This is a genomic window from Micromonospora sp. RTBAU3-60, from assembly GCF_054963695.1.
In genome coordinates this window covers 1-114,057 of record NZ_JBUEGB010000020.1, presented here as the reverse complement: position 1 = coordinate 114,057, position 114,057 = coordinate 1, and the positions used below count along the sequence as shown (strand labels likewise).

General features: G+C 73.5%; 102 protein-coding genes, 3 tRNA genes and 3 pseudogenes (1 of these 108 only partly in view). 72 read left to right on the top strand and 36 right to left on the bottom strand.

Annotation, left to right across the window (positions count from 1 at the left end; genetic code table 11):
- Positions 1–70, top strand: the 3' end of a protein-coding gene (locus ACY34I_RS21065; RefSeq protein WP_462756698.1) for a transketolase-like TK C-terminal-containing protein. It extends 2,288 nt beyond the left edge of the window; 70 of the gene's 2,358 nt are visible here — the last part of the coding sequence; the start codon falls outside the window, past its left edge; it ends in the stop codon at positions 68–70.
- A 1-nt stretch (position 71) separates the two neighbouring features.
- Here ACY34I_RS21065 and ACY34I_RS21060 read toward each other — a convergent pair whose 3' ends face one another.
- Positions 72–1,694: a metallophosphoesterase family protein gene (locus ACY34I_RS21060; RefSeq protein ID WP_462756697.1), complete on the bottom strand. Its 1,623-nt coding sequence runs from the start codon at positions 1,692–1,694 to the stop codon at positions 72–74.
- A 96-nt stretch (positions 1,695–1,790) separates the two neighbouring features.
- Entirely contained in the window at positions 1,791–2,969 is a 1,179-nt protein-coding gene (locus ACY34I_RS21055; RefSeq protein ID WP_462756696.1) for a PQQ-dependent sugar dehydrogenase, read from the bottom strand.
- Between the two features lie 84 nt (positions 2,970–3,053).
- Here ACY34I_RS21055 and ACY34I_RS21050 point away from each other — a divergent pair, with 84 nt between their 5' ends.
- Positions 3,054–3,983 (top strand): 2-hydroxyacid dehydrogenase, encoded by a 930-nt coding sequence (locus tag ACY34I_RS21050; protein ID WP_148797882.1) that lies wholly within the window; start codon positions 3,054–3,056, stop codon positions 3,981–3,983.
- Between the two features lie 47 nt (positions 3,984–4,030).
- Here ACY34I_RS21050 and ACY34I_RS21045 read toward each other — a convergent pair whose 3' ends face one another.
- The gene (locus ACY34I_RS21045; RefSeq protein ID WP_148797881.1) at positions 4,031–4,441 is read right to left on the bottom strand and encodes a PH domain-containing protein; all 411 of its coding nucleotides are present in this window, start codon (positions 4,439–4,441) and stop codon (positions 4,031–4,033) included.
- Positions 4,442–4,570: 129 nt separating this feature from the next.
- Between ACY34I_RS21045 and ACY34I_RS21040 the strand changes: the two genes are divergently transcribed.
- The 5 genes from ACY34I_RS21040 (at position 4,571) to ACY34I_RS21020 (ending at position 10,873) form a co-directional block, all read left to right on the top strand.
- The gene (locus tag ACY34I_RS21040; RefSeq protein WP_462756695.1) at positions 4,571–6,976 is read left to right on the top strand and encodes an EAL domain-containing protein; all 2,406 of its coding nucleotides are present in this window, start codon (positions 4,571–4,573) and stop codon (positions 6,974–6,976) included.
- 101 nt (positions 6,977–7,077) lie between these two features.
- Positions 7,078–7,416 carry an ArsR/SmtB family transcription factor gene (locus ACY34I_RS21035; RefSeq protein ID WP_148797880.1) on the top strand — a complete coding sequence of 113 codons (339 nt, stop codon included), beginning with the start codon at positions 7,078–7,080 and terminating at the stop codon, positions 7,414–7,416.
- Positions 7,413–9,155 carry a SulP family inorganic anion transporter gene (locus tag ACY34I_RS21030; RefSeq protein WP_462756693.1) on the top strand — a complete coding sequence of 581 codons (1,743 nt, stop codon included), beginning with the start codon at positions 7,413–7,415 and terminating at the stop codon, positions 9,153–9,155. Before ACY34I_RS21035 ends, ACY34I_RS21030 begins: the two co-directional genes overlap by 4 nt.
- 108 nt (positions 9,156–9,263) lie before the next feature.
- Positions 9,264–9,761, top strand: coding sequence for a SigE family RNA polymerase sigma factor (locus ACY34I_RS21025; RefSeq protein WP_462756692.1), 498 nt, complete (start codon positions 9,264–9,266; stop codon positions 9,759–9,761).
- A complete protein-coding gene (locus tag ACY34I_RS21020; protein ID WP_462756691.1) occupies positions 9,758–10,873 on the top strand; it encodes a hypothetical protein in 1,116 nt (371 codons plus the stop codon). Before ACY34I_RS21025 ends, ACY34I_RS21020 begins: the two co-directional genes overlap by 4 nt.
- A 154-nt stretch (positions 10,874–11,027) precedes the next feature.
- Here ACY34I_RS21020 and ACY34I_RS21015 read toward each other — a convergent pair whose 3' ends face one another.
- Positions 11,028–11,738: a hypothetical protein gene (locus tag ACY34I_RS21015; RefSeq protein ID WP_462756690.1), complete on the bottom strand. Its 711-nt coding sequence runs from the start codon at positions 11,736–11,738 to the stop codon at positions 11,028–11,030.
- An 88-nt stretch (positions 11,739–11,826) separates the two neighbouring features.
- Entirely contained in the window at positions 11,827–13,674 is a 1,848-nt protein-coding gene (gene ilvD / locus ACY34I_RS21010) for a dihydroxy-acid dehydratase (protein ID WP_462756689.1), read from the bottom strand.
- A 110-nt stretch (positions 13,675–13,784) separates the two neighbouring features.
- Between ilvD and ACY34I_RS21005 the strand changes: the two genes are divergently transcribed.
- From ACY34I_RS21005 to serA, 5 genes are all read left to right on the top strand, one after another.
- Positions 13,785–16,235 carry a putative bifunctional diguanylate cyclase/phosphodiesterase gene (locus ACY34I_RS21005; RefSeq protein WP_462756688.1) on the top strand — a complete coding sequence of 817 codons (2,451 nt, stop codon included), beginning with the start codon at positions 13,785–13,787 and terminating at the stop codon, positions 16,233–16,235.
- A 181-nt stretch (positions 16,236–16,416) separates the two neighbouring features.
- Positions 16,417–18,294 carry an acetolactate synthase large subunit gene (locus ACY34I_RS21000; RefSeq protein ID WP_462756687.1) on the top strand — a complete coding sequence of 626 codons (1,878 nt, stop codon included), beginning with the start codon at positions 16,417–16,419 and terminating at the stop codon, positions 18,292–18,294.
- Between the two features lie 2 nt (positions 18,295–18,296).
- Complete coding sequence (ilvN, locus tag ACY34I_RS20995) at positions 18,297–18,812, top strand: acetolactate synthase small subunit (RefSeq protein WP_073832451.1); 516 nt, start codon at positions 18,297–18,299, stop codon at positions 18,810–18,812.
- A gap of 95 nt (positions 18,813–18,907) precedes the next feature.
- The gene (ilvC, locus tag ACY34I_RS20990) at positions 18,908–19,921 is read left to right on the top strand and encodes a ketol-acid reductoisomerase (RefSeq protein WP_462756686.1); all 1,014 of its coding nucleotides are present in this window, start codon (positions 18,908–18,910) and stop codon (positions 19,919–19,921) included.
- 260 nt (positions 19,922–20,181) lie between these two features.
- Complete coding sequence (serA, locus tag ACY34I_RS20985; RefSeq protein ID WP_148797874.1) at positions 20,182–21,780, top strand: phosphoglycerate dehydrogenase; 1,599 nt, start codon at positions 20,182–20,184, stop codon at positions 21,778–21,780.
- A gap of 63 nt (positions 21,781–21,843) precedes the next feature.
- On the opposite strand, the gene ACY34I_RS20980 is transcribed toward serA, so the two are convergent.
- Together ACY34I_RS20980 and ACY34I_RS20975 are read right to left on the bottom strand one after the other, a co-directional pair.
- Positions 21,844–22,200 (bottom strand): hypothetical protein, encoded by a 357-nt coding sequence (locus ACY34I_RS20980; RefSeq protein ID WP_187413541.1) that lies wholly within the window; start codon positions 22,198–22,200, stop codon positions 21,844–21,846.
- A gap of 341 nt (positions 22,201–22,541) precedes the next feature.
- A complete protein-coding gene (locus ACY34I_RS20975; protein ID WP_148797872.1) occupies positions 22,542–23,417 on the bottom strand; it encodes an FAD:protein FMN transferase in 876 nt (291 codons plus the stop codon).
- 223 nt (positions 23,418–23,640) lie between these two features.
- Between ACY34I_RS20975 and ACY34I_RS20970 the strand changes: the two genes are divergently transcribed.
- Together ACY34I_RS20970 and ACY34I_RS20965 are read left to right on the top strand one after the other, a co-directional pair.
- Positions 23,641–24,675: a 3-isopropylmalate dehydrogenase gene (locus ACY34I_RS20970; protein ID WP_148797871.1), complete on the top strand. Its 1,035-nt coding sequence runs from the start codon at positions 23,641–23,643 to the stop codon at positions 24,673–24,675.
- A 202-nt stretch (positions 24,676–24,877) separates the two neighbouring features.
- Entirely contained in the window at positions 24,878–25,975 is a 1,098-nt protein-coding gene (locus tag ACY34I_RS20965) for a branched-chain amino acid aminotransferase (protein WP_462756685.1), read from the top strand.
- 111 nt (positions 25,976–26,086) lie between these two features.
- On the opposite strand, the gene ACY34I_RS20960 is transcribed toward ACY34I_RS20965, so the two are convergent.
- The 5 genes from ACY34I_RS20960 to ACY34I_RS20940 all read right to left on the bottom strand — a co-directional run bounded on the left by ACY34I_RS20960 (position 26,087) and on the right by ACY34I_RS20940 (position 31,256).
- Complete coding sequence (locus tag ACY34I_RS20960) at positions 26,087–26,869, bottom strand: tyrosine-protein phosphatase (protein WP_462756706.1); 783 nt, start codon at positions 26,867–26,869, stop codon at positions 26,087–26,089.
- Positions 26,870–26,933: 64 nt separating this feature from the next.
- Positions 26,934–29,375, bottom strand: a complete 2,442-nt coding sequence (locus ACY34I_RS20955) for an NHL repeat-containing protein (RefSeq protein WP_462756684.1) — start codon at positions 29,373–29,375, stop codon at positions 26,934–26,936.
- Between the two features lie 240 nt (positions 29,376–29,615).
- Positions 29,616–30,074, bottom strand: a complete 459-nt coding sequence (locus tag ACY34I_RS20950) for a PRC-barrel domain-containing protein (protein ID WP_462756682.1) — start codon at positions 30,072–30,074, stop codon at positions 29,616–29,618.
- Between the two features lie 88 nt (positions 30,075–30,162).
- Positions 30,163–30,693, bottom strand: coding sequence for a carboxymuconolactone decarboxylase family protein (locus ACY34I_RS20945; protein WP_462756681.1), 531 nt, complete (start codon positions 30,691–30,693; stop codon positions 30,163–30,165).
- 2 nt (positions 30,694–30,695) lie between these two features.
- Positions 30,696–31,256: a peroxiredoxin gene (locus ACY34I_RS20940; protein ID WP_462756680.1), complete on the bottom strand. Its 561-nt coding sequence runs from the start codon at positions 31,254–31,256 to the stop codon at positions 30,696–30,698.
- Between the two features lie 361 nt (positions 31,257–31,617).
- On the opposite strand from ACY34I_RS20940, the gene cimA reads away from it, so the two are divergent.
- Complete coding sequence (cimA, locus tag ACY34I_RS20935; RefSeq protein WP_148797864.1) at positions 31,618–33,198, top strand: citramalate synthase; 1,581 nt, start codon at positions 31,618–31,620, stop codon at positions 33,196–33,198.
- A gap of 42 nt (positions 33,199–33,240) precedes the next feature.
- Here cimA and ACY34I_RS20930 read toward each other — a convergent pair whose 3' ends face one another.
- On the bottom strand, positions 33,241–34,230 hold the full coding sequence (locus ACY34I_RS20930; RefSeq protein ID WP_462756678.1) for an endonuclease/exonuclease/phosphatase family protein: 990 nt from the start codon (positions 34,228–34,230) through the stop codon (positions 33,241–33,243).
- A 357-nt stretch (positions 34,231–34,587) separates the two neighbouring features.
- On the opposite strand from ACY34I_RS20930, the gene ACY34I_RS20925 reads away from it, so the two are divergent.
- From ACY34I_RS20925 to ACY34I_RS20890, 8 genes are all read left to right on the top strand, one after another.
- Entirely contained in the window at positions 34,588–35,121 is a 534-nt protein-coding gene (locus ACY34I_RS20925; RefSeq protein WP_462756677.1) for a hypothetical protein, read from the top strand.
- Positions 35,122–35,340: 219 nt separating this feature from the next.
- Positions 35,341–36,390, top strand: coding sequence for an AAA family ATPase (locus ACY34I_RS20920; protein ID WP_462756676.1), 1,050 nt, complete (start codon positions 35,341–35,343; stop codon positions 36,388–36,390).
- Positions 36,387–37,373, top strand: coding sequence for a DUF58 domain-containing protein (locus ACY34I_RS20915; RefSeq protein ID WP_462756675.1), 987 nt, complete (start codon positions 36,387–36,389; stop codon positions 37,371–37,373). Before ACY34I_RS20920 ends, ACY34I_RS20915 begins: the two co-directional genes overlap by 4 nt.
- A complete protein-coding gene (locus ACY34I_RS20910) occupies positions 37,370–38,329 on the top strand; it encodes a VWA domain-containing protein (protein WP_148797859.1) in 960 nt (319 codons plus the stop codon). Before ACY34I_RS20915 ends, ACY34I_RS20910 begins: the two co-directional genes overlap by 4 nt.
- A gap of 48 nt (positions 38,330–38,377) precedes the next feature.
- Complete coding sequence (locus ACY34I_RS20905) at positions 38,378–39,238, top strand: S1C family serine protease (protein ID WP_462756674.1); 861 nt, start codon at positions 38,378–38,380, stop codon at positions 39,236–39,238.
- A 119-nt stretch (positions 39,239–39,357) separates the two neighbouring features.
- Positions 39,358–39,660: a hypothetical protein gene (locus ACY34I_RS20900; protein WP_462756673.1), complete on the top strand. Its 303-nt coding sequence runs from the start codon at positions 39,358–39,360 to the stop codon at positions 39,658–39,660.
- A gap of 9 nt (positions 39,661–39,669) precedes the next feature.
- Positions 39,670–40,095, top strand: a complete 426-nt coding sequence (gene arfB, locus ACY34I_RS20895; protein WP_462756671.1) for an alternative ribosome rescue aminoacyl-tRNA hydrolase ArfB — start codon at positions 39,670–39,672, stop codon at positions 40,093–40,095.
- A gap of 63 nt (positions 40,096–40,158) precedes the next feature.
- Positions 40,159–40,731, top strand: coding sequence for a GNAT family N-acetyltransferase (locus ACY34I_RS20890; protein ID WP_462756670.1), 573 nt, complete (start codon positions 40,159–40,161; stop codon positions 40,729–40,731).
- An 82-nt stretch (positions 40,732–40,813) separates the two neighbouring features.
- Here the strand turns inward: ACY34I_RS20890 and ACY34I_RS20885 are convergent.
- Positions 40,814–41,062: pseudogene (locus ACY34I_RS20885) on the bottom strand (3-methyladenine DNA glycosylase); the annotation flags it as partial.
- Positions 41,063–41,111: 49 nt separating this feature from the next.
- Here ACY34I_RS20885 and ACY34I_RS20880 point away from each other — a divergent pair.
- Positions 41,112–42,506, top strand: coding sequence for a recombinase family protein (locus ACY34I_RS20880; RefSeq protein WP_462756669.1), 1,395 nt, complete (start codon positions 41,112–41,114; stop codon positions 42,504–42,506).
- A 488-nt stretch (positions 42,507–42,994) separates the two neighbouring features.
- Here ACY34I_RS20880 and ACY34I_RS20875 read toward each other — a convergent pair whose 3' ends face one another.
- A complete protein-coding gene (locus ACY34I_RS20875; protein ID WP_462756668.1) occupies positions 42,995–43,879 on the bottom strand; it encodes a 3-methyladenine DNA glycosylase in 885 nt (294 codons plus the stop codon).
- Positions 43,880–44,034: 155 nt separating this feature from the next.
- Entirely contained in the window at positions 44,035–45,519 is a 1,485-nt protein-coding gene (locus ACY34I_RS20870) for a hypothetical protein (protein WP_462756667.1), read from the bottom strand.
- Between the two features lie 203 nt (positions 45,520–45,722).
- On the opposite strand from ACY34I_RS20870, the gene ACY34I_RS20865 reads away from it, so the two are divergent.
- The 4 genes from ACY34I_RS20865 (at position 45,723) to ACY34I_RS20850 (ending at position 47,248) form a co-directional block, all read left to right on the top strand.
- Positions 45,723–46,526, top strand: coding sequence for a fumarylacetoacetate hydrolase family protein (locus ACY34I_RS20865; protein WP_462756666.1), 804 nt, complete (start codon positions 45,723–45,725; stop codon positions 46,524–46,526).
- Positions 46,527–46,632: 106 nt separating this feature from the next.
- A tRNA-Gln gene (locus ACY34I_RS20860) sits at positions 46,633–46,704 on the top strand.
- 137 nt (positions 46,705–46,841) lie between these two features.
- A tRNA-Glu gene (locus ACY34I_RS20855) sits at positions 46,842–46,914 on the top strand.
- 258 nt (positions 46,915–47,172) lie between these two features.
- Positions 47,173–47,248, top strand: a tRNA-Glu gene (locus ACY34I_RS20850).
- Positions 47,249–47,485: 237 nt separating this feature from the next.
- Here the strand turns inward: ACY34I_RS20850 and ACY34I_RS20845 are convergent.
- Positions 47,486–48,172, bottom strand: a complete 687-nt coding sequence (locus tag ACY34I_RS20845) for an IclR family transcriptional regulator (protein ID WP_148797851.1) — start codon at positions 48,170–48,172, stop codon at positions 47,486–47,488.
- Between the two features lie 49 nt (positions 48,173–48,221).
- Between ACY34I_RS20845 and leuC the strand changes: the two genes are divergently transcribed.
- The 3 genes from leuC to ACY34I_RS20830 all read left to right on the top strand — a co-directional run bounded on the left by leuC (position 48,222) and on the right by ACY34I_RS20830 (position 51,092).
- Positions 48,222–49,664, top strand: coding sequence for a 3-isopropylmalate dehydratase large subunit (gene leuC, locus ACY34I_RS20840; RefSeq protein ID WP_462756665.1), 1,443 nt, complete (start codon positions 48,222–48,224; stop codon positions 49,662–49,664).
- Between the two features lie 15 nt (positions 49,665–49,679).
- On the top strand, positions 49,680–50,267 hold the full coding sequence (gene leuD, locus ACY34I_RS20835) for a 3-isopropylmalate dehydratase small subunit (protein WP_148797849.1): 588 nt from the start codon (positions 49,680–49,682) through the stop codon (positions 50,265–50,267).
- Between the two features lie 171 nt (positions 50,268–50,438).
- Positions 50,439–51,092 (top strand): HU family DNA-binding protein, encoded by a 654-nt coding sequence (locus ACY34I_RS20830; RefSeq protein WP_462756663.1) that lies wholly within the window; start codon positions 50,439–50,441, stop codon positions 51,090–51,092.
- 154 nt (positions 51,093–51,246) lie between these two features.
- Here the strand turns inward: ACY34I_RS20830 and ACY34I_RS20825 are convergent, their stop codons facing one another.
- From ACY34I_RS20825 to cofC, 3 genes and pseudogenes are all read right to left on the bottom strand, one after another.
- Positions 51,247–52,128, bottom strand: a complete 882-nt coding sequence (locus ACY34I_RS20825) for an NUDIX hydrolase (protein WP_462756662.1) — start codon at positions 52,126–52,128, stop codon at positions 51,247–51,249.
- Between the two features lie 40 nt (positions 52,129–52,168).
- Complete coding sequence (locus tag ACY34I_RS20820; protein WP_462756661.1) at positions 52,169–54,463, bottom strand: RNA degradosome polyphosphate kinase; 2,295 nt, start codon at positions 54,461–54,463, stop codon at positions 52,169–52,171.
- A gap of 267 nt (positions 54,464–54,730) precedes the next feature.
- Positions 54,731–55,381, bottom strand: a pseudogene (cofC, locus tag ACY34I_RS20815) (2-phospho-L-lactate guanylyltransferase); the annotation flags it as partial.
- 113 nt (positions 55,382–55,494) lie between these two features.
- Between cofC and ACY34I_RS20810 the strand changes: the two are divergent.
- The 4 genes from ACY34I_RS20810 to ACY34I_RS20795 all read left to right on the top strand — a co-directional run bounded on the left by ACY34I_RS20810 (position 55,495) and on the right by ACY34I_RS20795 (position 59,305).
- Positions 55,495–56,220 (top strand): lysophospholipid acyltransferase family protein, encoded by a 726-nt coding sequence (locus ACY34I_RS20810; RefSeq protein WP_462756659.1) that lies wholly within the window; start codon positions 55,495–55,497, stop codon positions 56,218–56,220.
- Positions 56,217–57,224 carry an NAD(P)H-dependent glycerol-3-phosphate dehydrogenase gene (locus tag ACY34I_RS20805; RefSeq protein WP_462756658.1) on the top strand — a complete coding sequence of 336 codons (1,008 nt, stop codon included), beginning with the start codon at positions 56,217–56,219 and terminating at the stop codon, positions 57,222–57,224. Before ACY34I_RS20810 ends, ACY34I_RS20805 begins: the two co-directional genes overlap by 4 nt.
- 7 nt (positions 57,225–57,231) lie before the next feature.
- Positions 57,232–58,347 (top strand): cystathionine gamma-lyase, encoded by a 1,116-nt coding sequence (locus ACY34I_RS20800; RefSeq protein ID WP_462756657.1) that lies wholly within the window; start codon positions 57,232–57,234, stop codon positions 58,345–58,347.
- Between the two features lie 166 nt (positions 58,348–58,513).
- Positions 58,514–59,305: a putative protein N(5)-glutamine methyltransferase gene (locus tag ACY34I_RS20795; RefSeq protein WP_462756656.1), complete on the top strand. Its 792-nt coding sequence runs from the start codon at positions 58,514–58,516 to the stop codon at positions 59,303–59,305.
- Positions 59,306–59,877: 572 nt separating this feature from the next.
- Here ACY34I_RS20795 and ACY34I_RS20790 read toward each other — a convergent pair.
- Together ACY34I_RS20790 and ACY34I_RS20785 are read right to left on the bottom strand one after the other, a co-directional pair.
- Positions 59,878–60,078 (bottom strand): DUF397 domain-containing protein, encoded by a 201-nt coding sequence (locus tag ACY34I_RS20790; protein WP_462756655.1) that lies wholly within the window; start codon positions 60,076–60,078, stop codon positions 59,878–59,880.
- A 4-nt stretch (positions 60,079–60,082) separates the two neighbouring features.
- Positions 60,083–60,928, bottom strand: coding sequence for a helix-turn-helix domain-containing protein (locus tag ACY34I_RS20785; RefSeq protein ID WP_462756654.1), 846 nt, complete (start codon positions 60,926–60,928; stop codon positions 60,083–60,085).
- Between the two features lie 275 nt (positions 60,929–61,203).
- Here ACY34I_RS20785 and ACY34I_RS20780 point away from each other — a divergent pair, with 275 nt between their 5' ends.
- Positions 61,204–61,434: a hypothetical protein gene (locus ACY34I_RS20780; RefSeq protein ID WP_462756653.1), complete on the top strand. Its 231-nt coding sequence runs from the start codon at positions 61,204–61,206 to the stop codon at positions 61,432–61,434.
- A gap of 13 nt (positions 61,435–61,447) precedes the next feature.
- On the opposite strand, the gene ACY34I_RS20775 is transcribed toward ACY34I_RS20780, so the two are convergent.
- On the bottom strand, positions 61,448–62,761 hold the full coding sequence (locus ACY34I_RS20775; protein ID WP_462756652.1) for an ATP-binding protein: 1,314 nt from the start codon (positions 62,759–62,761) through the stop codon (positions 61,448–61,450).
- A gap of 255 nt (positions 62,762–63,016) precedes the next feature.
- Here ACY34I_RS20775 and ACY34I_RS20770 point away from each other — a divergent pair, with 255 nt between their 5' ends.
- Complete coding sequence (locus ACY34I_RS20770) at positions 63,017–64,117, top strand: D-alanine--D-alanine ligase family protein (protein WP_462756651.1); 1,101 nt, start codon at positions 63,017–63,019, stop codon at positions 64,115–64,117.
- 108 nt (positions 64,118–64,225) lie between these two features.
- On the opposite strand, the gene ACY34I_RS20765 is transcribed toward ACY34I_RS20770, so the two are convergent.
- Together ACY34I_RS20765 and ACY34I_RS20760 are read right to left on the bottom strand one after the other, a co-directional pair.
- Positions 64,226–64,843 (bottom strand): DUF3515 family protein, encoded by a 618-nt coding sequence (locus ACY34I_RS20765; RefSeq protein ID WP_462756705.1) that lies wholly within the window; start codon positions 64,841–64,843, stop codon positions 64,226–64,228.
- Between the two features lie 9 nt (positions 64,844–64,852).
- Positions 64,853–65,086, bottom strand: coding sequence for an Lrp/AsnC ligand binding domain-containing protein (locus ACY34I_RS20760; protein ID WP_148797835.1), 234 nt, complete (start codon positions 65,084–65,086; stop codon positions 64,853–64,855).
- Between the two features lie 154 nt (positions 65,087–65,240).
- On the opposite strand from ACY34I_RS20760, the gene ACY34I_RS20755 reads away from it, so the two are divergent.
- The 4 genes from ACY34I_RS20755 to ACY34I_RS20740 all read left to right on the top strand — a co-directional run bounded on the left by ACY34I_RS20755 (position 65,241) and on the right by ACY34I_RS20740 (position 68,259).
- A complete protein-coding gene (locus tag ACY34I_RS20755; protein WP_462756649.1) occupies positions 65,241–66,179 on the top strand; it encodes a thiamine-phosphate kinase in 939 nt (312 codons plus the stop codon).
- A 48-nt stretch (positions 66,180–66,227) separates the two neighbouring features.
- On the top strand, positions 66,228–66,761 hold the full coding sequence (locus ACY34I_RS20750; protein ID WP_462756647.1) for an RNA polymerase sigma factor: 534 nt from the start codon (positions 66,228–66,230) through the stop codon (positions 66,759–66,761).
- Complete coding sequence (locus ACY34I_RS20745; RefSeq protein ID WP_462756646.1) at positions 66,758–67,729, top strand: hypothetical protein; 972 nt, start codon at positions 66,758–66,760, stop codon at positions 67,727–67,729. The genes ACY34I_RS20750 and ACY34I_RS20745 overlap by 4 nt, the downstream gene beginning before the upstream one ends.
- A gap of 62 nt (positions 67,730–67,791) precedes the next feature.
- Positions 67,792–68,259 carry a GNAT family N-acetyltransferase gene (locus ACY34I_RS20740; RefSeq protein ID WP_462756644.1) on the top strand — a complete coding sequence of 156 codons (468 nt, stop codon included), beginning with the start codon at positions 67,792–67,794 and terminating at the stop codon, positions 68,257–68,259.
- A 147-nt stretch (positions 68,260–68,406) separates the two neighbouring features.
- Here ACY34I_RS20740 and ACY34I_RS20735 read toward each other — a convergent pair whose 3' ends face one another.
- Both ACY34I_RS20735 and rpmB read right to left on the bottom strand, forming a co-directional pair.
- A complete protein-coding gene (locus tag ACY34I_RS20735; RefSeq protein ID WP_462756642.1) occupies positions 68,407–69,660 on the bottom strand; it encodes an ATP-grasp domain-containing protein in 1,254 nt (417 codons plus the stop codon).
- Positions 69,661–69,844: 184 nt separating this feature from the next.
- Entirely contained in the window at positions 69,845–70,036 is a 192-nt protein-coding gene (gene rpmB / locus ACY34I_RS20730) for a 50S ribosomal protein L28 (protein WP_073832489.1), read from the bottom strand.
- Positions 70,037–70,325: 289 nt separating this feature from the next.
- On the opposite strand from rpmB, the gene ACY34I_RS20725 reads away from it, so the two are divergent.
- The 3 genes from ACY34I_RS20725 to ACY34I_RS20715 are packed head-to-tail and all read left to right on the top strand — an operon-like array spanning position 70,326 to position 75,106.
- On the top strand, positions 70,326–71,939 hold the full coding sequence (locus tag ACY34I_RS20725) for a DAK2 domain-containing protein (protein WP_462756641.1): 1,614 nt from the start codon (positions 70,326–70,328) through the stop codon (positions 71,937–71,939).
- The gene (gene recG, locus ACY34I_RS20720) at positions 71,936–74,137 is read left to right on the top strand and encodes an ATP-dependent DNA helicase RecG (RefSeq protein ID WP_462756640.1); all 2,202 of its coding nucleotides are present in this window, start codon (positions 71,936–71,938) and stop codon (positions 74,135–74,137) included. The genes ACY34I_RS20725 and recG overlap by 4 nt, the downstream gene beginning before the upstream one ends.
- A 48-nt stretch (positions 74,138–74,185) precedes the next feature.
- The gene (locus ACY34I_RS20715; protein WP_462756638.1) at positions 74,186–75,106 is read left to right on the top strand and encodes a serine hydrolase domain-containing protein; all 921 of its coding nucleotides are present in this window, start codon (positions 74,186–74,188) and stop codon (positions 75,104–75,106) included.
- A 51-nt stretch (positions 75,107–75,157) separates the two neighbouring features.
- Here ACY34I_RS20715 and ACY34I_RS20710 read toward each other — a convergent pair whose 3' ends face one another.
- On the bottom strand, positions 75,158–75,268 hold the full coding sequence (locus ACY34I_RS20710) for an LPXTG cell wall anchor domain-containing protein (protein WP_462756637.1): 111 nt from the start codon (positions 75,266–75,268) through the stop codon (positions 75,158–75,160).
- 188 nt (positions 75,269–75,456) lie between these two features.
- Between ACY34I_RS20710 and rsmD the strand changes: the two genes are divergently transcribed.
- The 9 genes from rsmD to ACY34I_RS20665 all read left to right on the top strand — a co-directional run bounded on the left by rsmD (position 75,457) and on the right by ACY34I_RS20665 (position 83,294).
- Positions 75,457–76,020, top strand: a complete 564-nt coding sequence (gene rsmD / locus ACY34I_RS20705) for a 16S rRNA (guanine(966)-N(2))-methyltransferase RsmD (RefSeq protein ID WP_462756704.1) — start codon at positions 75,457–75,459, stop codon at positions 76,018–76,020.
- Positions 76,017–76,505 (top strand): pantetheine-phosphate adenylyltransferase, encoded by a 489-nt coding sequence (gene coaD / locus ACY34I_RS20700; RefSeq protein ID WP_148804674.1) that lies wholly within the window; start codon positions 76,017–76,019, stop codon positions 76,503–76,505. The genes rsmD and coaD overlap by 4 nt, the downstream gene beginning before the upstream one ends.
- 239 nt (positions 76,506–76,744) lie before the next feature.
- On the top strand, positions 76,745–77,242 hold the full coding sequence (locus ACY34I_RS20695; protein WP_148804675.1) for an SPFH domain-containing protein: 498 nt from the start codon (positions 76,745–76,747) through the stop codon (positions 77,240–77,242).
- Positions 77,243–77,370: 128 nt separating this feature from the next.
- Positions 77,371–77,934, top strand: a complete 564-nt coding sequence (locus ACY34I_RS20690) for a YceD family protein (RefSeq protein ID WP_148804676.1) — start codon at positions 77,371–77,373, stop codon at positions 77,932–77,934.
- Positions 77,935–77,939: 5 nt separating this feature from the next.
- Complete coding sequence (rpmF, locus tag ACY34I_RS20685; protein ID WP_073832497.1) at positions 77,940–78,113, top strand: 50S ribosomal protein L32; 174 nt, start codon at positions 77,940–77,942, stop codon at positions 78,111–78,113.
- Positions 78,114–78,245: 132 nt separating this feature from the next.
- A complete protein-coding gene (locus ACY34I_RS20680) occupies positions 78,246–79,205 on the top strand; it encodes a phosphate acyltransferase PlsX (RefSeq protein WP_462756703.1) in 960 nt (319 codons plus the stop codon).
- Complete coding sequence (rnc, locus tag ACY34I_RS20675) at positions 79,202–79,990, top strand: ribonuclease III (RefSeq protein WP_462756635.1); 789 nt, start codon at positions 79,202–79,204, stop codon at positions 79,988–79,990. Before ACY34I_RS20680 ends, rnc begins: the two co-directional genes overlap by 4 nt.
- Positions 79,983–80,840: a bifunctional DNA-formamidopyrimidine glycosylase/DNA-(apurinic or apyrimidinic site) lyase gene (gene mutM, locus ACY34I_RS20670; RefSeq protein ID WP_462756633.1), complete on the top strand. Its 858-nt coding sequence runs from the start codon at positions 79,983–79,985 to the stop codon at positions 80,838–80,840. The genes rnc and mutM overlap by 8 nt, the downstream gene beginning before the upstream one ends.
- 234 nt (positions 80,841–81,074) lie before the next feature.
- Positions 81,075–83,294, top strand: coding sequence for an MMPL family transporter (locus ACY34I_RS20665; RefSeq protein ID WP_462756632.1), 2,220 nt, complete (start codon positions 81,075–81,077; stop codon positions 83,292–83,294).
- A 226-nt stretch (positions 83,295–83,520) separates the two neighbouring features.
- On the opposite strand, the gene ACY34I_RS20660 is transcribed toward ACY34I_RS20665, so the two are convergent.
- Complete coding sequence (locus ACY34I_RS20660) at positions 83,521–84,390, bottom strand: endo alpha-1,4 polygalactosaminidase (protein WP_462756630.1); 870 nt, start codon at positions 84,388–84,390, stop codon at positions 83,521–83,523.
- A 134-nt stretch (positions 84,391–84,524) separates the two neighbouring features.
- Positions 84,525–85,907: a CAP domain-containing protein gene (locus ACY34I_RS20655; RefSeq protein ID WP_462756628.1), complete on the bottom strand. Its 1,383-nt coding sequence runs from the start codon at positions 85,905–85,907 to the stop codon at positions 84,525–84,527.
- A 373-nt stretch (positions 85,908–86,280) separates the two neighbouring features.
- On the opposite strand from ACY34I_RS20655, the gene ACY34I_RS20650 reads away from it, so the two are divergent.
- The 3 genes from ACY34I_RS20650 to ACY34I_RS20640 all read left to right on the top strand — a co-directional run bounded on the left by ACY34I_RS20650 (position 86,281) and on the right by ACY34I_RS20640 (position 91,002).
- The gene (locus ACY34I_RS20650; protein ID WP_073832502.1) at positions 86,281–86,475 is read left to right on the top strand and encodes a hypothetical protein; all 195 of its coding nucleotides are present in this window, start codon (positions 86,281–86,283) and stop codon (positions 86,473–86,475) included.
- Positions 86,476–86,788: 313 nt separating this feature from the next.
- A complete protein-coding gene (gene smc, locus ACY34I_RS20645; RefSeq protein WP_462756627.1) occupies positions 86,789–90,388 on the top strand; it encodes a chromosome segregation protein SMC in 3,600 nt (1,199 codons plus the stop codon).
- On the top strand, positions 90,385–91,002 hold the full coding sequence (locus ACY34I_RS20640) for an HAD family hydrolase (RefSeq protein ID WP_148794837.1): 618 nt from the start codon (positions 90,385–90,387) through the stop codon (positions 91,000–91,002). The genes smc and ACY34I_RS20640 overlap by 4 nt, the downstream gene beginning before the upstream one ends.
- Before the next feature lie 20 nt (positions 91,003–91,022).
- Here the strand turns inward: ACY34I_RS20640 and ACY34I_RS20635 are convergent, their stop codons facing one another.
- The 6 genes from ACY34I_RS20635 to ACY34I_RS20610 form a co-directional block, all read right to left on the bottom strand.
- Entirely contained in the window at positions 91,023–92,561 is a 1,539-nt protein-coding gene (locus tag ACY34I_RS20635; protein ID WP_462756626.1) for a N,N-dimethylformamidase beta subunit family domain-containing protein, read from the bottom strand.
- Between the two features lie 214 nt (positions 92,562–92,775).
- Entirely contained in the window at positions 92,776–93,306 is a 531-nt protein-coding gene (locus ACY34I_RS20630; RefSeq protein ID WP_462756625.1) for a DinB family protein, read from the bottom strand.
- Between the two features lie 100 nt (positions 93,307–93,406).
- Entirely contained in the window at positions 93,407–93,898 is a 492-nt protein-coding gene (locus ACY34I_RS20625) for a universal stress protein (protein ID WP_148794845.1), read from the bottom strand.
- Positions 93,899–94,052: 154 nt separating this feature from the next.
- Positions 94,053–95,672 (bottom strand): MFS transporter, encoded by a 1,620-nt coding sequence (locus ACY34I_RS20620; protein ID WP_148794847.1) that lies wholly within the window; start codon positions 95,670–95,672, stop codon positions 94,053–94,055.
- A gap of 111 nt (positions 95,673–95,783) precedes the next feature.
- Entirely contained in the window at positions 95,784–96,221 is a 438-nt protein-coding gene (locus ACY34I_RS20615; protein WP_255471799.1) for a MarR family winged helix-turn-helix transcriptional regulator, read from the bottom strand.
- A 13-nt stretch (positions 96,222–96,234) separates the two neighbouring features.
- Positions 96,235–97,944, bottom strand: a complete 1,710-nt coding sequence (locus ACY34I_RS20610; RefSeq protein ID WP_462756623.1) for an alkaline phosphatase D family protein — start codon at positions 97,942–97,944, stop codon at positions 96,235–96,237.
- Here ACY34I_RS20610 and ACY34I_RS20605 point away from each other — a divergent pair.
- The 16 genes and pseudogenes from ACY34I_RS20605 to ACY34I_RS20530 all read left to right on the top strand — a co-directional run.
- Positions 97,922–98,077 (top strand): hypothetical protein, encoded by a 156-nt coding sequence (locus tag ACY34I_RS20605; RefSeq protein ID WP_462756622.1) that lies wholly within the window; start codon positions 97,922–97,924, stop codon positions 98,075–98,077. The genes ACY34I_RS20610 and ACY34I_RS20605 overlap by 23 nt on opposite strands.
- Before the next feature lie 13 nt (positions 98,078–98,090).
- Entirely contained in the window at positions 98,091–99,290 is a 1,200-nt protein-coding gene (gene ftsY, locus ACY34I_RS20600) for a signal recognition particle-docking protein FtsY (RefSeq protein WP_148794851.1), read from the top strand.
- A 7-nt stretch (positions 99,291–99,297) separates the two neighbouring features.
- The gene (locus ACY34I_RS20595; RefSeq protein WP_462756620.1) at positions 99,298–100,161 is read left to right on the top strand and encodes a phosphotransferase; all 864 of its coding nucleotides are present in this window, start codon (positions 99,298–99,300) and stop codon (positions 100,159–100,161) included.
- 231 nt (positions 100,162–100,392) lie between these two features.
- Complete coding sequence (locus tag ACY34I_RS20590) at positions 100,393–101,754, top strand: ammonium transporter (RefSeq protein ID WP_462756619.1); 1,362 nt, start codon at positions 100,393–100,395, stop codon at positions 101,752–101,754.
- A gap of 25 nt (positions 101,755–101,779) precedes the next feature.
- Entirely contained in the window at positions 101,780–102,118 is a 339-nt protein-coding gene (locus ACY34I_RS20585; RefSeq protein WP_187413387.1) for a P-II family nitrogen regulator, read from the top strand.
- A 10-nt stretch (positions 102,119–102,128) separates the two neighbouring features.
- Complete coding sequence (locus tag ACY34I_RS20580; protein WP_462756618.1) at positions 102,129–104,504, top strand: [protein-PII] uridylyltransferase; 2,376 nt, start codon at positions 102,129–102,131, stop codon at positions 104,502–104,504.
- Positions 104,505–104,634: 130 nt separating this feature from the next.
- On the top strand, positions 104,635–105,537 hold the full coding sequence (locus ACY34I_RS20575; RefSeq protein ID WP_462756617.1) for an ABC transporter ATP-binding protein: 903 nt from the start codon (positions 104,635–104,637) through the stop codon (positions 105,535–105,537).
- On the top strand, positions 105,527–106,348 hold the full coding sequence (locus ACY34I_RS20570) for an ABC transporter permease subunit (protein WP_462756616.1): 822 nt from the start codon (positions 105,527–105,529) through the stop codon (positions 106,346–106,348). Before ACY34I_RS20575 ends, ACY34I_RS20570 begins: the two co-directional genes overlap by 11 nt.
- Before the next feature lie 20 nt (positions 106,349–106,368).
- Complete coding sequence (locus tag ACY34I_RS20565; protein ID WP_462756615.1) at positions 106,369–107,496, top strand: sensor histidine kinase; 1,128 nt, start codon at positions 106,369–106,371, stop codon at positions 107,494–107,496.
- A complete protein-coding gene (locus ACY34I_RS20560) occupies positions 107,493–108,149 on the top strand; it encodes a response regulator transcription factor (RefSeq protein WP_148794865.1) in 657 nt (218 codons plus the stop codon). The genes ACY34I_RS20565 and ACY34I_RS20560 overlap by 4 nt, the downstream gene beginning before the upstream one ends.
- A 249-nt stretch (positions 108,150–108,398) precedes the next feature.
- Positions 108,399–109,955 carry a signal recognition particle protein gene (ffh, locus tag ACY34I_RS20555; protein ID WP_462756614.1) on the top strand — a complete coding sequence of 519 codons (1,557 nt, stop codon included), beginning with the start codon at positions 108,399–108,401 and terminating at the stop codon, positions 109,953–109,955.
- Between the two features lie 52 nt (positions 109,956–110,007).
- Complete coding sequence (locus ACY34I_RS20550; RefSeq protein ID WP_148794869.1) at positions 110,008–111,087, top strand: amidohydrolase family protein; 1,080 nt, start codon at positions 110,008–110,010, stop codon at positions 111,085–111,087.
- A 100-nt stretch (positions 111,088–111,187) separates the two neighbouring features.
- Complete coding sequence (proS, locus tag ACY34I_RS20545; protein ID WP_462756612.1) at positions 111,188–112,594, top strand: proline--tRNA ligase; 1,407 nt, start codon at positions 111,188–111,190, stop codon at positions 112,592–112,594.
- A gap of 73 nt (positions 112,595–112,667) precedes the next feature.
- On the top strand, positions 112,668–113,315 hold the full coding sequence (locus tag ACY34I_RS20540; protein ID WP_462756611.1) for a ribonuclease FAU-1 family protein: 648 nt from the start codon (positions 112,668–112,670) through the stop codon (positions 113,313–113,315).
- A gap of 240 nt (positions 113,316–113,555) precedes the next feature.
- The gene (gene rpsP / locus ACY34I_RS20535) at positions 113,556–114,005 is read left to right on the top strand and encodes a 30S ribosomal protein S16 (protein WP_148794875.1); all 450 of its coding nucleotides are present in this window, start codon (positions 113,556–113,558) and stop codon (positions 114,003–114,005) included.
- Positions 113,980–114,057: pseudogene (locus tag ACY34I_RS20530) on the top strand (RNA-binding protein); the annotation flags it as partial. The gene rpsP and the pseudogene ACY34I_RS20530, both read left to right, overlap by 26 nt.

Below are 114,057 nucleotides of genomic sequence, written 5' to 3'. Positions count from 1 at the left end.
GTACGAGCTGCACGACCTGCTCCCGGGCAGCATCGTCAACGCCGCCCTGGCCGCGCTCTCGCTGCGCTGATTCAGCGCGTCGGGCTCGCGGTCGGGGTCGGGCTGGACGGGATCACCGGTCCGCCCCGGGTGGGGGTGGGGGTGACCGGCACCTGTTCCCCCTTCGTCGGGTCCCTGATCACGTGCCGTTCCAGGTTGACCTGCGACTGCCCGGTGCCGCCCACGGTGATCTCGTCGTAGGCCTGCAGCATCTTCTGCGGGTCGAAGTAGAGCACCGTCATGGTCAGCGGGGTGGGCTTCTCGCCCTCCAGGCCGCGCAGCCCGGCGCCGCCGGTGGAGCCCTCCACCATCAGCGTGGTCGGCTCCTTGCCCGGCGACTGCGGCAGCTTCGCCACCTCCCGGGCGTGCAGGTGCCCGGCCAGCACCAGCGGGCAGCTGCCGGAGAGCGGCCCGGCCGAGGCCGGGTCGTGCACCAGGGCGATGTTCACCTTGGTCGGCGAGTTCTGCACCGTGGTCGCCAGCTGCTCGCCGGCCCCGATCACCTGGTCGGCGACCTGCGCGGTGAGCCCGCTGCCAGCCGGCGAGGTCTCCTTGTCGGGGGTGAACCGCGGGTCGCCGATGCCGGCGATGGTCAGCCCGGACACGGTGGTCGTGGAGTTGTCCAGCACGATGGCGTTCGGCTGCTGGGCCACGGCAGCGGCGGTCCGCGGCGAGTCGTGGTTGCCGCGGATGTAGACGTACGGCTTCTTGAGCAGGCCGATCGAGCCGACGAAGGACGCCTCCGGTTCGCTGCCCCAGTCGGTGATGTCGCCGGTGTCGATCACCACGTCGATGCCGAACTGCTCGACGATGGTCCGGATCAGCGACCAGCCGGTGGGGTTGAGGTGCATGTCGGAGACGTGCAGCACCCGGGTGGTGCCGGGGGCCGGCTCATACACCGGCAGCGCCGAGACGGTGGTGTAGAGCTTGCTGACGTTGCCGACCAGCCGCTGGAGCTGCTCGGCGTACTTGGTGTAGTCGTTGGCGATCCGCCGCGCGTCACCGACGACCGCCGGCGCGTTGACCAGCAGCCCCTCGTAGCGGGGCTCCTCGATGGCCTGGGGGCGGACGGTGGCGGCGGCCAGCCCGAGACTCCCGGCGGTGACCGCCAGCGCCAGTCCGCCGGCCCAGGCCATCCGGCGTACGTCCCGGAAGACCAGCCCGGCCAGCAGCAGGGTGGCCAGCACCGCCGAGGCGAGCGTCTTCAGCCCGAGGCGCATCACGCCGGCGCGGACGTCCTCGACCGCGGACTGGCTGGCCCGGCTGATGCTCGCCGGGTCGTCGATCAGCGCCTCGGTACGCCGCTGGTCCAGCGAGCCCAGCTCCACGGTCAGGTACGCCGGTCCGTTGTGGCTGTCCAGCAGCAGCGCGCCCAGCGGCGGAATGTCCACGGTGGTGCCGCCGCTCAGCGACGGGGTGAGGCTCAGGTGCGCGCGGAACGGGCCGATGTCGGTGCCCACGTGCCCACCAGCGTAGGTGCCGGCGATGACCCCAGTGAGGGTGACCACGAGCAGGGCCAGCACCGCGCCGAGCTGCCGCAGCCGGGCAGCCGGCCGGCCCCGCCACCACCGTCGGGACGCCCAGCGGCGGGCACGCCCGGTCGCCGGGGCTGCCTCGTCCCCGGTCCTGCGCTGCTCGTTCTCCTGGCCGTCCATGCTCAGATTCTGACCTGCCCAATGCTGGATCTTGATAAACCCGAGGGAAGCCCGGGAGTTCTCACCTGTCCGGTCGGTGCCGGCCGGCGTGGCCGGTCAGCTGCGTCCGGCCCCGCCGTCGGCGAAGACCAGCCGCAGTATTCGGTCGTCCTCCGGCGTGGGCTTGCCCCGGCCGTCCCGGTTGGAGGTGGTCACCCAGACCGAGCCGTCCGGGGCGACCGCGGCGGCCCGGAGCCGGCCGTACTTGTTGGTCAGCAGCTCCCGCGGTTGGCCGAGGACGGTCCCGTTCGGGGTCAGCTCGACCAGCCAGAGCCGCTGCCCGCGCAGGCACGCGGTGATCAGCAGGCGCTCCACCGCGGCCAGCCCGGAGCAGGACGCCTCGGCGGTCCGCCACTGCACGGCGGGGTTGACGTAGCGCTTGTCGTCGCCGCGCCCCTCCACCTGCGGCCAGCCGTAGTTGCCGCCCTTGTTGATCTGGTTGATCTCGTCCCAGGTGTTCTGGCCGAACTCGACGGCGTACATCCGCTTGTCCGGCGTCCAGGCGAAGCCCTGCACATTCCGGTGCCCGAGCGACCACACCGGGGAGCCGGCGGTGGGATTGCCCGGCGCCGGCTTGCCGTCCGGGGTGATCCGCAGGATCTTGCCGCCGAGGCTCTTCTGGTTCTGCGCGTTGGCCGTGTTTCCGGCGTCGCCCGTGCTGGCGTAGAGGTAGCCGTCCGGGCCGAAGCCGAGCCCGCCGCCGTTGTGGTTGCCGGCCTTGGGGATGCCGGTGAGGATCGGGGTGGGACGCCCGCCCAGCTCCAGCTTGGCGATCCGGTTGTCCTGTGCGGCGGTGTAGTAGACGAAGACGGCGCGGTCCTTCGCGTACGACGGGGAGACGGCGATGCCCAGCAGCCCGCCCTCGCCGCCGGGCGCGACGTCCGGCACGCTCTGCACCACGGTGACCTTCATCCCCTCCGGCCCGGACTCCGGGCCGACCTGGAGGATCCGGCCGCTGTCCCGCTCGGTCACCAGCGCGCCGCCGTCGGGCAGGAACGCGATCGCCCACGGCACCGCCAGGCCCTTGGCCAGCACCGTGGCGACCACCTGCTGACCGGCGCCGCCGGGATTCGCGGTCGCCGAGGGGGTCGGCAGGTTGGGCGGCTGGCCGGCCGGGTCGGGATCCGGCTCGCCGAAGGCGCAGCCGGCGGTGCCCAGCAGCAGCGCCGCGCAGGAGGCGGCCAGGGTCGCCCGGCGGCGACGACCGGTGCGAGGGTACGGGGGAGGCGCGCTCACCCGACCCAGAGTAGCCGGGTCGAGGCCACCGGAACGGTCACCGCGAGCAGGGGCCTCAACCGTCGGCGACTATCGTCGGCGGTCGTGAAGGTATGGATCCCGCACCGGGCCGGTCCCGCCCTCCTCGGTGAGCTGCCTCCGGGCGTCACCGTGGAGCTGCTGGAGGACCCCGCCCGGCTCCCGTCGTCCCCGGCCGGCGTGCGGTTCTGGGTGCCGCCGTTCCTCTCCGCCGGTCCGGCCGCCACCCCGCTGCTGGCCTCGCTGCCCGATCTGGCGGTGGTGCAGCTCCTCTCCGCCGGGGCGGATGCCTGGGTGGGGCGGCTCCCCGACGGGGTGACGCTCTGTGACGCCCGCGGCGTGCACGACACCGGCACCGCCGAGTGGGTGGTCACCGCGATCCTGTCCGTGCTGCGCGGTTTCGGCCCGATGGCCCGGGCGCAGGCCCGCCGGGAGTGGGCGTACGACGAGGTGGCCCCCACCGACGAGCTGGCCGGCAAGCGGGTGCTGATCGTCGGCGCGGGGTCGATCGGGGCCGCCGTGCAGGCCCGGCTGGCCCCGTTCGAGGTGACCTTCACCCTGGTGGCCCGCACCCCACGCCCGGCCGAGGGGGTGCACGGGGTGGACGAGCTGCCCGCCCTGCTGCCCGAGGCGGACGTGGTGGTCCTGCTGCTGCCGCTGACCGAGCAGACCCGGGGACTGGTCGACGAGAAGTTCCTCGCCGCGATGCCGGACGGCGCGCTGCTGGTCAACGCGGCCCGCGGCCCGGTGGCCCGGACGTCGGCGCTGGTCGCCGAGCTGGCCTCGGGCCGGCTGCGGGCCGCGCTGGACGTCACCGATCCCGAGCCGCTGCCCGCCGACCATCCCCTGTGGGAGCTGCCCAACGTCCTGCTCACCCCGCACGTCGCCGGCTCGGTACGCGGCCTGCTGCCGCGCGCGTACCGGCTGGTCGGGGAGCAGGTGCGGCGCTTCGTGGCCGGAGAGCCGCTGGTGAACCGGGTGGTGGACGGCTACTGACCGGCCGGCTCGGGCCGGTCTCCTGGCCGCGCCCGCCGGTGCCGTGCTCAGCCGTTCGTGGTGGAGCCCCCGGTGGGCGTGCCGTCGGTCGTGTCGGACAACTCTTGGCCGGTGGCGGAGATCAGCCGGGGCAGGTCGTTGGCGCGTACCGCGGGGAGCACCAGCAGCTCGCCGTCGTCGAGCCGGACGACCCCCCGGCCCCGCGCGTCGGCGGTCAGCTCGGCGACCCGCTCCCAGGGGATCCGCCGCTGCCCGGCGAGGGCACGCAGCCGCAGCTCGCGGGAGTCCGCATCGGTGCCGGCCCGCCAGGCCCAGAGCGCGACCGCCAGCGGGATCAGCAGCACCCAGAACAGCCACCAGCGGGCGGTAGCCAGGGGCAGCGCGCCGAGGAACGCGACGATCGCGGCGACCAGGATCGCCTGGTTGTGGCGGAAACGGATGGCGTCGGCGCGGCTCACCCTCCGATGATCGCACCCCTGGCCGGGCGGCTGCCGCCCGGGCGGAGCGGCGGTGGCAACCCGACATCAATGTGAGCCGCGTCACGTGCAGAGCGGCGTAACCAGCCGTATCCGGGATCGTTTTTCGGCGTGGCCGTGCCGGTCCCGTCCGGCCCCGACCACGCCCGCCGCCACCGCCCACCGCTGACCCCGCACGTCCGCAACCGCACCGCCCCGTGCCCCCTCACGAAGGCGTCCGCCGTGCCCGTCACCCGCCCCGCCGCTGGTCACCGCCGACCAGCGCTCGCCGACCTCGTCGTGTCACTCGCCGGCGCGTTGTTCGTCCTCGCCGGAGCCACCGGCCTCGCCCCGGCCCTGTCCGGCGTGGCGCTCGCCGTCGCCGGCGGCTGCACGCTGGCCTGCGTCCGGCTCGCCCGGCTGGCCGGTGCGCCGCTCGCACCGGCCGGGCCGGACCGCCCGGTAGCCCCCGATCCGGCCCGCCCCGCGGGGGCGCCACCCGGGCGGCAGGCTCGGCGCGTCGCACTGTCCCGCCGGGTCGCCGCGGCCCTCAACGCCGCCGTGCTGGCCGCCGGGCTGACCGTCGCCGTGCTGCCGCTCACCGACGCGGCACACCGGCTGCCGGTCGCGCTGGCCGGCCTCGCCGTCACCGCCCCGCTGTACGCCATGGCCCTGCTCCGGCTCCCCGGCCGCTCCCGGCTCTCCCACGCCGAGCGGCTCCGGCGGGCCGCCGACGTCGTCGGGCTCGGCGTCAGCCTGGTCTTCGCGGGCTGGGTGCTGCTGCCGCCCGGGGAGGTGCCCTCGGCGGCGCGTACCGCGAGTGTCGCCGGCGCGACCGGGCTGGCGGTGCTGCTGGTGGCCGCGCTGGCGGAGTGGCGCCGCCGCCCGGGCGCGGCGCGCTGCCTCGCCGGAGCGGCGGCCACCCTCGCCGGATTGGCCCTTCTGGTGGTGCTGCTCGCCTACCGTGCCCCGGACCGGGCCGTCCTGGCGGTCGCGCCCTTGCTGCCGCTCGGCGCGCTGCTCACCGCCGGCGGTGCCCGGCGCAGCGCCGCCGGGGAGCGGCCCCGACCGGGCGGGCTCCCGGTCGCCTGGCCGGGGCTGACCGCGCCGGCCGGCATCGCGGCCCTCGCCGCCGGCCATCACCTGTGGACGGTGGGCGAGTTCACCGGCACCGCGATCGCCCTGGGGCTGGCGGTCATCCCGCCGATGGTGCTCCGGGAACTGCTCGCCGCCGCCGACCAGCGACGGCGCGTCGCCCGGCTGGCCGCCCGCGAGGCGCGGCTGCGCGACCTCGTCGGCGACGATCAGCCGGCCGTCGCGGCACCCGCCATCGGCCCGGTCGACCGGGCCGGGCTGCTGCGCGGGCTCGCCGGGAGCAAGGGCGGCGCGCTGCTCGTGGTCGACCTGCACAGGGCGGTCGACGGCGGCGCCGTGGATCCGCCGGTGCTGGTCGAGGCCGCCCGCCGGATCCGGGCCGGTTGCGGCCGTGGTGATCTGGTGGCCCGCCTCGCCGACCACGAGTTGGCCGTGCTGACCGACGTCGGGCCGGTGCTCGCGTACGCGCTGGGCACCCGGCTGCTGGCCGCGTTGGTCGAGCCCTACCCGCAGGTGATCCGGATTCAGGTCAGCATCGGGCTGGCCGAGACCACCGGCGGTGACCCGGAGGACGTGCTGCGCCAGGCCGACCTGGCCCGGCGACGCGCGGTGCAGCTCGGCCGCGACCGGGTCGAGTGGTACGACGCGTACCTCGAGGAGCAGCTGGTCCGCCGGCTGGACCTGGAACGGGAGCTGCCCGGCGCGGTCGCTCGGGGCGAGCTGGACCTGGTCTTCCAGCCGGTGCTGGCCCTGGCCGACCGGCAACCGGTCGGCACCGAGGCACTGCTGCGCTGGCGCAGCCCGGTGCTGGGCACTGTCCTGCCGGACGAGCTGCTGCCCGTCGCGGCGGATCTGGACCTGGTCGGCGAGGTGGGGCGGTGGGTGCTCGACCGGGCCTGCCGGCAACTGGCCATCTGGTCGGACGGGGGTCGGGAGCTGTGGATGGCGGTGAACGTCACGCCCCGCGAACTGGCCGCGCCGGACTTCGTGGCCCGCGCCGCGACCGCCCTGGCCGCGTACGGCGTGCCGCCGGAGCGCCTCGTGGTGGAGGTGGCCGAGCCCGCGGTCGGCGCGGACCTGTCCACCGTGGTGGCCCGGCTCGCCGGCCTGCGCTCTCTCGGGGTGCGGACCGCGCTGGACGACTTCCGGGCCGAGCACGCCTCCCTCACCCAGCTCCGTCGGCTGCCGCTCGACCTGCTCAAGGTCGGCCCGCACCTGGTTGGTCCGGCCGCCGACGGGCAGCGCCCGCTGATCGACGTGGTGGCCAGCCTGAGCGCCCGGCTGGGCCTGGAGGTGGTGGTCGAAGGGCTGGAGTCCGAGGCGCAGGTGGCCGGGGCCCGCCGCGCCGGTTGCCGCTACGGGCAGGGCTTCGTCCTTGCCCGCCCGGCCACCGCCGAGCGGGTGGAGGCGTGGTTCGAGGAGTTCCCCTCCGCCCCCCGCTGACCGCTCGGTTCGCGAAGTGCGCTGCTGATGATGTTGCGGCGGCGGCGCGTTGAAGATTTCTGCAAGTGCTAAAGTCTTCAGGGCTGGTGGGGAGGATCTTCATGTCGGTGCCGCTGTACCAGGCGAAGGCGGAACTGTTCCGCACCCTCGGGCATCCGGTCCGCATCCGGGTGCTCGAGCTGCTCCAGGACGGGCCGAAGCCGGTCCGTCACCTGCTCGCGGCCATCGACGTCGAGGCGTCCAACCTCTCTCAGCAACTCGCCGTGCTGCGCCGGGCCGGCATGGTCACCTCCTACCGGGACGGGCCGCTGGTCATGTACTCCCTCAGCACTCCCGACGTGGCCGACCTGCTGGCTGCCGGTCGGCGGATCCTCGGCGCGGTCCTCACCGACCGGGACGCCCTCCTCGACGAACTGCGCGCCTCTGCGAACGACCGGTGAACGCGGCGGCACTGGGCCCGGACGCCACCGCGGCCGCCGGTGACGCCGGACCCGGCGTACGGCGGGCCGCCCGCCGGGTCGCGGCCCGGCTGCTCAGGCTGCTGCCCGGCCGGGCCGACTGGGCGGCCGTACGCCGCTCACCCCGCCGCGACCTGCTCGCCGGGCTGACCGTCGCCGTCGTGGCGCTGCCGCTGGCCCTCGCGTTCGGTGTCACCTCCGGCCTGGGCGCGCAGGCCGGGCTGGTCACCGCAGTGGTCGCCGGGGCGGTGGCCGCCGTGTTCGGCGGGTCCAACCTCCAGGTCTCCGGCCCCACCGGGGCGATGACCGTCGTGCTGGTGCCGGTGGTGCAGCGCTTCGGCGCCGCCGGGGTGCTCATGGTCGGCGCGATGGCCGGGCTCGTGCTGATCGCCCTCGCCCTCGCCCGGCTCGGCCGGTACGTCCGCTACCTGCCGACCCCGGTGATCGAGGGCTTCACCGCCGGCATCGCCGTGGTCATCGCGCTCCAGCAGGTGCCCGCCGCGCTCGGGATCACCGACGCCCACGGCGACAAGGTCTGGGCGGTGGCCGCCGACGCCGTCGCCCGGTTCGTCACACACCCCCGTCCGGCGGCCGTGGCCGTGGCTCTCGGCGTCGCGGCGCTCATGCTGCTCGGCTCGCGGTGGCGGCCCGGGCTACCGTTCTCGCTGCTCGGGGTCGGTGCGGCGACGGTCCTCGCCGAGTTCGCCCCGGTCGACCTGGTCCGGATCGGCACCCTGCCGCAGCACCTGCCCGCGCCCTCGCTGGACTTCCTCGACCTCGGCGCGATCGGTGTGCTGCTGCCCAGCGCACTCGCGGTCGCCGCGCTCGCCGCACTGGAGAGCCTGCTCTCGGCCACCGTCGCCGACGGGATGACCGTCGGCCAGCGGCACGATCCGGACCGGGAACTCTTCGGGCAGGGCCTGGCCAATCTGGCGTCGCCGCTGTTCGGCGGCATCCCGGCCACCGCCGCCATCGCCCGGACCGCGGTGAACGTCCGCGCCGGTGCGGCCTCCAAGCTGGCGGCGCTGACCCATGCGGTCGCCCTCGCGGCGATCGTGCTGGCCGCCGCCCCGCTGGTCGGTCGGATCCCGCTGGCCGCCCTGGCCGGCGTGCTGCTGGCCACCACCGTCCGGATGGTGGAGGCCGGCTCGCTCCGGGCGATCGCCCGGGCCACCCGCGGCGACGCCGTGGTGCTCGTGCTGACCTTCGCCGTCACCGTCATCTGGGACCTGGTCACCGCCGTGGCGGTGGGCCTCGCCGTGGCGGTCGTGCTCGCCCTGCGTGCGGTGGCGCGCAGCGCCCGGCTGGAGCAGGTCCCGCTCGACCCGGGCGAGCACAGCGCCGAGGAACACGCCCTGCTGGCCGAGCACATCGTGGCCTACCGGCTGGACGGGCCGCTCTTCTTCGCCGCCGCGCACACGTTCCTGCTCGAACTCTCCGACGTCGCCGACGTGCGGGTGGTCATCCTGCGGATGTCCCGGGTGTCCACCATGGATGCCACCGGCGCGCAGGTGCTCGGCGACGCCATCGATCGGCTCCGGGCACGCGGGATCGTGGTGCTGCTCTCCGGCATCACCCCGGGCCACGACCAGGTCCTGGATGCCCTGGGCGTGGCCGACGAGCTGCGCCGCGCGGGCCTGGTCTTCCCGGACACCCCGGCCGCCATCCGGTACGCCCGCACAGTCGCCCTCAGGCACGTGTCGGCGACCCCTCAGTCGTAGCATCGACAGGCAATCGTTCGTGGCCGTCCTCCGGAAACCGGCGCGGCGGGGGCAACCTTCTGGATCGACCCTCGGGTAGTAACCGGCGACCACTAAGAAGGAGAGCCGGTGGCACCCAGCGACACGTTCGCGGAGTTCGTGACGGCCCGATCAGCTCGGCTTCTGCGTACCGCCTATCTGCTCACGCATGACTGGGCGCACGCGGAGGACCTGCTGCAAACGGCGCTGGTACGCGCGTGGGGCGCCTGGGGGCGGATCGACGCCGACCCGGAGCCGTACGTACGAAGAATCCTGGTCAACGTCTACGCCTCCTGGTGGCGGCGCAGGTGGCGCCAGGTCGAGCAGCCGACGTCGCAGCTTCCGGAGCGACCGACGGCCGACGAACTGTCGCACGTGGACCAGCGGGACCAGGTGTGGCAGGCGATCGGGAAGCTGCCCCGCCGCCAGCGGACGGTGCTGGTGCTGCGCTACTTCGAGGACATGACGGAGGCGCAGATCGCGGACGCGATGGGCATCTCGGTGGGCACCGTCAAGAGCCAGGCCACGAAGGCACTGGCCAAGCTGCGACTGGACGAGTCGCTGACGTTGGAGGCAGCGCACCGATGATCGACCTCAGGGAACTCATGGATGAGCGCTCGGCCCACGCCGCACCCACGGGGGAGCGGCTGGCGGAGGTCCGGCGGAGGATCGCCGTCCGTCGCCGCAGGCAGGCCGCGGCCGGGGGAGCGGGCGCCATGGCGTTGATCGCGGCCCTGGCGACCTACGTCGCCGTTCCCGGCGGCGAGTCGACCCAGCCCTCGAACGTCGCCGCAGGATCGACCGCCCCGTCGGCCAGCCTGCCGGCCAGCACCCCGGCCGAGCCGAAGCCGGTGGCGGGCCGCAAGGTCGGACCCTTTGCCGAGTACGCCCGCGGCTACCGGGTCGTCGCCTTCGGCAAGGCGCCCGTGAGCTCGAAGAAGGTGCAGTTCACCTGGACCGTCAACGCGGCGGACGTGGCGTTCCTGACCTACTGCCCCGGCCTGCCGGCGGGCACGTCGCTCGCCCTGGACTTGGCGATCGACGGCAGCGACGCCGGCTACACCACCGGCTGCAACTCGGAGCTGCACAACGACCCCTCACCCTACGGCCCGCGCCGTGGTCACGGCTCGCCGTCGGGCGCGACGGCGCCGCCGGGAGCGAGCGCCGGCGACACGGTCACGGTGACCTACACGGTGAGCGGCGCGCAGCGCGACGGTCACCTGCCGACGATTCCCACCGAGGGCACCATGTACATCGCGGTGGCCGAGAAGGTGCCGTTCACGCAGTACCCCCTGCCGCCCCGCCCGGCCAAGCTGGCGCCGCCGAAACCCGACGGCATGGCCGACGAGCCCGGCACCAAGGTCCTGCGCAGCGACCCGGCTGATCCGAACAAGCCGGTCACCACCAGGCTGACCTGGCACCGGGGTTTCGACTTCACCGTGGTGCCCCAGACGCCCGGCATCTACCAGGTCTCGGTCAACGGTATGCCGGTGCTCGGCGGAGAGGTCTACGACTACTCCGGTAACGGCCCGAACGTCTCCTGCCAGGTGAAACGGACGGACAAGGGCAGCTGCCTGCCCCAACTCGAACCCGTCAAGGACGGTGACACCGTCACCGTCACCGTCACCGCCCAGCACGCCACCGGGCCGTGGCTGGCCGAGCTGCGCTCGGAGTTCCAGGACCCGTCAGCGCGGGGCTGACCCACGGTCGCCCGCTACCCGGATCCGGAGCTCCGTTCCCGGAGGCCGTCCCGTTCGGGGCGGCCTCCGTGGGCATTTTGGCCTGGGCCACCCGATCGCCAGGGCGCGAACAGCCAGGCGCGGGCACCACCAGAAAGCGGCGAACGTCAGTGGACTAGCTCGGCAGCGCGCCCAGGCCGGCGAGCAGCTCCCCCCGCTCGTCCTCGGTGAGCACCGCGTACGCGGGCGCGTCGCGGCGGTCGGTCTCGGCCTCGATCGCCTGCCGCTCGGGGCCGTCGGGCAGCGCCTTGATCTGCTCGGCGGTCAGCCCCGCGGCCCGCCACGCCGCCCGGTGCGCGTCGGCCCGATGGTGGCGCAGCGAGCCCAGCCGCGTGGTGAGCAGCAGCGCCGGCGACGCGTCGTCCGGCTCGTACGGCGGGGTCATGGCGCGGAACGCCGGCCCGCCGGTGGCCAGCCCGTGCGCCAGCACCCGGCCGACCAGCTCGGCCAGCCGGGGCACCGAGGCCAGGCCGGGCAGCATCGGCGGCCCGGAGGACCACAGCTCCTCGGCGGCCTCGGCGGTCGCCCGCTGCGCGTACAGCGCCAGCTCCCGGCCCAGCTCGGTGAGGTGCCAGGTGCCCTCGGCGTCCACCTTCAGCACACCCTGGGCCAGCTCGGCGTCCATGCTGCCGGAGGTGTAGACCAGCCCGTCGGCGAGGGCGTCGGCCGGCATCGGCCGGGCCAGCAACCCGGAGTAGAAGCTGTTCTCCGCGCCGAGGTCCGCGCCCCGCTCCGCGTAGAACGCCTCCATCCGGGCCCGGGCCGCCCAGCGGGCACCCACGTACACCCGGTCGATGACCGGCCGGATCCGTCGCGCGTAGCTCATGCTCGTCTCCACGACGCGCGACCCTACCGGGAAAGAGCATGCGGAAGGGGCCCCTACAACGCGACAGGCGTTGACAGGGGCCCTCCGTTCACTCCGGCACGCGGCGGTAGGCGCCGTCGCTGGCCGAGGTGGCCATCGAGGCGTACGCGCGCAGCGCTGCGGACACCGGCCGCTGCCGATCGGCCGGGGTGTACGGGCGGTCCCGCTTCTCCTCGGCGACCCGGCGGGCCTGGAGCACGTCGTCGGGCACGTTGAGCTGGATCGACCGGGCCGGGATGTCGATGACGATCTCGTCGCCCTCCCGCACCAGCGCGATCAGCCCACCGGAGGCCGCCTCGGGGGAGACGTGGCCGATGGACAGGCCGGAGGTGCCGCCGGAGAACCGCCCGTCGGTGAGCAGCGCGCAGGAGCGGCCCAGCCCGCGGCCCTTGAGGAACGAGGTGGGGTAGAGCATCTCCTGCATGCCCGGGCCGCCCTTGGGGCCCTCGTACCGGATCACCACCACGTCCCCGGCGGCGACCGACTTGTTGAGGATGCCCTCGACGGCGGCCTCCTGGCTCTCGAAGACCCGGGCCGGCCCGCGGAAGGTCAGGCACTCCTCGGGCACCCCGGCGGTCTTCACCACGCAGCCGTCCGGCGCCAGGTTGCCGTGCAGGATGGCCAGCCCGCCATCGGCGCTGTACGCGTGCTCCCGGTCCCGCACGCAGCCGCCGGCCGCGTCGGTGTCCAGCGACGACCAGCGGTTGGTGGTGGAGAACGGCTCGGTGGTGCGCACCCCGCCGGGGGCGGCGTGGAACAGCTCGATCGCCGCGGGGGTGGCCGAGCCGCCCCGCACGTCCCAGTCGGCCAGCCACTGCTCCAGGCTGGGGGAGTGCACCGCGTGCACGTCCCGGTGGAGCAGGCCGGCCCGGTCCAGCTCGCCGAGGATGGCCGGGATGCCGCCGGCCCGGTGCACGTCCTCCATGTGGTACTGCGGCGAGTTCGGTGCGACCTTCGCCAGGCAGGGCACCCGGCGGGAGATGGCGTCGATGTCGGCCACACTGAAGTCCAGCTCCGCCTCGCGGGCGGCGGCGAGCAGGTGCAGCACGGTGTTGGTCGAGCCGCCCATGGCCACGTCGAGCGCGACGGCGTTCTCGAAGGCGGCCCGGTTGGCGATCGACCGGGGCAGCACCGAGGCGTCGTCCTGGTCGTACCAGCGCTTGGCGATCTCCACCGCGGTGCGGCCGGCCTCGACGAACAGCGACCGGCGCGCGGCGTGGGTGGCCAGGGCCGACCCGTTGCCGGGCAGCGCCAGGCCGATCGCCTCGGTGAGGCAGTTCATCGAGTTGGCGGTGAACATGCCGGAGCAGGAGCCGCAGGTCGGGCAGGCCGACCGCTCGATCTCGCCGAGCTGGTCGTCGGTGACCGCCTCGTTCGAGGAGGCGATCATGGCGTCGATCAGGTCGATCTTGGAGTGGACGACGCCCTCGATCGCCACCGTCTTGCCGGCCTCCATCGGGCCGCCGGAGACGAAGACGGTCGGGATGTTGAGCCGCAGCGCGGCCAGCAGCATGCCCGGCGTGATCTTGTCGCAGTTGGAGATGCACACCAGGACATCCGCACAGTGCGCGTTGACCATGTACTCCACCGCGTCGGCGATCAACTCGCGGCTGGGCAGCGAGTAGAGCATGCCGCCGTGGCCCATGGCGATGCCGTCGTCCACGGCGATGGTGTTGAACTCCCGGCCCACCCCGCCGGCCTCGGCCACCGCGTCGGCGACCAGGCCGCCGAGGTCCTTGAGGTGTACGTGACCGGGGACGAACTGGGTGAAACTGTTGGCGATGGCGACGATCGGCTTGCCGAAGTCGTCGTCGGTCATCCCGGTGGCCCGCCACAGGGCCCGGGCGCCGGCCATCGTCCGACCGTGGGTGGAGGTCCTCGACCGCAGTTCAGGCATGACTACCAGTCTGACACCGCCGCCGCGGCACCCCCGGCCGCGCGCGCCGTGTCCCAACAGATGCACACCCGGTGCCCCACGGGGTGCTCACATCCGGCACAGTTGAGGTCGTGCAGTCGTCCCCGGGGATGGTCACCGTCGCGGCGCTCAGCGGGCTCGCCGCCGCCGCCGGCACCGCGCTGCTCGCCGGGTCGGCCCGCCGCCGGGTCGGGCCCCACCGGCAGGCCCACCTGCTGCTCGCCGCGGCCGCCGGCATCGCCCTGCTCACCCTCTTCGTCGGCGTGGCCGCCGCGCTGGTCGTCACCCCGCACTGGGCCCACGAGCAGGGGCAGCGCACCGGCTGGGCGACCCTGGTTTCGGTGGGCACCACGCTCAGCGCGCTCACCCTCGGCGCCGCGCTGCTCCGGCTGCCCGGTGCCGCCACCCGCGCCGCGACCGCCCGGCTGCTGCTCGACGGCCTGATCATGGCGACCGCGCTCTGGTTCGTCGGCTGGGTGCTGTTCAGCCCGCCGACCCGGCTGCTCGGCACGGCCACCCCGGTGGCCTGCGTACCCATCGTGCTCGCCACGGCCAGCGCGGCGCTCACCGCCGGGCTGACCCTCATCGTGGTGCTGCGGGCCGCGCCGCCGCGCGGCCGGCTCGCGCTGCTCGGCGCCGGGCTGGCCGGGATGACCGGCGGCGGGCTGGGCCTCTCCGCCGGGCTCTGCCAGGGCGGCCCGGTGATGGCGCACACCGGCGCCGCGGTGCTGGCCGCGGGCCTGCTGGCCATCGCCCTCGCCGTGCACCGGGTCGACCTGCCCGGGCAGGTGAACGTCGACCTGATCCGCCGAGACGGCGAGTACGCCTTCGTGCCGATGTTCGCGATGGCCGCCTCGGCCATGTACCACCTGGTCCAGGGCGGCGGGTTCGACGCGTTCGGCATCGTCGCCGGCAGCGTCGAGGGCTTCGCCCTGGTGACCCGGCAATATCTCGCCCTCAACGACGTGCGCAACTACGCCGGCCGGCTGGCCGAGCGGGAGGCCCACTTCCGTGAGCTGGCGCACACCGACCCGCTCACCGGCCTGGCCAACCGGCGCGGACTGCTGCGGGCGCTGCACCGCTGCACCGAGGCCCGGGTCCCCTGCGTGCTGCTCGGGCTGGACCTGGACGGCTTCAAGAACGTCAACGACATGCGCGGGCACGACGTCGGCGACGCCGTGCTGGCCGAGGTCGGCCGGCGGCTGCGCGGCAACCTGCGCCCGGGCGACCTGGCCGCCCGGCTCGGCGGCGACGAGTTCGCGGTGCTGATGCACGGCGCGAGCGACGCCGGGCCGGTCGCCGAACGGCTGCTCGGGGTGCTCGGCCGCCCGTACGAGGAGGCGGACGGGCCGGTCTTCCTGTCGGTCAGCATCGGCGTGGCCCGCGGCGGCGGGGAGACCGACGTCGAGCTGCTGCTGCGCAACGCCGACCTGGCGCTGCGCTACGCCAAGCAGCGGGGCAAGAACCGGGTCGAGCGCTACGACGCCACCTACGACCAGCTGCTGCGTCGGCGCACCATGCTGGAGCACGAGCTGCGCGGCGCGATCGAGCGCGACGAGCTGCGGCTGGCGTTCCAGCCGGTGGCCTCGCTGCCGTCGGTGCGTCCGGTGGGCGCCGAGGCGCTGCTCCGCTGGCACCACCCCGAGCTGGGCAACGTCCGCCCGGACGAGTTCATCCCGCTGGCCGAGGAGTGCGGGATGATCTCGAAGCTGGGCGCCTGGGTGCTGCACCAGGCCTGCTACCAGCTCTCCCGGTGGCTGGCCGACGGGCACGACGTGTGGGTCTCGGTCAACGTGTCGCCGCACGAGCTGCACGCCCCGGAGTACGTGGTCCAGGTCGCCGACGCGCTGCGCGCCCACCACGTACCGCCGCAGCGGCTGGTGCTGGAGGTCACCGAGCACGCGGTCGCCACCGACCTCGACGAACTGATCCGCCGGCTGGCCGCGCTGCGGCTCACCGGCGTACGGATCGCGCTGGACGACTTCGGCGCCGGCTACTCCTCGCTGGGCCAGCTGCGCCGGCTCCCGATCGACATCCTCAAGATCGACCACAGCCTGGTCGCCGAGCACGAGCCGGTCCGGCCGGTCGGCCGGGACGGCCCGGCGTTCGCCCCGATGGTGGACATCGTCATGCGCCTCGGGCACCAGCTCGGCATGGAGGTGATCGCCGAGGGCGTGACCAACCGCACGGAACTGGCCGCGGTGGTCGCCGCCGGCTGCCGGTTCGGGCAGGGCGCGCTCTTCGGCTGGGGGGTGCCGGCCGAGCACCTGGAGGCGATGCTGGAGGCGGCCACCTCGCCCGGCGCCCGACCCACCTCGGTGCCGCCGGCCACGCCGCCCGCGCCGGCCCGTCCCAACCCCTCCCCGCTGCTGCCCCGACTCCGGTCGGATCCACCCGCGTCGGTTCCCGCCCCGCGTCCCTCGAACGAGGGATCTGCGCAGGTCGCACCGGCTGCCGGGGGTGCGTCGAGGCCCGACACGCCGAGGTCCGTTAACCAAAATGTGGGATCAGTTGACTCATCGCGTGAGATGCGTCAGGCTTAGCCACATGTCGTCGAACTGGTCGCTGCGAGTACTTACCTGAGCGCACTCTCCCTGACCGAGAGTGCGCTGGCCCCGTGCATCTGCACGTGGGCCGTTTTTGTTGCCGTCGGACCATCAGCGGGACGCCCGCGTCCCATTCTGAGAAGCGCATCACCCACTCCAGCCGAAGGCTTGAACCGCCATGACGAGACCCACGCCCGAGACCCTCGCCCACTCCGTCCGGCGAGCCCGACCGGCCACCGAGCCGGCCGGTGACGCCGATCACGCCTCCACCCCCCGCAACGGCTCCGCCCCGGCCGTACGGCAGCCCGCCTCGGCGCAGGTCTCCGGCGCCGGATCGCTGGTGCGGTCGCTCGAGGCGCTCGGCGTCGACGTCGTCTTCGGCATTCCGGGCGGCGCCATCCTGCCGGCGTACGACCCGCTCTACGACTCCACGGTCCGGCACATTCTGGTCCGCCACGAGCAGGGCGCCGGGCACGCCGCCACCGGATACGCCCAGGCGACCGGCAAGGTCGGTGTCTGCATGGCGACCTCCGGCCCGGGCGCGACCAACCTGGTCACCCCGATCGCCGACGCGTACATGGACTCGGTGCCGATGGTGGCCATCACCGGCCAGGTCGCCCGGCCGGCGATCGGCACGGACGCCTTCCAGGAGGCGGACATCCAGGGCATCACGCTGCCGATCACCAAGCACAACTTCCTGGTGCAGACCGCCGACGAGATCCCGCAGGTGCTGGCCGAGGCGTTCCACCTGGCCGCGACCGGCCGGCCCGGCCCGGTCCTGGTGGACATCCCCAAGGACGTCCTCCAGGCCCCGACCACCTTCTCCTGGCCGCCCACCCTCGACCTGCCCGGCTACCGACCCACCCTGCACCCGCACGGCAAGCAGATCCGCGAGGCGGCCCGGCTGATGACCAGCGCCCGCCGCCCGGTGCTGTACGTCGGCGGCGGCGTGCTCAAGGCCGGCGCCACCGAGGGGCTGCGCCGGCTGGCCGAGCTGACCGGCATCCCGGTGGTCACCACCCTGATGGCGCTCGGCGCGTTCCCCGACTCGCACCGGCAGCACCTGGGCATGCCCGGCATGCACGGCACCGTCGCAGCGGTCTACGGCCTGCAGAAGGCCGACCTGATCGTGGCGCTCGGGGCCCGCTTCGACGACCGGGTGACCGGCCGGCTGGACTCGTTCGCGCCGGACGCCGCCGTGGTGCACGCCGACATCGACCCGGCCGAGATCGGCAAGAACCGGCACGCGGACGTGCCGATCGTCGGCGACGCCCGGCACGTGATCGACGAGCTGATCGCCGCGGTCACCACCGAGCAGGCGGGCCGGCCGGCGGCCGACCTCGGCGACTGGTGGCACCAGCTCGACGACCTGCGCCGGCGCTACCCGCTGGGATACGAGGAGCCGGGCGACGGGACGCTCTCCCCGCAGTACGTGATCAAGCGGCTGGGCGAGATCGCCGGCCCGGACACCGTCTACGTGGCAGGCGTCGGCCAGCACCAGATGTGGGCCAGCCAGTTCATCTCGTACGAGAAGCCGTACACCTGGCTCAACTCCGGCGGCGCCGGCACCATGGGATACGCCGTCCCGGCGGCGATGGGTGCCAAGGTCGGCAAGCCGGACACCACGGTCTGGGCGGTGGACGGCGACGGCTGCTTCCAGATGACCAACCAGGAGCTGGCCACCTGCGCGCTGGAGGGCATCCCGATCAAGGTGGCCGTGATCAACAACGGCAACCTGGGCATGGTCCGGCAGTGGCAGACCCTGTTCTACGGGGAGCGCTACTCCAACACTGAGCTGGGCACCCACAAGCACCGCATCCCGGACTTCGTCAAGCTCGCCGAGGCGCTCGGCTGCGTCGGCCTGCGCTGCGAGAGCGCCGCCGACGTGGACAAGGTCATCGAGGCGGCCATGGCGATCAACGACGCGCCGGTGGTCATCGACTTCGTGGTCGGCAAGGACGCCATGGTCTGGCCGATGGTCGCCGCCGGCACCAGCAACGACGAGATCATGTTCGCCCGGGGCGTCCGCCCCGCCTTCGACGAGGACGAGATGTAGTCATGACGATGCACACGCTGTCCGTCCTGGTGGAGAACAAGCCGGGTGTCCTGGCCCGGGTCTCCGGCCTGTTCTCCCGGCGCGGCTTCAACATCGACAGCCTCGCCGTGGGGGAGACCGAGAACCCGGACGTCTCCCGGATCACCATCGTGGTCAACGCCGAGTCGTCCCCGCTGGAGCAGGTGACCAAGCAGCTCAACAAGCTGGTCAACGTACTCAAGATCGTCGAGCTGGACCCGCAGGTCTCGGTGGCCCGGGAGCTGCTGCTGGTCAAGGTCCGCGCCGACCGCAACGCCCGTGGCCAGGTGCTCGAGACGGTGAACCTGTTCCGGGCGCGGGTGGTCGACGTCGCCCCGGACACGCTGACCATCGAGGCGACCGGCACCCCGGACAAGCTCGACGCGCTGCTGCGCGACCTCGAACCCTTCGGCATCAAGGAGATGGTGCAGTCCGGCACGGTGGCGATCGGGCGCGGCTCGCGCTCCATCACCGCCGGGCCCGCGCTGCGCGCCGCCTGACCACCATCCGGGCGGCGCGGAGTCCGCGCCGCCCGGACCCGCACCGCACAGATTCACGACGGGCCGCCGGGCACCGCCGTAGGAAAGGGAAGTCAATGAGCGTTGAGGTGTACTACGACGACGACGCCGACCTGGGTCTGATCCAGGGCCGCAAGGTCGCCGTGATCGGTTACGGCAGCCAGGGCCACGCCCACGCGCTGTCGCTGCGCGACTCCGGCGTCGACGTGGTGATCGGCCTGCCCGCCGGTTCGAAGAGCCGGCCCAAGGCCGAGGAGCAGGGCCTGCGCGTGCTCACGCCGGCCGAGGCGGCGGCCGAGGCCGACGTGATCATGATCCTGGCGCCGGACACCGCCCAGCGCGGCCTGTACGCCGAGTCCATCGCGCCCAACCTGGCCCCGGGCAAGGCGCTCTTCTTCGGCCACGGCTTCAACATCCGCTACGGCCTGATCAAGCCCCCGGCCGACGTGGACGTGGCGATGGTCGCCCCGAAGGGCCCGGGTCACCTGGTCCGCCGCCAGTACGTTGACGGCAAGGGCGTGCCCTGCCTGGTCGCCGTCGAGCAGGACGCCAGCGGCAACGCGTTCGGCCTGGCCCTGGCGTACGCCAAGGCGATCGGCGGCACCCGGGCCGGCGCGATCAAGACCACCTTCACCGAGGAGACGGAGACCGACCTGTTCGGCGAGCAGGCGGTGCTCTGCGGCGGCGCCGCGGCGCTGGTGCAGACCGGCTTCGAGGTGCTCACCGAGGCCGGGTACGCCCCCGAGGTGGCCTACTTCGAGTGCCTGCACGAGCTGAAGCTCATCGTTGACCTGATGTACGAGGGCGGCATCGCTCGGATGCGCTACAGCATCTCGGACACCGCCGAGTACGGCGACCTCTCCCGCGGCCCCCGGGTCATCGACTCCCGGGTCAAGGAGGAGATGCGCAAGATCCTCGGCGAGATCCAGTCCGGCGAGTTCGCCCGCGAGTGGGTGGCCGAGGACGAGGCCGGCCGGCCCAACTTCAGCAAGTGGCGGGCCGAGGGCGCGGCGCACCCGATCGAGGAGACCGGGCAGAAGCTGCGCGCCATGATGAGCTGGGTCGACCGGCCCATCACCGAGACCGCCTGACCCCGGGTCAGGCCGCTGAGAACGCGGCCCGGGGCCCGACGCTCTCCCCGGCGTCGGGCCCCGGGCCGCGCGCGCCTCGCGCACGACAAGCCTGTGTGAGGGCACTCACCCCGCACTCCGGAACATGCCGGCCGGGGTGCGTCCTACGATCGCTGATAGGTGCGTAGCCGGCACCGAACGGCCCTGGCACAGATCAGCACCGGGCGCAGCGCGGCGCCCGTCGCCCCAGGCCGACCGCATACGAGCGTCTACGAGGACCGATGAATCCTGTCGTACTGATCGCCGAAGAACTCGCCCCTGCCGCCATCGAGGTGCTCGCGCACGACTTCGACGTGCGCCACGTCGACGGCACCGACCGTCCGGCCCTGCTGTCCGCGCTCTCCGAGGCCGACGCGGTGATCGTACGCAGCGCCACCCAGATCGACGCCGAGGCGATCGCCGCCGCGCCGCGCCTGAAGGTGGTCGCCCGGGCCGGCGTCGGCCTGGACAACGTCGAGGTGCCGGCCGCCACCGCCCGGGGCGTCATGGTCGTCAACGCGCCCACCTCCAACATCGTCTCCGCCGCCGAGCAGGCCGTCGCGCTGCTGCTCGCGGTGGCGCGCAACACCGCCAGCGCCAGCGCCGCGCTCAAGGCCGGCGAGTGGAAGCGGTCCAAGTACACCGGTGTGGAGATCCAGGGCAAGACCGTCGGCGTGGTCGGCCTCGGCCGCATCGGCGTGCTCTTCGCGCAGCGTATCGCCGCCTTCGGCACCCGGCTGATCGCGTACGACCCGTACATCCAGCCGGCCCGCGCCGCGCAGCTCGGCGTCCGCCTGGTCGGGCTGGAGGAGCTGCTGCGGGAGAGCGACTTCATCTCGATCCACCTGCCGAAGACCCCGGAGACCGTGGGCCTGATCGGCGAGAAGGAGCTGGCGATCGTCAAGCCGGGCGTGCGGATCGTCAACGCCGCCCGGGGCGGCCTGGTCGACGAGCAGGCCCTGGCGGACGCGATCGCCGAGGGCCGGGTCGGCGGCGCCGGCATCGACGTGTACGCCAAGGAGCCCTGCACCTCCTCGCCGCTGTTCGCCTTCGACAACGTGGTGGCCACCCCGCACCTGGGCGCCTCCACCCACGAGGCGCAGGACAAGGCCGGCCTGGCCGTGGCCAAGAGCGTGAAGCTGGCGCTGCAGGGCGAGTTCGTGCCGGACGCGGTGAACGTGCAGGCCGGCGGCGTGGTCGCCGAGGACGTCCGCCCGCTGCTGCCGCTGGCCGAGAAGCTGGGCCGGGCCTTCACCGCGGTGGCCGGCGGGGTGGCCGCCAGCGTCACCGTCGAGGTGCGTGGCGAGATCGTCACCCACGACGTGTCGGTGCTCAAGCTCGCCGCCACCAAGGGGCTGTTTAGCTCGGTGGTGGAGGAGCAGGTCACCTACGTCAACGCGCCGCACCTGGCCGCCGAGCGCGGGGTCGAGGTGGCCCTGACCACGCAGGCCGAGACGAGCGACCACGCCAACCTGGTGACCGTACGCGGCGCGCTGCCGGACGGTCGGACGGTCAGCGTCTCGGGCACGGTGACCCAGGCCGGGGCCCGGGACGTCCTCAAGCTGACCGAGGTGGACGGTTTCGACGTCGAGATCGGCGCGGAGGGCATCCTGGTCTTCCTGCGCTACGTCGACCGGCCCGGCGTGGTTGGCACCGTCGGCACCCTGCTCGGCGAGGCCGGCGTCAACATCGCCGCCATGCAGGTCGCCCGCCGGGAGGCCGGCGGCGAGACGCTGATGACGCTCACCGTCGACCAGGCGCTCGGCGCGGACCTGCTCAGCTCGGCCGCCGACTCGATCGGCGCGGTCGCGGCGAGCGCGGCCGACCTGCGCGACGAGTAGTCCACACACGACGAACCGGGGGCTCGGCCGCACGGCCGGGCCCCTCGTCGTACCCAGGCGGGATCAGCGGGTGACGCGCGTGGGTGGTGGGTAGACCGTGCCGTCCTGGGCGTCGTAGAGCATCAGGTCGTGCTCGCCGGCCAGCCGCTCGATGTCGAGCAGCACCTGGTCCTCGCAGGTGGCGAAGAGGCTCATCGCCACGTGGTCGGCGGCCGCGTGCAGCGGGGCGACCTCCCAGGGCGTACCCGGGCGGGCCGGGCGGTCGGGATAGGCGGCCGTGATGGCCCGGTAGAAACCGACCACCCTCGGGTCGGGGTGACGCTCGCCGTGCCGCCCTTCGCGGCACCGCTGCACCGCGGCCCGTACGTCGTCGGGCGTGGCTCCGGCCGGCAGGGCCCACACGCTCAGATCGAAACTCACGGCGGACAGCGTGCCATCCCCGGCCCGCGCCGTCACGCCTGCCCCGCCGCAGGCCAGTGTGCGCGGGCCGACGCGACGGTCCGCTGTGGAGACTCTTGCGTCGAGTTACGTCGATTCGCTAGCGTACCGGTGCGGTCACTGGCTGAGTTGCGACTCCGGCCCGTCTTCGGGTGGCGCGGTCGGTCGTCCGGCCCAATCAGGTCCCGCACCCCTCGATTGCGCGAGCCACGCGCATTCATCGCTGACCGGCCCCCACGATCGTTGCCGAGACCGTGGGGGCCGATCGCGTACCGGGTCGTGGCGGCGAGGACGGGGGCGGCGGGTGCCGAAGGTTGCCGTGCTCAGCGCCGGCGGTGGGTGAAGAGCGCCCGGTAGTCCGAGCCGTTGCGGAACCAGGCCAGCCCGGCCGGGCCGGCGGCGTAGAGGGCGGTGGCGTAGGCGTCGGCCACCGCGAGGTCCGGTCCCACCACGGTGGCGGAGACGAACTGGTCGGCCGGCTCGCCGGTGTGCGGGTCCACCACGTGCCCCCGGCGCCCGGACACCCCGGAGGTGCCCACCGCGCCGGCCGTCATCTCCAGCGTCAGCGGCGCCTGGTGCGCGTCCGTGGGATGGTGCACGGCCACCCGCCACGGGCCGCCGTGCGCGGCGTGTCCGCGTACGGTGAGGTCGGCGCCGCAGAGCACGGCGTAGTCGTGGACGCCGGCGGCGCGCAGCCGGGCCGCGGCCCGCTCCACCGCCCAGCCGTTGAGCAGGCCGCCCGGGTCGAAGCCGCCCGGCACCGCCCAGGCGTCGAACCAGCCGTCGGTCGCCGCCCGCATCGCGGCGCAGCGGTTCACCAGGTCGGCCAGCGGGGGGTACGACTCGGGGCTGATCTCGTCCCGCCGCAGCTTCGACACCAGGCTGTCCGGCTGGTTCGGCCCGTACGTGAGGTCGACGGCGCGCAGTTCGGCGACCGCGTCCCGCAGCGCCTCGCCGACGCCCCGGCGGCCCAGCCACTCGGGCGCGTTCAACAGCAGGGAGTATTCGGCGGTGGAGGTGCGCACGGTGTGCGTGACGCTGATCCGGTCGACTGCGGTGCCGCCGGCCCGGTCCAGCCGGTGGCTGCGCGAGCCGAGGCGCAGGTCGGGGCGGCGGCTGCGGAAGGCGGACTGGTCGATCCACCGGGTCCGGGGCTGCTCGTCGGCCCACCGGGCCCGTCGCTGCTCGTCGATCCGCATCGCATCCGCTCCCTCCCTGACGACGCCGCAGCGTCGCGGCGAAGCCGGTCCCGGGCCCCGTCCGACCCGAACGTCTCCGACCCTAGGCAGCGGACATGACTGCACCATGAATGCCACCTGGGAGACTCCTGAGCATCCGGAAATCCCGAATGTTGGAAGGCGCGTACCGGAAACCGGGACGACCACGTACCGTTGCGGGGAACGACGAGATGAGGAGTGCGTGGTGGCACGGATCGCGGTGGTGGCCGGGGACGGGATCGGACCCGAGGTGGTCGGGCAGGCCCGCAAGGTCATCGACGCCGTGCTCCCCGGCGTGGTGGAGGCCACCGAGTACGACCTCGGCGCCGCCCGCTACCACCGTACCGGCGAGGTGCTGCCCGACTCGGTCCTCGACGAACTGGCCGGGCACGACGCGATCCTGCTCGGCGCGGTCGGCGACCCCACCGTGCCGCCGGGCGTGCTGGAGCGCGGCCTGCTGCTCAAGCTCCGCTTCGCCTTCGACCAGTACGTCAACCTGCGCCCCGCGCGGCTCTGGCCGGGCGTGCCCGGCCCGCTGGCCGCGGTCAAGCCCGGCGAGGTCGACCTGGTCGTGGTCCGCGAGGGGACCGAGGGCCTCTACGCCGGCGCCGGCGGTTCGCTGCACCGGGACACCCCGGCCGAGGTGGCCACCGAGGAGAGCCTCAACACCCGGCACGGCGTCGAGCGGGTGATCCGCGATGCCTTCGCCCGGGCCCGCCGCCGGGAGCGCCGCAAGGTCACCCTCGTGCACAAGACCAACGTGCTGACCCACGCCGGTTCGCTGTGGGCGCGCACCTTCGAGGCCGTCGCCGCCGAGCACCCCGACGTGGCCACCGAATACCAGCACGTCGACGCCGCCGCGATGTTCCTGGTGACCAACCCGCAGCGGTACGACGTGGTGGTCACCGACAACCTGTTCGGCGACATCCTCACCGACATCGCCGCCGCCGTGACCGGCGGCATCGGCCTGGCGGCCAGCGGCTGCATCAACCCCGAGGGGCGCTACCCGTCGATGTTCGAGCCGGTGCACGGCTCCGCGCCGGACATTGCCGGCCGCGGCGTCGCGGACCCGGTCGCCGCGGTGCTCTCCGCCGCGCTCCTGCTCGACCAGCTGGGGCACGCCGACGCCGCCGAGCGGGTCACCGCCGCGGTCGGCACCGAGCTGGCCAGCCGTACGCCGGGTGCGTCGCTGCGCACCGAGGAGGTCGGCGACCGGCTCGCCGGCTACGCCGTAGCCTGACCAGGGCCGTTACCGCGGCCCGGAGGCGGGCCGCCAGACCCGCACCCGGGCCCGCTCCGCCCGACCTCCCGGGTCGCCATCCGGTGCGCTCGATGTGTCGGGCCGGAGCTATCCGCTGAACGACCGTTCGGGGTAAGTTTCTGGCACCAACGACGTCGGCGTGCGATAGCGCATGCCGTGGACCCGCAGGGAGGTCAGCGCGATGAGTGGTGGTGACAAGCTCGATTTCGAGATCCGTCCGAATCTCGCGCCGGTATCCGCCGCCGACCGGGCCGCCCTGCTGGCGAACCCCGGGTTCGGCCGGGTGTTCACCGACCACATGGTGACCATCCGGTACGCCGACGGCAAGGGCTGGTACGACGCCCGGGTGGAGGCACGGGCGCCGATCCCGATGGATCCGGCCGCGGCCGTCCTGCACTACGCGCAGGAGATCTTCGAGGGGCTGAAGGCGTACCGGGGCGCGGACGGGGCGGTGACGATGTTCCGCCCGGACGCGAACGCCGTCCGCTTCGCGGACTCCGCCCGGCGGCTGGCGATGCCCGAGCTGTCGACGGAGACCTTCGTCGAGTCGCTGCGGCGGCTGGTCGAGATCGACCGGGAGTGGATCCCCGAGGACGAGGACAGCAGCCTCTACCTGCGGCCGTTCATGTTCGCCAGCGAGGTGTTCCTCGGCGTCCGCCCGGCCAACGAGTACCTCTACTGCGTGATCGCCTCGCCGGCCGGGGCGTACTTCGCGAGTGGGGTCAAGCCGGTCACCGTCTGGGTCTCCCCGGACTACACCCGGGCGGCACCCGGCGGCACCGGCGCGGCCAAGTGCGGCGGCAACTACGCCGCCTCGCTGGCCGCCCAGGCCGAGGCGATCGAGGCGGGCTGCGACCAGGTGGTCTTCCTGGACGCGGTGGAGCGGCGCTTCGTCGACGAACTCGGCGGCATGAACGTGTTCTTCGTCTACGACGACGACACCCTGGTCACCCCGCCGCTGACCGGCACCATCCTGCCGGGCATCACCCGGGACGCGATCCTCACCCTGGCCGCCGAGTCCGGGCACCGGGTCGAGGAGCGGCCGGTCAGCTTCGCCGACTGGCAGGCCGACGCGGCCAGCGGCCGGCTGCGTGAGGTCTTCGCCTGCGGCACCGCCGCGGTGATCACCCCGATCGGCGGGGTGCGCTTCCCCGACGGCGAGTTCCTCATCGGCGGTGGGGAGCCGGGTCGCTCCACGATGGCGCTGCGGCAGCGGCTGTCCGACATCCAGCGGGGCCGCGCCGAGGACCGGCACGGTTGGGTGCAGCGGGTGCTCTGACCGGCGCTGAATTGCCCGGACGGCCGGCACCGTCGAGGACGGCGCCGGCCGTCACCGGATGTGGTGAGTACGTGGCCCGGGTCGGCCGGCCCGGCAGGCAGCGCCGGCGCCTCAGTCGAGCAGGTGGTCGCGGAGCGTCGCCAACTGCCCGTCGGTCACGCCCGCGTGGCGTAGATAGCCCTCCACCGAGCCGTGCCCGGCCCGCAGCTCGGTGAGGAAGATGGTCATCGCCTCGGCGGGGGAGGCGAGGAACGGCCGCGGCAGCTCCACCTCCGCCGGGGTGGTGGCCGCGACCCAGGCGCTGAACCGCGCCGACGCCTCGGTGCTCAGCGCGTAGTCGGCGGCGATGTCCTCGTCGGCCACTCCGAGCACCGAGAGGGTGAGCGCGCAGACGATCCCGGTCCGGTCCTTGCCGGCGACACAGTGCACCACCACCGGCGCGTTGGCGCTGTCCGCGATCAGACCGACCGCCTCGGCCAGGCCGGCCGTGCCCGTCTCGGCCAGGGCCGCGTAGCGGTCGGCGAGCCAGCGCGGCAGGCTCTCCTGCGGGTCGTACCGGATGTCGGCCCAGCTCTGGTGCTCCGGGTGGATGTGCCGGTAGGTCAGCCCGTCGTACGCGGGCACCCGGCCGTCCCGGGCCACCTCCTCGGGGCGGCGCAGGTCGATGACGGTGCGGATGCCGAGGGCGGTGAACGCCGCCTGGTCGGTCTGGTCGATCCGGTGCAGCGAGTCGGAGCGGTAGAGCCGACCCCGGCGCACGGTCCGTTCGTCGTGGCCGGTCAGGCCACCGACGTCGCGGAAGTTGAACAGGGTGGAGAAGGGGTTTCTGGGGTTGACCTCAGTGACGTCCACCCCTGACACGGTAACGGGCGCGGCTGGCGCTGTGGATGGCATCTTGAGCGCCAGAATGATCGCCGAGCGGGTGCTCAAGGAGACCAATCCGCCGCACGACGCGAGGTCAGAGATTGGCGCACTGCCCCTGCGCGGGGCCGGCCACCGTGTTCGGCTGACCATCGTCCTGTGGTGCCGGGTCGTTGTCGAGGCAGCGCAGCGGGCCCTCGATCACGTTGCCCGCCAGCACGGACGGCCCCCGTCCATGCACAACCGTGACGGGCCCGGTCACCGAGGAGTTGATCAAGCTAAATTCGCCGCTGGTGCCATTGGCGGAGAGCGGACCGCTCACCGCGCTGTCCCGTACGGCCACCCGGGCGGCCTGCTCGGCCCGGATCGGTCCGTCGACCGCGCTGTCCTGGACCACCAGCGCGGCGCTGGCGCCCACCGAGACCTGTCCGGTCACGGTGGCGTCCCGCAGGCAGGTCGTGCCCGTCGTAACGTCGAGCTGCCCCGCGTACCCGCCGCTGATCACGCGGCTGCACACGGCGGGGAGCGCGAAGTTCCACCGGTACAGGCGGGACACCCTGCCGTAGTAGAGGTTGCCGTCCCCGCCCCTGGTGAGGAAGGCCACCCGGCCGCTGGCCAGCTCGACGACATCCCAGGTCGTCGGGTCGATCCGCCAGAGGCTGTCGGAGACCGACGCGTAGAAGAAGCCATCGTCGCCGGCGACCAGACCTCGCTCGTTGCCGTACATCGTCGGCTCTTTCGGAAAGAGCTGTTCGGACCTGGTCACCGTGCGGGTCGCCGGGTCGAAGGTGAACAGCGTGCCGTCGGACAGGCCCCAGATGAGGCCGGCCGCATCGACGACCAGAGCGTTCACCGCCGAGCCACCTGGCGCGGGAACCACGCGCTTGACCACCTGCCGGGTCCGCGGATCGAACACGAACAGTTCGGCCTCGATGGCGGTCGGCTCGATGCCGTACCCGCCGTTGATGGAGGTGCCGCCGTAGAGCAACCCGTCGTGCTCGACCAGGCTCACCACGCTCTGCTGCGGCACGACCTCCCGATACGTCTGTACGACACCGGTCGACGGCGTCCAGAAGCTCAGCGCGCCGCCGAGGCGACCCGCGCGGGGGATGCTGCCGACGGCCACTGTCTCACCCAGGTCCACGAAGGCCTGCGCCCGTTGCTGCTCGTCGCCGAGGACGGCCCTGGGAGCGGGGTTGGAGCCGTACGTCCACGGCCGGGTGGTGTCGAAGGACAGCAGGTTGCCGTCCGGGTAGCGGCCGTAGAGCAGGTGGTCGCCGCGGATCCCGAAGCCCTCCACCTGCCCCGCGCCGGCCAACAGGGACATGGCGTCGTGGGCCGGGTCGAAGCGTGCCATGCCGGGCGGAGAGAGAAATCCGCCGATGTACACCGATCCGTCCGGTCCGGTCCCGATGGCCTGGATCGGGTTGGGGGCGCCCTCCAGGTCCTGCTCGCCGATGTATCGAGTAGCCCGCGTCTGCGGGTTCCACAGATAGATGCGGCCGTAGTAGTAGGTCATCGACAGGGTCGGTCCGGGCCACGTCGGGTCGGCCAGGTCGATCCACTCCCAACTCCCCGGCAGCGCGTTCGGCTTCCAGCCGACCACGGCGTAGGTGTGCGTGTGGAGGTCGTACTGGACGACGCCCTCGGCCACCATCCGGAAGTAGACGTACCGCCCCGTCGGATCGGGCTCGGACACCATCCGGCCGGAGATCGCGGGGACGATGTTCACGACGGTGCCGTCGCTGAGCCGGTACACGAGAAGGTCGCTGGAGTGGTCCAGTCGGGCGAACAGGTAGCCCCCGGCGAGGGTCAGGTCGTAGACGGCTTCCTCGTCCGCGTACTGCGCGGGCAGCGTGATCGGCTGCACCGCCCCGGTGGCCCGATCGAAACGGGCGAGCTTCGCGTTCGGCTTGGTGCCGAAGTAGACGTAGCGGTCGTCCACCGCCAACGCCTGGCCGTAGGTTTCGCCCGGGATGATCTGACCATGGTCGGTGAACCGCTTGGTCGTCGGATCGTAGGAGAAGAGCTTTCCGCTCGGGTACGTCCCGCCGTAGATCACGCCGTCCGGCGCCGCGGCCATCCGCCATATCTGCTCGTCCGGAAACGGCACGCCGAGTGCGGTGACCGAGGTGTCTCCGGGTGACCAGGTGTAGACGGCGCCGTCGGTCATGCCGAAGTAGACGGCGCGCTGTGGCTTGGCGAAGGTGACCGCCCAGCTACCGGTACCGGAGGGCAGCCGTTCGCCGAAGACGACCTTCCCCGACCTGATGTCGGTGACCTGGAACATCGCCGTGACCTCGCTGTTGCCGGCGGTCACCCAGTAGGCCTGCGGCTGCCCCTGCTGGTCGACGCCCTGCGCCTGGTACTGCGAGAGCACCCGGGAGTTGATCGCGTGGCCGAGGTCCTGCTCCGCCCCGGTGATCGGTGCGGGAGTGGGCGGTGGAGCGGCGTGCACCGGGGCGGGGGCGATGAGCGTGCCGGCCAGCAGTGCCCAGGCGGTGAGTAAGGAGAGCGCCCCCGGTGTTGTCCGTTTCATTGGCTTCCTCACTGACCGAGAGGGGTGCGCACTTGCGGATGGGCCCGTAACCTGCCCCGAAGCCCGCGGGACCAATGCCTGGTGCATCGAGATGCGCCTCTAATCGGCGTAGCGTAACTTACGGTCCAGGCCGTTACCAGGCTCTGCGGAGGGCATCTGGTCGAGGTGGGGCTCCGATGGCCTCGGACATGGCAACGGCCGGTGGGGCGTTGCCCACCGGCCGTGCTGCAGGTGCCTCCGTTACCGGGCGGTGCCCGGCGGGATCGACGAGTAGGTGTCGTCGTAGTACCCGCCGAGCTTGTCCCGGTACGCCGGATCGGAGTCGGTGCTCTCGTCGTACTCGGGCGCGGCCTTGATCTGGTCCTTGCTCCGGTCGACGTAGACCTTCCGCTCGTCGTGGTCGACGTGGTTGATGGTGCCGGCCGGCAGCATGACCTTCTTGCCGAAGATCCACGGCCCGGTGTCGACCACCAGGTAGCTGGAGTTCACCTCGTGGCTGGCCCGGTCCACCTTGCCGATCCCGCCGTCCATCGCCGCCACCTTGTAGCCGACCAGGTCGATGCCGGTCACCCCGGCCTCGTCCCGGTAGCTCCACGGATCGAAGCGTCCCGCGGGCGTGCCGCCCGCGAAGGCGCCCTCACCACCGTAGGTGAGCGGGTCCGGCGTCCCGTGGGTCGTTCGAGGGTCGAGCCGCTCCATGGCGTTCACTCCCTTTCTCGACTTTCTCGGGGGATGTGCCCTGTCGGACCCTTCGTACCCGGTTGTGGAGACCGCTACACCGATCCGCTCAGGCCAGGGCGGCCTCCGCGTCCAGGGTCACCGCGGCGGCGTGCACGACGGCCGCGATGCGCAGCCCCTCGTGCACCTGATCGCGGCTGAACCCGGCGGCACGCAGGGTCTTCTCGTGCGACTCCAGGCAGACCCCGCAGCCCGTGATCGCCGACACGGCGAGACACCAGAGCTCGAAGTCGGCCTTCTCCACGCCGGGTCGGGCGATGATCTGCATCCGCAGCCGGGCCGGCAGCGACGCGTACTGCTCGTCGCCGATCAGGTGCTTGGCCCGGTAGTAGATGTTGTTCATCGCCATGATCGTGGCGGCGCCCTTGGCCGCCTCGATCGCCTCCGGTGTGAGGTGGCCGGCCGCCTCGGCGGCGATCTCCCTGAGCACCACCGGGTTACGGGCCGCCACCGCGCAGGCCAGGGCGGTGCCCCAGGCCTGCTCCGGCTTCAGCGTCGAGGTGGCGATGGTGGAGCCAAGGTTGAGCTTGATGTCCTTGGCGTACTCGGGCAGCGCCGCCTTGACCGCGTCCAGGCCCATCGTCAGGCCCCGGCGCCGGCGAGCAGCGCGTTGGCGTCCAGGGTGGCGCCGCCCTTGTTCCAGTTGCAGGGGCAGAGCTCGTCGGTCTGCAGCGCGTCCAGCACCCGCAGCACCTCGGAGACGTTCCGGCCGACCGAGCCGGCGGTCACCATGACGAACTGGATCTCGTTGTTCGGGTCGACGATGAAGGTGGCCCGCTGGGCGACGCCGTCCTCGCCGAGCACGCCGCAGGCGGTGGTCAGCTCGCGCTTGATGTCGCTGAGCATCGGGAAGGGCAGCTCACGCAGGTCCGGGTGGTCCTTGCGCCACGCGTAGTGGACGAACTCGTTGTCGACGGAGACGCCGAGGACCTGGGCGTCCCGGTCGGCGAACTCGCCGTTGAGGCGGCCGAACTCGGCGATCTCGGTGGGGCAGATGAAGGTGAAGTCCTTCGGCCAGAAGAAGACCACCCGCCACTTGCCCTCGTGGGACTTGTGGTCGATCGTCTCGAACGCCTTGTCGGCGTCCAGCGACACGCAGGCGGTGAGTTCGTACTCGGGGAAGCGGTCACCGACGGTGAGCACAGGTCCTCCTTGACAGCGGTTTGTCAGCGGCGCGAGGCCGGTAACTGGATCGGTTCCAGATTTTTCCGCAGCCTTGTTTCCCCATGTCGGCGGCCGGATTACTTGTGAAGTCGATCACGAGCGGCGCGTTGCGCGGCGGATCCGTCCCTCGATCGGGTAATACCACCCTCCGTGACCGTCCCGGCATGTGGATTGTCTCTCCCAAAAGCCGGGTCGGGGTGGCAGAGTACAGACCGTGACCAGCTCCGTTCTGATTATTGGCAACTAGCGCGCCGGCTTCCCTCTCGCCGAGCGCGCAGACCTCCCGCATCCGCGGGGGGTCTTTTTGTTGCTCCCCTCAAGGCTCGAGAAGAGGACTCCCATGACCTTCCAGGTGTACGACACGACGCTGCGCGACGGTGCGCAGCGCGAGGGGCTCAGCTACTCGGTGGTCGACAAGCTGGCGGTGGCCCGCCTGCTCGACGACCTCGGGGTCGGCTTCATCGAGGGCGGCTGGCCGGGCGCGGTGCCCAAGGACACCGAGTTCTTCCGGCGCGCCCGGACCGAGCTGGAGCTGAAGCACGCGATCCTGGTCGCGTTCGGGGCCACCCGGAAGGCCGGCGTGGCGGTCGACGCCGACCCGCAGGTGCGCGGACTGCTCGACGCGGAGACCCCGGCGGTGGCGCTGGTCGCCAAGGCGGACCTGCGGCACGTCGAGCGGGCCCTGCGCACCACCGCCGAGGAGAACCTGGCCATGGTCCGGGACACGGTCGCGCACCTGGTGCGGGAGGGCCGGCGGGTCTTCGTGGACGGCGAGCACTTCTTCGACGGCTACCGGTACGACCCGGCGTACACCGCGGCGGTGCTGGAGACGGCGCTCGCCGCGGGTGCCGAGCGGTTCGTGCTCTGCGACACCAACGGCGGGATGCTGCCGTCCCAGGTCACCGCCGCCATCGCCGACGTCACCGCGCGCACCGGCGTGGCACCGGAACTGCTCGGCATCCACTGCCAGAACGACACCGCCTGCGCGGTGGCCAACACCATCGCCGCGGTCGAGGCCGGCGTGCGGCACTTCCAGGGCACCGCCAACGGGTACGGCGAGCGCCCCGGCAACGCCGACCTCTTCGCGGTGGTCGCCAACCTCCAGCTCAAGCTCGGGCTGCCCGTCCTGCCGGACGGCTGCCTGGAACAGCTGGTGCGGGTCTCGCATGCCATCGCCGAGATCGCCAACATCGCCCCCGACACCCACCAGGCCTACGTCGGGGCCGCCGCCTTCGCCCACAAGGCCGGGCTGCACGCGAGCGCGATCAAGGTGGACCCGTTGCTCTACAACCACGTGGACCCGTCGGTGGTGGGCAACGACATGCGGATCCTGGTGACCGAGATGGCCGGCCGGGCCAGCATCGAGCTCAAGAGCCGTGAGCTGGGGCTGGACCTGGCCGGCCATCCGGAGGCGGTGTCCGCGGTCACCAAGCGGGTCAAGGAGCTGGAGGCCGGCGGCTGGTCGTTCGAGGCCGCGGACGCCTCGTTCGAGCTGCTGGTCCGCTCCGAGCTGCCCGGCCGGGCCGCGCCCCGGCCGTTCGCCCTGGAGTCGTACCGGGTGCTGGTCGAGCACCGCGAGGACGGCGCGGTGGTCTCCGAGGCCACCGTCAAGATCCGGGTACGCGGTGAGCGGGTGATCGCCACCGCCGAGGGGAACGGCCCGGTCAACGCCCTGGACGAGGCGCTGCGGGTGGCGCTGGCCCGGCACTACCCGGAGCTGCGCGACTTCGAGCTGGCCGACTACAAGGTCCGCATCCTGGAGGGCAGCCACGGCACCGGCGCGGTGACCCGGGTGCTGGTGGAGACCGCCGGCGCGGGCAGCGACTGGACCACCGTCGGCGTGCACCCCAACGTGGTCGAGGCGAGCTGGCACGCCCTCGTCGACGCGCTCACCTACGGCCTGGACCGGGCCCGGGTGTAAGGGCGGCCCGGTCGACGCCCACGGTTGACCGGGGATCCCTGCTCACGCCGCGGGCAGGCGCAGCTCGGCGAGGACGGCCCGGTGGTCGCTGCCGGGAACGGCGTGCACGGTCACCGCGTGGACCGCGATACGCCGGTCGACCAGCACGTGGTCGATGGTGACCGGCGGGATCGGGTCACCGTCGTAGGGGCCCCAGGTGCCGACGAGCCCGGCGCCGGCCGCGTCGGCGGCGTCGACGTACCCGGTGGCGATCAGCTCGCGCAGTGGCGCGTGGTCGAGGGTGGCGTTGAAGTCCCCGGCCAGGATGCTCAGCCGCCCGTCCGGCGTGGCGGGCGGCTGAGCTCGCAGGTCGGTCCACCAGTCGGGGAGTACGTCGACGGCGTACGGGGCGGCCGGATGCGCCGACTCCACCCGCACCGGCGGCGCGCCCGGCACCGCCAGCGTCCCGTACGCCTGGGTGAAGGAGAAGCCCTGGTTGCGCCGGAACCCGCCCTCGCTGAGCGGGAAGCGCGCGTACAGCCCGGAGCCGGTGGTGCCGACCTCGGGGTTGAGCTCCCGGTAGGGGAGCAGGTTGGCCAGCCCCAGACGGTCCAGCTCGGCCGCGATCCCCGGGGTGAACTCCTGCACGGCCAGCACGTCCACCCGGTGTGCGCGGACCAGCCCGACCAGGCGCGCCGGGTCGGCGCCGCCCACGAGCAGGTTGGCGGTGAGCAGGCGGAGCGTGGGACCGCCGACCTCGGGCTGCCCGGCCGCGACCGCGCGGGGCGCCACCAGGCCGACCAGCGCCAGCGCGATGACGGCCGCGAGCGCCGCTGGCCCGCGGCGCCGCAGCGCGAGCGCCAGCCCGAGCGGCACCAGGGACGCGGCGGCGACGTACGGCGTGAAGGCGACCGCCTGCACCAGCGGCCCGCGCTCCAGACCGGCCAGCCGGAGCACGGCCCAGGCGGCCACCGGCGCGACGGTGAGCCAGCAGGCGACTGTGGCGATCCGGCGGGTCCGGGCGGCCGGGGCCTGGTCCGTGGTCGTCGGCACGCCCGTCACCGTACCGTCCGGTGGCCCGTCGCGGTGTCCGCAACACCATTTCACGAATGGCCAATCCTTCACTTTTCACAATTTCCCGAGTTGCTGTTCGAGGTCCGAAACGCAAATCCACGCTATTGACCCTCGGCATTTTTCGGTGCTACCTTCCACCTGGTCGAGACGTCGCGACTCTCCGTAGTAAGTCCAGGTCAATCCGGGTGCAGAGGTTGGGTTGCCAACCTCGACGGTGCGTGAAAAAACGCGGGCTTCCCGATGGCCCGTGGTTCTGCGCCCGGCTCTCCTGCAGTTGTCATCCGGCCCGTGAATCACAGGTCGGCCCGTTCTTCACGGTCACAAAAGGGAGACCTGATGTTCTTCAGACGCAAGGCGGCGGTGGTAGCACTCGGCGTCCTGACCCTCACCCTGGCCGGCGGGGGCATCGCGGCCGCCGCCCACCCGGCGGCGAAGGCTCCGGCCGAGGCCGCCCAGCCCGGCGCCCGGCAGCCCGGTCAGCAGCCCCCGGTGACCGCCGCCGAGAGCCGGGCGGCGAAGGCCGCGCTGCGGGCCACCCTCGCCCCGCCCGCCGCCGGCACGGTCGCCTGGGCCGTCGTCGGCAGCAACGGCGCCCTGCTCCAGCACTCGGGCAACGTCATCGCCGCCACGAAGTTCGCCAGCAACCTGCCGGGCCAGTACGCCGGGCAGTACCAGGTGACGCTGGACTACAACGTCCGCCTCAAGGCGTACCACGCGACCATCGGCACCAACGACCCGGCCAACGTTCCGCCGGGCGGCGAGGTCTCGGTCGCGCCCCGGACCCTGATCGCCAACGCGATCTTCGTCCAGACCCGCAGTTCCTCCGGCGGCTTCGCGGACAAGCCGTTCCACATCGTCATCGCCAACTGACCCGCCCCGCCGTGCTGGCCCCCGCTCCGGCGGGGGCCAGTGCCGTTCGCCCCCACCGGCCGCCGTCCCGGCGACCCGTCTGCGCCCGACTGCGTCGCCCGCACCGGCTCGTACGGTTGCCTCCCGCCTGGGAGAGTCGTGCCCGTCCGGCTCCCGAACGCCCGCCGAGGGGCCGATAATCCGACGTTTGTCGCCGGTCCGGCTCGGGAAGCAAGCACCGTGACGGACATCTCGGACACCCTGGCCAGCGTGCCCAGCCCGGTGGATGCCGATGCGAGCGGCGTCGAGCTGGAACAGACCCTTTTCGAGGTAAAACGGGTGATCGTGGGGCAGGATCGCCTCGTCGAACGCCTGCTCACCGCCCTGGTCGCCGACGGACACTGCCTGCTCGAGGGCGTGCCGGGGGTCGCGAAGACCCTCGCGGCGCAGACCCTCGCCACCGTGGTCGGCGGCACCTTCTCCCGGATCCAGTTCACCCCCGACCTGGTGCCCTCGGACATCGTCGGCACCCGCATCTACCGGGCGTCCACCGAGGCGTTCGACGTCGAACTGGGCCCGATCATGGCGAACCTGGTGCTCGCCGACGAGATCAACCGCGCCCCGGCGAAGGTGCAGTCGGCGCTGCTGGAGGCGATGGCCGAGCGGCAGGTCTCGATCGGCGGCCGGAGCTGGTCGGTGCCCGACCCCTTCCTGGTGCTGGCCACCCAGAACCCGATCGAGTCGGAGGGCGTCTACCAGCTTCCCGAGGCGCAGCGGGACCGGTTCCTCATGAAGATCGTGGTCGACTACCCGTCCGACGCCGACGAACTGGACATCCTCTACCGGATGAGCAGCGACCGGCCAACGCCCCGGCCGGTGCTCGACCCGGCCCGGCTACGGGAACTGCAGCGCCGGGCCGGCCAGATCTTCGTCCACCACGCGCTCGCCGAGTACGTCGTCCGGCTCATCCTCGCCACCCGTGACCCGGGCCGGTTCGGGCTGCCCGAGATCGCGCCGCTGCTGGCGTACGGGGCCAGCCCCCGGGCCACCCTCGGCCTGGTCGCCGCCGCCCGCGCCCAGGCGCTCATCCGGGGCCGGGAGTACGTGCTACCGGACGACGTCCGGGAGTTGGCCGTGGACGTGCTCGCCCACCGGCTGGTGCTCTCCTTCGACGCGGTCGCCGACGGTGTCTCCGCCGAGGCGCTGGTCCGCCGGCTGATCGAGGCGGTGCCGCCACCCCGGGTCGTCGCCGGCCACCCCGAGACGGCGCCCGACCTGGCGGCGGCATGAGGCGCCGGGCCGCACCGCCCCCGCCCGAGCCCGGCCTGGCGGAACTCGCTCCCAACGAGCGGTTGCGCCGGTTGGAGCTGACCGTCACCCGACGGCTCGACGGGCTGCTCCACGGCCAGTACCGCGGCCTGCTGCCCGGCCCAGGCAGCGAGGTGGCCGGCAGCCGCGAGTACCGCCCCGGCGAGGACGAGGTGCGCCGGATGGACTGGGCGGTCACCGCCCGGACCACCGTCCCGCACGTCCGCGAGGTCGACGCCGACCGGGAGCTGACCACCTGGCTGCTGGTGGACGCCAGCCCGAGCATGGCGTACGGCACGGCCACGCTGGACAAACGAGAACTCTCGGTGGCCGCCGTGGCGGCGGTCGGCTTCCTCACCGCCGGCGTCGGCAGCCGCCTCGGCGCGCTGGTGCTCAGCCCCGACGGCGTACGCCGGTTCCCGGCCCGGGGCGGGCGTACCCACCTGCTCGGGCTGCTGCGCGCCCTGCTGGCCGCGCCCCGACCTGACGTCGTCGTCGCCCCGCCAGGGCTGGCCGACGGGCTGGACGGGGTCGGGCGGGTGGCCCGGCGCCGGGGCCTGGTGGTGGTGGTGTCCGACTTCCTCGACGGGCTGCCCGACGACCCGGACGCCGCCCCGCCCTGGGAGGTCCTCCTGCGCCGGCTCGCCGTCCGGCACCAGGTGCTCGCCGTGGAAGTGACCGACCCGCGCGAGCTGGAGCTGCCGGACGTCGGCCTGGTCACCATGGTCGACCCGGAGACCGGCCGGCGCCGCGAGGTGTGGACCGGGGACCGGAGCCTGCGGGAGCGGTACGCGCAGGCCGCCGCCGCCCAACGCGACCAGGTACGCGCCGCGCTGCGCCGGTCCGGCGCCAGCCACCTGGCGCTGCGCACCGACCGCGACTGGAGCGCCGACATCGTGCGGCACGTGCACGCCCAGCGCCGGCTGGCCGCCGCGCCGGCCGCACCCCGGGGAGGTGCCGCGTGACCTGGCAGTCGCCCGCCCGGCTCTGGCTCCTGCTCGGCGTCGCCGCGCTCGTCGTCGGCTACCTGGTGATGCAGCGCCGCCAGAGCCGGTACGCCATCCGGTTCACCAACCTGCGGCTGCTGGACCGCGTCGCGCCGCACCGGCCCGCCTGGCGCCGGCACGTGCCGGCGGGACTCTTCCTCGCCATGCTCGCGCTGCTGGTGGTCGGCTTCGCCCGGCCCAACGCGGAGGTGCGGGTACCCCGGGAACGGGCCACCGTGATGGTCGCGGTGGACGTGTCCACCTCGATGCTGGCCAGCGACGTCGACCCGGACCGGCTGACCGCCGCCAAGCAGGCCGCCCGCCGGTTCGTCGACGGCCTGCCCAAGGAGTTCAACGTCGGGCTGGTCGCCTTCGCCGGCAGCGCGGCCGTGCTGGTCCCGCCGGGCACCGACCGGGACGCGCTGCACGAGGGGATCGGTCGGCTCGACGAGGGCATCACCGGGGTACAGGGCACCGCCATCGGCGAGGCGATCAGCACCTCCCTGGGCGCGGTGAAGAGCCTGGACGCCAAGGCGGCCAAGGATCCGCCGCCAGCCCGGATCATCATCCTCTCCGACGGCGCGAACACCTCCGGCATGGACCCGATGGAGGCGGCCGCCCAGGCCGTGACGGCGAAGGTCCCGGTGCACGCCATCTCGTTCGGCACCCCGTCCGGCTTCGTCGACCGGGGCGGGCGGGCCATCCAGGTGCCGGTGGACGGGCAGACCCTCAAGGCGGTCGCCGAGGAGACCGGGGGCGGCTTCCACGAGGCGTCCACCAGCGCCGAGCTGCGCGCCGTCTACGAGGACATCGGCACCTCGGTCGGCTACCGCAAGGAACGGCAGGACATCTCCGCCCGCTTCATCGGCCTGGGGCTGGTCTTCGCGATGGGAGCGGCCGCCGGATCCCTGCGGTGGTTCTCCCGCCTGCCCTGACCCGTACCACCCGTCCGCGACGACGGCACGACACGTGAGGAGCCAGGTATGGCAGTGCAGACCGGACTCGGCGAGCCACGCGGCCCGTGGTTCGTCTCGCCCGAGCTGGACCCGGACGGGCGCGGGCGCTGGGACGTACCCGGATCCGAGCGAGGCCCGGGACGGCGCGGCTGGCGCGGGCGGATGCTGACCGCGCTCGCGGTGGTGGCGCTGTCGATGGTCTCCGGGGCGGCGGCGGGGACCTGGGTGGCCGGCCGAGACGCGCCCGGGCCCGCGGCGGCGTCCGCCGCGCCGGTGCCGGCGGAGCTGGTCACCGCGGCCGAGAAGACCGTGCCGGGGGTGGTGTCGGTGATGGTCGGCAGTGGCTCCGGGGCGTCGGCCAGCGGTTCCGGCTTCGCCATCGACCACGAGCAGCACATCGTGACCAACGACCACATCCTGGCCAAGGGCGGCTCCGGGCCGGTGACGGTGGAGACCTCCGACGGCCGGCGGTTCACCGCCGAGGTGGTGGGGCGGGAGCCGAGCAGCGACCTGGCGGTGCTCAAGGTGCCCGCCTCGGCCGGGTTGTCCCCGCTGCCGCTGGCCAAGCCGAACGCCACCCGCGTCGGCGAGCCGGTGCTCGCGGTCGGTTCCCCGCTCGGCCTGTCCGGCACGGTGACCGCCGGCATCGTCAGCGCGCTCAACCGTCAGGTACGCATCGGCAACGGCCGGCACGCCGCGGTGCAGACCGACGCCTCGATCAACCCGGGCAACTCGGGTGGCCCGCTGGTCAACGCGCGGGGCGAGGTGGTCGGGGTGAACACGGCCATCGCCACCATCGACGGCAACGGCTCGATCGGCATCGGGTTCGCCATCCCGATCGACCAGGTCCAGCAGACCGCCGACACCATCATCGGCCGGGGCGGCTGACCGACCCGGAGCCGCCCCGCCCTATCGGACCATCCCGCCGGATCGGATGAACTGTCGGATATCCGGCGTGGGACCATCGGGCCATGGAAATATTACGCTGAGTATGGATACTGGCATGGGTGGAGCAAGCTGTCATCGCGGCCCTCCTCCTGGTGGGCCTGGTCATCGGCACCGGCGTCGGTGCGTCGTACGCCCGCGCGAAGCGTGGCTGGAAGGACTACCAGACCGCCCGTAACACCGTTCCGGGCGCCCGGCGGACCGCCTGGCTGGCGATCCGCGCGGTCTTCACCAAGATCGGCGTGATCGCCCTGCTGCTCGTCGGTGCGGCCGCGTACGCGGCGGCCGGGCCGGACCACGAGCGGGCCGGCCCCGCGCCCACCCCGACGGTAACTCCCACGCCCGGCCATCGGTCGGGGCGATAGCCTCGGGGCGTGGACGATGGACTGCGGGTGACCGACCGGCTCGTGGTCCCCGCCGGCGAGCTGCGGGAACGGTTCTCCCGCTCGTCCGGGCCGGGCGGACAGGGGGTCAACACCACCGACTCCCGGGTGGAGCTCAGCTTCGACCTGGCCGGCTCGCCGAGCGTGCCCGAGCCGCTGCGGGCCCGCGCGCTGGACCGGCTCGCCGGGCGGCTGGTCGACGGCGTGCTGACCGTCACCGCCAGCGAACACCGGGCGCAGTTGGCCAACCGGGAGGCGGCCCGCGAGCGACTGGCCGCCGTGTTGCGGGAGGCGGTGGCCCCGCCCGCCAAGCCCCGCCGCCCGACCCGCCCGTCGCGGGCGGCGAAGGAGCGCCGGCTGGCCGACAAGAAGCGCCAGTCCCAGCGCAAGCGCGACCGCCGGGCGGATGGCGACTGACCCGGCCCGACGGCGCGGGAAAACGGTTTTGAGGCCGACCGGACCGCCGACCAGAATGCGCCCGTGCCCGTCGACTTCTCCGTCAAACCCACGCTCACCGGCGAGCGGGTCATCCTGCGCCCGTTCGTCGACGAGGACCTCGCGGCCTTCCAGGCCGCCCTTGCCGACCCGGAGGTGGCCCGGCTCACCGGCAGCCCGCCCGAGCCGATCGACCCGGGGCGGCTCCGCGCCTGGTACGGCACCCGCAACAGCCAGACCGACCGGCTCGACCTGGCCGTCGTGGACAAGGCGACCGGGGCCTGCGTCGGCGAGGTGGTCCTCAACGAGTGGGACGGCCACAACCGCAACTGCAACTTCCGGACGCTGATCGGCCCGGCCGGCCGGAACCGGGGGCTCGGCACCGAGGCGGTCCGGCTGATCGTCGGGTACGGCTTCGAGCAGCTCGGCCTGCACCGGATCTCGCTGGAGGTGTTCGCGTTCAACCCGCGCGCCCGCCGGGTCTACGAGAAGGTCGGCTTCGTGGCCGAGGGCACGCTGCGGCAGGTGCTCCGCGACGGCGACGGCTGGGTGGACGCCACCGTCATGTCGATCCTCGCGCCCGAGTGGGCGGCGCACCGGGGCCACCCGGAGGGCTGAGTCCGCACGACCGGGGCCGGGGTTGATCCGCGCGGTCGGCTGAACCGGGCCGGGGCCGATCGGTCTGCCCGGCCCGCCCCGATCAGTCGACCGCGGCGAGCAGCCGGCCGCGCAGCCCGGCGGCCCGCTCGGCGAAGCCGCGCTGCGCGGCGGCGTACTCGGCCCGGCCCTCCGGCGTCTCCACCAGCACCGGCGGATAGCCGCCCAGGTCGGCCAGGTCGCACGGGCTGGCCCGCATGTCCAGCGCGCGGATCTCCCGGGCCAGCGCGAAGCAGTCCGCGACCAGCTCGGACGGCACCAGCGGGGAGAGCTTGTACGCCCACTTGTAGAGGCGACTGCGTATCATCATCCCAGGCAACTTCGAGGGAGGGAACGCAGGGATGGACGTCGTCATCTACGCACGGCTCAGCCTGGACAAGCTGGGTAACGAGCTGGGCGTTGATCGGCAGCTCGAAGCCTGCCGGGAGTTGGCAGCTCGTCAGGGCTGGACGGTGACGCGGGAGCTGATCGACAACAGCATCAGCGCCACGACCGGCCGGGTCCGGCCGGCGTTCGAGAAGCTGCTCACCCTGAGCCCGAAGCCGGACGCCGTCATCGTCTGGCATCTCGACCGGCTCGTCCGCCTCACCCGTGAGCTGGACCGGGTGATCAGCTACGGCGTACCCGTCCACGCCGTGACCGCAGGGATGCTGGACTTGAGCAACCCGACAGGCGTCCTGATGGCGAACGTGGTCACGGCGTTCTCTCAGTTCGAGGGCCAGCAGAAGGCTGCTCGTCAGCGTCTGGCGGCCACGCAGCGGGCTTCCCAAGGCCGGCCCTGGTGGTCTGCTCGACCCTTCGGATACGAGCGCGATGGAACACCTCGTGGCGGTGAAGCCGAGGCCGTTCAGCGCGCGTACCAGGATCTGTTGGCGGGGCGCTCCCTGGTGTCGATCGCCGATGAGTGGAACCGTCAGGGCATGCTCACCACCAGGGGGAGGAACTGGACTGGAGCAACTGTTCGTCAGCTCCTCATGTCTGCCAGGAACTGCGCTATCCGGACGTACGCAGGGGATGAGGTCGGCCCTGGTAACTGGGATGCCCTGGTGCCCGAGGAGATCTACCGTTCCGCTGTCCGTGTGCTCAACTCTCCTACCCGCAAGGCAGGTGGTGGCGGTCCCCGTCGGAGCCTGCTGACGGGCGTCGCTACCTGTGCCAACTGTGGTGGCCCCATCCGCACGGCATGGCGTGGACGGAAGGGCGAGCAGGGTAGCTACGCCGTCTATGAGTGCAAGTTCAAGCACTGCGTATCCCACCGTCAGGACGAGGCTGACACCATGGTCAGTGAGCGTGTGATCCGGTTCCTGACCGCGCCGCAGTTCGCGGAAGCGTTCGAGCAGAGCGAGGATGACCTGCCTGTTCAGCAGATGAGGGACGAGGTGGGGACCCTTCGGGCACGGCTCGATGATCTGGCCACCGACTATGCAGCTGGGCTCGTTACTCGATCGCAGTTTCTGACTGCATCCCAGACCATGCGCAGCCGCGTGGATGAGTTGGAGGATCAGCTATCCCAGTTGGGGAGTGACAGCGCCGTCAAGGGCGTCACCGGGATGACGGACGAGCAGGTACGCCGCCACTGGGATGGGTTGGATGTAGACCGCAGGCGGTCCCTGATCCTCGCGGTTGTCGTAAGCTGCCGTCTCCGCCAGAAGGGGCGTGGCGTCCGCCGCACCGATGAGCGGCATGTCGATGTGTTGTTCAGGGCGGGAGACCCCGCGAAGGTTGCGAGCATCTGACCCGGGGAAGGAGCCGAACCGGGGAGAGGCGGAAGGGGCCCATCTTCGGGCTCCTGATCTTCGGGTTCTCCACCGCCACATGAACACCAGGGAGCGCAGCGATGCTGTGGCGCGGACGCTTCGCGTCAGTGCCCCTGCATCCCAGTGCTACTGGTATCCAGCTCTACACAGGAAGTGACCCCTTCGGGGGCTATCCAGGGTCTCGGTACGCGCAGGCGGGGGCGCGCGCGTGCGCGCGTAGGAGGAAGATCCTTCCCGGCTTCCCGCCGCTTCATCACCCTGCCGACGCTGGCGCTCCTGACAGCTCAGCCAGCAGCCCGCCGCCTATTCCTTGAGCAAGGAACTGGCCGTTCAAGGCCAGCTATGGCTGGCTGGCCCACGCCGTCTTCCCAGGTCAGGAGCAAGATCCCCGCTTCTGCGCGACCTTGGAACCGGGGCAAGATGGCGGATGCTATGACGTAGCGGTGCAGAGAGGGTCTCTCAGGGGGTTATGCCCCCACCCTTGTCGGTGACTCCGCTCCCTCAAGCAGCGCCGCACAGACATCGATCAACCGGGCGCGTAGTTGGCTCGCGCGCTGCGAGAACTCGCGTTGACGAGCGACGTACTCGGCCTTGCCTTCGAGTGTCTCGATAGCCACCGCCGGTTCCCCGTAGGAGGAGAAGTCGTACGGGGACGCCTGCATGTCGAGCAGCCGGATGTCCCTCGCCAACTCGAAGCAGTCGAGCGCCAGATCCCCTGGAACCGCAGGGCCCAGCTTGGTTGCCCACTTGTGGCAGTCCATCGAGGCATGCAAGCAGCCCGGCTGATCGAGCTCTACCTGGCTCTCCCTCGTTGGTCGGAGCCGGTTGAGGCTGACTGCGTCAGGGGTGAAGAACCGGAACGCATCGAAGTGCGTGCAGCGGATCTGGTGAGACTCGACTACCGCGTCAGTTCCCTCTTGCCCAAGTCGCAGGGGGAGTGGATGCCGATGCTCACGTTGGCGGTACACCATCGCCCACTCATGCAGGCCGAAGCAGCCAGTGAAGGCTGGTCGCGACGCGATCGCGGACAACAGCCGATGGATGAAGCGCACTGACTCAGCCCGGTCGGCGAGGAACGCTGTGACGTCGAACCTCACGACTCCGTCCGCATCCGTGGCGTACCAACGCCACTGTCGGTGTGGGGCAGAGCCGTTCGGTCCGGGCTTCAAGGAGATGCCGACGCCCGGGTGCCAGCGTCGGAGCACGGAGGGCCTGGTGCCGTAGTAGTCGTACAAGAAGTCATCGATCGCGTGGCGTTCCCTCGTGGCCTTGCGGGCTCGATGTCCGGCGGTGAGGGAGTCAGCGCGCTCCTCGTGTGCCCGTGAGAGGGAGGCCCAGGTGGAAGCGGGCATGCGAGTCACTGGTCTCGACCCTTGTTGTCCGCTTCGTGCCGCTTCGATACCCCCCACCTTCGGAAATTGCCTGAGTTGCACATACGCAGACCGTCGAGCACGGGGGCGAGGGCGGCGGTCACGGACCCCAGGGTACGACCGCCGCCCGACTCCGGTCAGGCCACGTCCACCCGCACCCCGGCGGAGAAGACGCCGCTGCGCAGCTCCAACTGCTTCGGCGGGTCGGTGCCGTGCAGGGTGAAGACCAGCGGCAGGAGCACCCGGCTGCCCGCCGCCACCGGCTGGGCGAAGACGTCCCGCCCGAGGTTGGCCACCCGGGTGGCGTCCTCGTCGGCGGCGACCCAGTTGCCTCCCGGCAGGTATGCGCGTTGAAGCTGGCCGTGCCAGGTTTGCTCGCCCTGGGTGAGGTTGCGTACGCCGACCGTGGCGAGGCACTGGCGGGCGCCCGCCTGGGCACTGGGCAGGCCCTGCGTGCCGCAGGCCACCCGGTAGACGGTGAACTCGAATGCCGACTCCCGTAGCGGGACGCCGACCGCGCCGGTGACGCTCCGGCCGATCCACGCGCCGCTCGTCGGCTGCTTGCCGGTGTCGATCGCGGAGACCCGCTGGGTGGCCGTCCACGCACCCGCGCCGACCACGCCGGCCAGCACCGCCGCCGCGACCCCGACCAGCAGCCAGACCGGCGGCTTGCGCCGCTGCCCGGGCAACGTCGGCATGGCCGGGCGCGGGTAGACGGTCCCGCGGTCCGCCGGGCCCCCCGCCCCGGCACTCACCGGGCCCCCCGCCCCGGCACTCACCGGGCCGCCCGCCCCGGGACTGGCCGGGCCGCCTGGCCCGGGGTTCGCCGGGCCGTCCGCGCCGCGGGCGAGGGTCGGGTCGCTGGCGTGGGCCGCCGCCGCAACGGGCCGCGCGGCGAGGGAGCGCCGCCGGCGGCGTTGCCACCAGAACAGCAGCGCACCGGCGGTGACGACCAGGACCGCGGCCAGCGCGCCCAGCAGCACCGGCGGTCGCCGCCACACCGGGGCCGCGCCCACCTTCGTCACGGCAACCGCCGGTCCCGCCCAGGTCGCGGTGGCGCAGTCGTACGGGCGGGTGCCATCAGTGCCGTACACGCAGGCGGGCGCGGTGACCGAGCGTCCCTGGGTGGTCGTGCTGAGCGCGGTGTGCAGCGTGGTGGTGCTCTGCGCCGGCAACCGTAGCCGCCAGGTGACCTCGTTGACTCCGGACGTCCCGATCGCGCGGGTGGCCCGACCGCCGGCGGTCACCGTGGTCGCCCGCGACCCGGCGGGCAGTTCCTGCCGTACCGTCGTGTCGACCGGGGCGTTCCCGGCGTTGCGGATCTCGATCTGGTAGCCGGGCGCCGGGGTGTTGGCCGCGGTCATCGCGACGGTGACCGGCGGCTTGGACATCTGGATCGGGGCCGGGCTCGCCGGCGGCACCGCGGGCGGTGCCGCCGGCATCCCGGTCGGGATCGGCGTGGCGCGTTCCGCCGGGGCGGGCGCCGCCGCGGCCGGCCCGGGCTGGGCGGGTGCCGCCGCGGCCCCGGGGGCCGTGATCGGCAGCGCCGGTACGGCGGCCATCACGCCGAGGCAGTTCACGATCACTGCCAGGGTCCTGTGGTGTCGTTTCGATGCAGGCATACCAACGAACCTCCGGACCCGAAGCTATGGGCCCGCCCCCGCCGGGCGGGTACGAAGTCGGCATTTTCGCCCCGGTCCACCGGTGGCCGCGTACGCTGGCCCGCCGGTGGTCCGGACTCATGTCGGTGCGTACGCGGGATGGGCACGCGGCGGGCCGGCCGCGCCCGACGTGAGCGGGCCGCTGGCGGGGATAGATTGGCCGGGTGCGTATCGCTCGTTTTGCTCATGCCAAGGGAATGTCGTTCGGGGTCGTCGAGGGCGAGCCGGAGGCCGGGCCGCAGGGCCTGACCATCGCCGAGATCGACGGGCACCCCTTCGGGCAGATCCAGTTCTCCGGCGCCCGGTGGGCGCTCTCCGACGTCCGGCTGCTCTCGCCGATCCTGCCCAGCAAGGTGGTCTGCGTGGGCCGCAACTACGCCGAGCACGCCGCCGAGCACGGCAGCGACGTGCCCAAGGAGCCGCTGCTGTTCTTGAAGCCGTCCACCTCGGTGATCGGCCCGCGGGACGCGATCCGGCTGCCGATCTTCTCCAAGCAGGTCGAGCACGAGGCGGAGCTGGCCGTGGTGATCGGCGCTCCCGGGGCGCGCCGGGCCGACCGGGCCGCCGCCGAGCGGGCCATCTTCGGCTACACCTGCGCCAACGACGTCACCGCCCGGGATCTGCAGCGCTCGGACGGTCAGTGGACCCGGGCCAAGGGCTTCGACTCGTTCTGCCCCCTCGGTCCGTGGATCACCACCGGGCTGGACGTCTCCGACCTGGAGATCCGCTGTGAGGTGGGTCGCAATCCGGAGGAGATGGAGGTACGCCAGCTCGGCCGGACCAAGGACATGGTCTTCGACGTGCCGGCCCTGGTGTCGTACATCTCCCACGTGATGACGCTGCTCCCGGGCGACGTGGTGCTGACGGGTACGCCAGCGGGGGTTAGCCCGCTCACCGACGGGGATACGGTCGCTGTGCGGATCGAGGGGATCGGCGAGCTCACCAACCCGGTGGTACCGGTCGCCTGATGCGTCCGACGTCTCGTTTCCGCAGATCAGGGGCGGTTCGAGGGGTTGGATTTGGCCTGTCGGCACCGGGAGGGTAAAGTTCATTCCCGGCGCCGCAAGGGGCCAATGGGGTATGGGGTAATTGGCAGCCCGACTGATTCTGGTTCAGTTAGTCTAGGTTCGAGTCCTGGTACCCCAGCGCAGCCGTGGATTCGCGAGAATCCCGGACGCTGGATTCTGGCGGAGTTCCGCTCCGCTCCTCGCTGGAGGGGCGGCAGATGATCTCTGATAGAGTGCAGCTTCCTCACCCGTATGGGTGAGGAAGCACATGGTTCTGGCCCCGTCGTCTAGCGGCCCAGGACGCCGCCCTCTCAAGGCGGTAGCGCCGGTTCGAATCCGGTCGGGGCTACAGCGCAGACAGCCCGTCCCACCTGTTGGGGCGGGCTGTTTCGTGTCCGCCCAACGTCGCTGCTCGACCACCCGTTCGTAGTCGGCGCGCAACCCGGGCCGGGTTGCCGCTGCCACCGCCCGAGACCGTGCGGGCGTCGGCGCGGGGCAGTCCGACCTGGCGTCGCCGCGGTCGACCCCCGTCGCCGTGCCCTCCGGGCGGTGCCGCTAGACTAACGGCCGCACCGCTCGTCAGGGCGGTGAAGCAGGAAAAGTGCCTGGCCCCGTCGTCTAGCGGCCCAGGACGCCGCCCTCTCAAGGCGGTAGCGCCGGTTCGAATCCGGTCGGGGCTACCAACGCCAACGGCCCGTCCCAACTCGTGGGGCGGGCCGTTCGCCGTTCGTTGGTCCCCCGGCCCGTCCAGCCCTCGGGCGACCGCCGCCTCGGCCACCGCCGCGTCCGCGGTCGTTGGCCGCCCGCTGCCATCCAGGCCCCGCGTGGCGCTCAAGAAGTTTGCGTCTCGGACAGCGGGATCCGTGACGCAAACCTCTTGATCAACGCGCAGAGCCAGCCAGCGGAGACCAGGGGGTGGGTCAGAGGCCGGAGAGGCGTTGGCCGGCGCGGACGACGGCCATGGCGTGGCGTTCGCCGGGGCGGCGGCCGAGGCGCTCGATCGGGCCGGAGATGCTGATCGCGGCGATCACCCGCCCGGTGCGGTCGCGGATGGGTGCCGAGACGCTCGCCACACCCGCCTCCCGCTCGGCGACGCTCTGCGCCCAGCCTCGGCGGCGTACCTCGGCCAGGGTGCGGCCGGTGAACTTCGATCGGGGCAGCAGCGGCATGACCGCCTCGGGCGGCTCCCAGGCGAGCAGGATCTGCGCCGCCGAACCGGCCGTCATGGGCAGCACCGAGCCGACCGGCACGGTGTCCCGCAGGCCGCTGGCCCGCTCGGCGGCGGCCACGCAGATGCGCTCGTCGGCGCGGCGCAGGTAGAGCTGGGCGCTCTCGCCGGTGGCGTCGCGCAGCGCGGAGAGCAGCGGCTCGGCCGCGGTGAGCAGGACATCCGGCGCGGCGTTCGCCAGCTCGCCGAGCCGGGGGCCCGGGCGCCAGCGTCCCTGGGTGTCCCGGACCAGCATCCGGTGGATCTCCAGAGCCTGTGCCAGCCGGTGCGCGGTGGCCCGGGGCAGCTTGGTGCGTTCAACGAGTTCGGCCAGGCTGGCGCCGTCGACACAGGCGGCCAGGATGACCACCGCCTTGTCGAGAACGCCGACACCGCTCATACTGTGTCCCACAAGCCGAAATTTACCTCCCAGAATTTAGGATGTCCAGATGGTGGGAGTCACTCAACCGAGGACCCTGGCCGAGAAGGTCTGGGACGCGCACGTCGTCCGCTCCGCCGACGGCGAGCCGGATCTGCTCTTCATCGACCTGCACCTGCTCCACGAGGTCACCAGCCCGCAGGCGTTCGACGGGCTGCGCCTGGCCGGGCGCCGGGTCCGCCGCACCGACCTGACGATCGCGACCGAGGACCACAACACCCCGACCGGGTACGACGACCCGGCGTTCCGCTCCCGGCGCGGCGACCTGCTCACGATCGCGGACCCCACCTCCCGCACCCAGATCGAGACGCTGCGCCGCAACTGCGCCGAGTTCGGCGTCCGGCTGCACCCGCTCGGCGACGAGAACCAGGGCATCGTGCACGTCATCGGCCCACAGTTGGGGCTCACCCAGCCGGGCACGACGATCGTCTGCGGCGACTCGCACACGGCCACCCACGGCGCCTTCGGCGCGCTCGCGTTCGGCATCGGCACCAGTGAGGTGGAGCACGTGCTGGCCACCCAGACGCTGCCGCAGGCCCGGCCGAAGACCATGGCGGTGAACGTCACCGGCCAGCTCGCCCCCGGCGTCACCGCCAAGGACCTGGTGCTGGCGCTGATCGCCCAGGTGGGCACCGGCGGTGGGCGCGGCCACATCGTCGAGTACCGGGGCGAGGCCATCCGCAACCTCTCCATGGAGGGGCGGATGACGATCGCCAACATGTCGATCGAGTGGGGCGCCAAGGCCGGCATGATCGCGCCGGACGAGACGACCTTCGCGTACCTGAAGGGGCGGCCGAACGCGCCGCAGGGAGCCGACTGGGACGCCGCGGTGGCGTACTGGCGGACGCTCCCCACCGACGAGGGGGCGACCTTCGACGCCGAGGTGACCCTGGACGCCAGCCGGATCACGCCGTTCGTCACCTGGGGCACCAACCCCGGGCAGGGCGCCCCGCTGGGCTCCGCCGTGCCGGACCCGGAGGAGTTCGTCACCGAGCCGGAGCGGGCCGCCGCCCGCCGGGCCCTGGAATACATGGACCTCAAGGCCGGCACCCCGCTGCGCGACCTGGCCGTCGACGTGGTCTTCGTCGGCTCCTGCACCAACGGCCGGCTGGAGGACCTCCGCGCCGCCGCCGACGTGCTGCGCGGACACCAGGTGGCCGACGGCGTACGCATGCTGGTGGTCCCCGGGTCCGCCGCGGTACGCGAGGCGGCCGAGGCGGAGGGCCTGGACAAGGTCTTCACCGACGCCGGCGCCGAGTGGCGCTTCGCCGGCTGTTCCATGTGCCTCGGGATGAACCCGGACACCCTGTCGCCGGGCCAGCGCTCGGCCTCGACCTCCAACCGCAACTTCGAGGGCCGCCAGGGCCGGGGCGGGCGCACCCACCTGGTGTCCCCGCCGGTCGCCGCCGCCACCGCCGTGGTCGGCCGGCTGGCCGCCCCCGCCGACCTGTAGAAGGGCAGCCGAGAGATGGACAAGTTCACCACCCACACCGGCACCGCCGTGCCGCTGCGCCGGTCCAACGTGGACACCGATCAGATCATCCCCGCCGTGTACCTCAAGCGGGTGACCCGGACCGGTTTCGCGGACGGGCTCTTCAGTGCGTGGCGGGAGGATCCGGCATTCGTTCTCAACGATCCCGCCCATTCGGGCGCGTCGATTCTCATCGCCGGCCCCGAGTTCGGTACGGGCTCCTCCCGGGAGCATGCCGTCTGGGCCCTGCGGGACTGGGGCTTCCGCGCGGTGATCTCTCCCCGCTTCGGTGACATCTTCCGCGGCAACGCGCTGAAGGAAGGTCTCCTTCCGGTCGAGCTGGAATTGAAAGCCGTGGCGGAACTCTGGGATCTGGTGGAATCCGACCCCACCACCCCGATCACGGTCGACCTCACCGCCCGCCAGGTCCGCGCCGGGGATGCCACCTGGGCCTTCCCGCTGGACGACCACAGCCGCTGGCGGCTGATGGAGGGCTTGGATGACATTGGACTCACCCTCCGGCACGAGGCCGAGATCGGTGCGTACGAGGCGTCCCGGCCGTCGTTCCTGCCCTCCGTGGCGTAGCCGGAGACCGGAGCGCACAGCGGTTTTCGCCCCCACCGGTTCGCCGGTGGGGGCGAATCCGTTACGACACAAGGCCTTTTTTCCACCGAATGTTTGTGTCCCGGCAGCACAGGGCATACCGTGCGCGCAGAATGGCTCGCGTCGAGTCAGTTGCACAATCGGGAGGAAGTCGTGAACAAGGCCGAGCTCATCGAGGCGCTCGCCGTTCGCCTGGGGGACCGGAAGACGGCGACGGCCGCGCTCGACGCGGTCCTCGCTGAGGTCCAGGCGGCGGTCACCAAGGGCGAGAAGGTGGCGATCACCGGATTCGGAGCGTTCGAAAAGCGCGTCCGGGGCGCCCGAACAGCGCGCAACCCGCGGACCGGCGAGGCGGTGAAGGTCAAGAAGACCTCCGTCCCGACCTTCCGCCCGGGCGCTGGCTTCAAGGAGATGGTGGCCAGCGGCAAGGTGCCGAAGAACACCGCCGCCGCCAAGAAGATCACCGCGGCCGCTGCCAAGGCGACCGGCGCGAAGGCGACCGGCGCGAAGGCGGCCGGGGCCAAGGCGACCGCGGCGAAGAAGACCGCTGCGGCCGGCGCCGCCAAGAAGACCACGGCGGCGAAGGCCGCCAAGACCACCGCCGCGGCCAAGAAGGCCGCGCCGGCGAAGAAGGCCGCCGCGGCCAAGAAGACCGCGCCGGCCAAGAAGGCGGCCGCCACCAAGAAGACGACGGCGGCGAAGAAGACCACGGCGGCCAAGAAGACCACGGCGGCCAAGAAGACCACGGCCGCCAAGAAGGCACCAGCGAAGAAGGCTCCGGCCAAGAAGGCCGCCACGCGGCGCTGACCGCACCGGCCCGGAAAGGGCGCCCACCGCTCGCGGTGGGCGCCCTTTTCCGTGCATGGGCCCCTGGCGGGGCGGCCAGCTCGCGGATGTGGCGGCATCCGACCAGGGTGGATGCCACATCGCGTATCTGGTGAGGAGCGCCCACCGGCCCGGCTCAGAGCCGGTCGGCGGCGAGCAGGCGGCTGCCGGCGAAGGCGAGCAGCCAGCCGCCGCCCTTCGGGGTGGTGAAGTCGCCGGCCCGACCGGCCAGCCGCTCCAGCATGCCCGGGATCACCTTGCCCTGGCTGCACACCGCGACCGGGTCGCCGGCCTCGGCCAGCTCGGTCAGCCGGGCCGCGGCGGCCAGCGCGCACTCGTCCGGCTGCTGGCCGGGTTTCGGCTCGTCCAGGTCACCGGCCACCTCGATCGGCAGGTCCAGCCGGGCGGCCGCCGGGTCGAGGGTCTGCACGCAGCGCCGGGCCGAGGCGGAGAGCAGGCGTACCGGGCGGACCACGGCCACCAGCTCGGCCAGCGCCTGCGCCTGGGCCCAGCCCTGCGCGTCCAGCGGGCGGCCGGCGTCCGGGCCGGACCACGCACCCCGCTTGCCGGCGTGCCCGTGCCGGACCAGCAGCACCGTGGCGGTCACCGGCGGCAGCGCCGCGAACGCGGCGACCACCTCGCCGTCGTGCGGGTAGCTGACCCGGCGTACCGCCTCGTCGACCGGGAACCAGCACACCTGGTCCACCTCGGTGTCCGGCTGGAAGCCGCCCTCCGCCGCGGCCCGCATCGACCAGTAGTCGACGGCCTTCGGCCGGCCCTCGCTGCGGTAGCGGATCGTCGGCAGGCGTACCTGCGGCACGGCCCGGACGTCGGTCTCCTCGGCGACCTCGCGTACCGCCGCCCGCAACGGGTGCTCGCCGGGATCCAGCTTGCCCTTGGGCAGCGACCAGTCGTCGTACCGGGGGCGGTGCACCAGGCAGACCTCGACGCCGGCCGCCGCCGGGCGCCAGACGACACCGCCCGCCGCCCGGATCCGCACCGGCTCGTCGTCCGTCATCCGCTCACCGTATGCCCGGTCGGCGCCCGGCGTGGCCCGCTCAGCTCGCCGTCCCGCCGACCCGGTGCAGCAGCAGCTCCTGCAGGTGGGTCAGCGGCACCTCGTCCGTGCCCGTACGCCGGCTCCAACTGCCGTCCCCGGCCAGCTCGAACGCGTCCACGTCCGGGCTGAACGCGGCGGTCAGCACCTGGTCGAGCTCGGCGCGGGCGACCGGGTCGCTCACCTGCACCAGCGCCTCCACCCGGCGATCCAGATTACGGTGCATCAGGTCGGCCGAACCCATCCAGAACTCGGCGTCGCCGTTGTTACCGAACCGGAAGATCCGCGAGTGCTCCAGGAACCGGCCGAGGATCGAGCGGACCCGGATGTTCTCCGACAGGCCCGGCACCCCGGGGCGCAGCGTGCACATGCCCCGGATCAGCAGGTCGACGTGGACGCCGGCCCGGGAGGCCCGGTAGAGCGCGTCGGTGATCTCCTCGTCCACCAGGGCGTTCACCTTGAACTGCACCAGTCCCGGCATGCCGAGCCGGACGTGGGTAATCTCCCGCTCGATCCGCTCGATCAGGCCGCTGCGGATGCCCTGCGGGGCGACCAGCAGCCGCCGGTACGCGGTCTGCCGGCTGTAGCCGGTGAGCACGTTGAACAGGTCGGTCAGGTCGGCGCCGATCTCCGGGTCGGCGGTGAGCATGCCGAAGTCCTCGTAGAGCCGGGCGGTCTTCGGGTGGTAGTTGCCGGTGCCGATGTGGCAGTAGCGGCGGATCTGGTTGCCCTCCTGGCGTACCACCAGGGCGGTCTTGCAGTGCGTCTTCAGTCCGACCAGGCCGTAGACGACGTGGCAGCCGGCGCGTTCCAGGGTGCGGGCCCAACCGATGTTCGCCACCTCGTCGAAGCGGGCCTTCAGCTCGACCAGCACCACCACCTGCTTGCCGGCGGCCGCCGCGTCGACCAGCGCGTCCACGATCGGGGAGTCGCCGCTGGTGCGGTAGAGGGTCTGCTTGATGGCCAGCACGTCCGGGTCGGCCGCGGCCTGCTCGATGAAGCGCTGCACGCTGGTGGCGAACGAGTGGTACGGGTGGTGCACCAGCACGTCACCGTCGCGCAGGGTGGCGAAGACGCTGCGGGGCACCTCGCCCTCGGTGAGCCGGGGGTGGGTGGCCGGCACGAACGGCGGGTCCTTGAGGTCGGGGCGGTCGGCCTCGCCGTACACCTGCCAGAGCGCGGAGAGGTCGAGCAGGCCGCGGACCCGGAGCACGTCCTGGCTGTCCATGTCCAGCTCGCGGACGAGCAGCTCCAGCATGTGGTCGGAGATGGAGGCGGCCACCTCCAGCCGGACCGGGGGACCGAACCGGCGCCGGGCCAGCTCCCGCTCCAGGGCCTGGAGCAGGTCCTCGTCACGGTCCTCGTCCACCTCGACCTCGGCGTTGCGGGTGACCCGGAACAGATGGCACTCCACCACCTGCATCCCGGAGAAGAGCTGCCCGAGGTGCACCGAGATGAGGTCCTCCAGCGGCAGGAACCGCACGCCCGGCTGGTCGCGGGCCACCCGGACGAACCGGGGCACGTTGTTCGGCACCTTGACCCGGGCGAACAACTCGGAGCCGCCGTCCGGGTCACGGACCGACACGGCCAGGTTCAACGACCGCCCGGAGATGTACGGGAACGGGTGCGCCGGGTCCACCGCGAGCGGGGTGAGCACCGGGAAGATGTGCTCCCGGAACCAGGTGCGCAGCCGTTCCCGTTCCGGGTCGTCCAGGTCGCTCCAGCGCAGGATCCGGATGTCCTCCTCGGCCAGCCTCGGCAGCACGTCGTCGACGAAGCAGGCGGCGTGCCGGGCGGCCAGGTCGGCGGTCTTCTCCGCGACCAGCTCCAACTGGGTACGCAGCGGCAGCCGGTCACCGCCGCGTACCGGCAGGCCGGCGGAGAGACGCCGCTTCAACCCGGCCACCCGCACCATGTAGAACTCGTCCAGGTTGCTGGCGAAGATGGCCAGGAACTTCGCCCGCTCCAGCAGCGGGGTGCGCGGATCCTCGGCGAGCGCCAGCACCCGGGCGTTGAAGTCGAGCCAGGAGAGCTCCCGGTTGAGGAACCGGTCCTCCGGCAGCGGCTGCGCCGCCGGCGGCGCGGCGTCCGGCATCGGGCCCGGCCCCTCGACCGGGTCGAGGGACTCCTCCAGCCCGGCCGAGTCGGGGCCGGACGCCTCGGCGGGCAGGTCCTCCTCCGGGGCGCGGACCCGGCGGAAGCGGCCGTCGGTGCCGCGGGTCGGCGCGCCGTTGCGGGGCGCGGTCGGGTGCAGGAGGTGGGGCATGCTCTCGGGCTGCTCGCGAGGGGTGCTCACCCCCTCATGATTCCCCGATTCCGGTGAACGGAAAATGAACTCGGGGCAGGTTGCTCAGGCCATCGTCGGCAACGTCACCCGCACCACCTCGCCGGCCGCGTCCCGCTCGATCCGGACCCGCTGCCCGAGCCGGAGCAGCCGCAGCCCGGAGGCGTCGAAGGCGCGGGCGGGGAAGGCCAGCTCGGTGCCGTCGTCGAGGAGCAGCACCCCGCTGCGGGTCGCCGCGTCGTAGGTGGCCACCGTGCCCTGCATGCCAGCACCGTACCGGACGGGTCGGCCGGGGGTGGCGGCCGCGCGGGCGCCGAGCAGCGCGGCGGTGCGCGGGCCCAGGCCCAGTCGGGCGGCGGCGGCCAGGTCCGCGGCGGTGTCCACGTCGCGGCGCAGCGTGGGCCAGTCACCGGGCAGCGGGCGGGCCCCGCTGGCCGCGTGCGCCGCGGCCGAGCCCGGCCCGAAGCGGGGATCCAGGGGTACGCCGGCCGGCGCGGCGAGCAGCACGGTGCCGGTGCCCGGGGCGTCGGCCACGAACCCGCGTACCCCGGGGTGGGCGGCGGGGACGGCCCGCAGTGCCGCGGCCAGCTCGACCGGGCGCAGCGCCGGCAGGTCGGCGGTGAGCCCGACCACCGCGGCGCGCGGGCCGGCGGCCGCCGCGCCGTGCCGGAAGGCGGCGTTCAGCCCGGCGGCGGGGTCCGCCACCACCCGGGCGCCGCCCGTCGCCACCTCCGCCGCCACCCGCGTGTCGTCGGTCACCACCAGGACCTCGGCGACCGCCGGGCAGGCCCGCACCGCGCGGACCGTGTCGGCCGCCAGGGCCAGCGCCAGGTCCTCGTGGGGTACGCCGGACAGCGCGCCCCGCAGGCGGCTCTTCGCCGCCCTAAGGCGCTTGACCGGCACCACCACGGTCCAGCTCGGCTCAGGCACGTGACCATCCTGCCAGTGGGACGGCGGTACCCTCACTGGCCGGACCCAGGGCGAGCAGGCATGATTTCGTCGCGGGCGTGGGTGCGTGGGTCGGGGCACGAGGAGGAGACAGGGTGGCGCGGCGGAAGGTGGGATTCTGGCCACGATTGGCCGTGGTGCTGGTCAAGCCGGTGCTGAACGTGTGGACGCGGCGCACCTGGCGGGGCATGGAGCACCTTCGCCGTGACGGCGGCTTCATCATCGTGCCCAACCACATCTCGCACGCCGACCCGCTGGTCTCCGCGCACTTCATCTACGACTCGGGGCGCTGGCCGCAGTTCCTGGGCAAGGCCAGCGTGTTCCGGGTGCCGGTGATCGGCTGGATCCTGCACCGGTGCCGGCAGATCCCGGTGGAGCGCGGCACGGTCGAGGCGGCCAGGTCGCTGGACAAGCTGGTCGCCGCCGTGCGGGACGGCGGCGCCGTGGTGATCTACCCGGAGGGGACCACCACCCGCGAACCGGACCTGTGGCCGATGAAGGGCAAGACCGGGGCGGCCCGGCTGGCGCTGGCCACCGGCGCGCCGGTGATCCCCGTCGCCATGTGGGGGCCGGAGCAGATGTTCGACCCGCGGACAGCCCGCTTGCGGCTGCGTCCGCGGACCCCGGTGACCGTGGTCGCCGGGCCACCGGTCGACCTGAGTCGCTGGGCGGGCGCCACCCCGTCCCGGGCGGTCCTCGAGGAGATGACCGACACGATCATGCTGCGGATCCGTGACCTGGTCGCCGAGATCCGCGGCGGCACCCCACCACCGCTCTGGGAGCGTCCCGCCCGTACGCGTACCCGCGAGGTGAGTGAATGACCGGTCATGTTGCCGTGCTGGGGGCGGGGTCGTGGGGGACGGCGTTCGCCAAGATCCTCGCCGACGCCGGCCGGGACGTGACGATCCTGGCGCGGCGGCGGTCGGTGGCCGACGCGATCCGCACCGAGCGCCGCAATCCGGACTACCTGCCGGACGTCCGGCTGCCCGAGCGGGTCACCGCGACCGGGGACGCCGAGGAGGCTATCGCCGGAGCGGAGGTGGTGGTGCTCTCCGTGCCGTCGCAGACGCTGCGCGCCAACCTGGCCGACTGGACCCCCCATCTGGCACCCGACGCCACGCTCGTCTCCCTGATGAAGGGCATCGAGCTGGGCACCACCAAGCGGATGAGCCAGGTGATCATGGAGACCGCGGGTGTGCCCGCCGACCGGGTGGTGGTCGTCTCCGGGCCCAACCTGGCCCCGGAGATCGCCGCCGAGCAGCCCGCCGCCACCGTGGTCGCCGGCACCGACAGCCGCCGGGCCACCCTGGTCCAGTCGTCGATCCGGACGCCGTACTTCCGCCCGTACACCAACGACGACGTGATCGGCTGCGAGCTGGGCGGGGCGGTGAAGAACGTCATCGCCCTGGCGTACGGGATCGCCACGGCGATGGGCTTCGGCGACAACACCCGGGCCATGCTGATGACCCGCGGGCTGGCCGAGACCGCCCGGCTGGGCGTGGCGCTCGGCGCCGACCCGATCACCTTCGCCGGCCTGGCCGGCATGGGTGACCTGGTGGCGTCCTGCTCCTCGCCGCTGGCCCGCAACCGCACCTTCGGCGAGCACCTGGGCCGGGGGGAGACCCTCGAGCAGGCCCAGGCGGCCACCCGGCAGACCGCCGAGGGGGTGAAGAGCTGTCTGGCCATCCGGGACCTGGCCCGCGCGCACGGCGTGGAGATGCCGATCACCGAGCAGATCGAGCGGATCTGCCACGAGGGGATGGACCCGCGGCTCGCCGTGGACGCGCTGATGAGCCGGACCGCGAAGCCCGAGTCGTACGAGTGAGATGGCGATGAGCGATTGGGGTGACGGCACCCGCAGCGTGCACGCCGGGCTGCCGGCGCCGGCGCCCGGGCAGCCGTTCCTGCCCGGACCGGTCTTCGCCGCGCCCTACCATCTCGACCCGTGGCAGGGGCCGTCGGCGGCACCCAACGGGTACGGTCGGCCGGACAACCCCACCCGGCGGCTGCTGGAGGCGGCCGTCGGGGAGTTGGAGGGCGGGGACTGCCGGGTCTTCGCCAGCGGCCAGGCGGCCATCACCGGGCTGCTGCTGGCGCTGCTGCGCCCCGGGGACACCGTGCTCCTCCCCGCCGACGGCTACTTCCCGGTCCGCGCGTTCGCCACCGCCACCCTGGAGGGCATCGGGGTGCACGTCCGCTTCGTGCCGACCGCCGGGTCGTACCCCTCGTTCGAGGGTGTCCGCCTGGTGCTGCTGGAGACCCCGGCGAACCCCGGCCTGGACGTGGCCGACGTGCCGGCGCTGGCCGCCGCCGCGCACGCCGCCGGGGCGCTGGTCGCGGTGGACAACACCACCGCCACCCCGCTCGGGCAGCGCCCGCTGGACCTCGGGGCCGACGTGGTGGTCGCCTCCGGCACCAAGGCGCTCACCGGCCACTCCGACCTGCTGCTCGGATACGTGGCGACCCGCTCCGCCGAACTGCTCGACCCGGTCACCGCGTGGCGGACCACCACGGGCGGGGTGCCCGGGGCGTTCGACTGCTGGCTGGCCCACCGCTCGCTGGCGACCGTGGACCTGCGGCTGGCCCGGCAGACCGCCAACGCCGAGGCGCTCGCCCGGCTGCTCGCCGGCCGCGCCGACGTCACCGGCCTGCGCTGGCCCGGGCTGCCGGCGGACCCGGCCTACCCGGTCGCCTCGGTCCAGATGCGACGGATGCCCGGCGTGCTCTCGTTCGACCTGGGCGACGCCGTCCGGGTGGCCCGGTTCCTGGACGCGTCCCGGTTGGTCGCCGCCGCCACCTCGTTCGGCGGGCTGCACACCACGGCCGACCGGCGGGCCCAGTGGGGCGACGACACCGCACCCGGCTTCGTCCGGCTCTCCTGCGGGATCGAGGATCCGGCCGACCTGGTGGCCGACGTGGCCGCCGCCCTGGACACCAGCGCGGCCTGACCGCGCCGGCTCCGCTAAGGTGACGGGCAGCCACGGCCCGCGCGGGCCCCGACCGGAGGAGGTGACACCGATCCACCAGCGAAGGACCGGCGCTCCCTCCGAGTCCGCGCCGCCTCGGGACTAGGCGACGCCGGGAGCGCCGACGAGCGTTCCCGAAAGGCATCCCATGGCACCATCCCCGTTCTCTCCCGATCGTCCTGCCCTCGTCGCCCGGCTGCGCGCCGCCGGTTGCGTCTTTGCCGAAGACGAGGCGGACCTGCTGATGGCCGCCGCCGACACGGCCGAGGCGCTGACCGACCTGGTCGACCGCCGGGTCGCCGGCCTGCCGTTGGAGCAACTGCTCGGCTGGGCCGAGTTCTGCGGCCTGCGGGTCGCCGTCGACCCCGGGGTCTTCGTGCCCCGGGGCCGGACCGCCCTGCTGGTCGCCAGCGCGGCGGCGGTGGCCGGCCCGGCGCCCGCCGTGCTGGACCTCTGCTGCGGCTCGGGCGCCGCCGCGCTGGTGCTGCACCGCCGGCTCGGCCCGCGCTGGCTGGCCGCCGCCGACATCGATCCGGTCGCCGTGGCCTGCGCCCGGCGCAACCTCGCCCCGCTCGGGGTGCCCGTCTACCAGGGCGACCTGTTCGGGCCCGTCCCGCCCGAGTGGCGGGGCCGGCTGGATCTGGTGGTGGCCAACGCCCCGTACGTGCCGAGCGACGCGGTGGCGCTGCTGCCGCCGGAGGCGAGGCTGTACGAGGCGCCGGTGGCGTTGGACGGCGGCGCGGACGGGTTGGCCGTGCTGCGCCGGGTCGCGGTCGGCGCGGCCGAGTGGCTCGCCCCGGGTGGGCACCTGGCCGTGGAGTCCAGCGCCGGTCAGGCCGAAGCGCTCTGCGGGGTGCTGGCCGACGCGGGCCTGGTGCCGACCGTGGTGCACGACGAGGACCTGGAGGCGACGGCCCTCACCGCCCGCCGGCCCGGCTGAGCCGCGCACCGCCGCTGCCGACCGATCGGTTCGGTGGCCGGGACCCCCTCGGCCCCGGCGGCTGCGGGGACCGGCCAGGTGCTGCGGGAGTGGCCGGCCGGTGGCTGCCGGGAGTGGCCGCCGGTCCTGTTCCGCCCGGCCGCCTTGCGGGCGCGCGCCCTTCGGCCACCCGCGGGCGGCAGAGCCCGCCTCGTGTATGGGTTGCCGCCGGGCCGAACCGGGTGTCACCCGACGGACGCTACGAACTTGATGTCGTCAACGATTCAGCCGCGACGATGGCCCGGCACCGATCCATTCACGACATCAAGTTTGTAGCGTCGGGTAGGGGTAGGGGCAGGGGCGATGCGAGCCGCGACCGAGCCGGGCTCACGTGCTCCGCGCCGAGCAGCGCGGTGCCACCTTCGCGCTGGTGCCGGACCGGGACATGGCCGGGGCGCGGGCGTGGCCATCACGGCGCTGGAGGCGGTCCGGGCCGGCTCCGCCGCCGGGCGGCACCGGGAGGGCGGCACCGAGCGGGCCGCGCTGGTCGCCGGCTGACCCGCGATCGACCGGCCGCGCCGGTGGGGCCGGGATCAGCCGCGTGGCGGCGCGTCGGTGAACGCGGTCCAGGCGGTGGGGGAGAAGACCAGCACCGGGCCGGCCGGGTCCTTGGAGTCGCGGACCGCGACCGCCTCGGGCAGCGACGCCATCTCGACGCACGCGCCCTCGTCGCCGCTGTGGGTGCTCTTGCGCCAGCCGGTCGCCGCCGGGTGGGGGCTGTTCGTGCCCTTCATCGTTCTACCTCTCGTTCAGCAGGCGGAGGAACTGGTCCCGGCTGGCTGCCGGGCTGAGCGCCACGGTCCGCAGGTGCTCCATGATCTTGGTGCAGGTACGCAGGTCGCCCGGCCGGTCCAGGACCATCTGCCCGGCGACCGTCTCGACCGAGGCGATGATCGGGTCCTCGGGGTCGGCGAACTCCAGGATGTGCAGCGAGCCCCGGGTGCCCCGGTGGTAGCCCGCGGCGAGAGGGATCACCTGCACGGTGATGTTGGACAGCTCGGCCATCTTCAGCAGGTGTCGTAGCTGGCCCTCCATCACGGACCGGTCGCCGACCGGGCGCAGCAGCGCGCCCTCGTCGATGATGGCGTCGAGGATCGGCGGATCGTCACTCGTGAGCCGCTGCTGCCGGTCGAGGCGCAGGTGGACGCGTTGCTCCACCTGCTCGTCGCTGAGCGTGTGCGGGCCGCCGCGCATCACGCCGCGGATGTAGTCGGCGGTCTGGAGCAGGCCGGGCACCACCGAGGGTTCGAAGTTGGCGATCCCGGTCGCCTCCGCCTCGAGGGCGATGAAGTCGATGGTCCGCCGGTCCAGCAGGTATGAGTAGGAGACCCACCAGCCGGGCTTGCGGGCGTCCTTGGCGAGTTGCACCGCCGCGGCGATCTCGTCGGGGCCGACCGCGTAGAGGGTGAGCAGCGCGCGCACGGTGGCCGGGCTGACCAGCGTCTGGGCGTTCTCGTACCGGGACAGGGTGCTTCGGGTGCTGTTGATCTCGTCGGCTGCGGCCTCGAGGGTCAGGCCGGCGGCCTCCCGGTGGGTACGCAGGGCGATGCCGAGCCGTCGGGCCCGGGCGGTCTTCGGCGCCATGCATCGATGGTCGCACATCTAGCGGGAGGATGGACATGAGAGAAGCTCGATGAGAGTTGCATTCACGGGTGCAAACCTGTCAATCTGTGGTCGCGTCCTCACCACCGGTTGTCGTGGCGACGGTGGTGGTGAGCGACCGGAGGGGATGGGGCGCGCGGCGATCGGGTTTTTCACTCCCCCACGACCCGATCGCCGCGTGCCCTTACCGCCGAGGGCACGGGAGGGGATCGCATGACGGTGACGGGCTGCCGCCCCTCGGGCGGGGGTGGCCGGGGATGACCCGATTCCTCGTCGTCCTCACCGACGTCCGCCCCCTGGAAGGGCTGGGACGCAACGAGCGGACGAGCCCGGAGCGGCGCCGGCAGGTGGTCGGCGCGAGCAGCCGGGAGGCGGCGGACCGGATCGCCGGCGCCTTCATGGCGCTGGGCATGGTCCGGGCGGGGCGGCAACGGGTCAAGGTCATCGCGGTGGGGCGTCACGCCCGGGCCATGCCGCAACCGGGGTGAACCCGCCCCGTCCTCACAGCAGCTTGCGCCGCTTCAGGTACGCGACCAGGTCGTCGTAGACGCCGCCCTCGTTGGCGAACATGGCGACGTTGCGGGCGGTGGACAGCCACGGCCGGGTGGACGGGCGCACCTCCTTGAGCGCCCGCTCCAGGTCCCGCTGCTCGATCATCCGGACCTGTCCGGTGCGTACCGAGTCGGCCATCGCGAACTCGGCGGCGCTCTCGCAGAGGTGGGCCAGGTCGGCGCCGGAGAAATCCTCGGTCGCCGCGACCACCCGGCGCAGGTCGATGTTGGCGATCGGCCGCTCGCGCAGGTGGTACTCCAGGATCGCGGCGCGGGCCTCGGCGTCCGGCGGCAGCACCAGCACCACCCGGTCCAGCCGGCCCGGCCGGCGCAGCGCGGGATCGACGTCCCACGGGGTGTTCGTGGCGGCCAGCACGAAGACGCCCTCGTTGTCGCCCTCCATGCCGTCCAGTTCGGCCAGGAGTTGGTTGCCCAGCGTCCGCATCGAGCTCGAGGAGACCTGCGACCGCTTGTGGCCCAGGGCGTCGATCTCGTCGAGGAAGAGCACGCACGGAGCGTTGCGGCGGGCCGCCTGGAACAGCTCGTGCAGGTTCCGCTCCGAGTTGCCGACCCACATGTCGAGCACGTCCACGATGGACAGCGACAGGAACTTCGCGCCCATCTCGCCGGCCACCGCCCGGGCCAGGAAGGTCTTGCCGCAGCCGGGCGGCCCGTAGAGCATCAGGCCACCGCGCAGGCTCTTGCCGTACATCCGGCGCAGCTCCGGGTTGCGCAGCGGGCCGAGGAAGGCCAGCTCCAGCCGTTCCTTCACGGCCGCCATGCCGCCCACGTCGGCCAGTCGGATCGAGGAGGACTCCACGTCGTACACCCGGTCGGCCTCGCCGCGGACCGGCTCCGGCTCGTCGCCGGCCCGGGCGAAGCGCGGCGGCACGACGTCGGCCAGCTCCTGCTCGTACGCGGCCAGCGGGTCGTCCCCGGCCGGCCCGGCGGACGCCGGCGGCGCCGGGCGGTCGTTCCCGGCCGGTCCGGCGGACGTCGGCGGCGCCTTGCGGTCGTCCTCCGGCGGGGCGGCGGACGCGGCGCGCTGCGCCGGGGGTACGGGCGCGCCGAGCGCCCGCTGCATCAGGGCCTGGGCCTGCGCGTTGCCCGGATCCCGGGCGAGCGCCTGCGCCACGTGCGCGATGGCCTCGGCGCCCCGGCCGCCGTCGAGCAGCAGCCCCGCCAGGTGCAGCCGCAGCGGCAGGTCGTCGGGGCGGGCGTCGAGGGCGGCCAGCAGGCTGTCGATGAGGGCATCCGAGCTCACAGGACGAGCAGCGTAGCCGGCCGGCGGCCCGATCCGCCCACCCCTCGGGCCGCGGCGCCGCCCGGCGGCGGGCGGCCGTCCGGCCCCGCGCGAGGTCCGATTACTCCCCGTGTACGGTTCGTTGACCGGTTGCGCGGCGAGGTGCCGTGTCTCCGGGTATCGGCTGCCGGCGCTCGCCACGCACAGTAAGGTCAACCGGGTGAGCGCCCCCGGCGAGCACGGCCAGCCGCAGTCGCGAGCGAAGAGGTGACCGGAGTGACCACCCCAGGCAAGACCCGCGTGGCGATCGTCTTCGGCGGCCGCAGCCCCGAGCACGGCATCTCCTGCGTCAGCGCCGGCAGCGTGCTGGCCGCGCTGGACCCGGACGAGTTCGAGGTGGTCCCGGTCGGCATCACCCGGCAGGGCCAGTGGGTGCTGGCCAGCGGCGACCCGGGTCAGCTGGCCATCCAGGACCGCAAGCTGCCGGAGATTACCGCCGGCTCGGGCGCGGAGCTGGTGCTGCGCGCCGACCCGGCGGCGGGCGGCCTGATGGTGCTCGACCCGACGCAGGGTCCCCGGGCGCTGGCCGACGTGGACGTGGTCTTCCCGGTGCTGCACGGCGCGTACGGCGAGGACGGCACCATCCAGGGGATGCTGGAGATGGCCGACATCCCGTACGTCGGGGCGAACGTGTTCGCCTCCGCGGCCGCCATGGACAAGGAGTTCACCAAGAAGCTCTGCGCCGCCGAGGGCATCCCGGTCGGCCCGTACGTGGTGCTGCGCAACGGGATGACGATGACCGAGGAGGACAAGGAGCGCCTCGGCCTGCCGGTCTTCGTCAAGCCGTCCCGGGCCGGTTCCTCCTTCGGCATCACCAAGGTCGACGACTGGTCCCAGCTCGACGCGGCGGTCGCCACCGCCCGCGAGATCGACACCAAGGTGCTGGTCGAGGGCGCGGTCGTCGGCCGCGAGATCGAGTGCGGGGTGCTGGAGGGGGAGGCCGGCGGCGCCCCGGAGGCGTCGGTGCTGGCCGAGGTGCGGATGATCGGCGGCCGCGACTGGTACGACTTCGAGGCCAAGTACATCTACGCCGACGAGGTCTGCGAGTACGACGTCCCGGCGAACCTCCCCGAGCCGGTCGCCCGCCGGGTGCAGGAGTACGCCGCCCGCGCGTTCACCGCGCTGGACTGCTCGGGGCTGGCCCGGGTCGACTTCTTCGTCACACCGGAGCTGAACGTCTATCTCAACGAGATCAACACCATGCCGGGCTTCACCCCGACCTCGATGTTCCCGCGCATGTGGGCGGCCAGCGGCCTGGAGTATCCGAAGCTGGTCAACCGGCTCATCCGCACCGCCCTCCGTCGCGCCGGCCGCTGAGACGATCGCGCCGGGCGGCAGAATCCGCCCTGGTGCACGGAAAGAGTGGCCGTTCCGGCGCGGAAGGCCACTCTTTCCGTGTATAAGCGCCCAGCGACGGGTGCCGGGTCAGGCGGTGCAGCCGGAGGGGGCGGTCTTGGCCGAGGGGACGGCCGCGACGACCGCGTCGGCGATCGGGGCGACCCACTGAAGCGGCTGCTCGTACTGCTTCGGCAGCCGGACCCGGACGGGGGTCTCCCGGTCGACGGTGGTCAGCACGGTGGCGTCGGCCTCCTGCACCGGGTACCAGCAGACCTTGTTGACCGTCCACACCTCGTCGGTGGGCTGGACCACCGGCGGGGTGCCGCCGCAGGCCACGGTCAACGCCGGGTCGCCGTACGCGGCGTTCTGCTCGGCGCCGGCGGTGACCGGCCGCTGCTTCAGGTCGCGCACGCTTGGCGGGAGCTGCGACAGCAGGGCCCGGCACAGCGTCGCCGGCCGCTCGGCCAGGGCCGGGGCGGGCATCTCGACCGGGGCGGTCGACTGCGGCCGCACGGCGGTCGCCGACGGCTGCGGCGCGGCGGCCGGCTCGTCCGGGGCCAGCTTGGCGAAGGTGAAGCCGGCCACGGCCAGGGTCACGGGCAGCGCGACCAGGGTCGCCCACAGCGCGGCGCTACGGTTGCTCCGGTCCCGGCGCGGGGCCTCGTCGGCGGCTCGGGTCTCGTCCGGAGCGGGAGAGGTAGTGATCTCGTTCACTTACAGGCGCACCACCGAACACGTGAGGGTGCGGGTGATGCCGGGCACCATCTGCACCTTGCTGACGATGAGTTTGCCGAGCTCGTCGACGGTGTTCGCCTCGGTGAGAACGACCACGTCGTACGGCCCGGTGACGGCGTCGACGCGTACCACGCCGGTAAGGTCCGCGATCTGACCGGCCACGTCACGCGCCCGCCCGACCTCGGTCTGGATGAGGATGTACGCCTGTACCACGACTCGACCTCCGTCTGTCGCCGCCTGGGGCGGTCCGAAGGGTGAAACTACCGTACGGAGCAGCCGTGATCCCTATCGGTGGCCGGTCGGACGCGGTGAGCGAGGCCACGGCGTGGGCGGAGCGGGTGACGAGTGAGCGCGACGAGGGGACGGCATGACAGTCGCGGGTGTCGGGGAGTTCGGGCTGATCGACCGGGTGACCGCCCGGCTGACGTACGGGGAGAGCTGCCTGCTCGGGCCCGGTGACGACGCGGCGGTGGTCGCGGCGCCGGACCGGCGGGTGGTGGCCTCCACCGACGTGCTGGTCGAGGGGCGGCACTTCCGCCGGGACTGGTCCGGGGCGCGGGACGTCGGGCACCGAGCGGCGGCCGCCAACCTGGCCGACATCACGGCCATGGGCGCCACCCCGACCGCACTGCTGGTCGCCCTCTGCATCCCGGCCGAGCTGGAAACGAGCTGGGCGGAGGAGTTGGCCGACGGGCTGGGCGCCGAGGCGGCCCTGGTCGGAGCGGGCGTGGTCGGCGGCGACATGTCGTCCAGCCCCATCATCACGATCGCCGTGACCGCCCTGGGCGACCTGGGCGGCCGACCGCCGGTGGTCCGCTCCGGGGCCCGCCCGGGAGACGTGGTGGCGCTCGCCGGGCGCACCGGCTGGGCGGCGGCCGGCTACACCGTCCTCTCCCGGGGTTTCCGGACACCCCGGCTGCTGGTCGAGGCGTATCGCCGCCCCGAGGTGCCGTACGCGGCCGGCCCGGAGGCCGCCCGGCACGGCGCCACCGCCATGATCGACGTCTCGGACGGGCTGCTCGCCGACCTCGGGCACGTGGCGAAGGCCAGCGGCGTGGCGATCGACCTGATCCGGGACGCGTTCGAGGTGCCCCGGCAGATGCGCGACGCGGCCCAGGCGCTCGGCGTCGACCCGTACTCCTGGATCCTGGCCGGCGGTGAGGACCACGCCCTGGCGGCGACCTTCCCGGCGGCGGCGACGCTGCCGGCGGGCTGGCGGCCGATCGGGCGGGTGGCCGAGGGCGCCGGGGTGACCGTGGACGGTGCCGCGTACGAGGGGCCGACGGGCTGGGACCACTTCCGCTGACTCCCGCGGGAACACAGCGGCGGGCCAGCGGCAAGTAGGGGTATGACCATGCCCACGACGGCCGCCAGCGGGGCCGATCCCGCCGACCTGGCCGGCCTCTTCGACCGGTACGCCCGGGACCTGCTGCGGTACTGCACCCGCCGGGTCGGTGAGCAGCTCGCCGAGGACGTGGTGGCGGAGACCTTCCTGGTGGCCTACGAGCACCGGGACCGGTACGACCGTGGCCGGGGCGAGCTGCTGCCCTGGCTCTACGGCATCGCCACCAACCTGCTGCGCCGGCACCGGCGGGTGGAGGTGCGCGCGCTGAGGCTAGCCGCCCGGGCCGACGCGGAGACGGAGGGCCCGTCTCGGCGTACCGCCGAGCGGGTGGACGCCCAACGGGCCGTGGCCCGGCTGGCCGGCGTGCTGGCCGGGCTGCCCCGACGGCAGCGCGACGTGCTGCTGCTCTACGCCGTCGCCGAGCTGGAGTACGCCGAGATCGCCGCCGCCCTGGACATCCCGCTGGGCTCGGTGCAGTCCGCCCTGCACCGCGCCCGGACCAAGGTCCGGGCCGCCCTGGCCGCCGAAGGAGACGCCCGATGAGCCGCTTCGACCCCGACCTGCTGGCGGTGCGCGACCTGCCGCCCGGCCGGCCCGAACCCACCGACGAGTCGGTCAGCCGTACCTGGCACACCATCACCCGCCGGCTGGCCACCCGCCGGTCGCGGTCCCGCCGCTGGCTGGTCCCGGTGACCGCCGCCGGCCTGGTCGCCGTGCTCGCCGTCGGCGCGGCGGTGCTCCTCACCCCCCGGCACCGCACCCCGCCCACCCCGCTGACCCCGCGACAGGTGATGGACCAGCTCATCGACAAGGCGGCCCGGATCGAACCGGTTCCCGTGCCGGCGGGGCAGCTGCTGTACGTGCGGCAGCTGCGGGGCGCAAGTACCGATCCGTCCGGTCGGCACACCCTGGAGACCTGGTTCGACGGTGAGACGATCATGCCGCTACGAAAGCGGCTCGACGGGAAGAACACCTCGATCGACGGCCCGGACAAACCGGGCAGCATGGCCGAGGACAACCGGAACATCGTCGCCCGCGGCGGCAATCCGGGCTTCCCGACGCCCCGCTTCCTGGCCGACCTGCCGACGGACCCGGCGGAGCTGGAGGCCCGGCTCGACAAGGAGACCTTCGGCTCCTTCAGCCGACCGCCGTACTTCTTCCCGGAGGGCGGGCCGATCCGGGACCTCGCCATGATGTTCTCTCGGTCGGAACCTCGGCTCTCGCCCGAGCTGCGGGTCGGGCTCTACCGGGTGATCGCCGGGCTCGATGAACTCACCGTGTCCGAGGTCAACGTTGACGGGCGGCGCTGCTGGGCCGTCGGGCAGGCCGGCGAGGACGGCCGCACCATGTCTCTGCTGTTTGACGCGGAGACTGCCCGGGTGATCGGCCAGCGACAGGTCGGGTTGCCGGTGGCCGGCCCGAAGGGGGCATCGCCCAGCTACGACCTCGACGCCGTCGGGCAGTCGGTCTGGACGTTCGCGGTGGTGCCGGACACGAACCCGCCGGAGTGATCTGCGACCGACGTCGCCGGCCGGCCCCGGTCCGGGGCCGGCCGCGGTCGTACCCTTCATCCGTGAGTGAGATCGAGATCCGGGCGCGGCGCTTCGACGCGCCCGAGTCGCAGGCTCTGATCCGGGCGGCCCTGGCCGACCTCGGCCAGCGGTACGGCGGCAGCGGCGACGACACCCCGGTCGACGCCGCCGAGTTCGAGCCCCCGGCGGGCGCCTTCCTGGTCGCCTACCTGGACGGGCAGCCCGTGGGCTGTGGTGGCTGGCGCAGCCACGGCGACGACGGCGAGACGGCCGAGCTGAAGCGGATGTACACCGTGCCGGCCGCCCGGGGCCGGGGCGTCGCCCGGTCGGTGCTCGCGGCGGTCGAGCGGTCGGCGCGGGAGGAGGGCCGCAAGCGGATGGTCCTGGAGTGCGGCGACAGGCAGCCCGAGGCGATCGCCATGTACACCTCGGCCGGCTACGAACGGATCCCGAACTTCGGCTTCTACAAGGACGCCCCGGGCTGCCTCTCCTTCGGCCGCATCCTCTGACGGGGCGTTGCCGGGCGCAGTCCGAGTGCGGGCGGCAGATCGGCGATGTGGCGGGGTTGGCCGCCGCGGTTACCGCCGAATCGCCGACCTGGCGGCATCGTCCGGCGCGGCCTCGTCCGGCGCGGCCTCGCCGGGTGCGGGGGCGGGTCAGGCGACGGTGATGTGGATCTGGTCGGCGGCCTTGCGGGCCGCGCTCTCCGCGCCGGTCGGGTCGGTGCCCCAGGCCAGCAGGTGACCGCTGCGCTGGGCCGAGGAGAGCAGTTCCGGCACGGTGTCCCCGACGGCGACGTCGACCTGCACGTCGAGCACGCCGGGCAACCGCAGCGCCGCCTTGACCCCGTCCACGGCGGTGACCCGCCCGGGCGGGGCGACCAGGAACTCCACCGCCGCCGCGCCGGACGGCCGGGCCGGCAGCGCGGGCCGTTCGCCACGCAGCACCCGCAGGTACGCCTCGATGAAGCCGCACTCGTAGGCGATCGAGACCAGGGCGGTGATCATGTCGCCGGGCATCCGCGCCGCGCACTCCACCAGCGCCGGCGTGCCGTCGACCAGGATCCACTCGCTGTGCAGCATGCCGCTGCGGAAGTCGGCGGCCCGGGCGAGCCGGACGGCGGCGTCGCGGAGCGTCCGGTGCTCCGCCTCGGGGAGCGCGGACGGCACGGTGTGGCCGCTCTCCACCGGGAACCGGCCGCCGACGATCCGCTTGTCCGTGACGTTGGCGAAGATCGGCTCGCCGTCGGCGACCAGCAGTTCCACGCTGTGCTCCGAGCCGGCCAGCAGCTCCTCGACCAGCACCTCGGTGGGCAGGTCCGCGGTGGCATCGACCGGCTCCTGCGGCGTCGCGCTGGTCGCCCAGGCGGCGGCGATCTCCGCCGGGTCGGCGATGAGCTGCACCCCGAGGCTGCCGGAGCGGCGGGTGGGCTTGAGCACGCAGCGGCCGCCGTGGCGGCGGGCGAACTCGGTCGCCCGCGCCGGGTCGTCAACCAGCTCGTACGCCGGGTTGGCCAGGCCAGCGGTGTCGGCGAGCAGCCGCATCCGGTGCTTGTCGGTGAACACGTCGGCCGCCGGCACCCCGGGCCCGGGCAGGCCGAGCCTCTCGGCCAGCCGGGCGGTGGCGGCGACCCCGTACTCCAGGCCGGGCATGACGAGCCGGGCGGTGGCCAGGCCGGGTTCCCGGGCGAGCAGCGCGTCGACGTCGAGACCGGTCTGGTACGCGGCCGGCACCAGCCGGGAGACGAGGGGCAGCTCGGCCGCGATGCGTTCGAGGCCGCGGCGGCGGATCACGTCGGGCTCCTCGACGAGGACCACACTGCTGGGCGGCAGCTCCTGGTTGAACCACTGCAGCGAGCCGAGCGACGCGCCGACCACCACCATCTCGTCGCGCCCCAGGTCCAGGTCCACCGGTCGTTCCTCCCCACGCCCCGCGCCGGACCGGACAGCCGGCGCAGCACGACCCTAACCGGGCCCTGCGGGCCGGGTCGCCAGCCGGTCGGCCAGCCGTCAGCTCCGGCTTTCGGACACGACAGAAGCCGGCGGACCCTTCCGGTCCGCCGGCTTCCGACGAGTTCTGGGTGGCGCTACCGCGTCAGGCGCGGGTGACCTTGCCGGCCTTGATGCACGAAGTGCAGACCTGCATCTTCTTGGTGGTGCCGCCACCGGCCGGGGTACGCACCGACTGGATGTTCGGGTTCCAGCGGCGGTTGGTCCGCCGGTGCGAGTGGGACACGTTGTGGCCGAAGCCCGGCCCCTTGCCACAGACGTCGCACACGCTAGCCACGGGATACTCCTGGGTTTGAAACGTTCATGAGGTCGCCGCCAGGCGCTGCCCGGGCAACCTGGCCAGGTTACCCGATGGCTCGCCGGTACGCCCAACCGGCCCGGCCTGGGTGGTCGACGGCTTCAGGTCACGGCGCGGCGTCAGACGCGCCGAGGTGGAGCTGTCGCTGTTGTCCCACCCAGCGTACCGGCCCGGCCCGGTCCCCGACCGCCGCCCCGGACGGTCGGACACGCCGGCCGGAACCGGCCGACCTCGGCGCGTGTCGGTGCGCGCCAGTAGGCTTCCCGACGTGCTGGACACCCTCGACGCCGCCGCGGTACGCCGCTGGTGCGCGAGCGGGCTGGCCGCCCTCCAACGGCACCAGGGCGAGATCGACGACCTCAACGTCTACCCGGTCCCGGACGGGGACACCGGCACCAACCTGGTCCTCACCCTCACCTCCGCGCAGCAGGCCCTCGCCATGGACCTGGAGACCCTCCCCGAGGACGGGCACACCCCGCACGGGCACGCGCTGCGGCTGATGGCCCGGGGCGCGCTGCTGGGAGCGCGGGGCAACTCCGGGGTGATCCTGTCGCAGATCCTGCGGGGCTTCGCCGACGCGCTCGCCCGCGCCCCGGCGGTCCGCGGCCGGCAGTTCGCCGCCGCGCTGGGCTTGGCCACCACCGCCGCGTACGCCGCGGTCGCCCAGCCGGTCGAGGGCACCCTGCTCAGCGTGGTCGCCGCCGCGGCACGCGCCGCCGAGCAGGCGGACAGCGACGACCTGCGCGCGGTGACCCGAGCCGCGGCGGCCGGGGCGGCCGGCGCGCTCGCACGTACCCCCGAGCAGTTGCCGGCGCTGGCCCGCGCCGGCGTGGTCGACGCCGGCGGCCGGGGCCTCTGCGTGCTGCTGGACGCGCTGGTCGAGGTGGTCACCGGGGAGAGCCCCCGGCCGCTGGCGCCCACGTCGCCCGCGGTCCGCCCGCCCGCCACCGCGGTCCGCGAGACCGGCTCCTCGGCGTACGCCTACGAGGTGCAGTATCTGCTCGACGCCACCGACGAGGCGGTGGCCCGGCTGCGCGCCGAGCTGGGCGCGCTGGGCGACTCCCTCGTCATCGTCGGTGACGCCGGCCCAGCCATCGGCATATGGAACGTGCACGTGCACGTCAACGACGTCGGCGCGGCGATCGAGGCGGGCGTGGTCGCCGGCCGCCCGCACCGGATCACGGTGACCCGCTTCGCCGACCAGGCCGCGTCCCCGCCGGCCCCGCTGGCCGACGGCCGGGCCGCCGTGGTGGTGGCCACCGGCGCCGGCATCGCCGAGCTGTTCCAGGCCGAGGGCGCCACCGTGGTGCCGGCCAACCCGTCCACCGGTGAGCTGCTCGACGCGATCCGGGCCACCGGCGCCGCCCGGGTGGTGGTGCTGCCCAACGACCCCAACACCCAGTCGGTGGCCAGCGCCGCCGCGCGGGAGGCGCACCGGCTCGGGGTGAAGGTGAGCGTGGTGCCCACCCGCTCCCCGGTGCAGGCGCTCGCCGCCCTCGCCGTCCGCGACCCGTCCCGCCGCTTCGAGGACGACGTCATCGCCATGGCCGAGGCGGCCGGCGCCTGCCGGTACGCCGAGGTCTGCCACGCCGGCAAGGAGGCGCTCACGGTGGCCGGGCCGTGCCGGCCGGGCGACGTGCTGGCGCTGGTCGAGGGCGAGGTGCACCTGATCGGCGGCGACCTGCTCGACACCTGCACCGCCGTGGTCGACCGGATGCTCGGCGGCGGCGGCGAGCTGGTCACCCTGCTGTGCGGGGCGGACGCCCCGGACGGGCTGGCCGACCGGGTACGCGAGCACGTCGAGCGGTCCTGGCCGTTCGTGGAGGTGCAGGCGTACGAGGGCGGGCAGCCGCACTATCCGCTCCTGGTGGGGGTCGAATGACGAGCGAGTCGGCCACGGTGGACACGCCGCTGAAGAAGTTGGTCGGGGAGAAGACCGCCAAGGCCCTGGCCAGCCACCTCGACCTGCACACCGCCGGCGACCTGATCTACCACTTCCCGCGCCGCTACGACGAGCGCGGCGAGCACACCGACATCCGCTCGCTGGACGTGGGGGAGCAGGTGACCGTGCTGGCCCAGGTGCAGCGCACCGCGGTCCGGCCGATGCGCCAGCGCCGGGGCAACCTGCTGGAGGTGACCGTCGGGGACGGCTCCGGCGGGGTGCTCACCCTCACCTTCTTCGGCAACCAGGCGTGGCGGGAGCGGGACCTGCGCCCGGGCCGGTGGGGGCTCTTCGCCGGCAAGGTCACCGAGTTCCGGGGCAAGCGGCAGCTCAACGGCCCGGAGTACGTGCTGCTCGGGGCGGGCGGCGACGGTGAGGCGGCGGCCACCGAGGAGGTCGAGGAGTTCGCCGGGGCGCTGATCCCGGTCTACCCGGCCGCGGCGGCGGTACCGACCTGGGTGATCGCCCGCGGCGTCCGGGTGGTGCTGGACACGTTCACCCCGCCCGAGGACCCGCTGCCCGCCACGGTGCGGGCCAGCCGCAACCTGGTCGGCATCGGCACCGCGCTGCGCGAGATCCACCGGCCGTCCAGCAAGGAGGAGCTCTACCGGGCCCGGCGTCGGCTCAAGTGGGACGAGGCGTTCGCCGTGCAGCTCACCCTGGTGCAGCGCAAGCACCGGGCGGCGGCCTGGCCGGCGCAGGCCCGCCCCGCGAAACCGGGCGGCCTGCTGGACGCCTTCGACGCCCGGCTGCCCTACGAGCTGACCCCCGGCCAGCAGTCCGTCGGCCGGGAGATCGCCGCCGACCTGGCCACCGCGCACCCGATGCACCGGCTGCTCCAGGGCGAGGTCGGCTCCGGCAAGACGGTGGTCGCGCTGCGGGCCATGCTCCAGGTGGTCGACGCGGGCGGGCAGGCCGCGCTGCTCGCCCCGACCGAGGTGCTCGCGGCCCAGCACTACCGGGGCATGCTCGACCTGCTCGGCCCGCTCGCCCGGGCCGGCGAGCTGGGCGCCGCCGACGGCGCCACCCGGGTGGAGTTGGTCACCGGCTCGCTCGGCGCCGCGGCCCGGCGGCGGGCGCTCGCCGAGGTGGCCGAGGGGCGGGCCGGGATCGTGCTCGGCACCCACGCCCTGCTCTATGAGGGGGTCGACTTCCACGACCTCGGTCTGGTGGTGGTCGACGAGCAGCACCGGTTCGGCGTGGAGCAGCGGGACGCGCTGCGGGCCAAGGCCGACCAGCCGCCGCACGTGCTGGTGATGACCGCCACCCCGATCCCCCGCACGGTGGCCATGACCGTCTACGGCGACCTGGAGACCTCGACGCTGTCCCAGCTGCCGCAGGGGCGTTCGCCGATCGCCTCCCACGTGGTGCCGGCCGCCGAGAAGCCGGCCTTCCTGGACCGGGCCTGGCGCCGGCTGCGCGAGGAGGTCGCCAAGGGACACCAGGCGTACGTGGTCTGCCCGCGGATCGGTGAAGGGCCGGCCTCGGAGGAGGAACCGCCGCGCGAGGACGACAACGGGCGGCGTCCCCCGTTGGCGGTGACCGAGGTGGCGCCGCTGCTGGAGGAAGGGCCGCTGCACGGGTTGCGGATCGGGGTGCTGCACGGGCGGCTGCCGGCCGACGAGAAGGACGCGGTGATGCGCTCCTTCGCCGCGGGCGACCTGGACGTGCTGGTGGCCACCACGGTGGTCGAGGTGGGCGTGAACGTGCCCAACGCCACCGTGATGATCGTGCTGGACGCCGACCGGTTCGGCGTGTCCCAGCTGCACCAGTTGCGCGGCCGGGTGGGTCGTGGCTCGGCGCCCGGGCTCTGCCTGCTGGTCACCGAGGCGGTGGAAGGCTCGTCCGCCCGGGAGCGGCTGGACGCGGTCGCCTCCACCACGGACGGCTTCAAGCTCGCCGAACTCGACCTGGAACAGCGCCGCGAGGGCGACGTACTCGGTGCCACCCAGTCCGGCCGCCGCTCCCACCTGCGGCTGCTGTCGCTGCTGCGGGACTCCGACCTGATCCGGGACGCCCGGGCCGAGGCCATCGCCCTGGTCGAGGAGGACCCAAAGCTGACCCGGCACCCCGCCCTGGCCGCCTCGGTCGCCGCCCTGGTCGACGAGGAACGCGCCGAATACCTGGAGAAGGGCTGACCCGGCCGCCGCCCCCACCGGCCGGCCGTCCGGGCCTAGGCTCGGGCGATGCCAAACCCATCCCTCGACCGCGGTGTGCTCCTGCTGGCACAGGGCGACGATCTCCAGGTTGACTGGGTCACCGGCTCCGCCGACGCCGGATCGCCCTGCACCCCCGCGACCCGGTTCCAGATTGCCTCGATCAGCAAGCAGATGGCCGCCGTCGCGGTGCTGCTCCTCGCCGAGCGGGGCGCGCTGCGCCTGGACGATCCGATCAACCGTTGGCTGCCGGACCCGCCGGCGGCCTGGTCCGGGATCACCCCGCACCACCTGCTTACCCACACCTCCGGCCTGGGTCATTGGGAGGAATACCCGATGATCGACCTGGCCGGGCCGGCCGAGCCCGACAAGCTGGTGGCCGTCTTCGCCGGCGTGCCGCCGCTGTTCGCCCCCGGCGCCGGCTGGCACTACAGCAGCCCCGGGTACGTCCTGCTGGCCCGGGCCGTCGAGCGCGCTTCCGGCCGCCCGTATGCCGAGTTCCTCGCCGAGGAGGTCTTCGCGCCGCTCGGCATGACGGACAGCTTCGCCGGCGACGCCGCCGGGCGGGACGACGTGGCGGTTGGGCACGAGGGCGGCCGGCCGGCGCCGTCCTGGAACCTGGACACGGTGAGCATGGGCGCCGGGGACGTCTGGTGCACGGGTGCCGACCTGCTCACCTGGCTGGACGTGCCACGCCGGGGCCGGCTGCTCGGGCCCGCCGCGGTGGCCGCCATGATCAGCCCGCACGCGCCGACCGGCCGCCCCGGCGAGGCGTACGGCTACGGCTGGTTCGTCGGCCCACTGGCCGGGGAGCGGGCGGTCCACCACTCCGGGGACAACGGCGGCTACAAGGCGTTCGCGGCCTGGTTCCCCGACTCCGACCGCCGCCTCGTGGTGCTGACCAACCAGGCCGAGATCGACCCCGCGCTGCTGAAGGCGGAGCTGGAATGAGTCGAGGGCGCGCCGGCCGGGGTGGTCGGCGCGCCCTCGGGCAGGCTCACGTCAGGCGGTGAAGCGGATCCGCCGCCGTCGGGTCACCACGAGGAGCACAGCGCCGGCCGCCACCAGGGCACCGGCCACGGCCGCCATGACGCCGGCCGCCGCGCCGGTCACCGGCAGGCCCGGCTCGGCGCCCCCGCCACCGCCGCCACCGCGGTTTCTGCTCGGGGGCGTAGACGGCCTCCATCTCCAGGTCGAGGTCGAGGTCGAGGTCGGGCAGGGTGATCGACAGTCGCGCCGGGTGGTCGGCCCGGCCCGGTCCTGCCGTCGCGTAGCGTCTGGGGCATGTGCGGGAGCAGACGGTGACCCGGATCGTGGCCGGGACGCTCGGCGGCCGGCGGATCGCCGCGCCCCCCGGCGCGGGCACCCGGCCGACCTCCGACCGGGTCCGGGAGGCGCTGTTCAGCGCGGTGCAGGCCGAGCTGGACCTGGCCGGGGCGCGCTTCGCCGACCTGTACGCCGGCTCCGGCGCGGTCGGCCTGGAGGCGCTGTCCCGGGGCGCGGCGCACGTGCTGCTGGTGGAGTCGGACGCCCGGGCGGCCCGGGTGATCCGGGAGAACATCGCCACGCTGCGGGCCGCCCCGGTCGCCCGCCTGGTCACCGGCAAGGTGGCCGGCGTGCTCGCCGCCGGACCCGACGGCGGGCCGTACGACGTGGTTTTCGCCGACCCGCCGTACGCCGTACCCGACGAGGAGATCACCGCGCTGCTGGCCGCGCTGGTCGACGGCGGCTGGCTGGTCCCGGACGCCCTGGTGATCGTGGAGCGGTCCAGCCGCACCGGGCCGGTCAACTGGGTGGAGGGCATCACGCCGGAGCGCAGTCGCCGCTACGGCGAGACCACCCTTTGGTACGGTCGCCGATCATGAGACGTGCGGTCTGTCCCGGCTCGTTCGACCCGGTCACCAACGGACACCTCGACATCATCGGCCGGGCTAGCCGGCTGTTCGACGAGGTGATCGTCGGCGTGCTGATCAACCAGTCGAAGCAGGGGCTGTTTACCGTCGAGGAGCGGATTGACATGCTCCGCCAGGTGACGGCCTCCTACGACAACGTGCGGGTCGAGTCGTTCCGCGGGCTGCTGGTCGACTTCTGCCGCGCCCAGCAGGCCAGCGTGCTGATCAAGGGTCTGCGCGCGGTCAGCGACTTCGACTACGAGCTGCAGATGGCCCAGATGAACATCGGCCTGGCCGGCGTGGAGACCCTCTTCATGCCGACCAACCCGCTCTACTCCTTCCTCTCCTCCAGCCTGGTCAAGGACGTGGCCAAGTGGGGCGGCGACATCTCGGCACACGTCCCCGACGTGGTCCGCGAGCAGTTGGTGGCCCGCCTCACCCCGGACGCCCGGGCCTGACCGTTCGCCGCGTCCTCGTCGAGGGTGCCGCCCGGCGCCGGCCGGGCGGCCCGACGCCCTGACCCGTCGGGGCGGCGCGCGACGCCCTGGCCAGGCGCTCGTCGGGGCGGCGCGCGACGCGCCGTGCGGGGGTGGACCGGCGCGGCGTGGAGCGGGCGCGACATGATGTGTGCAGCGCCGAATTCGGGCGCAGGCCGCATCATGTAGGTCGGCCGACGAACGACAGGAGTGAGGTACCGGTGGACCCGCTCGATCGCATCGATGAACTGATCGCCATGGTGGAGCAGGCCCGCTCCGTCCCCATGTCGCGCAACAACTGCATGGTCGACCGGGGCGAGATGATCGCCGCCCTCGACGAGCTGCGCGTCGAGCTCCCCGCTGACCTGCGCCGGGCCGCCGCGCTGCTCGAGGAGCGGGACAAGATCATGGAGGCCGGCAAGCGCGAGGCCGATCGGATCATCAGCGAGGGTGAGGCGGAACACGCCCGCCTGGTCTCGGTGAACGAGATCACGGTCTCCGCCGAGCACGAGGGCGCCCGGATCATCGCCGAGGCCCGCGCGGAGGCACAGCGCCTCCGCGACGAGGTGGACGACTACGTCGACACCGCGCTGGCCAACTTCGAGCAGTTCCTGACCCGGGCACTCGCCTCGATAGAGCGCGGCCGGGACAAGATGCACGCGCTGCGCGAGATCGGCACCTTCGGCGGTGACGAGGCGGACCGGCCGCTACCCTTCTGAGCGACGCCCGGGCCGGCAGCCGACAGCCGGCACCCGGTGGGGCCGGGGCGCACCACGCCCCGGTTCGACGGTCCGGCGGTCGCCCAGGTAACCTTCTTTGTCGGCCTCTCACCGGCCGGAGTCTGACTATGCCCAAACACACGCCTTCTCCACTCAACCCCAGGTCGCCGCTGGTCCTCGACACGAGGGACCTGCCGCGTCGGCCTGGCGCGTTGCGTACGGTCAAGCGGGTCGTGCCGGCACCGGAGGACCTCGGCGTGGAGTTGATCGGTGTGCCGGCGGGCGCGGACCTCGACCTCGACCTGAGGCTGGAGTCGGTGTCCGAGGGTGTGCTCGTCTCCGGGACCGTCAGCGGTCCCATCAAGGGCGAGTGCAGCCGTTGCCTGCGTGAGATCGACGACTCGGTGGTCGTGCCGATCCAGGAGCTGTACGCGTACGAGAACAGCACCACGGACATCACGACCGACGAGGACGAGGTGGGCCGGATGCAGGGCGATCTGATCGACCTGGAGCCGGCGCTGCGGGACGCGGTGGTGCTCACCTTGCCGACCAACCCGCTCTGCCGGGAGGACTGCCCAGGCCTGTGCCCCGACTGCGGGGTGCGCTGGGACGAACTGCCGGCCGACCACAGTCACCAGCAGGTCGACCCGCGTTGGGCTGCCCTGTCGCAACTGACCCGTAAAGAGGAGTAACAACCGTGGCCGTCCCCAAGCGCAAGATGTCGCGCAGCAACACCCGGGCCCGTCGGGCGCAGTGGAAGGCCGCGGCGGTCGCGACCGTGGCCTGCCCGCAGTGCAAGTCGCCGAAGCTGCCGCACGCCGCCTGCTCCGTCTGCGGCACCTACAACGGCCGCCAGGTCCTCGAGGTCTGACCTGGACGCCGAGTGACGTCCCCGACCACAGGTCGGGTGGCGCGCGCACCCTGGCTCACGCCCGGTGCCCCGGCTCCCTCCGCCGCCGGCCGACCCCCGGCCGGCGTCCCGACGGAGCCGGGCACCGCGCGGATCGCCGTCGACCTCCTCGGCGGGGACGATGCTCCCGCCGTCGTGGTTGACGGCGCTCTGCGGGCCGTACGCACCGACCCTGACCTGCACCTGCTGCTCGTCGGACCGACCGAGGTCGCCGACGGGCTGATCGGCGCGCTCACCCCCGAGCAGCGTGCCCGCGTCACGGTCCGCCCGGTGCGGACCGTCGTCGGCATGGCCGACCACCCCACCGCCGCCCGCGCGGAGAGCACCGTCCAGGCGGCCGTCAACGCCGTCCGCGACGGGTTCGCCGACGCGCTCGTCTCCGCCGGCTCGACCGGCGCCACCGTCACCGCCGCCGCCCTCGGCCTCGGCCGGTGGACCGGGGTGCGCCGGCCGGCGCTGGTGGCCACCCTCCCCGCCGTGGCCGGCCCGGTCGTGCTGCTGGACGTCGGCGGCACGCTCGAACCCCGTCCCGCCACCCTCGCCCGGCACGCCGTGCTCGGTGCCGCGTACGCCGCTGTGGCGCACGCCGTCGCCGCGCCCCGGGTCGGGCTGCTCTCCGTCGGCACCGAGGCGGGCAAGGGCGACCGGCTGCGCCGGGCCGCCGATCCCGCCCTCGCCGCCGTGCCGCTGCCGTGCGGCGCCCGATACGTCGGCCTCGTCGAGGGGTACGACGTCTCCCTCGGCGCGCGCGCCGACGTCGTGGTCACCGACGGGTTCACCGGCAACGTGCTGCTCAAGGCGATCGAGGGCGCGTACGCGATGGCCGGCGGGCCCCCGGCGAGCGGCGGCGCCCCGCGCGCGGCGGCCCTGCTCGGGGTGGCCGGCACGGTGGTCGTCTGCCACGGCGCGGCCCGGCCCGACGACGTCGCCTCCGGCATCGCCCTCGCGGCCCACCTGTGGCGCAGGGGCGCCACCGACACCGTCGCCGCCCTGCTCGACGGCGTACCGCACGATTTCGCACCTGACCGAACCGACACCGAGGTAGCACCATGACCAACGACAAGCGGCGGCGGGCTCCCGTCGGCCACCTGGAGGCGGCCTTCGGGGTGTCGCTCGACCCGGAGCTGCTGGAGCGCGCCCTGACCCACCGCTCCTACGCGTACGAGAACGGTGGGCTGCCCACCAACGAGCGGCTCGAGTTCCTCGGCGACTCGGTGCTCGGGGTGGTGATCACCACGGCGCTCTTCCACAACCACCCCGACCTGCCCGAGGGGCAGCTCGCCAAGCTGCGCGCCAGCGTGGTGAACATGCGTGCGCTGGCCGACGTGGCGCGCGGTCTCGGCCCGGCGGGGCTGGGCGCGTACCTGCTGCTGGGCAAGGGTGAGGAGACCACCGGCGGCCGGGACAAGGCCAGCATCCTGGCCGACACCCTGGAGGCGCTGCTCGGCGCGATCTACCTCCAGTACGGCCTGGACACCGCGGCCATCGTGATCCACCGGCTGTTCGACCCGCTGATGGCCGAGTCGGCCGGCCGGGGCGCCGCGCTGGACTGGAAGACCAGCCTCCAGGAGCTGACCGCCGCGCTGGGGCTGGGCGTCCCCGAATACCGGATCGAGGGCACCGGGCCGGACCACCTCAAGACCTTCACCGCCTGGGTGGTGGTGGCCGGCAACCGCTACGGCGGCGCCGAGGGGCGTAGCAAGAAGGAGGCCGAGCAGCGGGCCGCCGAGTCGGCCTGGCGGACGCTGACCGAGCAGGCCGAGGCGGAGGCTGCCGCGAAGGCCGCGGCCGAGGCGACCGCGGACGACGCGGCCGAGGCGGGCGCCGGCCGTGCCTGAGCTGCCCGAGGTCGAGACGGTCCGGCAGGGGCTGGCCCAGTGGGTCATCGGCCGGACGATCAGCTCCGTCGAGGTGCGCCACCCCCGGGCCGTACGCCGGCACCAGCCGGGTGGGGAGCACTTCGCCGACGTGCTGACCGGCCGGACGATCACCGACGTCCGGCGCCGGGGCAAGTACCTGTGGCTGCCGCTCGACAGCGGGGACGCCCTGATCGGGCACCTCGGCATGTCCGGGCAGTTGCTGCTCCAGCCGGTCGGGGCGGCCGACGAGCTGCACCTGCGGGTCCGGTTCCGGTTCGCCGACGACGGGCCGGAGCTGCGCTTCGTCGACCAGCGCACGTTCGGTGGACTGTCGGTGTCCGAGGGTGGCGCGGAGCTGCCCGCGGAGATCGCGCACATCGCCCGGGACCCGATGGACCCGGAGTTCTCCGACGCCGACTTCGTGGCCGCGCTGCGGCGGCGGCGTACCGAGGTGAAGCGGGCGCTGCTCGACCAGAGCCTGATCTCCGGGATCGGCAACATCTACGCCGATGAGGCGCTGTGGCGGGCCAGGCTGCACGGCGCCCGCCCGACCGACGCGCTGACCCGCCCGGCGGTCAGCCGGTTGCTCGGGCACGTGCGGGACGTCCTCGGCGAGGCGATCAAGCAGGGCGGTACCAGCTTCGACGAGCTGTACGTCAACGTCAACGGCGAGAGCGGCTACTTCGACCGGTCGCTGAACGCGTACGGCCGGGAGGGGGAGCCGTGCCCGCGGTGCGGCGCGCCGATCCGGCGCGAGGCGTTCATGAACCGGTCGTCCTACAGTTGCCCGCGCTGCCAGCCCCGCCCCCGAGGGGCGTTGCGGGGATGACCCTGAGCCGGCTCGGGGTTGCGCCGGTGTGCCCTGTCGGGCGGTTTCCGGCGCGTCCCCCGCTCGTACCCTGAAAAGCCCGTTCTGTCCGGTTGATGGAGCCCCTGGGGCCCGGCCGGCCGGGATCTGCCGGATGGGGGACGAGCCGGGGCCGTTCCCCGATGTCCGGGCGTCGCCCGCTCCCTAGCGTCAGACCGTCGGCACAGGGCCGACGTCTGGAGGGGGAACCCGGGTATGGGCAGGCGACCGGTGACGGTGCGGTTGGCACGGTGGAGTGCGGAGCACCCGTGGCGGGCCATCGCGCTGTGGGTGGTGTTCGTGGCGGTGTGCTTCGTGGGCGGCAACGCCGCGGGCCTGAAGGAGGCGAGCTCCGCCGACCAGGCGACCGGCGAGGTGGGACGGTCCGAGCTGATCATCGACAGCGGCGGCTTCCACGAGCCGGCGACGGAGAACGTACTGATCACGTCCCGCTCCGGGACGCTCGACCAGGCCGCGGCGAAGGCCGCCGCCGACGACGCGGCGGCCCGGCTGCGGCAGGTCGACGGGGTCGCCTCGGTGGGTACGCCGATGCCGTCCCGGGACGGCGACGCGCTGTTGCTGCCGATCACCATGTCCGGTGACCCGGAGACCGCGTCGGACCGGGTGCAGCCGCTGCGGGACGCCACCGCCACGGTGCAGGAGGCGCACCCGGCGCTGCGGATCGAGCAGGTCGGGGGGCCGTCGATCAACAAGGCGCTGGACGACACGCTGGGGAAGGACTTCAAGCGGGCGGAACTGCTCAGCCTGCCGGTCACCCTGGCCATCCTGATCATCGCGTTCGGCGCGCTGATCGCGGCGGGCGTGCCGGTGCTGCTCGCGCTCTCCTCGGTGGCCGCGGCCATGGGGCTGTCCACCCTGGCCTCGCACCTGGTGCCGGCCAACGACACCACGGCCAGCGTGATCCTGCTGATCGGCATGGCCGTCGGCGTCGACTACTCGCTCTTCTACGTCCGCCGGGAACGCGAGGAGCGGGCGAAGGGCCGGTCCGGGCTCGACGCGGTGGAGATCGCGGCGGAGACCTCCGGGCACGCCGTGGTGGTCTCCGGCACCGCCGTGATCATCTCGATGGCCGGGCTGCTGCTCGCCCAGGACGCCATCTTCTCGTCGCTGGCCGTCGGCTCGATCCTGGTGGTCGCGGTCGCGGTGCTCGGCTCGCTGACCGTGCTGCCCGCGCTGCTGGCCAAGCTCGGCCGCTGGGTCGACCGGCCCCGGGTGCCGCTGCTGTGGCGGCTCACCGCCCCGCGTACCGGCCGGCACGGCCAGCCGGCCCGGCCCCGGTTCTGGCCGGCCGTGCTGAAGCCCGCGCTGCGCGCCCCGCGGGCCACCCTGATCGTCTCGGTCGGGCTGCTGCTCGCCCTGGCCGCCCCGGCGCTGGGCATGAAGCTGAAGTTCCCCGGCATGGAGGACGTGCCCCGCACCACGCCTGCCATGCAGGCGTACGACCGGCTCACCGCCGCCTTCCCGAGCAACGGCACCAGCCACACGGTGGCGGTGCGGGCGCCGGCCGAGCAGGCCGACCGGGTGCACGCCGCGCTGACCGACCTGGCCGGGCGGGCCGCCGCCGATCCGCTCTTCGCGCCGGCCGAGGGGGACGGCCCGAAGATCAAGGTGTCGGCCGACCGCCGGGTGTCGGTGCTGGAGGTGGCCACCCCGTACGGCAGCCGCACCGACGAGGCCACCCGTTCGCTGCACGAGCTGCGCACCGACCTGGTCCCGGTGGCGCTGCGCGGCATCCCCGGGATCGAGTACGCGGTCGGCGGCGCCGTGGCCGCCAACGAGGACTACGCCCAGCACATCCGGGAGAAGCTGCCGATCGTGGCCGCCTTCGTGCTGGCGCTGACGTTCCTGGTGATGGCCTGGACGTTCCGGTCGGTGGTGGTCGCGCTCACCTCGATCCTGCTGAACCTGCTCTCCGCCGGCGCCGCGTACGGCCTGCTGGTGCTGGTCTTCCAGGGCGACTGGGCGGCGGGGCTGCTCGGCTTCACCTCGATGGACGCGATCGTCACCTGGCTGCCGCTGTTCCTGTTCGTGGTCCTCTTCGGGCTCTCCATGGACTACCACGTCTTCGTGGTCAGCCGGATCCGCGAGGGCGTCCGGGGCGGCCTGCCGAACCGGGACGCGGTGGCGTACGGGATCACCTCGTCGGCGGGCGTGGTGACCAGCGCGGCCATCGTGATGGTCGGGGTCTTCTCGATCTTCGCGACGCTGAGCACCATCGACATGAAGCAGCTCGGCATCGGGCTGGCCGCGGCGATCCTGCTGGACGCCACGATCATCCGGGCCGTGGTGCTGCCGTCGCTGATGACCCTGCTGGGCGACGCCAACTGGTGGGCCCCGCGCTTCCTGCGCGCCCGCTCGGCAACCCCGCCCGCCGACCCGCCCACCCCCACCCCGGAACTGGTCGGCGCCCACTGACCCGCACGTCCCCACCGGGCCGGGCCGCATCCGCGGCCCGGCCCACCCCCGCTTCCACCCCGCCCCCCGCTGCCCGCCCCCGTCCCCCGTCCCCGCCCCCCGCCCCGGTGATCATGAAGTTGTTGCCCTCCACATCGGCGTGTCGCGACAACAACTTCATGATCACCGCTAGCTGGGGCGAGCGGCGCGGGCACGGGGAGGGGCGCCCCGGCCGGGGGGCGTTGGGTCATGGGAGGGGGCAGGGCTTCCGCCAGGCGTCCAGTGCCCGGTCCTTGCGCATCGAGGCGAAGCCGTAGCCGACCGTGGTGACGCAGAACGCCGCCGGGTCGCCGGTGTACTCGACGTGGAAGACCGGCTTGTGCGCGTCGGCGAAGGGCAGCAGCTTGGCGCACTCGCGCCGGCGTACGCACTCCTGGTTGACGGCGAAGTCGAAGTCGGGGGCCAGCGCGGCCACCTGCGGCACGTCACCGACCAGCCCGGGGGAGAGGTCGAGCTGGCGGGCCAGGGCGGCCAGCCGCCGGTTGAACAGCAGTTGGTCGTCGAAGTCGAGTGGGAAGCCGGGCCGGTGCAGGTAGCCGTCGGCGTCGTCGAGCGCCACCGCGCCGAAGCCCTTGCCCCGGCACAGCCGGAGCCGGTCGGCGAGCACCGGCTTCAGCGTGTCCCAGCGGCGGACGTCCAGCCAACGGCGGTCCGGGCGACCGGTGACCGGGCCGCCGCGCAGGTCCGCCGGGTAGCGGCTGGCGTCCGGGTCGCTCGGCGCGTACGTGCCGACGCTCACCTGGCAGACCAACCGGCGGTCCCGGGCGCGCAGCGCGGCGGTCTCGGCGGAGGTGGTGCGGACCGGGTCGAGCAGGAAGACGTCCGCGTCGGCGGTCACGTCCAGCGGGCCGGTGAGCTGCCACTGCCACTGCCAGCGCCGGGCCAGCTCGGCCGGCCAGGGGGTGGGTGCTCCGGGCGGGACGAGCGGCCGCTCGCACCCGGGCACCGGGGCGAGCAGCAGCACCGTCATGACGGCCGCCACGCCCCGGCACAGCCCGCGGGGGAGGACGCGGGCTGGCCGGGTGCGCGGCGCGGCCGGCGCCGGCCGGATCCGCATCGACAGCTCCCGGGTCGCGGGCGGCACTCCGCCGCCCCCAGCCGGTACGCCGATCCGGCCCGGCCGTCACGGTGAGCCCGTCCGGGCGTACCTCACCCGGTCAAACGAACGCGGACCCGGTCACGACGCGCCGGTCAGCGCGGGGTGCCGAAGTCCTGGGTCCAGTAGGGCCCGTTGCTCCGCGCGACACCGACACCGATCTCGGTGAACGAGCAGTTCAGGATGTTGGCGCGGTGGCCCGGGCTGTTCATCCAGGCGTCCATCACCGCGGCCGGGGTCTGCTGGTTCCAGGCGACGTTCTCGCCGTACGCCCGCCAGGCGTAGCCGACCCGGTCGAGCCGCTGGCCAGGGTCGCTGCCGTCGCTGCCGTCGTGCGACATGGTCTTGTGGTTGGCCTGGTCCTGGCTGTGCCGCTGGGCGGCCAGCATGAGCTTGTCGTCGACGGCCAGCGCCTTGCAGCCGGCCTTGGCCCGCTCCTTGTTGACCAGGTCGACGACCTGCTGGAGCTCGGCGCTGATGCCGCTCGGCGCGGCGCTGCGGGCGGCGGTGGCCGGGGGCGCGGCGCTGCGTGTCAGCTGCCGGGACGGCGCGGTGGTCCGGCTGGGCTTCGGGGCGGCCGCCCGGGTCGGGCTCGGCCGGGCACTGGTCGGGGCGGCGGTGGGGGAGGTGGGCGCCGCGAGGGCGTCGCCGGGCGCGTCCCCGGCGCTGCCCGGCACGACCGGGGCGGCGGCCACCGGCTCCTCCGCGGAGGTCGACTCGGTTCGCTGGTCACCGCCGGGCAGCAGCACGGCGGCCATGCCGAGGCTCACCACGAGGGTCGCCGCGGCGGCGGCCCCACCGACCAGGAGGGGGCGCGGGAACCGGCGCTTCTGCCGGTGCCGGCCCGTCCCCTCGGCAGGGCTGTCGGTCACCGGCCGCCAGGCGGGCCCATCGGTGGGGTGCGGGCCGACGGCCGACACCTCCGGCTGCCAGCTGACGGTGGGTTCCTCGGTGGCGTGCCAGCCGGCGTCGGGCTCCGCTGACGGGTCCCAGGCGGCGCCGGGGTCCGCTGCGGGAGGCCAGTCGGCGGCCCGCTCGAACGGGGCGGTCGGCGCGCCCGGCTCGAACGGCGGCTGCCCGCCGGTCCGGTCGGCGGCCGGGGAGTGGCCGGTCCAGGCCGGGCCGGGCAGGTAGCGCTGGTCGGTCCAGTCCGGGCCGGGCTGGGGGAGGTCACCGGTCCGGTCCGCGGCGGAGCGGAATCCGGGCCCGTCCGCCTCGGCGGGGCGGAAGCCGGTCCCGTCGGAGGCCGGCCGGGGGTCCGCCGGGGCGGCCGCCCACGGGGCGTGCGGAGCGCCGGCCGGCCAGACGCCGGTCGGCGTGTCGGCCCAGTCCGCGCCCGGCTGTTCGGGGTCGTCCCCGAACAGGTACGCCGACCGCGGCTCCGGCCGGTCGGTGAGCCAGGCCGGGCCCTCGTCGGCCGGCTGCTCGGGGCGTCGGGGAACGCCGTCCGGTTCGGTCGGGTCGGTCCAGCGATACACGCCTGTCCCCTCCACGGGTCGGTTGCGGGCCGGGCTGACGCTACGGGTGGGCCGCGACCTGCGGCAACGCGGCTAAGAAAGAGTTAAGGGGAACCCGACACGGAGGGTGAGGCGTTCACACATTTCCGGGCGTACAGTAAAGGCGTCCGGACAGAGCGTGTCCGCGCCTCACGGCAGCCCCCCGACAAGTGGACAGGTCGACGTCGAGATGATCTACGGCCTGCGAGAACTTGACGAAGGAGGGGTTTAAGGCTCAATATATAGGTGTCGCCAGTCGCGCCCAGCCATGCCCGCATTTTGCTGGTAGGGCAGCCGCGAACATCATGGGCGCGCGTTGGCCGGCCTTTCCGGCAGCGCATATCAAGGAGTCAGCATGGCGAAGGCCCTCTACGGCCACGTAGGTGCAGCGCCCGACCGGCGTATGCTCGACGAGGTCACCCGACTGCGTGCCAGGGTTCAGGCACTGGAGTTCGAGATCACGCGTCTGCGTGCCGACAATGATCGGCTCGCGGCGGCTGCGGCGGAGGCGGACGACCTCCTCCGGCTGGCCGAGCCGGCACTGACCTGATCTCGATCCGTCGGAAAACTGAATCGCACCACCCGAAAACGCGCGCCGACACCGCAGTGCCGGCGCGCAGCTTTGTGTGTGGGTTTTTGTTTTCGCGCCGCATCTTCCGAACTGGTGAGGCGCCCCGAAATTGCCGTCGGCGACCGGGGCCGCGAATACGATCTTGCAGTTTCGGGACGCCGCCGGGAACCGGACATGACCGGCGTGGGGTGGGTCGCGTACCGGGGTCTCCCCGGCCGCGGGTTAGTCTGCGGGTTCACCAGGTCCGCGCAGCCGGCGACGGTACGGCGGCCACCGGACGAGGATCGAGAAGGTGCATCTCAAGAGCCTGACGGTGAAGGGCTTCAAGTCCTTCGCCTCCGCGACGACGCTGAAGCTGGAGCCCGGGATCACCTGCGTGGTCGGCCCGAACGGCTCCGGCAAGTCCAACGTCGTCGACGCCATCGCCTGGGTGCTCGGTGAGCAGGGCGCCAAGGCGCTGCGCGGCGGCAAGATGGAGGACGTCATCTTCGCCGGCACCGCCGGCCGGGCGCCGCTGGGCCGCGCCGAGGTCACCCTCACCATCGACAACACCGACGGCGCGCTGCCGATCGAGTACACCGAGGTCTCCATCACCCGCCGGATGTTCCGCTCCGGCGAGAGCGAGTACGAGATCAACGGCGACTCCTGCCGGCTGCTCGACATCCAGGAGCTGCTGTCGGACTCCGGCATCGGCCGGGAGATGCACATCATCGTCGGCCAGGGCCGGCTCGACGGCATGCTGCACGCCAAGCCGGAGGACCGGCGGGCGTTCATCGAGGAGGCGGCCGGCGTCCTCAAGCACCGCAAGCGCAAGGAGAAGGCGCTGCGGAAGCTCGACGCGATGCAGACCAACCTCAACCGGCTCACCGACCTCACCGCCGAGCTGCGCCGCCAGCTCAAGCCGCTGGGCCGGCAGGCCGAGGTGGCCCGCCGCGCCGCCGCCATCCAGGCCAACCTGCGCGACGCCCGGCTGCGCCTGCTCGCCGACGACCTGCACACCCTGCGGACCACGCTGGACAAGGAGATCGCCGACGAGACCGCGCTGCGCGAGCGGCGGGAGCAGATCGAGGCGGAGCACACCGAGGTGCAGGCCCGGCTCGGCGAGTTGGAGAGCGCCCTCGCCGAGGACGCCCCGCTGCTCGCCGCCGCCCAGGACACCTGGTACAAGCTCTCCGCCCTCCAAGAGCGGTTCCGCTCCATCGAGCAGCTCGCCCGGGAACGGCTGCGCCACCTGAGCGCCACCGGAGACGACGAGCGCCCGGGCCGCGACCCCGACCAGCTGGAGGCGGAGTCGCAGCGGGTCCGCGAGCAGGAGGAGGAGCTCCGCGCGGCGCTCACCGAGGACCAGATCCGGCTGGCCGAGGCGGTCGAGCACCGACAGGAGCTGGAACGGCAGCTCGCCGCCGCCGAGCGGGAACTGGTCGCGGCGGCCAAGGCCATCGCCGACCGCCGCGAGGGGCTGGCCCGGCTAACCGGCCAGGTCAACTCGGCCCGGGCCCGTACCACCAGTGCCGGCGAGGAGATCGAACGGCTCGCCGCCGCGCACGCCGACGCGTTGGCCCGCGCCGAGAAGGCCCAGGCGGAACTCGACGCGGTCGCCGAGCAGTCCACCGAGGCGGACCGGGACAACGCCGACCTGGACGCCCGGCACGCCGAGGCGGTGGCCGTCCACGAGCAGGCGCAGGCCGCGGTCCGCAGCCTCGCCGACGCCGAGCGGGCCGCCGAGAAGGACGCGGCCACCTGGAAGGCCCGGGAGGAGGCGCTCGCCCTCGGCCTGCGCCGCAAGGACGGCGCCGGAGCGCTGCTGGCCCGCGCCGACCAGGTGCCCGGCCTGCTGGGCAGCCTCTCCGGGCTGCTCACCGTCGCGCCCGGCCACGAGGCGGCGCTCGCCGCCGCCCTCGGCGGGCTCGCCGACGCCGTCGCCGTCAGCGGCGTGGACGAGGCCGTCGAGGCGATGCGGCTGCTCAAGATCTCCGACGCCGGGCGGGCCGGCCTGCTGGTCGGCAGCCCCGCCGGGCCCGGCATGGACGGCCCGGCCGACGCGCTGCGCCCGAAGCTGCCGGACAACGCCCAGTGGGCACCCGACCTGGTGGAGTGCTCCGCCGAGATCCGGCCGGCGGTGCACCGGGCCCTGCGCGACGTGGTGCTGGTCGACGACCTGTCCGCCGCGGCCGAGCTGGTCGCCGGCAACCCGGAGCTGCGCGCGGTCACCCCGGACGGCGACGTGGTCGGCGCGTACGCGGCGGCTGGCGGGTCGGCCAAGGCGCCCAGCTACATCGAGGTGCAGGCGGCCGTCGAGGAGGCCCGGGCCAACCGGCTCACCGCCGAGCGGACCAGCGCCGAGCTCCGCGAGCAGCTCGTCGACGCGCGCGCCGAGGTGGCCGCCGCGAAGGACGCCGTCCAGCACGCGGCCGCGGCCAAGCGGGAGGCGGAGAGCCACCGCAACGCCGCCGCCCGACGGCTGGCCGAGCTGGGCGCCGCCGCGCGGTCGGCGAAGGCCGAGACCGACCGGCTCGGCGAGTCCCGGGCCCGCGCCGAGGCGGCCCGGGAACGCGACCTGCAGGCGCTGGCCGAGCTGGAGGAGCGGCTGCGGCTGGCCGAGACCACCCCGATCGACGCCGAACCGTCGACGGAGGAGCGCGACCAGCTCGCCGCGATGGTGCCGCAGGCCCGGCAGAACGAGATGGAGGTCCGGCTCGCCGTGCGTACCGCCGAGGAGCGGGTCTCCTCGATCGCCGGCCGGGCCGACTCGCTGGCCCGGCAGGCGAACGCCGAGCGGGCCGCGCGGGAGCGCGCGGCGGCCCGGCGGGCGGCCCGCACTCGCGGCGCGGCCATCGCCCGGGCCGTGGTGGGCGGCGCCCGGGAGGCGCTGACCCGGCTCACCGTCTCCCTCGCCCGCGCCGAGGAGCAGCGCGACGCCGTGGCCCGCGACCGCGCCGCCCGCGAGGCCGAGCTGTCCGAGGTACGCGGCGCGGCCAAGCGGCTCGGCGGCGAGCTGGACCGACTGACCAGTCAGGTGCACCGGGACGAGGTGGCCCGCGCCGAGCAGCGGCTGCGCATCGAGCAGTTGGAGGCGAAGGCCGCCGAGGACTTCGGCCTCGACGTGGCGACCCTGGTCGCCGAGTACGGCCCGGAACAGCTCGTCCCGCCCACCGACGCGGACGTGGCGGCGGCGGAGAAGGAGGGCCGGCCGGTGCCCGACCCGGTCCGCTACGAGCGGCCGGTGCAGGAGAAGCGGGCCGCCAAGGCGGAACGGGAGCTGGCCCTGCTCGGCAAGGTCAACCCGCTGGCCCTGGAGGAGTTCGCCGCGCTGGAGGAGCGCTACAAGTTCCTCTCCGAGCAGTTGGAGGACCTGAAGGCCACCCGCCGGGACCTGCTCACCGTGGTCAAGGACGTCGACGAACGGATCCTGGAGGTCTTCGCCAGCGCGTTCGAGGACACCGCGCGGGAGTTCGAGCAGGTGTTCACCGTGCTCTTCCCCGGCGGCGAGGGGCGTCTGGTGCTCACCGACCCGGAGGATCTGCTGACCACCGGCGTCGAGGTCGAGGCCCGCCCGCCGGGCAAGAAGATCAAGCGGCTGTCGCTGCTCTCCGGCGGGGAGCGGTCGTTGACCGCGGTGGCCATGTTGGTGGCGATCTTCCGCGCCCGACCCAGCCCGTTCTACATCATGGACGAGGTGGAGGCGGCCCTCGACGACGTGAACCTGGGCCGGCTGATCACGCTGCTCGCGCAGCTGCGGGAGAAGAGCCAGCTCATCGTGATCACCCACCAGAAGCGGACCATGGAGATCGCCGACGCGCTCTACGGGGTGACCATGCGCAGCGGGGTCACCCAGGTGATCAGCCAGCGGCTCAACCGGGCCGACGACGACGGGCAGGAGACAGACGAGTGAGTCGGGAACGCGCGACGGCGCTCCTGGTGGACTTCGACGGCGTGCTGCGCTGCTGGGATCCGGCGGTGGCCGCCGGCGTCGAGCAGGAGTACGGGCTCACCGAGGGCGTCCTCGGCGAGATCGCCATGTCGTGGGGGCTGCTCCAACCGGTGCTCACCGGCCAGGTCAGCCACGCACAGTGGATGGCCAGCGTGGCGGACGCGCTCACCCCGTCGGTGGGTGCCGAGCGGGCCCGTGCCGCGGTCGAGGAGTGGCAGCGCTACCGGGGCGAGGTCGACCTGGAGGTGCTCGCGTTCATCCGCCAGGTGCGGGAGGCGGGCGTACGGGTGGGGCTGGGCACCAACGCCACCGACCAGCTCGACGCCGACCTGGCCGCCCTGGGCCTCACCGACGACTTCGACGCGGTGGTGAACTCCTCGGTGGTCGGGGTGAGCAAGCCGGCCAAGGAGTACTTCCAGGTGGCCTGCGCGGCGCTGGAGACGTCGCCGTCGCGGGTGCTGTTCGTCGACGACGAGGACCGGTCGGTCTCCGGCGCCCGCGCGGCCGGCCTCTCCGCGCACCGCTGGACCGGCCCCGGGGACCTGCGCTACCTGCGCGCCGCGCTGGCGTTCTGAGCCGGGCCGCCTGACCTGAGCTACCGCACCACCCGCTGGAGCAGGTTCAGGGTGGCCCGGGCCAGGCGGGGATCGGCGGCCGCCGAGTCGGCGAGCACCCGGGTCCAGCCCAGCGTGCCGGCGATGAACACCCAGGCTCCGGAGGGTGCCCGGTAGAGGTGGGTGTGCTGCCGGTGCGTCTCGCCCTGCCGGGAGTAGGGGGAGTCGGCGAGCAGGGTCCGCTCCACCGCTCGGGGCTGCGGGACCCCGGGCGTCCGCTGATCGGCCTCGCCCCACACCACCTCGGGGATCAGGTCGCCGTCCCGGAGACCGGTGCCCGCCCAGAACCAGTGGTCGCTGGCCCGGACCACCAGCGGCGCCTGGCCGTCGATCATGCTGACGTACTGGGCGCCGATCAGTTGCTGCTCCGGGTGCCCGGCCGACCGCCACTTGACCTCTGGCGGGATCGAGCCGGACGACGGCACGGAACTCTTGGCGCACCGGACCAACCGGCCGCCGGCGCCGTAGTCGATCCGCCAGTAGCAGTTGTTGGCGGCCAGGAAGACCAGGCTGGTGCCGCCGTTGCGGGCCGCGGTGACCGACCGGCGCATCGGCGCCGACCAGTACTCGTCGTGGCCGGGGAAGACGACGGCCCGGTACCGGGCCGGGTTCACCCGTGCGCTGTGCAGGTCCTCGCTGGTGGCGTACGTGATGTCGAGGTCCTGCCCCTCGACCCACTGGACGAAGCCGACTTCCTGGTTGGCGAGGTGCGGGATCCCGTTGCCGGCGTACGGCCGGTCGTGGCTGACCGCCCGGGCGCGGTGCCCGGTGGTCCAGCGCCCGGCGTCGTCGTAGCCGTAGTAGAGGTTGGCTCCGGTGCGCCCGTCCATGGGCCAGCCGTTGTACGCCTGCCAGGTGCTGGTGGGCAGGACCACCAGCGCGCCCGCCCGCTGCGCCGGGTCGCGCACCACGAAGGGGATCCACTGGTGCTGCCCGGCGGCACCGGCGAGCAGGGCCAGGTAGAGACCGCTCACCAGGTCCGGGGTGACGGTCAGCCGCCAGCCGGTGCGCCACGCGCAGGAGACCGCGCCGGTGTCGGGGTCGACGTCCGGCGCGGCCTGCCGGAACCCGTCGAGCCACGGGCTGACGATCACCGCCCGGGCCCCGCTGCCGGCGTAGTGGCCGACCCGGAAGACGGTGATCTGGTAGCGCTGGGGGCGGGAGACCGAGACCCGGAACTCCAGCTCCTCGCCGGGCGCCACGCTGGTGGCGTGGACGTAGCCGGCGATCTCACCGCCCTTGTCGGTGGCGAACCCGTGCCTGGTCAGGCTGAAGTCGGCGGCGCCGGATCGGGCGTTCTCCGCCACGACGGCCGGGCGGGAGCCGGGGGCCGGGGCGGTCGTCGGGGCGGTCGTCGGGGCGGGGCCGGTCGGGTCTCCCGGATAGTGCGGGTCGGCGGGCGGGCTGGTCCGGGCCGGCCGGCCGCACGCCTCGCCACCCAGCAGCACCGCCGCCCCGACCGCCCCGAGCATGCCCAGAGTGCTTCTCCGGGTGTGCGTCGTCCATTCCCCGTCGACCATCGTCGCGCTCCCGCCTCGGCGGCCCCCGTGTCCGTCGCGGCGTCCGGAGCGGACGGGTCAGCGGCGGGGACGGGCCCGGCCACGACCCGTCCACCCGCTAGACGGGTGGCCGCCGCGGTGGGTTGCCGGTGGCGGCGGACTGTGGACGGTTGGCCAAGATCATGAGAGCTGTTCGTCCGGTGCCGCTGGCCGGTCGGGGGAAGGAGCGCGCGGATCAGTCGCCGGTGACGCCGTCGATCCGCTCCCGGATCAGGTCGGCGTGCCCGTTGTGCCGGGCGTACTCCTCGATCAGGTGGACGTACACCCAGCGGACGTTCATCTCGTCGGCGCTGCCGTCCCGGCGTCGGCGGGTGAACGTCTGATCCAGGGTGAGGGCGGCGGCGGCCTGCCGGGCGGCCTCGACCTCGGCGGCGTAGGCGGCGAAGTCGGCCGCCGCGTCGGCGTCGGCGACGTCGTCCAGGTCCCCGTCCGGGGAGGCGTCGGTGCAGTAGACGCTGTCGAGCGGCTGGCCGGCGGCCCGGATCCGGAACCACCAGCGCTCGACCTCGGTCAGATGCCGGACGAGGCCGAGCAGGGTGAGGCCGGACGGCTCGACGCTCGGGGTCTTCAACTGCTCGGCGGTCAGGCCCGCACACTTCAGCAGCAGGGTGTCGCGGTGGTAGTCGAGCCAGCCTTCGAGCATGGTGCGCTCGTCGCCGACGTAGGGCTCGTTCTTCCGGGTGATCTCCGGTGCTCTCCAGGTCATGCCCGCCATCCTGGCGAGCGCGTCCGGCACCGGCGACCCGATTACGCGGCGTTGCGGAGGAGCCCCTTCACCACGCCACGCGTCAGGAGGGGGCCTTCCGTCAGGGCACCACCACGACGGGCCAGCGGCCGGCCCGCACCAGGCGGGTGGCGACCGAGCCGACCAGGCGGTGCCCGGCCTGCTCGGACGCCCCGACCACCACCAGGTCCGCGCGGGTCTCGTCGGCCGCCGCGCAGAGTTCGGTGTACGCGTCCCCGCGCCGGCAGAGGAAGGTGACCGGCAGGCCCAGTTCCTCGGCGCCGCGCCGGCACTCGGCGCGCAGTTCGGCGGCCAGCTCGTCGTGGGTCTGCTGGACCGCCCCGGCCACCACCCCGGTCATGATCCCGGCGTACGGGACCGGGGAGCTGACGAACACCACCACCAGGCCGGAGCGCTGCCGGCGGGCCAGCCCGGCCGCGTACGCGGCGGCCCGCAGCGAGGTGCGGGTGCCGTCCACGCCGACCAGCACCACCCGGGGGCCGTCCGTGCCGCGTTCGAACGGCAGCGGCCGGGCCTCCGGGCCGTACTTCTCGCGCTCGACGGATGCGCTCATGCCGTCGCCTCCCTACGGTCGGCGAAGCCACGCGGCACCGACGTGCTGAGCTGGCTGATTCGCTCGCTCCGCTCGCTCATGCCGTCGCCTCCCTACCGTCGGCGAAGGCATGCGGCACCGACGCGCTGAGCTGGCTGATTCGCTCGCTCATGGGTCACTCCTGGATGCCGGTCCGGACCACCGGGGCGCCGCCGCCGGCCGCGACGGTCGACTCCCGCTCGATCTCGGCGGAGAGGGGGTCGCCGTTGTGCCGGCGCAGCGGGACTTCCTTGATGAAGACGACCGCGATCAGCGCGATCAGCCCGAACGGGGCGGCGGCCAGGAAGATGTCCCCGGCACCGTGCCCGTAGGCGGCCTCGACGACCGCCCGGATCGGGGCGGGCAGCGTGTGCACGTCGGGCAGGGTGCCGCCGCTGCCCGAGCTGGACGCCTTGATGCCGAGTCCGGCCAGCCCCTCGGCGAGGTAGTCCTTGACCTTGTGGCCGAGCACCGCGCCGAGCGCGCTCACGCCGATCGCGCCGCCGAGGCTGCGGAAGAAGGCGACCACCGAGCTGGCCGCGCCGAGTTCGTGCGTGCCGACCGTGTTCTGCACGGCGAGCACCAGGTTCTGCATGGTCATGCCCAGCCCCAGGCCGATCAGCGCCATGAAGATGGCGATCCGCCAGTACGGGGTGTCGGCCCGCAGCGTGCCCATCAGGGCGAAGCCGACGGTGAGCAGGGCGGAGCCGGCGACCAGGTAGCGCTTCCAGAGGCCGGTGTTGGTGATGATCCGGCCGACCACCGTGGAGGCGACCAGCAGACCGCCGATCATCGGCAGGGTCATCAGGCCGGACATGGTCGGGCTCTCGCCGCGGCTGATCTGGAAGTACTGGCCGAGGAAGACCGAGGCGCCGAACATGCCCACGCCGACCGCGATGCTGGCGACCACGGCGAGGCTGATGGTGCGGCTGCGGAACAGCCGCGGCGGGATCATCGGCTCGCTGGCGCGCTGCTCCACCCGGATCGCGAGCGCGCCGAGCAGCACCGCGCCGGCCACCATGACGGCGCTCTGCCAGGAGATCCAGGCGTACCGGTCGCCGGCGAGGGTGACCCAGATGAGCAGCAGCGAGACCGCTGCCGTGATGAGGGTGGCGCCCCACCAGTCGATCTTCGCCGGGCGCTTCACCACCGGCAGGTGCAGGGTCTTCTGGAGCACGATCAGGGCGAGCGCGGCGAACGGCACGCCGACGTAGAAGCACCAGCGCCAGCCGAGCCAGTCGGTGTCGACGATCACGCCACCGATGAGCGGGCCGCCGATGGTGCCGACCGCCATCACGGCGCCGAGGTAGCCGCTGTAGCGGCCGCGCTCGCGCGGGGCGATCATCGTCGCCATGATCACCTGGGCGAGGGCGGTCAGGCCGCCCGCGCCGACGCCCTGGAGCACCCGGCAGGCGATGAGCTGACCGGTGGACTGGGAGAGCCCGGCCAGCACCGAGCCCAGCACGAAGATGCCGAGGGCGAGCTGGACCAGGAGCTTCTTGCTGGTCAGGTCGGCGAGCTTGCCCCAGATCGGGGTGGTCGCGGTGGTCGCCAGCAGCGTGGAGGTGACCACCCAGGTGTACGCGGACTGGCCGCCGTGCAGCTCGGTGATGATCCGTGGCAGCGCGTTCGAGACGACCGTGGAGGAGAGGATCGCGACGAACATGCCCAGCAGCAGGCCGGAGAGTGCCTCCAGGATCTGCCGGTGGGTCATGTCGCCGGCGGTCGCCCGGGTGGGCGCTGTCGCCTGGGTCATCGTGATTGCCTCCGGAGCAGGTCGGGGGATCGGTGCCTCAGGCAACCGTAGGACCTTGGTTGCCTCAAGCAACAACCGGGTGAGCGCCGAAGGTATTCCGGGGCGCCCAGATCAGAAGGTCTCGTTGAACTTGTGCATCAGTCGGGCAAAGTCCTCGACGTCCTGTTTCGGCCAGCTTTCCATCGTACGCCGGATCTGCCCGAGTCGGGCCGCCCGCGCCGCGTCGAACCGGCGGGTGCCCTCCTCGGTGAGGCTGAGCTGGGCGGCCCGCCGGTCGGTCGGGTCCGGGTCGCGCCGGACCAGGCCCAGCCCCTCCAGGCCGTGGATCTGCCGGCTCAGCGTGCCCTTGCCGATGCCGAGCCGCGCGGCCAGATCCGTGAGCCGGATCGAGCCGCACCGGCGCAGCCAGAGCAGCAGTCCGTACGCGTTCGGCTCCAGGTTGGGGTGGACCTCCCGGGCGATCTCCCAGGACAGCGCTCGGCCGCGGCGCAGCAGCGCGGTCAGCTCGTGCTCCACCGCGCGCAGGGTCTCCGGCAGGTGATCGTCCACGGAGGAAGCGTACTCACGCCGGCTCGCTGAGCGGCTGCCGCGCCACGGTACGCAGGTGGCCGTCGCTGGTGGTGCCCTCGATCACCACCTCGGCCGACCGGCCCCGGTGGGTCAGCGTCGCCACCGCGTTGCCGAAGTACGGCCCGGCCAGCTTCCGCCACCGCACGGCCGAGCGGGGCACCCCGGCCGAGCGGGCCAGCGCGCGGGCGGCCCCGGCCGGCCCGGGATTCCAGCCGAGCCGCATCAGCGGGCGCATCCCCGCCGGCACCTGGTTGTGGATCGGGGAGCAGGTGAGCTGGTGCACCGGGGTGCGGACGCTCCGGTCGGCGAACCTGGCCCGGGCCACGTACGAGTGGTGCACGTCCCCGGAGAGCACGCTGATCGAGGCCGGCGCCGGGTACGCCGGACCGGCGCCCACCCGCGCCCCGGGCCCGGCGGGGGTCCCGCTGCCCAGCCGGGCGAACAGTTCGGCCAGGGCGTCGAAGGAACGCCGGAACGCGCCCCAGTGCTCCAGGTCACAGGCCCGCCGGATCCGCTCGGAGAGCCGCGCCACCCAGGGCCGGGGGGAGTCGGCGAGCTGCTCGTTCCACGTCTCGACGTGGTGGATGCCCGGCGGCAGCAGCCAGGGCAGCGACGCGCCGACGACGAGGTGGTCGTAGACGCCGTGCGCCCGGTCGAGGAACCAGGACCACTCGCCCGGCGGCAGCATCGCCCGGTGACCCGACTCCAGCACCCGGCTGGAGCGGTTGTCCAGCATCACCAGCCGGGTCCGCCCCAGGTCCAGCGCGTAGCTCCACTGGTACTGCACAGCCCGCCAGCGCTCGGTGTCGTGCGCCAGATCGGCCTCCCGGTCGACCCGCTCGCCGAACTCGTGCAGCACCCCGGTGGCGTCCTCCGCGGCGGTGACCTTGGCGTACACCGGGTCGGCGGCGATCTCGTCCGGGGAGAGATTGCCCAGGTGCTGATAGACCCAGTACGAGGCGAGCCCGCTGCGGATCCGCTCCGCCCACCACGGCTGCGCGCGCACGTCCGCCCGCCACGAGGCCGAGGTGTTCCAGTCGTCGATCACCTCGTGGTCGTCGAAGATCATCACGCTGGGCACGGTGGAGAGCAGCCAACGGATCTCCGGGTCGCGCCAGGACTCCAGGTAGAGCTTCGTGTATTCGTCGAAGCTCACCACCTGGATGGCCGGGGCGCCCGTCGGCCGGCGCCGGCGCCGCTTGAGTAGTCGGCGCACCGTCGGCGAGGTGATGTCCGCGTAGACCTGGTCGCCGAGGAGCACCAGCAGGTCGGGCCGGGCGGCGTCCGGGTCGGCCATCAGCCGCCGGGCGTACGCGTCCAGCGCGTCCGGGGGCAGCTTCCGGGCGGTCGCGTGCTGGGTGGTCTCCCGGCACGAGCCGAAGATCAGGGTCACCGGCTGGTCCCGGTCGTCCGCCGCCCGGGTACGGATCACGCTGGGTGGGAAGCCGCTCTCCGGAACCGGCCAGGCGACCTCGTCGTCGACCAGCACCTCATAGGTCGTGGCGCTGTCCGGGGTCAGCCCCGTCACCACCACGATCGCGTAGTGGTGGTCGTACGCCGAGAAGGTCGGGGCGCTGCCCGTGGCGCCGTCGGCCGTGCGGACGGTGACCACCGCGGGGGCGCTGGTCTCCACCCAGACGGTCGCCCGCGTGCCGACGACCCGCCGCAGCAACGGACCGATGAGCAGGCGGGAGCTGGGCACGGGCACCTCCGAGGGGAAACGATTCACCTTCTCCTACCCGGCCGGCGGGTTCGGCACGCCTGGCTGCGGCGAGCGTACCCGCAGCTCCACCGCGTGCGGAGGCGGTGAGTGGGACGCCGCCGCCGGCATCTGACAGGATTTCGGGCATGAAGGAATACCTCCTCGTCATCATCGCCCTGCTCGGCGTGCTGATCATCGGCGGCCTCAGCCTCGTGGTGCCCCGGCTGCGCCGGCGCCCCGAGCCGCCGCTGCCGAGGACGGAGGTCGAAACCCGGGCCGAGGAGGACCTGGCCGGCCCGCCGGTCCAGGCACCCGAGGCGGAGATGTCCACCGGGGTCCTGGTCGAGCCGCCGCCGGTGGTGGAGGTGCCGCCGGTGGTCGAGGTGCCGCTCGAGGTGCCCGAGCCCACCGCCGGCCGGCTGGTCCGGCTGCGCTCCCGGCTGTCCCGCTCGCAGAACGTCTTCGGCCGGGGCCTGCTCGGCCTGCTCAGCCGGGAACGGCTGGACGAGGACGCCTGGGAGGAGATCGAGGACAGCCTGATCACCGCCGACGTCGGCATCGAGGCCACCCGGGAGATCGTCGACCGCCTCCGGGAGCGGACCCGGGTGCTCGGCACGCGGTCCACCGGGGAGCTGCGTGACCTGCTCGCCACCGAGCTGGTCACCGCCCTCGACCCGACGCTGGACCGGTCACTGAACGCCGACCCCAAGGTGGGGATGCCCGGGGTGGTGCTGGTGGTCGGGGTCAACGGCGCCGGCAAGACCACCACCTGCGGCAAGATCGCCCGGGTGCTGATCGCCGACGGGCACACCGTGCTGCTCGGCGCGGCCGACACCTTCCGGGCCGCCGCCGCCGACCAACTGGAGACCTGGGGCAGCCGGGTCGGCGCGGAGACCGTCCGCGGGCCCGAGGCCGCCGACCCGGCCAGCGTCGCCTTCGACGCGGTCAAGCGGGGCATCGACACGCAGGTCGACACCGTGCTGATCGACACCGCCGGCCGCCTGCAGAACAAGGTCGGCCTGATGGACGAGTTGGGCAAGGTCAAGCGGGTGGTGGAGAAGCACGGCCCGATCGACGAGACCCTGCTGGTGCTCGACGCCACCACCGGCCAGAACGGCCTGGAGCAGGCCCGAGTCTTCACCGAGGTGGTGAACGTCACCGGCGTGGTGCTGACCAAGCTCGACGGGACCGCCAAGGGCGGCATCGTGATCGCCGTGCAGCGCAAGCTCGGCATCCCGGTCAAGCTGGTCGGCCTCGGCGAGGGCCCGGACGACCTGGCCCCGTTCGAGCCGGCGCAGTTCGTCGACGCGCTGCTCGGCACCGAGCCGCTCGCCCGGGACGCGTAGCCTCGACGTGACGACTGACGATCGCGCCTACGCGGGGTGGCGCGACCCCAGCCACCCGTCGCCGCGCCTCGGGAGACCGTACGTGACTTCGCAGGAGATCCCGCTACACGGCGGGAACGTGAGCACCGTGGTCCGGGTGGGCGACACGGTCCGGCGCAACGCCGGCCCGTGGACCCCCTCGGTGCACGCCCTGCTGCGGCACCTGGAATACGTCGGCTTCACCGGCGCCCCTCGCGCCCTCGGCATGGACGAGCGGAACCGGGAGGTCCTGTCGTACCTGGAGGGGGAGTGCGGGGAGTATCCGCTGGCCCCGCACTGGGTCACCGACGAGGCCCTGGTGACCGTGGCGACCATGCTGCGGATGTTCCACGACGCCCAGTACGGCTTCAACCCGCCGCCGGGGGCGGTCTGGCGCTCGTTCGGCCCGCCCCCGCCGGACACCGAGGTGATCTGCCACCACGACGCCGCCCCGCACAACGTGATCTGGCGGCCGGACGGCACGCTCGGGCTGATCGACTTCGACCTGGCCTCGCCCGGTGCCCGGATCTACGACGTGGCCTACGCGGCCTGGACCTGGGTGCCGATCTTCTCCGACCGGGACTCCATCACCCTCGGCTGGAAGCACCCCGACCGGCCACGCCGGCTGCGGCTGTTCGCCGACGCGTACGGGCTGATCCCGCGCGATCGGCACCGGCTGATCCGCACCATCCGCAAGCGGATCGTCGACCACGTCGAGGGCATCCGGCGGATGGCCGCCGCCGGCGACCCGGCGTTCGTCCGGATCGTGCACAAGGGCCACCTCCGCCGCCCGATGCGCGACCTGCGGCTGCTCGACTACGAGCGGCACGCCCTGGAGTACGCCCTGCGCTGACCTCGCTCTCCGCGCAAAGAGTGGCCGGTTCCTCCCCGGAACGGCCGCTCTTTCCGTTTCCTCCGCCATGATCGACGTTCTTCACACGCCGGAAACAACCCGTCACGCGTCCGAAATCGAGCGGTGTCGGTGCAGGAAACAGCCGCCGAGCAAGCTTCCGCGCAACCGGCTGACGGGCGACGCTGCCAGGACTCAGTCGGAGGGAGGACATCCACACCGAGAGGAGGCAGCGTGGAGATCGACACCGGCAACACCGCCTGGTTGCTCCTGTCGTCTGCGCTCGTGCTGCTAATGACGCCGGGTCTCGCCCTGTTCTACGGCGGGCTGAACCGGTCCAAGGGCGTACTCAACATGATGATGATGAGCTTCTCATCCATCGGGCTCATCAGCATCCTGTGGCTTTTCTACGGCTTCACCGTCGCCTTCGGCGAGGGCGGCAAGTTCATCGGCGACCTGGGGCAGTATCTGGGCACCAAGACGTTCGTCGGCGAGAGCGACCTGTGGGGCGAGACCGGCATCCCGCTCTACGTCTTCATCGCCTTCCAGATGATGTTCGCCATCATCACCGTCGCCCTGATCAGCGGGGCGCTCTCCGACCGGACCAAGTTCGCCGGCTGGCTGGTGTTCGCCTTCGGCTGGGCCACCCTGGTCTATTTCCCGGTCGCGCACATGGTGTGGGGCGGTGGCCTGATCGGCGGCGACATCGGTGCCCTGGACTTCGCCGGCGGTACGGCGGTGCACATCAACGCCGGTGCCGCGGCGCTCGCGCTGGTGCTGGTCCTCGGCAAGCGGGTCGGCTGGCCCCGGGAGAGCGCCAAGCCGCACAACGTCCCGCTGGTCGCGCTCGGCGCCGGGCTGCTCTGGTTCGGCTGGTTCGGCTTCAACGCCGGCTCCGAGCTGACCGCCGACGGGGTCACCGCGCTGGCCTTCATCAACACCCAGGTGGCCACCGCCGCCGCGCTGCTCGGCTGGCTCGTCGTGGAGTGGGTACGCGACGGCAAGCCGACCCTGGTCGGCGCCTCCTCCGGCGCGGTGGCCGGGCTGGTCGCGATCACCCCGGCGTGCGCGTTCATCACCCCGGCCGCCTCGGTGCTGCTGGGTCTTGTCGCCGGCGCGGTCTGCGCCCTCGCGGTGGGCCTGAAGTACCGGCTCGGCTACGACGACTCCCTCGACGTGGTCGGCGTGCACTTCGTCGGCGGGTGGATCGGCTGCCTGTGGATCGGCCTGTTCGGCACGGCCTCGGTGAGCTCCCTGGTGGCCAGCGACGGCCTGCTGGTCGGGGGCAACGCCACCCTGCTCGGCAAGCAGGCGCTGGGCGCGTTGATCGTCACGGTCTACTCCTTCGTGGTCGCCTACGCCCTCGGCTTCGTGATCGACAAGACGATCGGGTTCCGGGTCTCCGCCGAGGCGGAGGTCGAGGGCATCGACGTCGCCGAGCACGCGGAGAGCGCGTACGACCTGTCGCCCACCACCGGCGGCAGCGCCGGCGGCGCGTTCGCGATGGCCGGGATCGGCACCGCCAAGCCGGCCCCGGAGCCCGCCGAGGAGGCGGCCGAGCCCGCCGCGCCGGTCAGCGAGAAGGTCGCCGGTTAACGTTCCTGTGATGGAGGGGATGGACATGAAGCTGGTGACCGCGGTCATCAAGCCGTACCAGCTGGACGCGGTGAAGGAGGCCCTGCACGCCCTCGGCGTGGCCGGCCTGACCGTCAGCGAGGTCCAGGGCTACGGCCGGCAGAAGGGGCACACCGAGGTCTACCGGGGTGCCGAGTACACGGTCGAGTTCCTGCCCAAGATCCGGGTCGAGGTGCTCACCGACGAGATGGAGGTCGACAAGATCGTCGACGCCATCGTGGGCGCCGCCCGCACCGGCAAGATCGGCGACGGCAAGGTCTGGGTGACCGCCGTCGAGGAGGTCGTCCGGGTCCGCACCGGCGAGCGCGGCCTGGACGCCCTTTGAGGACGCCCCGATGACCTCGTTGATCAAGGAGAACGCGTCCGGACACCCCGGGAACGGCGACGCGAACCCCTTGGTCAACGAGGTCGTCGGCGTACCCGGGGGGATCGGGGCGGAGGCGCGGGAGGCGCGGGCCGAGGCGATCGACGCCTGGTTGCGGTCGGTGTTCCCGCGTCGGGCGGGGCTGGCGCTGGTCGCGGTCGGTGGGCTGGGGCGGCGGCAGTGCGCACCGTACGGCGACGTCGACCTGGTGCTGCTGCACGCCGGGGTGCCCGGCATCGACGAACTGGCCGCCTCGCTCTGGTATCCGATCTGGGACGCCGGGCTGCGGCTCGACCACTCCGTCCGCACCGTCGCCGAGGCGCTCTCCGTCGCCCAGGACGACGTCAAGGTCGCCCTCGGCCTGCTCGACGCCCGCCACGTGGCCGGCGACCCGGACCTCGCCGACCAGCTCGTGTCCACCGCCACCGACCACTGGCGGCGTACCGCCGTCCGGCAGCTCCCGCGCCTGCGGGAGATCACCGCCGCCCGCTGGGAGACCCACGGCGAGCTGGCCTTCCTGCTGGAGGGCGACCTCAAGGAGGCCGCCGGCGGGCTGCGGGACGTGGGCATCCTGCGGGCCATCGCCACCGCCGGGGTGACCGACGCGCTGCGCCCCGCCGTGCACGCCGCCCACCGGCGGCTCCTCGACACCCGGGACGCGCTGCACCAGCAGGTCGGCCGCCGGGTCGACCGGCTCGTCGCCCAGGAACGCGACGGCGTCGCCGCGCTGCTCGGGCTGCGGCAACTCTCGCCCGACGGGTCCGGCGCGCCGGGCGGGGATGCGGTGGCCGACGGCGACGCGTTGCTGCGCCGGGTCGCCGGGGACGCCCGTACCGTCAGCCACGCCCTCGACGACGCCTGGCGGGCCGCCGACCGGCTCCGCTCCGGCCGCCACCGTGGTGCCGACGGCCGCCCGGTGCGCCGCCCCGTCGCCCGCGACGTCGTCGAACACGACGGCGAGCTGGTCCTCGCCCGCACCGCCATCGGCGCCCGGCCCGACCCCAGCCTGTCCCTGCGGGTCGCCGCGGCGGCGGCCATCACCCGGCTGCCGATCGCCCGGGCCACCTGCGAGTGGCTGGCCGCGTACTGCCCACCGCTGCCCGCGCCCTGGCCGCCGGCCGCCCTGGCCGCGCTGATCACCCTCCTCGGGGCCGGCCCCGGCCTGGTGCCCGCCTGGGAGACCTGCGACCGGTACGGGCTGGTCGACCGCTGGCTGCCCGAGTGGACCCGACTGCGCAGCCTGCCCCAGCACAACCCGGTGCACCGGTTCACCCTCGACCGGCACCTGGTGCAGACCGCGTACGAGGCGAGCCGGCACACCCGCGAGGTGGACCGCCCCGACCTGCTGCTGCTCGGCGCGCTCCTGCACGACATCGGCAAGGGGTTGGGAGGCGAAGGTGCCGCCGGGCGGGCCGGCAGGCACGAGCCCGCCGGCACCTTCGTAGACCACAGCCTGGTCGGGGCGCCGATCGCCGAGGCGGTGGCCACCCGGATCGGGCTGCCCGAGGCCGAGGCCGGACTGATCGGCAACCTGGTCCGGCTGCACCTGCTGCTGCCCGACGTGGCGACGCGGCGCGACCTGTCCGACCCGAAGACCGTCGCCGGGGTCGCCGCGCAGGTCGGCGACACCACCACCCTGGAACTGCTGCACGCCCTGGTCCGGGCCGACGCCGCCGCCACCGGGCCGGCCGCCTGGTCGGACTGGAAGGGGCGGCTCGTCGCCGAGCTGGTCGCCCGGGTGCGTACCGCGCTGGACACCGGCGTGCTGCCGGCCCCGCCCGCCCCGGACCCGGCGCTGGTCGCGGGGCCGCTGCCGGTCGTACACGTGGGGGAGGACCGGGTGTCGGTGGCCGCGGCGGACCGGCGCGGCCTGCTCGCCACGGTGGCCGGCTGCCTGGCCCTGCACCGGCTGGAGGTGATCTCCGCGGACGCCTCGACGGTCGACGGGCGGGCCCTGGTCGAGTGCCGGGTGCAGCCCCGCTACGGCCTGGCGCCCGATCCGGTCGCGCTCACCGCCGACCTGCGCCGCGCGGTCGCCGGCGACGTCTCGGTCACCCAGCGGCTGCGCGGCCGGGCCCTCGCCGCCCGCGGGCAGGGCGCCGCGCCGCGGGTGGTCTGGCACCGCGCGGCGGCCACCGACGCGGTGCTGCTGGAGCTGCGCGCCGCCGACGCGGCGGGGCTGCTCTACCGGGTCACGTGCGCCCTCGACGAGGCCGGCGCCCAGGTACGGGCGGCCCGGATCTCCACCCTCGGCGCCGACGTGGTGGACGTGTTCTACCTGGTCGGCGGCTGGCCCTCGGAGTCGGACCGGGCCCGCGTCGAGGCCGCCGTCCTCGCCGCCGTGTAAGGCGGGCCCCGGTTGACGCGTCACGTCGTCACGGGGCCCCTTCCCGACACCCGGATACGTCCTGGAGCGTAGGCAGGGTGCCGCTCGCGGGGCGACGCTGCGCGACCCGGTGAGCGGCACGCTCGGGGGCATGAACCTGCCAGTGCATACCGAAGGGCTCACCAAACGGTACGGGCCACTGATCGCCGTCGACGACCTCCCGCTGACCGTCCACCCCGGCGAGGTGTACGGCTTCCTCGGCCCCAACGGCGCCGGCAAGACCACCACCCTGCGCATGCTGCTGGGACTGGTCCGCCCCACCGCCGGCACGGTACGGCTGCTCGGCCGGCCGCCCGGCGCCGGCCGGCTCACCGGGGTCGGGGCGCTGATCGAGGGGCCCGACTTCTACCCGTACCTCTCCGGGCGGGACAACCTCGCGGTGCTCGCCCGCTACGCCGGGGTCGGCGCCGACCGGGTGGCGCTCGTGCTGGACCTGGTCGACCTCACCGACCGGGCCGGCGACCGGTACGCCGGCTACTCGTTGGGCATGAAGCAGCGACTCGGCGTCGCGGCCGCGCTGCTCAAGGATCCGCGCCTGCTGATCCTGGACGAGCCGACCAACGGCCTCGACCCGGCCGGCATGGCGGACATGCGCATGTTGATCCGCCGGCTCGGCGCCGGCGGCTGCACCGTCCTGGTCTCCAGCCACCTGCTCGGCGAGGTCGAGCAGGTCTGCGACCGGGTCGGGGTGATCTCCCGAGGGCGGCTGATCGCCGAGGGGAGCGTCGCCGAGCTGCGCGGCACGGCCGGGCTGCGGGTGCTCGCCGACCCGCTCGACGAGGCGGCGGCGCGGGTCCGGACGCTGGTCGGCGCGGAGCGGGTGCGGGTGGTCGACGGCGGGCTGGAGCTGGCCCTCGAGCCGGAGCGGGCCGCCTGGCTCAACGCCGAGCTGGTCGGCGCCGGGCTCGCCGTGCGCGAGCTGCGCCCCCGCGAACGGGACCTGGAGCAGGTGTTCTTCGACCTCATCGAGAAGGGAACGGCCGATGTCGCGTAGTTTCCGCGCCGAGCTGGTCAAGCTGGTCCGCCGCCCGGCGACCTGGCTGCTGCTGGCCATCACCCTGGTCCTCGCGGTGACCTTCACCTACGTCTTCCCGTACGCCAGCATCGCCGGTGGGACGAGCGGGCCGAACACCGACCGGACCCTGCCGATGCTGCTGCCCGACCGGCTGGTCGGGAACTCGCTCGGCGGCCTGCCGGTCTTCCTCGGCTCGATCGTGCTGATCCTCGGGGTGCTCACCGTCGGCGGCGAGTACGGCTGGGGCACCTGGAAGACGGTGCTCTCCCAGGGCCCGTCCCGGCTGGAGGTGTACGCGGGCAAGCTGCTCGCCCTCGCCGCCGCCGCGCTGGCCGTGGTGCTCGCCGTCTTCGCGGTCGGGGCGGTGTCCAGCCTGCTGATCGCGCTCGCCGAGGGGCAGTCGGTGCACTGGCCCTCGGCCGGCGACCTGCTCACCGGGCTCGGTGCGGGGTGGCTCATCGCGACGATGTGGGCCATGCTCGGTGCCGTGCTCGCCGTCGCCCTGCGGTCGGTGGCGCTCCCGGTCGGGCTGGGGCTGGTGTGGATGCTGGCGGTGCAGAACCTGCTCGCCGCGATCGCCGCGCCGCTGCTGGACTGGGTGGCCCAGGCGCAGAAGGGGCTGCCGGGCCCGAACGCCGGGTCGCTGGCCGCGGCGCTGGGCGCGCCCGGCGACACCCCCGGTGTCGCGGCGGCGGTCGGGGGCGGGCAGGCGGCGCTCGTGGTCGCGGCCTATCTGGTCGCCTTCGCGGTGGTCGGCGGGGTGCTGCTGCGCCGGCGGGACATCGGTTGAGGCTGGCGGGGAGGGACGACGTGGACCGGAACCGGAGCGGCTGGGGCGACGGGCTCTTCGACGCCCTGGTCGCCCTGGCCCTGGTCGCCTTCGGGCTGCTCGGCACCGGGCCGGCCGGCCTCAACCAGGGGGTGGGCACCGGCCGGGCGACGTATCCGCTGGTCGTGGTGGCCGCGCTCGCCCTGGCCGGGCGCCGGCGATGGCCGCTGGCCACCCTGGCGGTGGTCACCGTGGCCACCACGGCGTACCTGGTGCTCGGCTACCCGTACGGGCCGATCCTGATCTCGTTCTTCGTCGCGGTCTACACGGTGGCCGCGTACCGGCCGCTGCGGCCCGCGGCGGTGGCCTGCGGCCTCGCCCTGGCCGTGCTGCTGGTCCACGTCTTCGTGGGCGCCCGGTCGCTCGGCCTGCTCGGCCTGATGCCCGCCGCCGCCTGGGTGGTGGTGCCGTTCGCGGTCGGGACCACGGTGCGGCTGGGCCGGGAGAGCGCGGCTCGCAACCGGGTGGACGAGGCCCGCCGGCTGGCCGACGCCGAGCGGCTGCGGGTGGCCCGGGAGGTGCACGACGTGGTCGGGCACGGCCTCGCCGCCATCCACATGCAGGCGGAGATCGCGCTGCACCTGCTCGGCAAGCGGCCGGAGCAGGCCGAGGCGGCGCTGACCGCGATCAGCCGCACCAGCAAGGAGGCGCTGGACGAGCTGCGGGTCACCCTCACCGTCGTCCGGCGGGACGAGGCGGCCGACGAGCGGGCGCCGACCCCCGGCCTGGCCCAGCTCCCGCAGCTGCGCGAGCGGCTCGCCGGGGCGGGGGTGCCGGTGACCGTCGAGGTCGACGGGGAGCCCCGCGCGTTGCCGGTCGCGGTGGACCTGGCCGCGTACCGGGTGGTGCAGGAGGCGCTGACGAACGTGCTGCGCCACGCCGGCCCGGCCACCGCCACGGTCCGGCTCCGGTACGCGCCCACCGAGGTCACCGTCGAGGTCACCGACACCGGTCGGGGCGCCGCCGCGCCGCCGCGCGGGACCGCCGGCTACGGCCTGGCGGGCATGCGGGAGCGGGTCACCGCGCTGGGCGGGTCGTTCACCGCCGGCCCCGTCTCCGCCGGCGGCTTCCGGGTGTACGCGACACTGCCGCTGGAGGAGGCTGAATGATCAGAGTGCTGCTCGCGGACGACCAGGACCTGGTCCGGATCGGGCTGCGTGCCCTGGTGGAGAGCGAGGACGACCTCGCGGTGGTGGGGGAGGCGGCCGACGGGCTCGCCGCCGTCGAGCTGGCCCGCCGGGAACGCCCCGACGTGGTGCTGATGGACGTCCGGATGCCCGGCGTCGACGGCATCGAGGCGACCCGGCGGATCGTCGCCGACCCCGGGCTGGCCGGCACCCGCGTCGTCGTCCTGACCACCTTCGAGCTGGACGAGTACGTCTTCGACGCGCTCCGGCACGGGGCCAGCGGCTTCCTGACCAAGGACACCCGCCCGGCCGAGCTGCTCCGGGCGATCCGGCTGGTCGCCGAGGGGGAGGCGCTGCTGTCCCCGTCGGTGACCCGGCGGGTGGTCCGGGAGTTCGCCACCCGGCCGGCCCGGGTGCCCCGCCCGCACCCGCGACTGGACACCCTCACCGACCGGGAACGGGAGGTGGTGGGGCTGGTCGGCGAGGGGCTGAGCAACGCCGAGATCGCCGAGCGGCTGGTGGTGAGCCCGGCCACCGCGCGTACCCACGTGAGCCGGGCCATGGTCAAGCTGGGCGCCCGGGACCGGGCCCAGCTGGTGGTCTTCGCGTACCAGTCGGGGCTGGTCGTGTCGTGATCGCCAGCGGATGGCCGGTTTATGCCGCTGTACGTGATTCGTATACATCATCAGTTCCAGTGCCCTGATGGGCGGTTTACCCGGGGCGGCGGGCCACCGGCCGGATCCAGAGACCGGGTGGCGGGGCCACAGCCTCCCCTCGGGTCGGCCGGCGGGAAGCACTGGCGAGGTGGGACCGTTACCCTTGCGGGTAGCCGGCCGTCTGCGTGCCGGCTGATTGTGCCCGCCGACGACAAACGGGATGTTCGTGTGTTTGACACCTTGAGTGACCGCCTGTCCGGGATCTTCACGAAGCTCCGCGGCAAGGGTCGGCTCACCGACGCCGACATCGACGCCACCGCGCGCGAGATCCGCATGGCGCTGCTGGAGGCCGACGTCGCCCTGCCGGTGGTCAAGGGCTTCATCGCGAACGTCAAGGAGCGCGCCCGCAGCGCCGAGGTCTCCCAGGCGCTGAACCCGGCGCAGCAGATCATCAAGATCGTCAACGAGGAGCTGATCGCCGTCCTCGGCGGCGAGGGGCGGCGGCTCCAGTTCGCCAAGCAGCCGCCGACCGTGATCATGCTGGCCGGCCTCCAGGGTTCCGGTAAGACCACCCTCGCCGGCAAGCTGGCCCGCTGGCTCAAGGCCCAGGGCCACCAGCCGCTGCTGGTCGCCGCCGACCTCCAGCGACCCAACGCCGTCGGGCAGCTCCAGGTGCTCGGTGGCCGGGCCGGCGTCGAGGTGTACGCCCCGGAGCCCGGCAACGGCGTCGGCGACCCGGTGCAGGTGGCGCGCGCGTCGATCGAGCACGCCCGGCGGGCGGCGCGGGACATCGTCATCGTCGACACCGCCGGCCGGCTCGGTATCGACGCCGAGATGATGCAGCAGGCCGCGGACATCCGTGACGCCGTCCAGCCGGACGAGGTCATCTTCGTCATCGACGCGATGGTCGGCCAGGACGCGGTCCGCACCGCCGAGGCGTTCCGCGACGGCGTCGGCATCAGCGGCGTGGTCCTCTCCAAGCTCGACGGCGACGCCCGCGGTGGCGCCGCGCTCTCCGTCCGCGAGGTCACCGGGCAGCCGATCCTGTTCGCCTCCACCGGCGAGAAGCTGGAGGACTTCGACGTCTTCCACCCCGACCGGATGGCCAGCCGGATCCTCGGCATGGGCGACGTCCTCACGCTGATCGAGCAGGCCGAGGCGGCCTTTGACGCCGATCAGAAGGAGAAGATGACCGCCAAGCTGATGGGCGGGGAGACCTTCACCCTGGAGGACTTCCTCGATCAGCTCATCGCGGTCCGGCGGATGGGTCCGATCGCCAACGTGCTGGCCATGATGCCCGGCATGGGGCAGATGAAGGACCAGCTCGCCGAGCTGGACGACAAGCACTTCGACCGGGTCACCGCGATCATCCGGTCGATGACCCCGGCCGAGCGGACCAACCCGAAGATCATCAACGGTTCCCGGCGGGCCCGCATCGCCAACGGCTCGGGCGTGGCCGTGATGGACGTCAACCAGCTGCTCAACCGCTTCGCCGACGCGCAGAAGATGATGAAGCAGATGGGCGGCATGATGGGCCTGCCCGGTGCCGGCCGGCGCAAGGCGACCAAGTCGCCGAAGAACAAGCGCAAGGGCGGCAAGGGCGGCGGCCGGCCGCGTACCGGGGCGGGGCTGCCGGGCGGCGGCTTCCCGGGCGGCATGCCGCAGCTCCCGCCGGGCCTGGACCCGGGCGACCTGGCGGGCGCCCAGGGCCTGCCGCCGGGCTTCAAGCTCCCGAAGATCGACTTCAACAAGCTCGGCAAGGGGGGCGACAAGCACCCTCGCTGACCGGGCCGGGCCGCTCGCCACCGACGAGGAGTGATCGGGTAGGACTGTGCACATGGCTCTGCATGTGCGCGGTGTGCTCCTGCCCGACGACGAGGTCCGGGACATCTGGCTGGTCGGCGACCGGGTCACCTTCGAGCCGGTGCCCGGCGCGGAGACCGTCGCCGACGGCGGCTTCGTGCTGCCCGGCCTGACCGACGCCCACTGCCACATCGGCATCGCCCGGGGCGGCGCCCCGATCACCTCCCTCGACCAGGCCCGGGAGCTGGCCCGCACCGACCGGGACGCCGGGGTGCTGGCGATCCGGGACGCCGGCTCGCCCTACCCGTACCCGGAGCTCGACGACGACCCGGAGCTGCCGCGACTGGCCCGCGCCGGCCGGCACGTCGCACCGCCGAAGCGCTACCTGCGGGACATCGGGGTGGAGGTCGGCGCGGCCGAGGTGGCCGCGACGGTGGCGGCGCAGGCCGCCGCCGGCAACGGCTGGGTCAAGCTGGTCGGCGACTGGATCGACCGCGGGGTGGGCGACCTCGCCCCGGCCTGGGACGCCGACACCATGACGGCGGCCGTCGCCGCCGCGCACGCCGCCGGGGTACGCGCCGCGGTGCACACCTTCTCCGAGTCGGCCGTGGAGATCATGGTGCGGGCCGGGGTGGACTCGGTGGAGCACGGCACCGGACTCAGCCTGGACCTGATCGACCTGATGGCCCGCCAGGGCACCGCGCTGGTCCCCACAATGATCAACATTCAGACCTTCGGTCACATCGCCGACCAGGCCCGCGCCAAGTTCCCCGGGTACGCCGACCACATGCTCGCCCTGCGCGACCGCTTTCCCGAGGTGGTCCGGGCCGCGCACGAGGCGGGCGTGCCGATCTATGTCGGCACCGACGCGGGCGGCGGCATCGACCACGGGCTGGCCGCCGAGGAGATGCTGCTGCTGCACGAGCGGGCCGGCATGTCCACCGAGGACGTCCTCGCCGCCGCCTCCTGGCGCGCCCGGGAGTGGCTCGGCTTCCCCGGCCTGGTCGAGGGGGGCCTCGCCGACCTGGTCGTCTATCCCGAGGACCCGCGGCGCGACCTGCGCGTGGTCCGCACCCCGTCCCGCATCGTCCTGCGCGGTCGCGTCCTCCGCTGACCCGCCTCCGGTCGAAGTCCCCGGGGTGGCCCGGCGCGACACGGCCCGTGCCGGCTCCCGGGCGCACCGACGGCGTGGGCGGAGCATAGGATGTGCCCTCATGGCACGCGTGCTCACTCCCCGTGCGGAGGACTTCCCCCGCTGGTACCAGGACCTGATCGCCAAGGCGAAGCTGGCCGACAACGGCCCGGTGCGGGGCACCATGGTCATCCGACCGGCGGGCTACGCCATCTGGGAGCGGATGCAGGCGGAGATGGACGCCCGGATCAAGGCGGCCGGCGCGGAGAACGCGTACTTCCCGCTCTTCATCCCCGAGAGTTACCTCAAGCGTGAGGCCGAGCACGTCGAGGGCTTCTCGCCGGAGCTGGCCGTGGTCACCCACGGTGGGGGCAAGCAGCTCGCCGAGCCGGTGGTGGTCCGCCCCACCAGCGAGACGGTGATCGGCGAGTTCATGGCCAAGTGGATCGACTCGTACCGGGACCTGCCGCTGCTGCTCAACCAGTGGGCGAACGTGGTCCGCTGGGAGCTGCGCCCCCGGATCTTCCTGCGCACCAGCGAGTTCCTGTGGCAGGAGGGGCACACCGCGCACGCGACCCGCGAGGACGCCCGCGCCTACGCCCGGCGGATCCTGCACGAGGCGTACGAGGACCTGATGGTCAACGTGCTCGGCATCCCGGTGGTGGTCGGCCTGAAGACCGCCCGCGAGCGCTTCGCCGGCGCGACCGCCACCTACACCTGCGAAGGCATGATGGGCGACGGCAAGGCGCTGCAGATGGGCACCAGCCACGAGCTGGGCCAGAACTTCGCCAAGGCGTTCGACATCAGCTTCTCCTCGGCCGAGGGCGGCCGGGAGCACGCCTGGACCACCTCCTGGGGCACCTCGACCCGGATGCTCGGCGGTCTGATCATGTGCCACGGCGACGACAACGGCCTGCGGGTGCCGCCGAAGCTGGCGCCGGTCCAGGCGTACGTGATGATCGTCAAGGACGGCGAGGGCGTCGGCGAGGCGGCGGCCAAGCTCCGCGACGCGCTGCGCGACGCCGGCGTCCGGGTCGCGCTGGACGACCGCACCGACACGGCCTTCGGCCGCCGGGCCGTCGACGCCGAGCTGCGTGGCTACCCGGTCCGCGTCGAGGTCGGCCCCCGTGACCTGGCCGCCGGCAACGCGGTGGTGGTCCGGCGTACGGACGGCTCGAAGGCCGCCACGCCGGTCGCCGACGTGGTCGGCGCGGTCCTTGCCGCGCTGGAGGCGGACCAGCGGGCGCTGCACGACCAGGCGCTGGCCAACCGCGAGTCCCGCACGCAGGACGTCGCCACCCTGGCCGAGGCGCTCGAGGCGGCGGCCACCGGCTGGGCCCGGGTGCCGTGGTCGGCGGTCGGCGTCCAGGGCGAGGCCGAGGCGAACGCGCAGGGCGTCACCGTCCGGTGCCTGCTGCGGGCCGACGGCTCGGTGCCGGACTCCGAGGACGAGCCGGACCTGGTCGCCATCCTCGCCCGCGCCTACTGAGGGGTAAGGAAGGACCCCTGCGCAACGCCTGCGGTGGCGGAGGGGCCTCCTGCGGACAGCCTGGGGTGGTGGCATGCGCTTCGAGTCGGGCCGGTTGATCATGCACCGGAACGTGCGGCACGGCCGGATCGGTTGGGTCCGGCCGGCGCGAGTGGTCCTCGACGACGAGCGGGGGCTGTTGCTCTGGGTCGCCCGGGACACGCCGGTCGCGCACGAGGTCACCGAGGCGGGGCTGGGTATGCGGGCGGTGCCGTTCGCAGAGTGGATCACCTCGTCCTACCGGCTGGCGCAGGGGCGGTGGAACGGGCCACCGGTGCTGAAGTTCCTGCCCACCGGCGCGGCCCACTCCGTCTGGTGGTTCCGCGACGCCGGGGGCAGGTTCAGCAACTGGTACGTCAACCTGGAGGAGCCCGGCGTCCGCTGGGACGACGGCGCGGTGGCCGGGGTCGACATGACGGACCAGGACCTCGACGTGGTGGTGCACCCGGATCTCAGCTGGGAGTGGAAGGACGAGGAGGAGTTCGTCGAGCGCCTCGCCTTCCCCGAGCACTACTGGGTGCCCGACGAGAAGGCGGTCCGGGCTGAGGGGGAGCGCGTGATCGCCCTCGCCGAGGCGGGCGAGTTCCCGTTCGACGGCACCTGGTGCGACTTCACCCCGCCAGAAGAATGGGACGTACCGGACGGGCTGCCGCCCGGCTGGGACCGGCCGCCGGTGCGCTGAGGGGTGTCCTACGTCACCCGGCCGTTGACTTCCGGGTTCCCGTGCGGGTCCGGGGTGAGAGATCCGGGCCGGATCTGGCAGAATGGGTCGCTGGTATCCGGCGCGCGTCCGGCGCCCTCTAACCCGGGCACGTCGCCAGTCCACCGAGCAGTCTCCGGCCCAACCCCACTGTGCCGGTCGGCGCTCACCCGCACACCGCCCGTACCGGGCCGGTGAGATCGCAACAGGAGCGAAACAACTGTGGCCGTAAAGATCCGGCTCCTGCGGATGGGTAAGATCCGCAACCCGCAGTACCGCATCGTCGTCGCCGACTCGCGCACCAAGCGTGACGGTCGCGCGATCGAGTTCGTCGGTGTGTACCAGCCGAAGGAGGACCCTTCGGTGATCGAGGTCAAGTCGGAGCGGGTCCAGTACTGGCTGTCCGTCGGCGCGCAGCCGAGCGAGGCGGTGCAGCGCCTGCTGGAGCTGACCGGCGACTGGCAGAAGTTCAAGGGCCTGCCGGCCCCGGCGCCGCTGAAGGTCGCCCCGGAGCGGGCCGACCGCAAGGCGGCGTACGAGGCCGAGGCGAAGGCCGCCGCCGGCCTGGCCGAGACCCCGGCGCCGGCCAAGAAGGCCGCCAAGGCGCAGGCTCCGGCCGAGGCGCCGCAGGCCGAGGAGCAGACCGGTGCCGAGTCCGGCGAGCAGGCCTGACATGGCGCTGCGTCCCGCCCTGGAGCACCTGGTCAAGGGGATCGTCGACCAC

Bases quoted from the DNA above. Each gene is read 5' to 3' on its own strand.
- ACY34I_RS21060 (WP_462756697.1), bottom strand. From the start codon at position 1,694: ATGGACGGCCAGGAGAACGAGCAGCGCAGGACCGGGGACGAGGCAGCC.
- ACY34I_RS21035 (WP_148797880.1), top strand. From the start codon at position 7,078: ATGTCGGTGCCGCTGTACCAGGCGAAGGCGGAACTGTTCCGCACCCTC.
- ACY34I_RS21020 (WP_462756691.1), top strand. From the start codon at position 9,758: ATGATCGACCTCAGGGAACTCATGGATGAGCGCTCGGCCCACGCCGCA.
- ACY34I_RS21015 (WP_462756690.1), bottom strand. From the start codon at position 11,738: ATGAGCTACGCGCGACGGATCCGGCCGGTCATCGACCGGGTGTACGTG.
- ilvD (WP_462756689.1), bottom strand. From the start codon at position 13,674: ATGCCTGAACTGCGGTCGAGGACCTCCACCCACGGTCGGACGATGGCC.
- ACY34I_RS21000 (WP_462756687.1), top strand. From the start codon at position 16,417: ATGACGAGACCCACGCCCGAGACCCTCGCCCACTCCGTCCGGCGAGCC.
- ilvN (WP_073832451.1), top strand. From the start codon at position 18,297: ATGACGATGCACACGCTGTCCGTCCTGGTGGAGAACAAGCCGGGTGTC.
- ilvC (WP_462756686.1), top strand. From the start codon at position 18,908: ATGAGCGTTGAGGTGTACTACGACGACGACGCCGACCTGGGTCTGATC.
- serA (WP_148797874.1), top strand. From the start codon at position 20,182: ATGAATCCTGTCGTACTGATCGCCGAAGAACTCGCCCCTGCCGCCATC.
- ACY34I_RS20975 (WP_148797872.1), bottom strand. From the start codon at position 23,417: ATGCGGATCGACGAGCAGCGACGGGCCCGGTGGGCCGACGAGCAGCCC.
- ACY34I_RS20965 (WP_462756685.1), top strand. From the start codon at position 24,878: ATGAGTGGTGGTGACAAGCTCGATTTCGAGATCCGTCCGAATCTCGCG.
- ACY34I_RS20960 (WP_462756706.1), bottom strand. From the start codon at position 26,869: ATGCCATCCACAGCGCCAGCCGCGCCCGTTACCGTGTCAGGGGTGGAC.
- ACY34I_RS20955 (WP_462756684.1), bottom strand. From the start codon at position 29,375: ATGAAACGGACAACACCGGGGGCGCTCTCCTTACTCACCGCCTGGGCA.
- ACY34I_RS20950 (WP_462756682.1), bottom strand. From the start codon at position 30,074: ATGGAGCGGCTCGACCCTCGAACGACCCACGGGACGCCGGACCCGCTC.
- ACY34I_RS20945 (WP_462756681.1), bottom strand. From the start codon at position 30,693: ATGGGCCTGGACGCGGTCAAGGCGGCGCTGCCCGAGTACGCCAAGGAC.
- cimA (WP_148797864.1), top strand. From the start codon at position 31,618: ATGACCTTCCAGGTGTACGACACGACGCTGCGCGACGGTGCGCAGCGC.
- ACY34I_RS20925 (WP_462756677.1), top strand. From the start codon at position 34,588: ATGTTCTTCAGACGCAAGGCGGCGGTGGTAGCACTCGGCGTCCTGACC.
- ACY34I_RS20915 (WP_462756675.1), top strand. From the start codon at position 36,387: ATGAGGCGCCGGGCCGCACCGCCCCCGCCCGAGCCCGGCCTGGCGGAA.
- ACY34I_RS20905 (WP_462756674.1), top strand. From the start codon at position 38,378: ATGGCAGTGCAGACCGGACTCGGCGAGCCACGCGGCCCGTGGTTCGTC.
- ACY34I_RS20880 (WP_462756669.1), top strand. From the start codon at position 41,112: ATGGACGTCGTCATCTACGCACGGCTCAGCCTGGACAAGCTGGGTAAC.
- ACY34I_RS20875 (WP_462756668.1), bottom strand. From the start codon at position 43,879: ATGCCCGCTTCCACCTGGGCCTCCCTCTCACGGGCACACGAGGAGCGC.
- ACY34I_RS20870 (WP_462756667.1), bottom strand. From the start codon at position 45,519: ATGCCTGCATCGAAACGACACCACAGGACCCTGGCAGTGATCGTGAAC.
- ACY34I_RS20845 (WP_148797851.1), bottom strand. From the start codon at position 48,172: ATGAGCGGTGTCGGCGTTCTCGACAAGGCGGTGGTCATCCTGGCCGCC.
- leuC (WP_462756665.1), top strand. From the start codon at position 48,222: ATGGTGGGAGTCACTCAACCGAGGACCCTGGCCGAGAAGGTCTGGGAC.
- leuD (WP_148797849.1), top strand. From the start codon at position 49,680: ATGGACAAGTTCACCACCCACACCGGCACCGCCGTGCCGCTGCGCCGG.
- ACY34I_RS20825 (WP_462756662.1), bottom strand. From the start codon at position 52,128: ATGACGGACGACGAGCCGGTGCGGATCCGGGCGGCGGGCGGTGTCGTC.
- ACY34I_RS20805 (WP_462756658.1), top strand. From the start codon at position 56,217: ATGACCGGTCATGTTGCCGTGCTGGGGGCGGGGTCGTGGGGGACGGCG.
- ACY34I_RS20800 (WP_462756657.1), top strand. From the start codon at position 57,232: ATGAGCGATTGGGGTGACGGCACCCGCAGCGTGCACGCCGGGCTGCCG.
- ACY34I_RS20795 (WP_462756656.1), top strand. From the start codon at position 58,514: ATGGCACCATCCCCGTTCTCTCCCGATCGTCCTGCCCTCGTCGCCCGG.
- ACY34I_RS20790 (WP_462756655.1), bottom strand. From the start codon at position 60,078: ATGAAGGGCACGAACAGCCCCCACCCGGCGGCGACCGGCTGGCGCAAG.
- ACY34I_RS20785 (WP_462756654.1), bottom strand. From the start codon at position 60,928: ATGGCGCCGAAGACCGCCCGGGCCCGACGGCTCGGCATCGCCCTGCGT.
- ACY34I_RS20780 (WP_462756653.1), top strand. From the start codon at position 61,204: ATGACCCGATTCCTCGTCGTCCTCACCGACGTCCGCCCCCTGGAAGGG.
- ACY34I_RS20755 (WP_462756649.1), top strand. From the start codon at position 65,241: ATGACAGTCGCGGGTGTCGGGGAGTTCGGGCTGATCGACCGGGTGACC.
- ACY34I_RS20750 (WP_462756647.1), top strand. From the start codon at position 66,228: ATGCCCACGACGGCCGCCAGCGGGGCCGATCCCGCCGACCTGGCCGGC.
- ACY34I_RS20745 (WP_462756646.1), top strand. From the start codon at position 66,758: ATGAGCCGCTTCGACCCCGACCTGCTGGCGGTGCGCGACCTGCCGCCC.
- recG (WP_462756640.1), top strand. From the start codon at position 71,936: ATGACGAGCGAGTCGGCCACGGTGGACACGCCGCTGAAGAAGTTGGTC.
- ACY34I_RS20715 (WP_462756638.1), top strand. From the start codon at position 74,186: ATGCCAAACCCATCCCTCGACCGCGGTGTGCTCCTGCTGGCACAGGGC.
- coaD (WP_148804674.1), top strand. From the start codon at position 76,017: ATGAGACGTGCGGTCTGTCCCGGCTCGTTCGACCCGGTCACCAACGGA.
- ACY34I_RS20690 (WP_148804676.1), top strand. From the start codon at position 77,371: ATGCCCAAACACACGCCTTCTCCACTCAACCCCAGGTCGCCGCTGGTC.
- rnc (WP_462756635.1), top strand. From the start codon at position 79,202: ATGACCAACGACAAGCGGCGGCGGGCTCCCGTCGGCCACCTGGAGGCG.
- ACY34I_RS20665 (WP_462756632.1), top strand. From the start codon at position 81,075: ATGGGCAGGCGACCGGTGACGGTGCGGTTGGCACGGTGGAGTGCGGAG.
- ACY34I_RS20660 (WP_462756630.1), bottom strand. From the start codon at position 84,390: ATGCGGATCCGGCCGGCGCCGGCCGCGCCGCGCACCCGGCCAGCCCGC.
- ACY34I_RS20650 (WP_073832502.1), top strand. From the start codon at position 86,281: ATGGCGAAGGCCCTCTACGGCCACGTAGGTGCAGCGCCCGACCGGCGT.
- ACY34I_RS20635 (WP_462756626.1), bottom strand. From the start codon at position 92,561: ATGGTCGACGGGGAATGGACGACGCACACCCGGAGAAGCACTCTGGGC.
- ACY34I_RS20630 (WP_462756625.1), bottom strand. From the start codon at position 93,306: ATGACCTGGAGAGCACCGGAGATCACCCGGAAGAACGAGCCCTACGTC.
- ACY34I_RS20625 (WP_148794845.1), bottom strand. From the start codon at position 93,898: ATGAGCGCATCCGTCGAGCGCGAGAAGTACGGCCCGGAGGCCCGGCCG.
- ACY34I_RS20620 (WP_148794847.1), bottom strand. From the start codon at position 95,672: ATGACCCAGGCGACAGCGCCCACCCGGGCGACCGCCGGCGACATGACC.
- ACY34I_RS20605 (WP_462756622.1), top strand. From the start codon at position 97,922: ATGAGCAGGCGGGAGCTGGGCACGGGCACCTCCGAGGGGAAACGATTC.
- ftsY (WP_148794851.1), top strand. From the start codon at position 98,091: ATGAAGGAATACCTCCTCGTCATCATCGCCCTGCTCGGCGTGCTGATC.
- ACY34I_RS20585 (WP_187413387.1), top strand. From the start codon at position 101,780: ATGAAGCTGGTGACCGCGGTCATCAAGCCGTACCAGCTGGACGCGGTG.
- ACY34I_RS20580 (WP_462756618.1), top strand. From the start codon at position 102,129: ATGACCTCGTTGATCAAGGAGAACGCGTCCGGACACCCCGGGAACGGC.
- ACY34I_RS20575 (WP_462756617.1), top strand. From the start codon at position 104,635: ATGAACCTGCCAGTGCATACCGAAGGGCTCACCAAACGGTACGGGCCA.
- ACY34I_RS20570 (WP_462756616.1), top strand. From the start codon at position 105,527: ATGTCGCGTAGTTTCCGCGCCGAGCTGGTCAAGCTGGTCCGCCGCCCG.
- ACY34I_RS20560 (WP_148794865.1), top strand. From the start codon at position 107,493: ATGATCAGAGTGCTGCTCGCGGACGACCAGGACCTGGTCCGGATCGGG.
- ACY34I_RS20550 (WP_148794869.1), top strand. From the start codon at position 110,008: ATGGCTCTGCATGTGCGCGGTGTGCTCCTGCCCGACGACGAGGTCCGG.
- proS (WP_462756612.1), top strand. From the start codon at position 111,188: ATGGCACGCGTGCTCACTCCCCGTGCGGAGGACTTCCCCCGCTGGTAC.
- ACY34I_RS20540 (WP_462756611.1), top strand. From the start codon at position 112,668: ATGCGCTTCGAGTCGGGCCGGTTGATCATGCACCGGAACGTGCGGCAC.